This is a genomic window from Microbispora hainanensis (genome assembly GCF_036186745.1).
GTDB lineage: Bacteria > Actinomycetota > Actinomycetes > Streptosporangiales > Streptosporangiaceae > Microbispora.
This window is the reverse complement of the sequence record NZ_CP108086.1, coordinates 1,197,907-1,313,249: the sequence shown is the minus strand read 5'-3', so window position 1 is coordinate 1,313,249 and position 115,343 is coordinate 1,197,907. Positions and strand designations below refer to the sequence as shown.

The window sequence follows — 115,343 nt, the reverse complement described above, 5'->3', positions numbered from 1 at the left end:
GTCGATGAAGGCAACTACCTGGGCGGCCGTGGGTCGAGTTCGGCCGCGAAAAAAGCGGCCGCGGCCTTGAGGATCTCGTTGGCGCGGCGCAGCTCGCGCACCTCACGCTCCAGCTCGGCGATCCGCTGCGCATCAGCGGTCGAGGTGCCGGGACGCTGTCCCTCGTCGATCTCGGCCTGGCGCACCCACCCGCGCAGCGCCTCGCGGTGAACACCGAGCTGATCGGCCACCCGGGCGATCGCGCCGGGGGCACCGCCGGTCTGCCGGCGAACCTCAAACACCATCCGGACCGCGCGCTCTCGAAGCTCTTGGGGATACTTCCTCGGGGCTGGCATCGTGACGTGATTCTCCCTTCCGCCAGCAGATGATGCTGGCTTCAGGGCCTCCACGAAAGTCGGAGTGGTTCAGTCGCAGATGCTGAGGTAATTGCGGTTGCCGGTAAGGATCTGGCCAGCTGCGTTCACGTTGCCGGCCGAGACGATGATTAGCCTCCGTGCCTGCGTTTCGGGGGTTCCGACCAACGCGATGCCCGTTGGGCTATTGGTGATGTCCGTGCCTATCGCGAGCGCGTCCACAGCAGCAGACCACGAGCTGGGACGACCAGAAGTCTGCCCGTCACTGGCGGTGACAGGCATCGCGAAGACACGCCCGCGGCGAGAATCGTTGATCTCGACCCGCGCAACGGCCTCCGCGGTCACTGCGCCGTAAAGCTCAGGTTCCGTGGCCAGGTCAGGGCGGTCGGGCTCGACGACCTTCACGGATTCAAGGCGGTGTGCCAGACGCACGGCACCATTGTGAGCAAGCGGCTCACGAAGGTCTCCGAACAGGGCCAGACCGGCCATTCTCGTGCCATGTCCGTGTTCGTCCGCGGTGATAGTGCCGCGGATTACCGTCTCTACGACGTCGACCGAGGCTCGGAGTAGCGGATGCTCCTTCGCGACCCCGGTATCCAGCTGACAGACAGCTGGGGCGCCTGAGGGCGCCGCTTCGATTCGGTCGGCCAGGTGATCGATGAGCTCCCGTTGTGTCTGGCTGTCGACGGCGAAGACTTCCAGAATGTGGAGAGGCCGGTGTAACTCCGCGATGACGGCATTCGTGCTGAGGACCCGACCCAGCTGAGCCGCCGTGGCATGCACGTGAGCTACGGTTCTATCTCTGAAGGTGAGGGTTTGCGTCCCCAGGCGTATCTCAAGCCTCTCGCTGAGGTTAGGAAGATGCGTGGCAGGATGTGGTAAATCGGGGAGATGGGCGAACCAGACTTCCCACCATAAGACTTCGTCGGCATCGGGAAACGGTGCCTCCTCTTGCCAGAGGTGCTGGAGAACTGCACGCTCGATGCTCTTGATGTTCGCCACGAGTTTGAGGTTCTTGGGGATACCCTTGTTGGTGTCCTCCGTCGCGAACTCGCGTAACTTCCTGACGAACTTCCCGGCGGAAGAGGTCGGCATCCAGACCAGGGCACGCTCCGGCCGACTGTCATCTGGGCCCATGACCGCGAGAAGGACAGCGCCGTCCGAAGCGATGCTGCTCAGCGCGAGCTTGTAGCCCGGGTCGTCGGACCAGCCCTCCACAATCAGCGTCACGCCATCCGGTCGAAGATCAGAGGGAACTTCCTCCTGCGCGTGGCGCGCCGCCCGTTGGGCGGCCTCCAACTCTGCCTGCAGAGCTCGTGCATGGCCCTGTCGGCTGGCGTAGGTATGAACTGCCTCCGGCCCTCGCCGGCCCCTCCCGTGGTACTCGACATCCTCGCCGTGCCGGGGCACACGTACATGTAAAAGTCGTTCGGCGCCCGCAGGGGGATCCAGCGGGATTTCAGTCATTCCAGGTGATCCGCCGTTCGTTCAATGCAGTGATGATGCCTCTGGTGTCGAGCGCGTCGCTCTCCTGCAAAATCGCCTGCTTGGCGCTGGCTTCGGCGACCCTTACAAGCTCAGCCTGGCTGAAACCTTCCACGTGGGGAGCCACCTCGTCCCAGTCCACAGTGCTCGTGTCCATGGCGAGCAGGCGTCGCTGCAGCACCTCAAGCGCTTGCTCTCGACTTGGAAGATCGTAGCTAATCACTGAGTCAAACCGGCGAAAAAGCGCTCGGTCGAGGAGACCTGGGTGGTTTGTAGCCGCCACGACGAGACTCTCAGGCATGGTTTCATCGAGGAACAGGAGGAACGTGTTCAGGATTCGCCGTGCTTCCCCGACATCATTACCGGCGCCACGTTCGGCGCCCAGTGCATCGAACTCGTCAAAAAGGTAGACAGCGCGAGTTCTCTTTGTCGCGTCGAAAATGACGCGAAGCTTGGCCGATGTCTCACCCATGAACCGGCTGATGAGGCCATCTAGACGGATGGTGAAAAGTGGAAGGCTCAGCTCGTGGGCAAGTACTGCTGCCGTCATACTCTTGCCTGTCCCAGGAGGCCCCACCAATAGCAATCTGAACCACTCCGACTTTCGTGGAGGCCCTGAAGCCAGCATCATCTGCTGGCGGAAGGGAGAATCACGTCACGATGCCAGCCCCGAGGAAGTATCCCCAAGAGCTTCGCGAGCGCGCGGTCCGGATGGTGTTTGAGGTTCGCCGGCAGACCGGCGGTGCCCCCGGCGCGATCGCCCGGGTGGCCGATCAGCTCGGTGTTCACCGCGAGGCGCTGCGCGGGTGGGTGCGCCAGGCCGAGATCGACGAGGGACAGCGTCCCGGCACCTCGACCGCTGATGCGCAGCGGATCGCCGAGCTGGAGCGTGAGGTGCGCGAGCTGCGCCGCGCCAACGAGATCCTCAAGGCCGCGGCCGCTTTTTCGCGGCCGAACTCGACCCACGGCCGCCCAGGTAGTCGCCTTCATCGACGCTCACCGCGGCGCTTTCGGCGTCGAGCCGATCTGCCAAGTGTTGCAGGTGGCGACGTCGACGTACTACGCGGCCAAGTCCCGCCCGCCCTCCGCGAGGGCGGTGCGGGACGCCCAGCTCATGGCCGAGATCACCACGGTGTGGAACGAGAACTTCGAGGTGTATGGCGTGCGCAAGATGTGGAAAGAGCTCAACCGGCGCGGCACCCGCGTGGCCCGCTGTACCGTGGCCCGGCTGATGAAGCGCCTGGGGCTTGCCGGGGCGGTGCGCGGGGATCACAAGCGGCCCACGACAACGATCCCCGATGCTCTCATTGACCGGCCCGCCGACCTGGTCAAACGCGACTTCACCGCCCCCTCCCCCAACCGGTTGTGGGTCGCCGACCTGACCTACATCCCCACCGCGTCGGGGTTCGTGTACGCGGCGCTGGTGATCGACGCGTTCTCGCGGATGATCGTCGGCTGGCGTCTGGCCGATCATCTGCGCACCGACCTGGCGCTGGACGCCCTGGAGATGGCCATCTGGCGCCGCGGAGACGGACGGCGGCTGGAAGGGCTGGTGCACCACTCCGACCGCGGCTGCCAGTATCTGTCGATTCGCTACACCGAGCGCCTGTCGGGTGCCGGGGCGGTCTGCTCGGTCGGCTCCCGTGGGGACAGCTATGACAACGCCCTGGCCGAAAGCACCATCGGGCTGTACAAGACCGAGCTGATCCACCGGCGCGGCCCGTGGAACGGCCTGGACGACGTCGAGATCGCCACCATGGAATGGGTCGACTGGTACAACAACCGGCGCCTCCACAGCGCCTGCAACGACCTCCCACCAGCCGAATTCGAGACCCACTACCGAACCCAAACCGCCCCGGCTATCCTCACCCCAGCCAGCTAACCCGGCCTCCACGAAACTCGGCGCGGTTCAATCGATGGATAGGTGGGAAACCATGATGGGCAAGCCGATCACGTTGTCGCTGCTCGTGTAGGACTCGCATGAGTTTCCTCATGACGTCGCCCGACAAGGTCATGTCTGACAGTCTTGTTGCCGGGTAATCGGCAGTAACCAAATCCGCGAGTTCACCGCGGGGCTGGACGACCGGCGTTGGCGTAACTCTTGACGTTCGCTCAGGTTGCGTCGTGTCTACTAGATCGCGCAGTTCGGCCGCAAGCTTGGTGTGACCTTGGCGGGCGGCCTTCGCTGCGACCTGTAGCGCAACTGAGTAGAAGGTCCCGTCGTCACCTGCTCCGTGAGCTTTGACGAGGGCCTTGACGTGGTCTGCCGAAGCGGCCATGTCCACCCTCTCTACCGGTTGTGCGCACGTGTGCAGACTCTATCCATCGCACGGACCAGGATGCTCATCCTTACCGAGTCATGCCAACATGGGCAGTCCGCTTCTTAGCATGATTCCCCGAGCGTGCGCGATCAAGCGGTTCAGTGCGATCTGGGACCGCCACGAGTGACCGGTTCCTACCCGGGCCCCTCACCGAGGACGTAGTCCCCAGACGCTTCCTGCTCGTGCCGCACAGGCGTCACGTTGCTGCGCATCGAGATGATTTCGGCAGTCGAGCACGTTCCATCCCCACATGTTCACATCTAGGTCTACAGTCTGCTAACGGAGGCCACAGTGAGTAAGGAGTGGAGAGCGTGGGGGGACTTCAGTCCGGAGGCGGCACAAGCGCTGTCGCCGCTTCGGCGCATGCCGGGTGTGAGCGATTCCGACTAACGGATCCGTTCATCACAAGGAAGACCCGGAAGGCCCTAGCCACGCATCTGGGCCATCCCGACACGAGCGCCGGGATCCCCGAGGCTCGGTGGATGCGTGCGATGACCTTCGAGAGGCTCGTACGCTCCGAGCGTTTTGTCTCCGAGCTGCTCACGAAGACGGTCGGGCAGCTTGGCCTCCCTCGCCCCGAAGCGGTACGTCGGCGAGACTGTCGCGGGATGGTCGCCGTCACAGCCACCGAACTCGCCCACGCACACGTCAATGCGGTCTCCGCCGGCGAGGCGACCATGTTGACTGCGCTTGCCGTACCGTACCTCAACCTGGAGGACATCTCTGACGCGACCGCAGTCCAGCCCGATTTCGCAATCGTCTGCCCTCGTGATAGCGACGGCGAGACCCTCGGCTCCTGGTTGGTGATGGGCGACGCGAAGGACTATGAGCGGATTCGATCTCGTATTGATGATCCCCGGATGCTGAAAGGGTTCCTGCAGGTTGCGCTGGGCGCCGAGTCCGTCGCCGCCTGGAGCAAGCTGCCGAGCGGGATGCAGGTGCACCGCTACGGCGCACTGGCCGTACCACGGAATGCCTTCCTGCAGCCCGAGGCCGTAGTGGAGCTGTTGAATGACCACCGGGTCGAAGTGCACATGAGAGCTGATGAACGGCTGGCGGCGAAGGAGAAGATCGGAGATTCCTCCCCGCAAGAGCAGGAGCTGCCAGAGTACGTTGCTCATCTGTCGGCAGCCTTCAACCCAAGCAGCTGCGTGACCTGCAACCTTTTTTCGTACTGCCGGGAGGAGCTTCGCGCTTCCGACGACCCGATCGCTCTGCTCACCGAGATCGGCATCGACCGTTTCAGCCGGCCCGCCGTAGTCGGGCTCGTCTCCGGCACTGGCCAGGCCGGGCAGGCGCCACAGAAGATCGCCGCCCAGGTGAGCGCGACCGTCAGCGGACTCCCGCAATGGACTGGGCGCCTCCGAACCGACCCGTGCGGGCTGCCTGGCACGATCAATGTAGTGCTTGTGAAGTCGGACTCCGCAGCTCTCGGCGTGCACGGTGTGGCCGTGAAGAAGGTGCTCTCGAGAGAGCGAACCAACTGGACGCGCAGCGTCTTTCCCGACCCACAGTCCCCGCTCACCCGCCGGGCGATCATGCGGATGCTAGGCGCCGCTATCCGCGAGATCCGGCATGCGGCTCTGGGGCCAATTCACCTGATCGTCCCGGACCGCCCGACTGCCGACTGTTGGCCACCGCAGCCGATTCCTTGGCCGGGGTCGAACTCAGTCGGCTGCGCTGGCAGCACGACCTCGACAACGGCCGCCCAGCCCGGACCTTCGACGGGGAGCCGGCCACGCTGCCGGACCCGCTTCACCCTGACGAGCGGCTTGCAGTCAGCTTCCTGCTGGAGGAGGACCGAGCCCGAGCGATGAGCCTTCGGGCGCCCTCGGTTGATATGCGGACCGTGGTTGCGTCGCATGTGACGGCTGGCGGCCCTGCGGTCGATGCTGGCCGCTTGGACTATCTCGTCACCTGGGCTGAGGCCATTGAGCCGCTGAACCACCGCGAGGTCTCCGATGCCATCGCCGCCCAACTGCAGACCCCCGGCGCCCGACTCTCGAACGCCGCCTCGGACGAGATCCACCGGGCGTTACGTGAGAAGGACGCAGAGGGATACAACACCCTGGTCCAGGCGGCTCTCGACTACCGCATCGGGGTGCTTGAGAGAGCGCAAGCCGTCCTTGACGGGCTGCAGATCTCCCGGCTGCGCAAAGTGCACCGGGTCCTGGAAGCCGACGCGCAGGAGGTTTGGGGGCGACGCGTTGTGCTGCAAGCCTCCGACCTCGTGCGCTTCTCTCGCACACACCGGATTTGGCGCAACGCCCAGGTCGAGATGCTGGATGCCGACCGGAAATGCTTTGACCAGCTCACCTGCTTGGCCGATTCTTCGGTCGCGCACGATAAGGCGAGCGATCCCGGGATTAGAGAGCTCGCCCTCGCGACCGTGATTGGCCTCGACCCTGTCCGTCTCGAGGTCCGTTCACGAAGTCTGGTCGACGGGTCACGGGTCGTCGCACTTCACATCAACGGCCACAGCCTCGTCGAGCAACCGAGCACGTCGATTCAACCTCAGAAGAAGTCCTTCAAATTCGGGCAGATGCCAATCGGCATCCTCACCACGATCTCCGGGATCGAAGGATTCCGCTGGAACCCTGTGGTTATGCCTACTCTTGCCGTCGGTGATGTGCTGGTCCTGGCGGACGCCAACTGGTTTGGGAAGGTATTGCAGTCGGGTCATGAGATTAATGTGTCGCGGCCGTCCTTAGACGATCAGTCTGCCCCCAAGGCCACCTGTAGCCCTTCCGGGTACTACGCCGACCCGGAGGGCCACAAGTGGTGCTGCCGACCTCACCGGATCGCAGAGGCTGAGTGGTCCGACACACTCGCAGAGCGCCGGGCTCGCGGTGAGCTCAACCCAGATGTCTGGCCGCCTTTGATCGACGAGGAGCGGTTCGACGTCGGCCGTGGTGAGGAGGAACCGTCCCCTCCGTACACACCTACTCCCGACGGTCTGACCATCGACGACCTGGACTGAACAGCACATGTCACTTACCTTCTCGCCCCCTACCGCCTCGGCCAGCGACGCGATCCACCATGAAGCGGCGGCCAGTGGGAATGCCGTGGCTGCTCAACGTGCAATTGCCACGCTCTTGTCCGCCCTGAGCGGTGACAGGAACTACGACAAGATCCTGCTGCGGGCTGCCGCTGGCGCCGGGAAGTCCTACGCGCTCGTGCGCATGGTTGAAGAAGCACTCAGCCATCCGAGCTGCACCAGGATCGGCATCACCGCCTTCGCCAACAAGCAGGTGTTCCCGCTTGCCGGCGCGCTGGGCAAGAACTTGGGCACTGCGCAGGTCTGCCTCTTCGTGGCTGCAGACTGGTTGCCTCAAGTACCGCGGGACGTGCTCGATCACGTCTCGGTCGCCACTTCCACCGCCGGCATCCCCGCAACGTGCACGATAGTCCTTGGGACCTCGCACAAGATGGGCGCGTGGGGGCAGCGGAAGCGATTCCTCGACCACCTCGGCCCTGCCGCCAACACCACCCTGCCGTTCGACGTCCTATTCGTCGACGAGGCGTGGCAGCTGCCGCTCCATCGCTACGCAACGGTCGAAGGGCTGGCCCCCCTGTCCGTTGGGGTAGGCGACGTAGGACAGTTGCCGCCGATCGATCCCAGCCAGAACCCGTGGCGTGGCGACCCCGGCTACAATCCGTACCGCGCCTGGCCGACCGCTTATGAAGAGCACGAGAGAACCTTCGCCATTGACCTGCCTGCGGTATGGCGTCCCACGGCCGCGCAGCTTCCCCTCTGGAGGGCCTTCTACAGCGACTGGGACCGGTTGGACTGCGTTGCTGCCCCGGGAGACCGTGCCGTCGAGCTGCCAGCCCTAGCTGGAGCCGTCGGCGCGGTCTGGGGGTCTGTCGCCTCCGGCATTCCGACGTCGACCCGCCCCTACTCGGGGTGATTGAAGAACTGCTGGCACCTCTCCTGGAGAGGGGGTTCACCGTCGTGCGGCGGCAGTACAACGACGTCGGCAATCCTGCCGAAGAGGTGCGGATTAGCTCGGCCTCGCCCTCAGGCGATCCTTTGATTGTCGTTCTCGCCACCCGCAACCAGGCGGTGGACGACGCGAAGGCAATGGTCGAGCGCCTCACAGAGAAGTACAACCTCGCCGACGGCGTACTGCTGGCCTCTACCGTCGACTCCTGGCAGGGGCAGACGAACGCCATCACGGTCGCCATCCACCCGCTTTCTGGAGCTGATCAGCTGGATGAGTTCAACTCGGCGTTCGGCCGACTCGCTGTCACCTGCACCCGCGCTACACACGGGCTTCTGATGGTGGCTCGAGTCGGCCTGAACGACCTACTGGGCGAAGCCCCCGCTAGACCGGGTACGCCACTCGGCGAGCCCGGGAGCCGCTCCCTCCCACGGCAGACTCATCAGCGGATCCTCGAAACTTTCGGCCGTGCGACGTTGAAGCTCAGCGTGACCATGGAGTGACACTGTCGTGCTAATTTCTGGCCAGCACAGCAGCCACGCCTCGTTTGGCTCAGGAGTGAGGGCCTTACTTGGAGTCCCTGCAGAGTCCGGCTAAATCACAACGGGCACAGGTGTCGCACCAGGAGGACTTGCGGGGAAGACGGTTCTCCCGAAGCGCATCGCCTGCATCTCTGATCTTGTCGTGGATGCCGAGCAGCAGCTCCTCGTTAATGATCTCCCGAGTGCTGGAGGTGCTGTCGTCAAGGTTTAGCACCTCGACCAGGTCGGCGTTTGCCCCCGTGAGCTCTCGGTAGCCGGCCGCATAAACGTGCAGCTGGTCCCGGGAGACCTCGTCGGTCTGCGCCCGCTGGGTGGACTTGAAATCCACGATCGAGGTCTCCTCCGTATCGAGCCGCCGGATCAAGTCGATCCGCCCGTCCACGGTCACGCCCGGCGCCACGTGCACTCGAATCGGCTGCTCGGAGTGCAGTGTGTTGTGCAACTGCTCGCCGTTCTCCCGCATGTAGCGCCGGACAGCAGCACGGGCCGAATTGCGCAGCTGCTTAGTCAGCTCGTCTCCGGCAAAGGGCACGTTGAGGTGTCTGTCCACGAGATCGTCGAGCTCGTCCATGTCGACGATGTCTCCGTCGATCGCCCGCTTGTGGATCTCAGCGAGCGTGTCATGCAGAGACTTGCCGTAGCCGAGCTCTTCGTGAATCGGGTGGTCGAAGCCGTACAGGAAGCGCAGCTTGAACTGGTAGGGGCACTCGAACAGATACTTCAGCTCACTGAACGACATCGTGACCTCGGGGGTCTCGTGCCTAGCCCGCGGTATCACTCGCTCCTCGGGCAACGGCGCCTCGGCTGTGAGCACGTATGGGTTACGGGTGGTGAAGGTGAAGAAGTCGGACTCCTTGGTGTACAGCCTCGACTCACCCGGCGAGAAGGTGACAGCCAGGTACTTCTGGGCACGGGTGACCGCCACGTAGAACAGCCGAACCTCGTCAGCCTCGGTGCCCCGGTAACGGTCAGCGTCGGCGACCGCCTTCTCCGGGATCACGTGGAAGGCGCTCAGTCCGCCGTGCCGCTTGCCAGGAAAACGGTTCTTGCGCATGGCGGGCACGAAGACGGCCGGCCACTGCATGCCCTTGGCCTGGTGGACGGTCGAGATGACGACCGCGTCCGGCGTCGCGTAACCGACGTCGGCGTCGCTCTCAGCGTAGTAGTCGGGAGCCTGGTAGGTCAGGAACTGGACGAACCGCTCGTAGAGGTCCTGGAACCTGCTCTTGTAGTTGATCTGCTCGAAGGCCGTGATCACCTTGCTGAACTTGCCCAGGTTGTAGAAGGCCAGCTCGCCCTTGGTCTGGTCACCGGGGACCCGTTCCTCGCGAAGCCGGACGGCAGTAAGGAAGTCGACGTAGATCTGCTGGAGGGTGAAGGTGAGCCGGCGGTGCCGTCTGAGGTCGAGTGCCCGGGCACGGTCCAGGATGGCGATGCCCGCGTCCAGGTCGGTGTCGTCCAGACCCAGTTCTGCGTTCAGCCACGCATTCCGGACGTCCTGCTCGGTTACCGGCACCGCGTTTCGGCCCCCGGTCTGGCCGACGAGATACTCGAAGAGCTTGACGCACGCCTGCACCTCGGGCGCCTCGAACAGCCGGTTGAGCCCTTTGATGAGGTACGGAATGCCGCGCCGCTTGAGCTCCTCCACCAGCGGCCCAGCGTCCTTGCTCACACTACGGAACAGCACGGCGAAGTCGGACCAAGACAGGCCGCGTGGCTCAGTACCTGGAGCATCGTGAAAGGGCAGGCCGCGCATCCGCTCGATCCGATCGCAGATCCACTGGGCCTCCGCCGCCGCGTCGTCGAATGTGAGAGCCAGCAGGTCCCCGCGCTCGAAGCGCTGGTGCCCAGCGGCGACCATCTTCTTCGACAGCCGCTGACCAGCGTTCAGCTCGGCGATGGACTGACCGAGCGAGACCACGCCTCTGCTGGAGCGGAAGTTCTCGTCCAAGGTGACGGTCCGCACACCCTGGTACCGGTCGGCAAAACCGAGGATCCCAGCAACGGCGCTGCCCCGCCACTGATAGATGGTCTGGTCGTCGTCGCCGACCACGCACAGGTTCGCCCCCCACCGGGTCAGACCGCGGATCAGCTTCTCCTGGATCGGGTTGGTGTCCTGGTACTCGTCGACCACCAGGTAGTGGACGTGCTCGCGGACATGGCGAACCAGCGCGCCGGCAATCGGGTCGTCCTCGTCGCACTCGAGCAGATCGACGATCGTCTTGAGCTGGTCAGTGAAGTCGAAGTAGTTGTGCTCAAAGAGCAGCGCTCGGTAGGCGTCCCGGTTCTCGACCAGCTCCTCGGGGAGCAGTTCCTCGTCGATGTCGTCCTCCCGCAGGATGTTGAGCACCTGCATATAGAGGCGGGAGTCCTTGTAGCGCTGCAGTGCCTTGGGACGGCCCTGCACGCGGGCGTACGTCTTTGTCAGGCCGCTCTTGCTGCTGTTGCGGTCGATGAACAGCCGCGTCTGGATCTCGTCCAGGACGTTGAACTTGAAGGTCTCCGGCACGTGCTGCTGGAGCGCGTCAAGAGCGTAGCCGTGCATGGTCCCGATGAACATCTCGGCGAGCCCTGTCACCTCGCCGAGCTCCTTCTGAACGAGGAGGCTGACCCGTTCCTGAAGCTCAGCCGCGGCCTTGTTGGTGAACGTGAACGCCACCACATTGCGAGGGCGAACCTCGGGCCTGCGGAGGATCTCCGTGATCCGCTGAGAGATGACCTGAGTCTTGCCCGATCCAGCGCAGGCGACGATCTGAACCACTCCGACTTTCGTGGAGGCCCTGAAGCCAGCATCATCTGCTGGCGGAAGGGAGAATCACGTCACGATGCCAGCCCCGAGGAAGTATCCCCAAGAGCTTCGAGAGCGCGCGGTGCGCATGGTCTTTGAGGTCCGCCGGCAGACCGGCGGTGCCCCCGGCGCGATCGCCCGGGTGGCCGATCAGCTCGGTGTTCACCGCGAGGCATTGCGCGGGTGGGTGCGCCAGGCCGAGATCGACGAGGGGCAGCGGCCGGGCACCTCGACCACCGACGCCCAGCGGATCGCCGAGTTGGAGCGCGAGGTGCGCGAGCTGCGCCGCGCCAACGAGATCCTCAAGGCCGCGGCCGCTTTTTTCGCGGCCGAACTCGACCCCCGGCCGCCCAGGTAGTCGCCTTCATCGACGCTCACCGCGGCGCTTTCGGCGTCGAGCCGATCTGCCAGGTGTTGCAGGTGGCGACGTCGACGTACTACGCGGCCAAGTCCCGTCCGCCCTCAGCCCGGCAGGTGCGGGACGCCCAGCTCATGGCCGAGATCACCACGGTGTGGAACGAGAACTTCGAGGTGTATGGCGTGCGCAAGATGTGGAAGGAGCTCAACCGGCGCGGCACCCGCGTGGCCCGCTGTACCGTGGCCCGGCTGATGAAGCGCCTGGGGCTGGCCGGGGCGGTTCGCGGGGACCACAAGCGACCGACCACGATCCCCGATGCTCTCATTGACCGGCCCGCCGACCTGGTCAAACGCGACTTCACCGCCCCCTCCCCCAACCGGTTGTGGGTCGCCGACCTGACCTACATCCCCACCGCGTCGGGGTTCGTGTACGCGGCGCTGGTGATCGACGCGTTCTCGCGGATGATCGTCGGGTGGCGTCTGGCCGATCATCTGCGCACCGACCTGGCGCTGGACGCCCTGGAGATGGCCATCTGGCGTCGCGGAGACGGACGGCGGCTGGAGGGCCTGGTGCACCACTCCGACCGCGGCTGCCAGTATCTGTCGATTCGCTACACCGAGCGCCTGTCGGGTGCCGGGGCGGTCTGCTCGGTCGGATCTCGAGGGGACAGCTATGACAACGCCCTGGCCGAAAGCACCATCGGGCTGTACAAGACCGAGCTGATCCACCGGCGCGGCCCGTGGAACGGCCTGGACGACGTCGAGATCGCCACCATGGAATGGGTCGACTGGTACAACAACCGGCGCCTCCACAGCGCCTGCAACGACCTTCCACCAGCCGAATTCGAGACCCACTACCGAACCCAAACCGCCCCGGCTATCCTCACCCCAGCCAGCTAACCCGGCCTCCACGAAACTCGGCGCGGTTCAATCAGCAGCGGGTCGTCAAGGGTGGCGATCGCGCTCTGTTGCAGGGCTGAAGCGTTCTCAGGTTGTGAGACCGAGTAGCTGAAGTGCATCGGTGGGGTGGCTGCGGTAGTGGTCGGTGGCGGCGGCGATGTTGGTCCAGCCGATCAGGCGGGCCAGGCCGATGGCCAGATTGCGGAGGCTCGCCATGATCCGGGGTGCGGCCCCGGTCCTCATCGTGCAGGCGTCTTCGCGGTAGGTGACGTCGCGGATGTGGTGCAGGGCTTCGATGCTCCAGTGGCCGCGGATCAGTCCGGCGAGGTGGGCATGGGTGATCTGGCCGGGGTGCAGGCTGGTGATGGCGTAGATGGTGACGATGGTGGTCTTCCCGGTGGCGTTGTTGGTGCGGCGTCGTTTGACCTGGATGGCCTGGGCGGCGTGGGGGAAGGGCAGGCCTGGGCGGACGGTGCAGATCTTCATGCGGCGGATCTCGCGGCGTCCGTGCCGGGTCTCGTCGGTGCGGTCGTTGAGGATGGCCTCGCGCCAGGGCAGGGCCTTGAGCCGGCGCAGCAGGGTGGGCTGGTTGCCCTTGACGATGAACACGTAGTGCCCTCCGGCCGCGACGATCTGCCTGGCGTGCTCGTGCTGGGTGTGCAGGGCGTCGGCGGTGATGACCACGCTGGTGAGGTCGAGCCCGGACAGCAGGGGCGTGAACGCGGGGATCTCGTTGCTTTTGGCTGCGACCTGGGCTTGAGCCATCACCGTCTGGGTGTCGTGGCGGGTGGCGGCCAGCAGGTGGGTCACACGGTCGCCGGTGCGGCTGCCGCGCAGGGTTTTGCCGTCCACGGCCAGGCCGAGTAGCGCTGTTCTGCCGTTCGTGCCGTTCGTGCCGTTCGTGCCGGTCGCTGGTGGCGCGGCGGCCAGCCTGGCCAGGTAGGCGCAGGTCGCAGCGTCGAAGTCGTCGCCGTCCAGGCGGGCCAGCAGCCGTCCCAGGGTGGAGGCGGCCAGCCGTACGGGGCCCGGGAGACCGATCCGGGCGCGTAGCTCGGGATCGTATCCGGCGATGAACCGGGTGATCTTCGCCAGGGAAGTCGCTCCGCCGAGCACGGCGAGCAGGGCTAACGCGAGCAGCGGGCCGAGTCGGTAGCGGCGCCCGCGGCGGCTGCGAGGGTCCGGTATGGCATCCAGCACCTCGGCAAGGGTGGGCAGGTCGGACAGCGGCTCGCAGATGGTGACGCGCTCCAGGTGGCGGGAGAGCACGTCGATCGGGGATGATGGCACGCGAACGCGACCCCTGTTCTTGATCGACTGGCTAGACACCGACGATCATGAGGGGTCGCGTTTGTCATCTCCGCACCGGGGCGCCCTCAACTACCCGTCCGTCCCAGGGCTGCGCCCATCTCACCAGCCGAGAACGCTTGGGCCCTGCGCTCTGTTGGGCATCCGTGTAACGCATGCCGCAGATGATGGCAAGCACCACCGACATTTTGTGAACTAGTACATATATTCGATACTGTAAGTGTGTCTCCTGTAACAGGAGACACACTTACGTCGAGGTTTAGAGGTCGTAGACCTGAAGGACTTCGTCACCATAGTGGTTGACCTGAGTTGGCTCAATTTAGTGCGCACCTTCGGGGCTGCGGATCCGCTTGAGGGCGTTGCGTAGGTCGGTGGGCAGAGGGTCGGCGGCGGTCAGGACGTGGTTGCCGGCTTGGATTCGGACGGTGCGATACGGAACTTAAATGGGTCTTGTCGGTGAGCTGACGAGGGCTGATCTGGTCTGTATGACCAGGGTGTGCGGTATGCCCAAGGCGGCGGCTTCACCCCCCAGGAGCAGCGGCGCCGCGAGGAGGTACGGCTGAGCGCAGCCGTGATGTTCGAGCAGGGGGTCACGAACGCGGCGGTAGCCCGGACGTTGCGGGTCACTCAGCGGTCGGTGGAGCGGTGGCGGCGCGCCTGGCGCGAGGGTGGCACGGCGGCGCTGGCCTCAGCAGGCCCGCACGCGCTGCCCCGGCTCAGCCCGGCGCAGTTCGCCCGGCTGGAGGCCGAGCTGGAACGCGGTCCGCTGGCGCACGGGTTCGCCGACCAGCGCTGGACGCTGATGCGGATCAAGACGCTGATCGGCAGGATGTTCCACCTCGGCTACACCGTTCAGGGGGTGTGGTACCTGCTGCGGCGTAACGGCTGGTCGTGCCAGCGCCCCGCCCGCCGGGCGATCGAGCGGGACGAGGCCGCGATCGAGGTGTGGAAGAAGGAGGTCTGGCCGCAGGTGGAAGATCCGCGGCGGCCGACGGCGCCTGGATCTGCTTCGAAGACGAAGCCGGTCAAGGGCTGAGGCCGCCTCGCGCACGAACGTGGGGCCGGCGCGGGCACACGCCGGTGGTACACGTCCGCGGGCGCGGAAGCGGACGGGTGAACATCGCCGCCCTGGTCTGCTACAAACCCGGCGAACGCTCCCGGCTGATCTACCGCCTGCACGTCTACCGCGGCCGCAAAGGCGAGCCCAAGACCTTCGGCTGGATGGACTACCGCGACCTGATCCTTCATGCCCACGCCCAGCTCGGCGCCCCGATCGTGCTGGTCTGGGACAACCTCAACCTGCACCTAGTGCCCGGGATGAAGACCTTCGCCGCCGAGCACGCCGACTGGCTCACCATCGTCCAGCTCCCCGCCTACGCCCCCGACCTCAACCCCACCGAGGGCATCTGGTCCCTGCTCAAACGCGGCGCCCTGGCCAACCTCGCCGCCGCCGACCTGCCCCAGCTCGTCCGCGTCATCAAGCGCGCCCTGAAGAAGATCCAGTACCGGGCCCACCTCATCGACGGATGCCTCCCACCGACCGGCCTGACCATGAGAACGGGAGGCGACATCACGAATTAAAGGTCAGTAGCGGCGGGTGGTGCGGACGAACTTCTTGATCGACCATCCGGTCCGTGCCTCGATCCACCGGCCGACCGCCAGGGCGGCGAACACGATCGTCAGGTGCGCGTCGATGGACTCGCGTTTGTGGTGGTAGATCGGCCGTGCTTTGAGGTCGTGCTTGCTCATCCGGAAGGACTTTTCGATCTCGAACAGCCGATGGTAGGAGCTGATGACGAACTCGGCGGTGATGGGCGTCCCGTCCGGGCAGGCGGCGAGATTGGTGATGTAGCCCTTGAGCCCGGCCAGGGCCTTGGCCTTGTCCACCAGCTCGGTGTTGACGCTCTTGGTAGCGCCGGACAGCCTGATGAACCGGTTGCGCTTGACCGGCGCCTGCCCGTCGACGGCGCGCTGGGCCTTGGCGACCTGCTCGTCGATGCCGCGCAGGGTGCGCCGGGCCCGCTCTGCCCGGTACTGGTAGTAGATCATCTGGTCGCGGCGGGGCCGGCTCGATCCCGACGGCCAGGGCTGGATGAAGATGTGCCCGTCGGGGATCGGGGTGCCGGGGTGCTCGCGCCGCCACTGCTTGACCACATACGGCACCTCGGGGATCTTCATGCCGAGGATGAACGACAGCCCAGCGGCTTCGATGGCCTGCTTGTTCGCCTCGGAGATCATCCCGGCGTCGGCCACGATCGTGACGTCCGGCAGGTGGTGGGCCGCCATGAACCCTTCGATCACCGGGAGCATGGTGTGGGTCTCGGCCTTGTTGCCCTCGAAGGCGGTCACCATGAGCGGGAACCCGGAGGAGTCGGTGAGCAGCCCGATCGTGATCTGCGGGTCCAGGCGGCGTTCCTTGGAAAAGCCCGGCTCGCGGAACCCATCCCCGGCGTCGGTCTCGAAGTACAAGGTTGACACGTCGTAGAGGACCAGGCTGGCCGGCCCGAGGCGGGTGTGGGCCGCGCATGCACCGGCCAGGGCCTGGCGCCACTGCGGTGCGGCGTAGTCCGGCAGGCGGCGCTTCACCGTGGCATACGACACCGCATCGATCCCGGCCTCGCCGAGCACGCGCAGGCTGTCGTGCTTGCTCGTCGGTTCGATCACCCGCGCGAGCACCAGCTGCCGGAACACCTCATCGCCCCCGGCCGCGGCAGCAAACCCCAGCGTGTCGTAGGCGCGGGACAGCGCGTCCCACAGGTGTTCCATCCGCGAGCTGACGATCTCCAGCGGCCCGCCCGCCATCGGCCCATCGTCCAGCCCCAGGTCCAGTTCCTGCTGGCCGGCGGCCAGCCGCTGACGCGCCACCGCCCTGAGCGTCTCCAACTCGGCGTCGTCGTGCGCCGACCCGATGTGCTCGATCTCCCGCGATCCGCGGCGGGAGGAGTAGACGATCTGCACCGCCCGGGCGCCTGAGGCCGTCTTCACCGTCCGCACGTACGGAGACACGGCCACCAGGGTAGAGACATGATCGATTTAGTGCGCACTTTTCGCCGTTCCCGACGGGGAACCACGAGGTCAACGCCTCGCGCTCAGCGACAATCTTGAAACGTGAGCCAAGTCAGGTCGTCACCATAGTGGTTGATCACCTTGACCGCGATCTTTCCACTGCTGGGCAGCGGGAACGGCTGGGAGCGGGTCGTGTACAGCTGCTCCCACGCGGCCTCATCGATATCGGCCTTGAGAGCCTTCTTCAACCGTTCGTATGGCTTCTGACCGCCCGTGAAGTAGCAGTTCCGGACGAAGAATGACTCCCCGTCATAATCTGTGTCGATCATCCAGAGAGCGATGTCACCCGTACCTCTCGACCGGATCTCACCACGCATGGGGTCGTATACATCGACGCCAAGGAGCTCAACGACCACCCCTTCATCTGTGCGCTCGATGTTGATGTCCGGCTCGCCGAAGACCATGAACAGGTTGCCGGTCTCGGTCTTCTTCAGCACGTCTGCCATGACCAAGTCGGAGTTCATCCGGACCAGCTGGATCGGGAGCTTGCCGAGCCTCCGCAACTCCTGGACAGAGGCGAACTCCTCCGGGTCCGGCTTAAACTCCTCGGTCGTCTTCAGCGCTTGGGGGTCGAAGGCGAAGGCGCAGACAATGAGAAGGTCGAAACCGATCCCCTTAAGCGACTCGCGGGCCGCCCGTCGAATCCACTCCGGATCCACGGTGCCGTAACGGGGACCGATGCTCACCGCTATCCGCTGCGGCGCTCCCTCCTCGTCCGTCTTCTGGATACCCTCGGCGTTAATTAGCTCCCCGGCGAACGGCACCAGTGACTCAAACTCCAGCCGCTCACCCTTCCGGCCGTTCTGCACACCCGCCTTGGCGAGATTCTCCAGAACCGACTGCTCAAACCCGGAGGCATCCAGCTCCGTCGCCGCCTGCTCCGTCCTGGTCTGCACGGCCGGCGTAATCGTCTTATGCGGGGCCAGAGACTCCACGGTGAACGGCCCGGCCACGCGGACCTTCTTCTTGTCCTCGTACGGCTGGTCGTAGAGAAGCTCCTGCTCTGAATGGCGCCTGATGGCGGCCTCGATTTCCTCTCGGGACATCCCCTCCTTGATATCAGGGTTGCGCGCGATCGAGCTGAGCATGATGTGCGGGACTCTCTTGTAGACAAATCCCTTGCGGACGTCACCCTTGTAAGGGCCGGGAAGCGGCGCCTGCCCTGTCAGCTTGGACTCCTGGGCCTGGCCCTCCCTGGAATCGGAAAGTAAATAGGCAGGAAGTTTGGCGCCCATGATCCGATACCGAGCGAGAGCCAGTGATACTCGGGAGGTGTCGATGGTGATCCACCTGCGTCCCCACTCCTCGGCAACATAGGCGGTGGTGCCGGAACCGCAGGTAGGGTCGAGGACGAGGTCACCGGGGTCGGTCGTCATGAGCATGCAGCGCTCAACTACAGGAAGCGCCGTCTGAACCACGTACGTCTTCTCGCCGCCGAACTGGTTCTGCCCCAGCGTATCGGTCCACACGTTCCCTATTGGCATGGCAGGGAAATCGTCCAAATACCGCAAGTAAGAGAGCTTCGCGCCTCGCTTGGTTGGCTCTAGGACCCGCCCCGCCAAAAGGAGGCGAGCCATTCCAGCTTCATTGGTTTTCCATCGAGCCTTCATTCCCGGATCGTACTTTCTTCCATTGAGAGTCACCTCGAACCAGGATGCAGCCCCCTCACCTTTCTCGCGACCAGCACTCTGGCTAGTCAGATTATCTGCAGAGAATATCCTGCTACCGACTGGCAGCAAGCCATTACTCAGCACCTCATCCTTCGTTAGAGGGCGCCTAGTTCCATCAGGAAGCTCCACCTGCGTATATCCCGATCCACCAGACCCGGCCGTGGTCTTCAACGAGAATAACTGGCGGTATTTCATGAGGGATCGATCACGGGCATACCAAACAATATAGTCAGCAATTCCACCGAACTCGCTGGTAGAAGAGCTTGTCTTCAGGAACGTAATTTGTGAAACGAAGTTCTCGACTCCAAAGACTTCATCAAGGAGGGAACGAACCAAGTGAACGTTCTCATCGCCTATCTGGACGAAGACGCTTCCCGAGGCGGTGAGCAGGTCACGGGCAACAATCAGGCGGTCCCGTAGGTAGCCGAGATAAGAGTGAATGCCCAGCTTCCAGGTGTCGCGGAACGCCCTGATCTGTTCGACCTCACGGGTGACATCCTCCGCCTTGCCGTCTTTGACATCGCGCTTTCCCACAAACGGCTGGAAGTTCGAGCCGAATTTGATGCCGTATGGCGGGTCGATGTAAATCATCTGGACCTTGCCGCGCAGGTTCTCCTTCTCCGCGAGCGAGCCCATGACCTGGAGAGAGTCGCCGAGGATCATCCGATTGGACCAGTTGGCCTCGTGCTGGTAATACTCGACCGATTCGAAGCCTGATAGGCCGTCGAAGTCGTCAAAGAGCGTGAGCTCGGGCTCGTCCTCGGGACGCTCCGCCGTACGGCGGAGATTCTCGATCAGAACACGCGGGTTGATCTTCTCCTGTATATAGATCGGCGGAGCATCCACAACCAGATCGTCGGCGTCCTGCTCGTCCTTACCCATCCAGACGAGCTGCGGGTCCAGCTCGGGATTGCGCGGATAGCGCAACTGGGCGACGGTGGCAGCCTCCTCGTCAAGAAGCTCGTGGGAGTCGGCGGTCGGGATGTTGGTCCGCTTGTCCTCGTGCGTGAACGACTCGACGACGGTCGGTCCGGAGGTCTTCTTCGGTTGCATCCCGCTACTTCCCTTCGCCAGCAGAGATCGTTGAGGTCGTGGAGTCATAGCCCCAGTCGGGGCCGATCTGGGCGCTTGTTCCGTAGCCTCCGTACAACGCCTGGATCGCATCGTTCAGGTGGGCTCCGAACTTCTCCGGATCCTTTAGCTCGCAGTAGCTCCATCGGCCGAAACCACCGTGGTTGTTGACCGCAGGGACCCAGCGGTCACGAGCCGTCACGGCCTTCTCGTGTGTGGAGTCCTCGGGTTTGTGGCTGCCGGACACCTCGACGATGAGCGTGCGTACCTCGTCGTCGTGCGCCGATAGCGGCGCCAGCCGTACCAAGAAGTCAGGAAGGTACTGCCGGGTCTGTCCATTGATTGTGTATGGGATGCTGAAACTGAGGTGGTCGTTCTTCACATAAGCAGCGACGCGCTCGTCCAGCTCCAGAATTCGGGAGACCTTCTCCTCCCACGTGTTGCCCTCGGCCCCGTCGAGCACCACAAAGTTGACGTGGCTCTTCCGCTCGTCAGTACGGAAAACCTGCTTCGTGGTGAAGAAGTCCACCTCCTTGGTGGAGCCGACGTGATCGAACTGCCGGAAGATGGGCAGCGACCGGGGCTGACGAGCGCCCTTGGTCGTGAGGATTGAGTCCTTGATCCGACGTGCTGCTTGGTCAGAGATCTGGGCGATCAGGAACAACCCGACGAAGGTATCCGGGCCGTACATGACGCACTCGGCCAGCCATCGCTTAGTGATATGCACGATTTGCGGGAAGAGCCACGGCTTCCGGTCGTCCGGATCTGTCAGATAACCGAGCATCACGCGCTCGGCGAGGTGGTATGCGACCTCCTGCTCGCGCTTCCTGGCGAGGTCCTCCAGCGTATGGTCCCCAGTGTCCCCTGCCACCCCTGCGACCAGGGTTTCAGTAGGGATCATGTCCGTGAACAAGCGGAAGTTGCTCTCCTCACAGAAGTCGGCGTCCAGTTCCTCGTCTGGTAGCTCAATCCGGTAGCCGACGAGCCGCGGGAAAACGATCTCCGCGTGCTCCCGCCCAGAGACAGCGTGAACCCTGCGGGTGACCCGGATTTTCGGGTCGACGATCTGCCCAGCAGTCGGCATGAACTGGAACGGCACGCCATATACGTCGGCGTACTCAGGCGTGAAGAAACCGTTCTCGTCCACCGCATAAGAGCGCCGGCGCAGGCCACGACCGACCACCTGCTCACAGAGCAGTTGCGTACCGAAAGCACGCACGCCGAGGATGTGAGTGACGGTGTTGGCGTCCCAGCCCTCGGTGAGCATGGAGACACTGACCACACAGCGAACGTGCTCGCCGAGCTTGCCCTTCTTGCCAACGGTATTCATCACCTCCCGCAGGATCTCAGCATCATCGATGTCATCCGCAGAGCGGCCGGGGAAACGCCGGGCGTACTCCTGCTTGAATTCCTCGATCTCGTGGCTCAACGCCTTGCGGAACTCGACGGTGAGCTCACCTTTCTCGAACTGCTCGGAGTCAACGAGGATGGTGGGTGGCCGGTGCAACCATCGGCCGTCCTCGTCCACGTTGGAGAAGAGCGGCAGCTTGCCGCGGACCGGGACGGTGGTCTCGTCATCGATCTGCCTGTCCCAGCCGCCGATCCAGTCGTAGACCATCTTCGAGACAGTCGTGTTGTTGCAAACCACGATGAAAACGGGGGGCGGGTCGCCCTGGCGGGCCGCTTCTGAGCCCTCCCACGCTTCGAACGCCTTGCGATAGGAGTCGTAGAGGCTGCGCAGCGCTCCCTCCAGTGCGGGCGGCAGATAATCGGCGTTGACCATGGAATCTTTACGCCCCCTCTTGGGGAGCTGGTCGCGGATGTTCTGCCAGAGCTGGAGGTAAGTGACGTCGACCGAGGTGCGGTTATCGTCCACCGGTACCCGAGGAATCTTGACGATGCCCGACTCGATGGCGTCGATCAGTGAGAAGTCACTGACCACCCAGGGGAAGAGCGTGCCCTCCTTATAGCCGGAGCCCGCCAGGAAGAACGGGGTGGCCGACAGGTCGTAGACCGCTTTAACGCCCAGATGCCTCTTGACCGCCTGTAGCCCCTTGAACCAGACTCGCGCCTCCTCGACGCTCTCGGCTGCCTCCTTCTTAGCCTCCCCGGCGAGGTCGACCTCGGCGCCGGTCTCGGGGTCGTCAACCCGGTCCCGATAGCAGTGGTGGGCCTCATCGTTAAGCACGACGACCTCTGACTTACTGGTGCCCAGCTCGCGGCAGACGCGGGCGACCATCTGACCGGGCGTCTCCAGGAACGGGCTGGCGGCGCCGGACTTGCCGGCCAGTAGGTCCTTGGTGGTCCTGGCTACCCCTTGGCCGAGCTTGGTCTCTCGGCGCTGGAAGGCATGGTAGTTCGTAATTGCGATCTTCGCCTGGCTCAGCGAGCCGTACAGGTCCGCCGGGATGAGGTCCCGCATCCGGTAGTAGTTGTCCTCGTCCTCAGGCAACAGCACCCGGAGCCGGTCGCGGATGGTCAGGCCAGGGGCGACCACCAAGAAGCGCTTAGCGAAGCGCTTGTCCTGCGGGCTGGCGACCTTGTTGAGGGTCTGCCAGGCGATCAACATCGCCATTACAACCGTCTTACCGGAACCCGTCGCCATCTTGAGCGCGATCCGGTTCAGGCCCGCGTTGTACTCCGCATTGAATGCGGCGAGCTGGTTGTGAATGGAGGAGTCGCCCTCTTTGTGCACGGCCTCCGCGAGGTAGATCGCCGTCTCGGCTGCCTCCCGCTGGCAGAACAGGATCCGGTTGTCGCGGTCGGGATCGTTCCAGTATTCGAGGAGGCGGCGAGAGGTGGGGGTCACGTCTCGGTAGCCGGACCGCCGCCACCTGTCCACCCTGCGGCGGATGGCGTTGACGAAGTGGTTCTCCTCGATCTGATCGCCGTCCAGACCGAGTTCCGGGAAGTCCAGCTCGCCCTGGGCACCGCGTTTGCGCGCCCTGGGGACCGGAATGAAGAAGGAGCTCGGACGACGCCCCTCCTTGATGTCGCCGGGGACGCCATGCCTGTCGAACTCGAAGTGTCTGCTGGGCGGGAGGTAGGGCGAGTTGATGATCGGGTTCTCAATGACACGGTCAGACACTCGCCGCCTCCTCGTCTAGATCCCAAGCAGCCTAGCGAGGCAAAGCAGCAAGTAGTAAAGAGCTGCCGAAGTGTGATCTCGATTGGAAGGTGAACCTCGAGAGCTGGCGGAACTCTACCCCGCGCAGCCAAGCACAGTGGGTGGTCATCTCCTCGTCGGGCAGGCGCAGCCATGCCAGGCCGGACGCCTGGGGTCAAGCCGTCGTTCGCGTGTACACACTCCCGGTGACCTTCCGCTCTGGCTGGTTGTCCTGCCCGCACTCGACGGCTTGACCTTGGGCGGCCGGTATGGCATCCCTTCGGGGTGACCGGCGAGGAGATGACCACCCTTACCTGCACAGTCCCCTGCTCCTCTCCGAGGAGGGCCGGGGGTGCAGGGGGCGGAGCCCCCTTGCGGCTCTTTCCTTTGGATCGCCTCGGCGAGTTGGCCCCGTCGCTCTGGTCCTCCTGGCCGCGGTGGTCTTCGCTCGTCTGGCGTTCCGTCTTGGCGGCTGGGAGCGCGCGGACGCGCCGGCCGGGACCGGCCGAAGAGCCGCACGCCCGGCCGGCTGGCCGTCCAGCGCGAGGCGGGCCGCCGTAGGCGGCTCGCCCTTGATAGCGAGAAGAAAAGTTGCTTTCGGCCGCGAGACGGGCTGTCAGCAGAGCGGTTCGGCTGTGGCCCAGACGCGTTCGAGGCTGGTGAGGTAGACGGCTGTGCTGTCTTCGTCCCTGGTGGCCGTGAGGTACAACACGGGGGCTTGGGCCGCTGCGGTGCCGTAGGCGTGGACGTTCACGAGAAGTTCGCTGTCGGCCCGGTAGATGGAGTTATAGAGCGTCGTGCGGTGGAGGCGGACCTCCACGCCGTCGACCTTCCGGAGCGGCCGGTACAGCATCAGGGCGTTGCGTACTCGGGCGGCCATGACGTCGGCTCCGATGCCTTCTTCGGCTCCTCGGGCGGCCACCTCGGGACTGTCCGGATCGCCGAGAAGGATGCGGATCTTCACGCCTACCTCGGCTCTGCTGGCGAGCAGGCGGATCATGCCGGTGTCCTCAGCGAGGAACAGGCTGCTGTAGGTCAGGATGTCGATCTCGCGACTTGCGCCCTGGAAGAGCCGCCGCCAGATGTTCTGCGGTACGGCCCAGCGGTGGGGATAGACGGCTTTCACTTCATGGGAAATGGTTCGCCGCGGTTGGGCGACGTCGGGCCACAGGTCACTCTCGTCGACTTGCAGCATGTCAGCCAGTGCCCAGCGGTGGCGGGGGTAGGGGACGCGGCCCTTGAGCCAGCGGTCGACCGTCTTGGGGTCCACTTCGAGGGCGGCGGCGACGTCGACGGTTCCGAGTCTGGCCCGGGCAAGGGCATGGCGCAGGGTGTCGCTCACGGGGGTGTACCTCCTGACGCGGCGGCTCTGCCTGCGACGTTAACACGAGACGTCCCTAGACGTCCCTTAGTCGCGGTGTAGAGGTTCCCCCGCCTCGACGGAAGCTCGTTCGGCATGGGCGCGGCGCACGCGCCCACCGTCAAGCCGAAAGGAGCGTGTCAGGGCATGGAGCAACTGCGGCCGATCCAGAAGCGGCAGCGCGAGTATCAGGAACAGCTCTTGACGGAGCTGCGGGATGAGCTGGAACAGCGCGGGATCACGGCGGTCCTGATCGTGGATGAGAAGAACCGGCCAGCCCTGGACGTGACCGACAGCCGGCTACGGCCCCGCCGGGTCTACGTCCACCTGGCGTTCTTGTGGTTCTACTGGGGCGACCAGCACGACGAGCGGGTCTCGTGCCTGCGCCTGCTGCCGGCGGCCGACCGAATCGAGAAGGCGGCGCGTGAGGGCTGGCGCGAGGGCGAACAGGGAGAGCTCGGTATCGACCTGACGAAGATTCTCGATGCGCACCGCTCCTGAACGGCGCAAGGCGTGGCTGACGGGGCAGCGAGTCTCCGGCAAGCTGGCTGAGCGGCTGCGCGAACGGATCACGACGGGCGTCTATCCGGTGGGGAGGGCGCTGCCCTCGGAGACCGCTCTGACGGCGGAGTTCCGCGTTGCCCGCAATACGGTACGACGCGCATTGCGGGCCTTAGAGGCGGAGGGGTTGATCGTGACTGTCCCGTCGAAGGGGCGGCTTGTGCAAGGCGCTGACGCTCCGGTCGATGCCTCCTACCGGTATCAGCTCATCGCCCGCGAGTTGCGGCGGCGGATCGAGCGGGGCGACCTCGGCCCCGGAGACCTGCTGCCCAGCGAAGCGGAACTTCGCTGGCTGTACGAGGCGTCGCGCAACACCGTACGGCAGGCGTTCGCGGAGCTGGAGCGCGAAGGGCTGATCGTGTCCCGGCAGGGCAAGGGTCGGTTCGTCCGCTCCGATGAGTAGGACGTCCTAGGACGTCTGGGTTGGTGCCCTAGGTCTTGCGGGGGCGGGTGCGCCTATCGTCTGTCTCGTGGGACAAGCTGCGTGGGCGCGGGACCTGGCCGAACGACTCCTTGCCAAGGCGCTGCCCCGCCGCTGGGCGCACACGAAAGGGGTGGCGGCGCGCGCCGTGTCGCTGGCCCCGATCCTCGGCGACGAGGCCGACGCGCTGACCGCCGCTGCCTATCTCCATGACATCGGCTACTCCCCTGAGCTGGTCGACACTGGGTTTCACCCCCTCGACGGCGCCCGCTACCTGCGCGATGTGGCGGGCGCCGACGAGCGGCTGTGCCGCCTGGTCGCCCATCACTCCTGCGCGGTCAACGAGGCCGCTGAACGCGGCCTGCTCGACGTGCTCAACGCTGAGTTCGCCCAGGAGCGGCCGGAGCTGGCCGAGGCGCTGACGTACTGCGACATGACCACCGGCCCAGATGGCCGGCATCTCGACGTCACCGAGCGCTTGGCGGAGATTCACTCACGTTACGGTCCTGAGCATTTAGTCTCGCGCTCCATCACCATGTCAACGCCCTGCATCCTGTTGGCCGTGCGGACGATCGAAGCCGCTTTGAGAGTTCGGACAGCTCACAGAAGCGACGGCTGACTTGTTACGCCTGCGCTCTCGGCTACCTGACCGAGAGCAGTCCCATGATGAGGAATGTGGCGAACACGTCTTTTCTCTCATGCCACTGATGTGGCACCATAACCAGATACATTGGTACTCTCCGGAGAGAGAATTCTGTGGGCTTATTCTCCAAGAAAAGAGCCGTTCCCGAGATCGGTGATGGCCCCGCTGAATCCTTCGAGGTGCGCTGGCGCAGAGATTTGACGCACGAGCGATATATCGACGAGTCGGCGCTATGGCAGCGGGTGTATGGCCACTATGAGCAAAGTGAAGTTCGTTGGGCTGCAAGTCCTGTTTATGTCCGCTTCAGCGACGCCGCTTGGGATGGCTACGTCTACTTGACGGACGAGCGCCTTATAGTAGAGATGCACAACCCCACAGAAATGCAATGGGGGATACTTAGTCGCCCAATCCCGGAGCTTCTGGCTCTCCCCTCTTACCGTGGAGACCTGACCTAAGAAGGGCTGGGCGTGGGAGAGACCAGACGCAGGTTCGATCCGGAGTTCCGGGCGGGTGCGGTGCGCATCGTCCGGGAGACGGGTAAGTCGATCGCTCAGGTCGCCAGGGACCTGGGGATCAACGCGGGAACGCTGGCCAACTGGGTGCAGATGGACCGGCTGGCCCGCGAGCAGGACACCGGTTCCGGCGTCGGTGAGCTGGCCGAGTCTGAGCGTGAGGAACTGGCGCGTCTGCGCAGGCAGAAGGCCGAGTGGGCCAAGGAGCGCGCTGAGCGATGGAGCGTGATGTCCTCAAGCGCTCGGTGGTCCTCTGGGTCAAGGAAGCGACGGGCCGGTGAGCGTGGCGGCCTTCATCGCTTCCCAGAAGACCGAGCATGACGTCCCCCACGCGCTTGCCTGCCGAGCCTTGGGCGTCTCGCAGGCGTGGTTCTACAAATGGCGCGACCGGGCGCCGACTGCTCGTCAGCGGCGGAGAGCCGATCTCGATGCGGCGATCGAGGCCCGATTCGCCGCCTCGATGGGCACCTACGGGTCCCCGCGTATCACGCGCGACCTGCACCAGGATGGGTGGCGGGTCTCGGAGAACACGGTGGCGGCGCGGATGGCCGAACTCGGCTTGGTCGCCCGCGAGCGCCGCAAACCCCGAGGGCTGACCAAGGCCGGGAAACGGCCCGTGGCACCTGATCTGGTACGGCGGCAGTTCATCGCGGTCGCGCCGGACGTGCTGTGGTGCGGGGATGTCACCGAGATCCCCACCGGTGAAGGCAAGCTGTATCTGGCAACGGTGGAGGACCTGTTCTCCCGCCGGATGCTCGGCTACGCCATGTCCGCACACCACGACGCCGCCTTAACCGTCGCCGCGTTGCAGATGGCCGCCGCCACCAGGGGCGGCACCGTGGACGGTGTGATCTTTCACAGCGACCGCGGCAGCGAATACACCGCCGCCCGCTTCCAGGCCGCCTGCCGGCACTGGGGCGTGGTGCAGTCCATGGGAAGGGTCGGATGCGCTGTCAACGGCCAAGTGCGTGTCGCCGTTGGTGGCCAGGTTGAGGTCCCCACGTCTTCGAAGTTGGCTACTTTTTGGTGTGGCGTGCCGGGTCTCGTGTGCGGGCCTGCCTCATGCGGAAGGATTCGCCCTCGGTGACCACCACGATGCTGTGGTGCAGCAGTCGGTCGAGCAGGCTGACAGCGGTGGTGTGCTCGGGCAGGAAGCGGCCCCATTGATCGAAAGGCCAGTGCGAACCGATGCCGAGCGCGCGGCGTTCGTAGGCGGCGGCCACGAAGCGAAACAGCAGTTGGGCACCGGTGTCATCCAGCGGGGCGAAGCCCTGAACCGCGCCGAGTTTCGTGGAGGCCGGGTTAGCTGGCTGGGGTGAGGATAGCCGGGGCGGTTTGGGTTCGGTAGTGGGTCTCGAATTCGGCTGGTGGAAGGTCGTTGCAGGCGCTGTGGAGGCGCCGGTTGTTGTACCAGTCGACCCATTCCATGGTGGCGATCTCGACGTCGTCCAGGCCGTTCCACGGGCCGCGCCGGTGGATCAGCTCGGTCTTGTACAGCCCGATGGTGCTTTCGGCCAGGGCGTTGTCATAGCTGTCCCCTCGAGATCCGACCGAGCAGACCGCCCCGGCACCCGACAGGCGCTCGGTGTAGCGAATCGACAGATACTGGCAGCCGCGGTCGGAGTGGTGCACCAGGCCCTCCAGCCGCCGTCCGTCTCCGCGACGCCAGATGGCCATCTCCAGGGCGTCCAGCGCCAGGTCGGTGCGCAGATGATCGGCCAGACGCCACCCGACGATCATCCGCGAGAACGCGTCGATCACCAGCGCCGCGTACACGAACCCCGACGCGGTGGGGATGTAGGTCAGGTCGGCGACCCACAACCGGTTGGGGGAGGGGGCGGTGAAGTCGCGTTTGACCAGGTCGGCGGGCCGGTCAATGAGAGCATCGGGGATCGTGGTCGGTCGCTTGTGGTCCCCGCGAACCGCCCCGGCCAGCCCCAGGCGCTTCATCAGCCGGGCCACGGTACAGCGGGCCACGCGGGTGCCGCGCCGGTTGAGCTCCTTCCACATCTTGCGCACGCCATACACCTCGAAGTTCTCGTTCCACACCGTGGTGATCTCGGCCATGAGCTGGGCGTCCCGCACCTGCCGGGCTGAGGGCGGACGGGACTTGGCCGCGTAGTACGTCGACGTCGCCACCTGCAACACCTGGCAGATCGGCTCGACGCCGAAAGCGCCGCGGTGAGCGTCGATGAAGGCGACTACCTGGGCGGCCGGGGGTCGAGTTCGGCCGCGAAAAAAGCGGCCGCGGCCTTGAGGATCTCGTTGGCGCGGCGCAGCTCGCGCACCTCGCGCTCCAACTCGGCGATCCGCTGGGCGTCGGTGGTCGAGGTGCCCGGCCGCTGCCCCTCGTCGATCTCGGCCTGGCGCACCCACCCGCGCAATGCCTCGCGGTGAACACCGAGCTGATCGGCCACCCGGGCGATCGCGCCGGGGGCACCGCCGGTCTGCCGGCGGACCTCAAAGACCATGCGCACCGCGCGCTCTCGAAGCTCTTGGGGATACTTCCTCGGGGCTGGCATCGTGACGTGATTCTCCCTTCCGCCAGCAGATGATGCTGGCTTCAGGGCCTCCACGAAAGTCGGAGTGGTTCACCCACCTCGTCGATGATCACCAGGTCGGCGCGTAGCAGGTTGTCGATCACCCGCCCCACCGAGTTGTCGGCCATGCCGCGAAAGAGGGTCTCGACCAGCTCGGCGGCGGTGAAGTAGCGCACCTTGTAGCCGGCGCCGATGGCGGCGACGCCGAAGGCGATAAGGCTGTGGCTCTTGCCCGTGCCGGCCGGACCGACCGCGCAGTAGTTCTCCGCCGCACCGATCCACTCCAGCGAGGCCAGATAGTCGAAGGTCGCGGAGGGGATGGAAGAGGCCGCGACGTCGAACTCCTCGATTGTCTTGATCACGGGGAAGGCGGCGGCTTTCATCCGGGTACGGGCGTTGGAGGCATCACGTGCCGCCAGCTCGGCATCGATGAGAGTGCGCAGGAACTCCTCGGGGTTCCACCGTTGAGTGCGGGCGGTGAGCAGGAGTTCGGGTGCCAGGCTGCGTATGGTGGCCAGTTTGAGGCGGCGCAGTCCGGCGTCGATGTCGGCGGCCAGCGCCGGGGGTGTGGCGGCGGTCATGACACCTGTCCGATCTTGCCGGGGGTGTACTCGGCCAGGGACCTGGTAGGCACCTGTGGCAGTTCCAGCACCAACGCGTTCCCGGCTGCGGTGGGCTGTGGTGTCCCGGTCCCGGCGGCCAGGATGGAGCGGATGTCTTCGGCTCGCCAGCGGCGGAACCGCGTGGCCCGCTCCAGCGCTGCCAGGAGTGCCTGTTGCCCGTGCGCGGCGTGCAAAGCGGCCAGCTCGGCCAGGTCGCCGGCCAGCCGGGTGTTGCCCGAGGCGGCCGAGCCGGCCAGCCATGTCTCGGCAGGTGGGCCGAGCGCCAGGAACGCCTTCTCCGCCTCGGTGCGGGGCCGCGCCGCGCGGCGGGGTGCCGGACGCGGCCCGCCGTAGTGCTGATCGAGGATGGAGGCCTCGCCGGGGGCGACCGGGGTGTGCTCGGCGACGACCTCGCCGGTGGCCAGGTCGGTGATCAGCAGGACGCCGCCGGTCTCACCGATGGCCACCCTCGTCCCGATCAGCCGATTGGGCACCGAGTAGCGGGCCGAGCCGAACCGCACGCATGACAGCCGGTCGACCTTGCGGCAGGCAGAGGGCTTGCCGATCTGCGGGCGCAACGACGGCAAGGCTCCCATCACCTTGCGCTCGGCGATCAGGCGTTCGGCCGGGATGGCGCAGATCTCCGAGTGCGCCACCGCGTTGACCTCCGTGCACCAGGTCCGGGCAGCGACGTTGGCCACCGTCAGGTCGTCGAAGGGAGCCTGCGGGACGACCAGGTCCCGCTTGGCGTAGCCGACGAGGTTCTCCACGATCCCCTTGGATTCGGGGTCGGCGGCCTCGCACCAGTCCGGGCGGAACCCGTAGTGGGTGGCGAAGCGGACGTAGTCGGCGGTGGGGATGACCTTGTTGGCCACCACACCGCCCTTCAAACAGCCCATCCGGTCGGCCAGCACCATCGCGGGCACCGCGCCGAGCGTCTCGAAGCACTCTGCGAGGAAGGCCAGGGTGGTGGCGGCGCGCTCGTTGTCGGCGAAGCGGACGAACCGGAAGCGGGACCAGGCCAGCACTGCGCAGAACACATGCAGCCCGCCCCCGGCATCGCCCCAGTCGATGACCAGCATCTCGCCCGGCGTCCAGACCGCCGGACGCCGCCCCCGGTGGTTGTCACGCCGCCAGTCCTTCTTCACCTGGGCGACCAAGCGGCGGAAGTTCCGCGCCGACCCCGCATACCCGGCGGACTGAGCCAGCGGCAGCAGCCGCTTGGCCGAGATCTTGCCGTGCGTCGCGCGGACCTTGCCGGTGACCAGATCAATCACCTGGTCGTAGTTGTGTTCCCGCTGTTTACGGCCCGGCGTCTTGTCCCCGGCCAGCGTCTTCTCAATGATGCGTTTCACGGTCTTGTGCGTGGTGCCGCACATCTCTGCGGCACCACGGTAAGTGCCTACCTCCCGGTAGGCGGCGATGATGTCCATGACTTCCCCCGAAGATTTCATGGCCGGGCAGACTCCCTGAGCGGTGATCTTGTGACTGGCTGACACCGTCACGATCACCGTTCAGGGGCACGCCCCTCCCCACGACACGCAGACGCACAGAACAGGAGTGGGGACTAAAACTGGCCACCAGCGGTGACCTCAACCCGGCCACCTACGGCTACTTTTGCATGGCCACGGACATGCGCCCTGGACAATGCCGCGGCCGAGTCGTTCAACTCCACCCTCAAAGTCGAGTTCGTCCACCGGCACCACTTCGCCACTCGAGCCGAAGCCCGGGTGAAGATCGCCACCTGGATCGCCGACTTCTACAACACCCGCCGCCGGCATAGCGCTGCCGACGGCCTACCGCCAATCGAGTTCGAGCAACAGATCATGGCCGCCCGAACGGCCGCCAGGGCGAGGGCTCACGAGGCCATCGCCGCATAGAAACGTCTTCACGGTTTCAGGGGATTGCCACTTCAGCTCGTGACGTGGGACGCAGAGGCAGGAGGTATCCGAATCGGATACCTGGGGTCAGACGGGACGCCGTCTGCGTTTGTCCTTCTTCTGCACGATAGTCCACTGCAGCGGGACTTCGTGAAAGTGCTCTTCCATGTGATCAACGAACGGCTGCCTCGGATACCCAAAGCATGATTTGGCTGACGCTGCAGTAAGTTGCTTCTACCCGATATAGGGCAGGCCGGTATCGGCGAGGCAGTGGCCGATCCTCAGGCGCATTGAGCGGTCCATCGGCAGCTTCTCCACCTCGGCACGTGGCACCCAGCGGACCTCGGTCGACTCGCTGCTCGGCGTCGGTTCGCCGCTGACTGCGCGGGCGGTGAGGACGATGGAGAACTCTTGCCGGGCCTCCCCGTTGGAGGTGTAGAGGATCACGTGGCGGGGATCGGTGTAGGTGCCCACGAGGCCGTTGATCTCGCACAGCACGCCGGTCTCTTCGAGGGTCTCCCGTACGGCGGCTTGGGGGAGGGATTCGCCGAGGTCGATTGCGCCACCGGGGACGGCCCAGTTGTCGTTGTCGCTGCGGCGGATCATGAGGATGTCCCCGGCGTCGTTGGTGACGACGACGTTGACGGACGGGACGAGGCTGTTCGGCTTGGGAGCGTTGGGGTCGTCGTAGTAGTCGATGCGGCGGGCCACGATCACGACCCTACCGGCGTGGCCTGCTCCCACACCCGTTCGAAACTCTCCACGTAGGTGGTGACCATGTCCCCGCCTAAGACCTTGCGCAGGTGCAGTACGGGGGCGTTGCCGGCGGGCACCCCGTACACGTGGGTGTTGACGAGAAGCTGATCGTCCCCGCGGTAGATGGAGTTGTACAGCACCGTGCGATGAAGCCGGATCTCCACGCCGTCCAGGCCGCGGATGGGCCGGTAGAGCACGAGAACATTGCGGATCTTGGCGGCCATGCCGTCGTCAATGCCCTCGTCGGCACCGCGTTGAGCGACCTCGGGACTGTCGGGGTCGCCGAGCAGAATCCGCACCCTCACTCCGGTGGCGGCCTTCTCGCCGAGCATCCGCACGATGCCGGCGTCGTCAGCGAGGAACAGGCCGCTGTAGACGAGGACACCGATCTCCTGGGTCGCGGACGCGAACAGACGTCCCCAGGCGTCCCGGGGGACGGCCCAGCGGTGCGGGTAGACGGTGACGATCTCGCTCTCGGACGCCGACGCCACCTGTTCCCGGGTCAGGGCCTCGGGCCACAGGTAACCCTCGTCCATCCCCAGGTGAGCGGCGACGGCGTACCTGTGCTTTCGGTATGGTGCGCGGCCTTTGGTGATCCAGCGTTCGACGGTCTTGGGGTCCACCTGGATCGCGGTCGCCAGCTCGGCGATGCTCATCCCGCGTTCCAGAAGGGCCGCGCGTAGTCGCTCGTTGGCCATTTCACCTGCCGCGTCAGGACGTCCAGGGACGTGGCAATCGTAGACGGGACGTCTTGAACATGTCCCGTCGTGTAGTGATCTCGTCCTGCCCTTTCGTCGCACTCTCGGTGTCACAACGCACCACTACCTGCGACGGAAGGAGAACAGGCCAATGACAGACACCACGATCACCTATCCGGAGGAGATGCCCGGCTGCGAGTGCGGTGCGCTGCTGGAGGAAGGGCAGACCCGCTGCGGCAAGTGCATCGCTCGTGACCGGTGGGCTCGCCGTCAGGTCGCCCGGCGCCGGGCGACCCGGCGCCGCGCCATCAACCGCCGTCCCCCGCGCGGCCCGCTCAGCGCCGCCGCCCTGGGGGTGATCTGGTCGTGAGTGCGCTGCCTCTGATCATCGCCCTGGCGCTCAGCGCGGTCGTGGCCGTCGGCTACGTGACGGTCCTGCTCGGCATCCGGCGGGAGGACAAGGCCATGCGCGGCGGGGTTGCCTCCGGGAACGTGTCCGCGCGGCTGGCTCGGCACGTCACCGGCTTGAATGTCCGGAACGGCGGTCCTAACTCTCGGATCGCTGAGACAAGGTCTCTTCGACCCGTGCCAGGCGTTCCGACAGGTCCTGTACGGCGGTGCGTAGCGCGATGACCTCGCCTGCCAAGTCGCCCGCCGGCCCTGGGTCGGTGTCCGGGACGTCTTCCCGGACGAACACGCCCTTGCCCTGCTGGCCGATGACCAGGCCCTCGGTCCGCAAGATCCCGACCGCGAGTTTCACGACGCTGAGTGAGGCGTCGTACTGCTCGGCGAGTTGGGTGGTCGACGGCAACGGGGAGCCGGGCGGCAGAGATCCGCCGCGGATCTGCTCGCGCAGATCGTCGGCGATTTGGAGGTAACCGGGCCGTCCCGTCTTCCTCACCATTCGCGTCCCTTGTCCAGTCTCAGCCGCAGATCTTGCCCAGTCTCATGCATCCCATCTCAGCACAACGGGACGACCAAGCCAACCGAGAAGACATTGACAACCAGGCCAACCTAGTTAACTATGTTGGCATCGAGCTAAGGAGGTTCACACATGCGCACCATTCCGATCCCGGTCGACGTGACCAAACTGCAGTTCGTCTGCGTCCGCGCGCCTCGCCCGCGCGTCCTCAACCAGGACACCGGCGAGATCAAGACCGACAAGAACGGCAACACTGTCTACGAGATCGTCCTGTCGGTGGAGGACGAGTTTGGCCGGATCGAACTCGTCAAGGTCGGCACCTCCGGCGAGCCGCAGATCGCCGCCGGGCAGGACGTCACCCCGGTCGGCCTGGTCGGCTACGTCTGGGAGATGTCCCGGGGCGGCGAGGCCCGCTGGGGCATCAGCTACCGGGCCAGCTCGATCGTCCCCGCCGGGGTGAGCGCCCGTGCGTGACGCCCTCCCACTGCTGCTCGCGGGCCTGGCCGCTGCGGCGGCCGGCCTGTGGGCCTGGCACCGCTACCACTTCCGCTCCTTCTGGTTGATCGTCGGCTTCCCCCTCGTCGCGGTCACCGTCCGGGCGACCTGGCGGAAAGTGGCCCTCGGGTGCGGGCTGACCAAGAAGCGGCAACGCTGGTGGTTCACCACCGTCCCTGGTGCGATCGCCTCGACCGGGATCGTGAAGGTACGGCGGCGCTTCCAGCGGGTCGCGGTCGACACCAAATCGTTCATGTGGCTACCGCTGCCGACCCGGCACGGCTGGCGCGTTACCGTCCACACCCTCGAAGGGCAGATCCCCGCCGACTACGCCCAGGCGGCCGAACGGCTCGCGCACTCCTGGGGTGTGCATGCCGTCCGGGTCTCGTCCCCTCGTCCCGGCCGCGTGATCCTGGCCGCCACGGTGCGGGACCCACTCGTCCGGCTCGACCACCTCCCGGTCTCGGGCGAGCTCCTCACCGTCCATGTCGGGCGGCTGGAGACCGGCGGGCTGTGGACGATCGACTTCAGGACCGTTCCGCACTGGATCAACGCCGGGGCCACCCAATCAGGCAAGTCCAACCTGGCGAATGCCCTGCTGGTCGGGCTCGCTCCGCAACCGGTCGCCCTGGTCGGCATCGACCTCAAAGGCGGGGTCGAGCTCACCCCGTACGCGCCCCGGTTGTCGGCCCTGGCGACCACGCGGGCCGAGAGCGTGGGCCTGCTGGACGACCTGACGGCCGTGATGGTCGACCGGATGGGGCTGTGCCGTACGGCTGGCGCCCGCAACATCTGGCAACTCCCGCCCGGCGTGCGGCCGATTCCGGTGGTGGTGCTGGTCGACGAGCTGGCCGAGTTGTACCTGATGGCCGACAAGTCCGAGAAGGACGAAATCGCCCATACCTCAACCGCGCTGCTGCGCATCGCCCAACTCGGGCGGGCGTTCGGCATCTACCTATTCCTGTCCGGCCAACGGATCGGCTCCGACCTCGGCCCCGGCGTCACCGCGCTTCGCGCCCAGTGCTCGGGGCGGATCTGCCACCGGGTCAACGACCCGGAGACCGCCACCATGACCCTCGGCGACCTCGACCCCGCGTCCCTGGTGTCCGCCCGCGCCATACCCGCCGAGACCCCCGGCGTCGCGATCGTCGCCCATCAGGACGGCCAGTGGTACCGCGCCCGGTCCTTCCACGTCTCCGAGCAGACGGCAGAACACACCGCCCGGCACTGGTCCCGGCTCACTCCCACGTGGGCCGAGATCGCTCAGCCCAGCCGCGTCACCGGCCTTGATGAGGCCGCGCTCTCTGAGTTGCTGTCCGCCTGACCACGAAAGGGGGTAACGATGCGACGCCTTGCCTCATGGCTGCTCGACACCGGGCCGGTCCTCGTGCTGGCCGCCATCGCGGGTGCCGGATCGTTCACCCACATCCGCGACACCGCCACCGACCACGGACAGACCGGCTGGATGTCGTGGGCCGTGGCCGTCTGCGTCGACCTCACCTGCGTCATGGCCGCCCGCGAACGCCAGCGGGACAAGAAGACGGGACGCCAGCGCAACGGGTGGGTGTCCTGGCCGACGCTCGTCCTGGCCGGCGGGATCGTGCTGTCCCTGGCCGCCAACCTGCACCAGGCTGAACCGACCGTGTGGGGCTGGTTGACGGCGGCCACCCCCGCCGGGGCGTTCCTTATCGCCGTCTCGATGCTCGAACGTCGCGCCGCCGCCCCTCGTCCTGAACCGTCCGCGCCCGTCCTGACCGTCGATGCCGTCCCGCCCTCGCCGTCCCCGGCTCCCGCGCTCGTCCCCGTCGTACAGGACGGGCAGGACGGCGAGCCGGGACCGTCCCCGGCGCTGGTCGACTACGCCCGCCGCGTGGCTGATGAGCACCAGGCCAAGCACGGCAAACCGATCACGCGCGACCTGCTGCGCGCCCGCCTCGGCGTGTCCAACCAGCTCGCCTCCGACCTGCTGCGCACCCTGCGCACCGCATCCGAAGCCGTCTGATGAAGGGAGATCACCACATGAACGACGACCACCGTTCCGCGCTCATCGCCGGGCTCCGCGCCCTGGCCGACTTCCTGGAGGCCAACCCGGCCGTCCCCGTCCCGTGCTCGGTCAACGTTCTGCACTTCCCGCACCGCGCCACGGATGCCGAGATGTGCGCCGAGGTCGACCACATCGCCGAACTGCTCGGCACGTCGATCGATCCGCGCGAGCGCGAGGCCGGCCACTACGCCGCCTCGATCTGCTTCGGCCCTGTGGAGTACCGGGCCGTGGCCATCCTGGCCGCCCGCCGCGCCCAGTACGAGGCGCACATGAGCTACGAGGGCTGCGTCCACCCCGACCCCATCCCCGACGAGAACACGGCGCAGGCCGCCTGACGACGAAAGGAGGTGACGCCAATGCCCGATACCGAGCAGGCCCCGCCCGCCACTCCCGTGCCGATTACGCCGCGGCGGTGGCAGTGCTGCCACTGCGGCGGAGGCGGCCTGGACTCCTACGGCGAGACCTGCCGCCACTGCGACGGACTCGGCTTCTGCTGAACCCCGTCAGCGCCCCCGGCCTGGCCGTACATCCGCCAAGACAACCGCCAGGTCGGGGGCCATCCCTCCACCCATCGAGCGAAAGGAGGCCTCCATCTTGCCCGTAACATCCGCCAACGCGCACGCCATCCGCGGCGCCATCGCCCGACTCAACAACCCCGACTGCTCCCGCTTCGCCTCCCAAATCCGCCACACGGGCGGCTGCCGGCAGCCGATCCACCTGCGCGGCAAGGTCGAACACTGGGACAAGGCCACCGGCACCCTGCTGCACCGCTACAGCACCCGCCTCGAACCCGACGGCGTCCTGCGCGTCCCGTGCAAGACCCGCCGCGCCTCCCGCTGCCCTGCCTGCGCCGAGACCTACCGGGCCGACACCTACCACCTCATCCGTGCCGGCCTCGTCGGCGGCAAGGGCGTCCCCGCGTCGGTGACTGCGCACCCTTGCCTGTTCGTCACGCTCACCGCGCCGTCGTTCGGCCCGGTCCACACCCGCAGGCAGCACAACGGGAGCGTCCTGCCCTGCCACCCCCGCCGCGACGCCGAGATCTGTCCGCACGGGCGCGTTCTGTCCTGCACCGCTCGGCACGGCGCAGAGGATGACTGCCTCGGTGAGCCGCTGTGTCCCGACTGCTACGACTACACCGGCTCGGTGCTGTTCAACGCGGTCGCGCCGCTGCTGTGGAAGCGCTTCGCCGACGCCCTTCGCCGGCACCTGGCCAAGCTCGGCGGACTGACCCTGCGCGACATGCGCGACCAGCTCGTCGTCTCCTTCGCCAAGGTCGCCGAATACCAGCGGCGCGGCGTCGTCCACCTCCACGCCGTCATCCGCCTCGACGGCCCGGCCGGACCCATCTCCCCGCCCCCGGCCTGGGCCACCCTCGACCTCCTCGGCCAAGCCGTACAGCACGCCGCCTCGGTGGTCATCGCCAAGATTCCCACGTTCGACAGCGAGCCCGCGCGTGTCCTGCGCTGGGGCCAGCAACTCGACGTCCGCCCGATCGCTCTCGACGGTGTGTTGACCGACCAGGCCGTTGCGGGCTACGTCGCCAAGTATGCGACTAAGGCCGCCGAATGCGTCGGCACCATTGACCGGCGCATCGTCCCCGGCGAGGACCTGGCCGCTCTGCCCGTTCGGGACCACGCCCGGCGGCTTATCGCCGAATGCCTTCGCCTCGGCGCCTTCGAGGAGCTGGCCGACCTACGGCTGACCCAGTCGGCACACATGCTCGGCTTCCGCGGCCACTTCTCCACCCGATCCCGCCGTTACTCCATCACCCTCGGCGACATCCGCGCCGACCGTCGAAACCACGCCCGCGACGAGGACATCACCACCGGCCGCCTTCCCCTCCTCGACGAGGACACCGTCCTCGTCATCAGCGAATGGGAGTACGCAGGAAAGGGCTACTCCCCGGGTGACGCCCTCGTCGCCGCATTCGCCCGCGCGCCTGGGCTCCCCTCGTTTCCGAGCGGGGGAGGGGCCTGATGGCTGGGCGCGATGAGCTGATGCCGCTACAGCAGGTTCTCGACGAACTGGGCGGCGTCTCCCGCCGCACGTTCTACCGCTGGCGCGAGCTGGGCCGCGCCCCTGTCTGCGTGAAGCTGCCCAACGGAGATCTCTACGTCTATAGGAGCGACCTCATGGCATGGCTGGAGTCTCTGCGGGAGGCTGCCTAATGCTTTTGTCAAGCCACCGCAGCCCGGACATGGCTAGGGTCGTACGGCCTCCTGTGCCGCAGAATCGCGTGCAGGACGTTGACACGGCGGCGGGCCAGGGCGATGAGGGCCTGGTGATGCCGTTTGCCTGCGGCGCGTTTGCGGTCGTAGAAGGCCCGGCTGGCCGGGTCGCAGCTGATAGCGATGAAGGCCGACTGGTAGAAGACCCGCTTGAGGGCCTTGTTGCCTGCCGTGGCGCGCTGCAAGTAGCGGACTGAACCACTCCGACTTTCGTGGAGGCCCTGAAGCCAGCATCATCTGCTGGCGGAAGGGAGAATCACGTCACGATGCCAGCCCCGAGGAAGTATCCCCAAGAGCTTCGAGAGCGCGCGGTCCGGATGGTGTTTGAGGTTCGCCGGCAGACCGGCGGTGCCCCCGGCGCGATCGCCCGGGTGGCCGATCAGCTCGGTGTTCACCGCGAGGCGCTGCGCGGGTGGGTGCGCCAGGCCGAGATCGACGAGGGACAGCGTCCCGGCACCTCGACCGCTGATGCGCAGCGGATCGCCGAGCTGGAGCGTGAGGTGCGCGAGCTGCGCCGCGCCAACGAGATCCTCAAGGCCGCGGCCGCTTTTTCGCGGCCGAACTCGACCCACGGCCGCCCAGGTAGTTGCCTTCATCGACGCTCACCGCGGCGCTTTCGGCGTCGAGCCGATCTGCCAAGTGTTGCAGGTGGCGACGTCGACGTACTACGCGGCCAAGTCCCGCCCGCCCTCCGCGAGGGCGGTGCGGGACGCCCAGCTCATGGCCGAGATCACCACGGTGTGGAACGAGAACTTCGAGGTGTATGGCGTGCGCAAGATGTGGAAAGAGCTCAACCGGCGCGGCACCCGCGTGGCGCGGTGCACCGTGGCCCGGCTGATGAAGCGCCTGGGGCTTGCCGGGGCGGTGCGCGGGGATCACAAGCGGCCCACGACAACGATCTCCGAAGCCCTCACCGAGCGGACCGAAGACCTGGTCAAACGCGACTTCACCGCCCCCGCCCCGAACCGGTTGTGGGTCGCCGACCTGACCTACATCCCCACCGCGTCGGGGTTCGTGTACGCGGCGCTGGTGATCGACGCGTTCTCGCGGATGATCGTCGGCTGGCGTCTGGCCGATCATCTGCGCACCGACCTGGCGCTGGACGCGCTGGAGATGGCCATCTGGCGTCGCGGAGACGGACGGCGGCTGGAAGGGCTGGTGCACCACTCCGACCGCGGCTGCCAGTATCTGTCGATTCGCTACACCGAGCGCCTGTCGGGTGCCGGGGCGGTCTGCTCGGTCGGCTCCCGTGGGGACAGCTATGACAACGCCCTGGCCGAAAGCACCATCGGGCTGTACAAAACCGAGCTGATCCACCGGCGCGGCCCGTGGAACGGCCTGGACGACGTCGAGATCGCCACCATGGAATGGGTCGACTGGTACAACAACCGGCGCCTCCACAGCGCCTGCAACGACCTCCCACCAGCCGAATTCGAGACCCACTACCGAACACAAACCGCCACGGCTATCCTCACCCCAGCCAGCTAACCCGGCCTCCACGAAACTCGGCGCGGTTCAGACCTTGCCCGACTGCTTGAGCACCGGGGCCAGGCCCGCGGCCGAGGCGAGCTGGTCGGGGCTGGCGAATCGGGCGATGCCGCCGGTTTCGGCGAGGAACTCCGCAGTCAGGGTCGCCCCCATCCCCGGCAGGCTGAGGATGAGGGCCGCATCAGGGTGGCGCGCCAGCACCTCCTGGATGCGCGCATCGAGCTGGGCCAGCCGTTCACGTCCGGCCAGCGCTTCGGCCGCCAGGTCGCGGATGATGTCCGCAGCCACCGTCTGCCCGGGGACGGCGATGTGCTGGGCTGCCGCGGCGTCGATCGCCGCCTCGGCCAGCGCTCGGACCATCGACGCCTTCACATGCCGCACCTGGCGCAGATGGGCCAGTACGTCCTCCAGCCCGGCGTCGCGGATCTCGGCCGGAGTGACGAAGCGGGTCAGCAGGTGGAGACCGAGCTTGCCGGTGACATCGACCACTCGCTCCAGGCCGGGGTGGATCGAGGTGAGCAGATCCCGCAGGCGGGCGGCCCGCCGGGTGGCGTCGGTGACCAGCTCCGCACGCCGGCCGACCAGCAGCCGCAGTTCGGCGTCCAGTTCCCGGCCCGGCTGCACTGGTCGCAGGTCATCGCGCATGCGCACCTGATCGGCGATCACGCGGGCGTCCTTGGGGTCGCTCTTGCGCTCCCCGCCCACGGTGGCGCGCCGTGCCCGGTTGACCGCCATCCCCGGCACATGGACCACGGCAAGGCCCGCGTGCAGCAGCATCGCCTCCAGCAGGCCGGCGATACCACCCAGCACGTCGATCCCGACAGTGGCCGGGCCGTGCTCGGCCTGCGCGACGGTGATGTGCTCGATCAGCTCGCCAATGGCACCGGGGGCGTTGTCGAAGCGGCGGCTGAGCAGCACCTTCCCGGTCTCAGCGACCTTGATCTCGGCCCAGTGGAACTCCTTGGAAACGTCGATACCTACAGCGACGGAGGATGTCCCGACGTTCGTGGAACTTGATCGGCGGTCCCGCGGTCAGGCGACGTTCTCGTTGTAGCAGTTTGAGGTCGGGTTCTGGGCTGCGACGTGCCGGTCAAGCGCGCTGCGGAGTGTGGGCAGGTGCAGGAAGCCGTTGACGCGGCGGAACTGCTTGGTGGCTTCGGTCATGCCGGCCGCGCACCAGCGCAGCGCCATCTGCCCGTCCTTCCAGTTCTTGACGTTGGCGGCGTGGTCGCGGCAGATGGAGATCATCGATTCGATGGGGTTGGTCGAGCGCAGCGAGCGTGCGAGTGTCGGTGGCACGTCCAGCCGCAGGATGGTCAGCGTCTCGTCCATTCCCTCTCGCAGCGAGGCCGCGGCTCCGGGATACTTCTTGTCCAGTTCAGCGGCCAGCGTGGTCAGCTTGGCTTCGGCGGCGAGCGGGGTATCGGCGTGGTAGGCGTCGCGCATCCGCTTCTCGGCCACAGCGCGTAGCTTCTCAGGGAGCTTGTCCCGGACATTCCTGATCTTGTGGAGCTGACAGCGCTGAATCACCGGGTGGTCGAACACATCCAGTACCGCCCGGCGCAGCGCTTTGGAGCCGTCGAGCACGACCAGGATCGGGCGGGTGACGTTCAGGCCGCGCTCACGCAGGCCGACGATCAACTCGCGGGCCAGGGTGGCGTTCTCGGTGGAGCCCTCCACCAACGCAAGAGGGTGCTTGGTGCCGTCGATGCCGATCCCCAGCGCCACGATGCAGGTGTGCTCGCCGAAGTGCACCCCGTCCAGCATGAGGGCGGCCAGATCCAGCCCGGACAGATCGGCCGACATCAACTCCGCCAGGGCGCGCTCGGTGGCGACGACGAAGCGTCGCGAGATCGCCGACTTGGACGTGCCGGTGGAGGAGCGCTCGACGGCGCCGCCGACCGGCTCAAGCCCGAGCCGGTAGCGGCGGGTGGAGAGCTTGCCGAGCATCTTGCCGAGCGCCATCTCATCGAGGATCTCAGTGGAGGAGAACAGTTCATAGGCCGGGATGGCGACCTCGCCTGCGCCGTCTGCGGTGCGCACCCGGGGGCGGCGGATCGGCAGCCTGCGGCCGCCCAGCACCACCGATCCGGCGTCGCTGCCATGCCGGACCGCGAGGCGGTCGGGGTTGTGCTTGCCCCGGGGACCGCACAGCGCGGTGACGTCTTCCTCCAGCATCGCGAACATCACGGCCAGGCCGGACTGCACAGCCAGCGCGAGCAGGCCGTCCTTCATCGAGGCGGCGATCTGCTCCATGGCCACGCTCACGGTATGCGGAACGGCCACGTCTTCGGCGGCTTGCTGGGCGCGTCGGCGGTTGTTCTGGTAGGTCTTGCTCACGGTCCCCGTCTCCTTACTCGGAGTGATTTGGCGATTGCTCGAGACCTACCACCAGGTAGGGCCCGAGGCGGGGACCGCCACTTCAAGTTCTACGAGCTACGGGACAACCTCCAGCGACGGCCATGCCACTCCTTCCTCTCCCGTCACTGCCATGCAGCCTCTCCTCGCCGTCCATGCCCTACATAGCGATCAATCGCAGTGCCTAATCAGCGGTCAAGGAGAAGCGACGAGGCAGGGGGCCGAGCCTCCCTTGCCATCGAGGGCAGCCAGCGTGAGAGCCATCCCTGCCTCGTTCGCACACCCCGATCTTCTACACCAACCGGAGCGCGCTCGCACTCAAGAAGGTAGGGCCGCGTGAACACCAGCTATGACGTGAAGTTCTGGGAGATCCGGCGTAACCCGACAAGTAAGACGCCGTCGTATGTCACTCGCTGGAAGGTCGCGGGGAAGGTGAAGTCCAAGACCTTCCGGACCAAGGAGCTGGCGAACAGCTTCCTGAGTGACCTGCGGCGGGCGGCGAAGGACGGCGAGGCGTTCGACATCGCGACCGGCCTCCCTGAGTCGATGATGGAGCCTCCGTCCGACCTCGGCCCAACCGTCTTGAGCTTCGCTCAGGAGTACGTGGCGCGACGATGGAAGGCATCGGCCGCGCGTACTCGGGAGACTGACACGTATGCCCTGATGGCTCTCGTCCCTGCCTTCGTCAAGGACCTGCCGGGTAAGCCTGACGACGCGGAACTGCGCGAGGTGCTGCGGGATCACGCCCTGCTCCCGGCAGACCGGCGCGCGGAGCTGCCCAGAAACCGGGCGGCCGTCCTGCGCTGGCTGGAAACCGCGTCGCTTCCGCTGGCCGACCTGCAAGAGGCCGGCGTTCTCCGGCGTGGCCTCGATGCAATCTCCGTGACCTTCGCCGGTAAGAAGGCGGCGGCGAACACCGTCCTGCGTAAGCGAGAGGTCCTCAATCACCTCCTGGAGCTCGCCGTTCCTGAGTTGGCTCAATTTAGTGCGCACCTTCGGGGCTGCGGATCCGCTTGAGGGCGTTGCGTAGGTCGGTGGGCAGAGGGTCGGCGGCGGTCAGGACGTGGTTGCCGGCTTGGATTCGGACGGTGCGATAGCGGCGGGCGGTGCGGACGAACTTCTTGATCGACCATCCGGTCCGTGCCTCGATCCACCGGCCGACCGCCAGGGCGGCGAACACGATCGTCAGGTGCGCGTCGATGGACTCGCGTTTGTGGTGGTAGATCGGCCGTGCTTTGAGGTCGTGCTTGCTCATCCGGAAGGACTTTTCGATCTCGAACAGCCGATGGTAGGAGCTGATGACGAACTCGGCGGTGATGGGCGTCCCGTCCGGGCAGGCGGCGAGATTGGTGATGTAGCCCTTGAGCCCGGCCAGGGCCTTGGCCTTGTCCACCAGCTCGGTGTTGACGCTCTTGGTAGCGCCGGACAGCCTGATGAACCGGTTGCGCTTGACCGGCGCCTGCCCGTCGACGGCGCGCTGGGCCTTGGCGACCTGCTCGTCGATGCCGCGCAGGGTGCGCCGGGCCCGCTCTGCCCGGTACTGGTAGTAGATCATCTGGTCGCGGCGGGGCCGGCTCGATCCCGACGGCCAGGGCTGGATGAAGATGTGCCCGTCGGGGATCGGGGTGCCGGGGTGCTCGCGCCGCCACTGCTTGACCACATACGGCACCTCGGGGATCTTCATGCCGAGGATGAACGACAGCCCAGCGGCTTCGATGGCCTGCTTGTTCGCCTCGGAGATCATCCCGGCGTCGGCCACGATCGTGACGTCCGGCAGGTGGTGGGCCGCCATGAACCCTTCGATCACCGGGAGCATGGTGTGGGTCTCGGCCTTGTTGCCCTCGAAGGCGGTCACCATGAGCGGGAACCCGGAGGAGTCGGTGAGCAGCCCGATCGTGATCTGCGGGTCCAGGCGGCGTTCCTTGGAAAAGCCCGGCTCGCGGAACCCATCCCCGGCGTCGGTCTCGAAGTACAAGGTTGACACGTCGTAGAGGACCAGGCTGGCCGGCCCGAGGCGGGTGTGGGCCGCGCATGCACCGGCCAGGGCCTGGCGCCACTGCGGTGCGGCGTAGTCCGGCAGGCGGCGCTTCACCGTGGCATACGACACCGCATCGATCCCGGCCTCGCCGAGCACGCGCAGGCTGTCGTGCTTGCTCGTCGGTTCGATCACCCGCGCGAGCACCAGCTGCCGGAACACCTCATCGCCCCCGGCCGCGGCAGCAAACCCCAGCGTGTCGTAGGCGCGGGACAGCGCGTCCCACAGGTGTTCCATCCGCGAGCTGACGATCTCCAGCGGCCCGCCCGCCATCGGCCCATCGTCCAGCCCCAGGTCCAGTTCCTGCTGGCCGGCGGCCAGCCGCTGACGCGCCACCGCCCTGAGCGTCTCCAACTCGGCGTCGTCGTGCGCCGACCCGATGTGCTCGATCTCCCGCGATCCGCGGCGGGAGGAGTAGACGATCTGCACCGCCCGGGCGCCTGAGGCCGTCTTCACCGTCCGCACGTACGGAGACACGGCCACCAGGGTAGAGACATGATCGATTTAGTGCGCACTTTTCGCCGTTCCCGACGGGGAACCACGAGGTCAACGCCTCGCGCTCAGCGACAATCTTGAAACGTGAGCCAAGTCAGGTCGTATGTCACTCGCTGGAAGGTCGCGGGGAAGGTGAAGTCCAAGACCTTCCGGACCAAGGAGCTGGCGAACAGCTTCCTGAGTGACCTGCGGCGGGCGGCGAAGGACGGCGAGGCGTTCGACATCGCGACCGGCCTCCCTGAGTCGATGATGGAGCCTCCGTCCGACCTCGGCCCAACCGTCTTGAGCTTCGCTCAGGAGTACGTGGCGCGACGATGGAAGGCATCGGCCGCGCGTACTCGGGAGACTGACACGTATGCCCTGATGGCTCTCGTCCCTGCCTTCGTCAAGGACCTGCCGGGTAAGCCTGACGACGCGGAACTGCGCGAGGTGCTGCGGGATCACGCCCTGCTCCCGGCAGACCGGCGCGCGGAGCTGCCCAGAAACCGGGCGGCCGTCCTGCGCTGGCTGGAAACCGCGTCGCTTCCGCTGGCCGACCTGCAAGAGGCCGGCGTTCTCCGGCGTGGCCTCGATGCAATCTCCGTGACCTTCGCCGGTAAGAAGGCGGCGGCGAACACCGTCCTGCGTAAGCGAGAGGTCCTCAATCACCTCCTGGAGCTCGCCGTTGAGGAGAAGGTCTTGCCCTCCAACCCGCTGCGCGAGATCAAGTGGACTCCGCCCAAGTCGACGGAAGCCGTCGACCCTCGGACGGTGGTCAACCCTCGTCAGGCGGGGGCGCTGCTCGCCGCGGTGAGCTACGTCGGCCGCTCGCGCGGGCCGCGCATGATGGCTCTATACGCGTGCATGTACTACGCCGCGCTGCGCCCTGAGGAAGCCGCGGGCCTCCGGCGGGAGAATTGCCAGTTGCCCGATGAGGGCTGGGGCATGCTGACGCTGGAGAAGGCGCGGCCACAGGCGAACAAGCGCTATACCGACTCGGGGGAGGCACACGACGAGCGTGGCCTTAAGCATCGGGCCGAGCGGGAAACCCGCCCGATCCCGATCCCGCCGGTCCTGGTGGCGATCCTCAGAGAGCACATCAAGCGGTACGGCGTGGCCGACGATGGCCGGCTGTTCCGCACCGCCAAGGGCCGGGGTCCGTCCAGTCAACGGTGTAACTCGCGGCTGATTTCTTCTATCGCGAGGCCGGGGACAGCCGGCCTTCGAAGGTGATGGCGAAGGCGTTGAGGGCGGCCTTCCAGCGGGTGACCCAGCGTTTGCGGCCCTTGCCCGTGGGGTCGAGACTCATGATCGCCATGTAGACGCACTTGAGCGCGGCCTGCTCGTTGGGGAAGTGGCCGCGGGCCTTGACCGCCCGGCGGATGCGGGCGTTGACCGACTCGATCGCGTTCGTCGAGCAGATCACCCGGCGGATCTCGGCATCGAAGTTGAGGAAGGGCACGAACTCGGCCCAGGCGTCCTCCCACAGCTTCACGATCGCCGGATACCGGCTGCCCCAGGCCTCGGCGAACTCCATGAACCGCTCCAGCGCCGCCGCCTCGGTCGGGGCTGTGTAAACAGGCCGCAGCGCTTTGGCGATCGCGTCCCAGTGCTGGCGGGCGGCGTACCGGAAGCTGGCGCGCAGCAGGTGCACCACACAGGTCTGCACCACCGCCTGGGGCCAGACCTGCTCGATCGCCTGCGGCAGGCCCTTGAGCCCGTCGCAGACCACCATCAGCGCATCACCCGCACCGCGGTTCTTGATCTCGGTCAGCACGTGCAGCCAGAACTTGGCGCCCTCACCGCCGTCACCGGCCCACAGGCCGAGGATGTCGCGTTCGCCGTCGACCGTCACAGCCAGGGCGACGTAGATGGGCCGATTGGCGACCTGACCATCGCGGATCTTCACGTGGATCGCGTCGATGAACACCACCGGGTAGACGGGGTCGAGCGGCCGGTTCTGCCACTCGGTCATGCCCTCGATCACCTTGTCGGTGATGGTGGAGATGGTCTGCTTGGATACCTGCGCGCCGTACACCTCGGCCAGGTGCGCGGAGATCTCGCCCGTGGTCAGGCCCTTGGCAGCGAGCGAGATGACCATCTCATCGACGCCGGACAGGCGCCGCTGCCGCTTGGCCACGATCTTCGGCTCGAAGCTGGCGTCCCGGTCCCGCGGCACATCGATCTCGACGGGCCCGACGTCGGTGATCACCGTCTTGGTACGGGTGCCGTTCCGGGCGTTGCCCGTCTGGCTCGCGCCGCGTTCGTGCTTGTCGTAGCCGAGATGGTCGGTGAGTTCGCCTTCCAAGGCGGACTCCAGCACCAGCTTGGTCAGCCGGCCCAGCAGCCCGTTGTCGCCGACCAGCTCCAGGCCATCAGCGCGGGCCTGCTCGACCAGCTTGGCCACCAGTTCCTGCTCTGAGGCCTGCGGCTTCTTACGCGCCACCGCGGCGTCCTCCAGGTCATTCGTCGCTTCCGATGCCTGGATCACAGTAGTCATCGATGCGTTCTCCTTGATCAGGAGTTACACCGAAGACCGTACAGTCCCAAGGGCCGCCCCTACACCGCCTCGGCGATCTCTCGGATCTGGCAGGAGGCGCGGGCGATCGGTTTCGGGCCGGAGCAGGCGGCCTCGCCGCTGGCTGCTCGGCCGTACGACCTTCGGCACGCGGCCGTCTCGCTCTGGCTCAATATCGGCGTTCCGGCAACCGAGGTCGCCCAGCGTGCCGGGCACAGTGTGGAGGTTCTCCAACGCGTCTACGCCAAGTGCGTGGAAGGCCAGGCACTCCAGGCGAACAACAAGATCACAGCCGCTCTGGACGACTGAGACAGGGTTACCTTGGAAGGGCCTCGGGCTACCCGGGGCCCTTCGCTTTCGCGGGACGTGGGGGTTAGTGCCAGCGGTCGTTGATCGCTCTGCTGGGTTGTCGTACCTGCCTGCTTTGATCCCTGATGCGGGCTCCGAGCGTGAGATGAGGTGCGGCGTGGCTGAATGCCTGACGAGTTTCGTAGAAGAGATCAAGGATCTCTACGGGGGCTTCGACATCGTAGACGGCGACAGCGGTGACGATCTGACCGTGTCGTCGACGACAGAAGCGCGGGAGGACTACTGGTGGATCGAGACTGACGACAAGTTCTTCCTTTGCAGCGCGGACAGGGAAAGCAGCGTCTACGTGCGGTTCGAATTGTGGAGCGGTCCGCCCCCGGCTGTCGATCCCTCCTGGGAGCGCTCGTGGAGCGGCCGGGTGCGCGTGCCATCAGGCAAGGTCCAGGCGCGCGAGTACCTCGGGGGTGACAACCATAAGACGTTCGACCTGGGATGCGCTGATGTCGAATGGTCGGTCGAAGTGCACGCGAAGACGCTAGAGAACGACGTCGATCCGGACTTTCCGCCTGACATCTTTCGCGTAGAGCTGTTCAAGCTGCGTTTCTGGCGCTACGACCCTCGATGAGGGCGCGGACCACCCTGCGCGTACCCCGGTCCCATGCGACCGTGACAGCCGACCGTCTCGCTGTGGTTGAACGCGGGCGTTCCGGCAGCCGAGGTGGCCCAACTGGCGGGGCGCAGCGTGCCTCTTCGCATGTGCGGCCTGACCTGGGGAAACACCTGTAAGATCATTTCGCGTATATTTCGCGATCACTGACATGCAGCTGCCTACGGCTGCATCTCACTGCGCAAGATCACGAGATGGATTCGGAGAAGCCCCAGGTGGGGGCCGTTTCGGCTGATCAAAGAGTGCCCCCGGCAGGATTCGAACCTGCGGCACCCGCTTTAGGAGAGCGGTGCTCTATCCCCTGAGCTACGGAGGCGCATGATGTGCACCAGTAAGCCTAGCGAAAGGTTGGGCCCGCTCGCGCCTCCCCAGGGGTGTCGTTTCGTGGTGCGCCGGTCATCGGCGGGCTGACCTGCGGTAAAGCGATGGCAAGTGGTCGTACGCCGGTCAGGGGAGGGGGATTACCGTCGCTGGCCGTGACCCTAACGCGACGTGGATCCGCGCGCAGGCTGCGATCGGTGCTGCTCGTCGCGGCGCTGCTCTCGCCGGCGATCCTTGCCTCGGGCATGCTCATGGCCGACTTCACCGGCTATGGGGAGCGGGCGCGGGCTCAGTTATCGGGCAGCGCGGCCGTACGCGCGGCACCGGCTCGGGCGGCGGACCAGAAGCGCGCCGAGACCACTGCCGAGACCGGGGGAGATCGGGCCCCCGCCGGAACGCCTGCTGCGCGGCCCGCCATGCCACCAACGGTGGACGGCCGAGAAGCTCAGAGGATCCACGTGATCACGATGGCGGGGACGAGACCCCTGCTGAATCCGACCCCGGTGCCCGCGCCGCCCGGTCCCGCGCGTCTCTACGAGGGGGTCGTACGGATCCTTCCGATCGCCCGGCCCGTCCAACGGATCATCCACACGGCCACGACGCCGAAGGCGAGCCGGCCGACGGAGGAGCCGGAGCCTCACGAGGAGGAGACGTTCACGTGCGAGCCGGAGTGGCGGGACACGTGGCTGTGGGAGCTCTGCCGGGAGCATGAGAGCCAGCCCGAAGGCGGGCGATGAGCTGGGAAACGCGCAAATGCGACGTGTCCGGTCGATAGCACTTAGGCGAACCGGGGCTCGGGCACACAGGGCGCTGTAGTAACGTGCGTCCCTGACCCAGGTCAAGAGTTCGCAAACGGGGGAATCGATCGTGTCATCTCCTCGATCAGCCAGGCTGATCGCGGTCGTCACGGCGATGACTTCGCTGACCGTCTCCGCACCGTACGGCACGGCCGCGCCGGCCTTGGCCGACACCACGACCGCGAAGGTCCGTACGGCGTCCGCGGGGGAAAGCGTAATGACGCTCGACAAGGAGCCCACCACGCTGACCGAGCTGCGGCGGGAGGCTCAGAAGGCGTACAAGTCGATCGAGGACGCGAACCGGGCACTGGTGGCGCGGCAGAAGAAGTTCGGCACCGTCGAGAAGGCGCTGGCGGCCAAGTTGGAGAGTCTCCAGCAGGCCACGGCGGAGCTCAACAAGATGCGCAAGCCGCTGTCGGACCTCGCCTCGTCGATGTATCAGGACCCCTCGCTCGACGGGCTCAGCCCGTTCTTCAGGGCGGGGAACGGCACGGAGACGCTCCGGAGGATCGCCGACCTCGACCACATCGTCGCCGGACGGAACAACGTGCTCGGCGACGCGGTGAAGCTCTTGGAACGGCAGCAGCGGCTCGCAGAGGAGGCGCAGGAGCTCCGGGCGGCCAGCCTCCTGCAGGAGGCGCAGCTGAGCGCGCAGGTCGCCGCGTTGCGCAAACGCTCCAGCTCGCTGGTGCGGTCGCTGACCAAGGCGCTGATCAAACTCGGTGTGAAGATCAGCAGCAAGGGGGCGGGCGGCTGCGACCCGACCAGGATCGGCCAGGCGGAGCAGTACCCGAACGGCCTGCTGCCCCAGACCATCCTGTGCCCCCTGCCGCAGGCCGGGGAGGAACTGCGGGCGGACGCGGCGATCGCCTTCGCCGATCTCAACATCGCTTACAAGAAGCGCTTCGGCACCTCGATGTGCATCTCGGACAGCTATCGCAGTCTGAGCGAGCAGCAGTCCATCTACTATCGGCGGCCCGGTTTCGCCGCCACTCCGGGCAAGAGCAACCACGGGCTGGGGCTCGCGGTCGACTTGTGCGGCGGGGTGCAGAACTTCCGGTCTGTCCAGTTCAACTGGCTGGAGGCCAACAGCAAGCGGTATGGCTGGATACACCCCGACTGGTCGTATCACAGCCCCTTCGAGCCCTGGCACTGGGAGTACGATCCCCAACTTGGCGCGAAACTCTGACGATCGCCCTCGGCCGAGCAACCTCGGCGCCGGGCGTTACGCCGGATCCGAGGAGACGTTTCGGCAGGTCACGCGTGACCAGCGGGCCTGACGGCAGGCCGGGGGCGGCGACGACGGACGCCCGCTGCGCGCCGCAGGTGACCACCGCCTGATCGGCCCCGCTGCCGTCCTGACAAGACCCGGGCGCGCTCCGCCGCCCGGGCAAATCCCCTCCACAGCCTGGGCACAGTCCGTCAGTGCGGGTGGATGGTCATCGACAGCCTGCCCTGTGCCTGGGCTTGGGCGAGCTGGGCCGCCTGCGCCGGGGTCGTGGCCAGCACCAGCAGCGCGCCGCCGTCCGTACGGCCGGGTGGCCGGGCGATCACCCGCACCTCCCGGGCGACGGTCCGGGCCTGGAAAGGCCCGTCCTCGAAGGCCGCCAGGACGTCGATCACGTCTCCCGGCGACAGCAGGCGGGCGGCGTCGGGATCGGCCATCCTGACCGGCGTCGCGACCAGACCCGGTTCGATGGCTGGCGTTCCCGCTCGCGCAGCCGACGCATCGGCTTGCGGGTCCGGCGCCCCTGGTGCCGCGGCCGGGCCGCCGCCGGCTGAGCCGACGTCCGCCGAATCACTGTCGGCCGCGCTGCCACTGGCTGAACCACCGTCGGCCGGGTCGCCGCCGCCCGAGCCGCCGCCGGCTTGGCCGCCGTACGCCTGCCCGGCCAGGGTCTGGCGGAACAGGGCCGAGCCGAGCAGCCGGGCGTCGGTGAGGAGCTCGCCTCGACGCAATGGACCGGCGAGCACGCGGCCCGAGACCGGGGTGCCCGGCGCGTACGCCCCGGCGGGCACCGCATCGGGCGGGAGCCGTACGACCACGACGTCGGCGGCTGCCAGACGGCCTCCGGGGAGATCGCGGGCGGCGGCGAGGACCTCCACCCCGTCAGGGGTGCGGACGGCCAGCAGCACGCAGGCCACCGCCAGACCGGCGAGGACGGCGGCGATCGGACGGCGACGGCGCGTCCTCAGCCGCTTCAGATCACGCATGACCATCTCGGTTTCGCCTCTCGCCTCCTTGCGAGCCTCCTTGCAAGCCTCCTCGCGAGGGCCGGTTGCATCGTGGACGCTTCACGCCGATGGCCCCCATGGATCGCCTGTCCGGGCGATGCCCCGGCGGCGGTGGCGCGCCGCCGGTTCCGCCGCCGGTTCCGCCGCCGATCGCGCGGCCGGACAGGGCCGTACGGCATGGCACGCATCGGCGTCAGGGGAGCTCGATCGGCAGCTTGATCCCGTCGAGGGCGTTGCCGCAGGGGCAGATGCGCTCCTCCGGAAGGGCCTCGACGACCTGCGCGACAAGCGTGCGCATCCGCTCCACGTTGGCGGCGAAGAAGGCCAGCACTTCCTCGTGGGTGACCCCCTCACCGGCCTCCACACCGGCGTCGTGGTCGGTCACGAGGGCGAGGGTCGTGTAGCAGAGGGCGAGTTCGCGGGCGAGCACGGCCTCGGGGTGCCCGGTCATGCCGATGATCGACCAGCCCGCCCCCGCGAACCACTTCGACTCGGCCCGGGTGGAGAACCGGGGCCCCTGGACCACGACCAGAGTGCCGCCGTCGACCGTGTCCCAGCCCGTCTCGCGGGCAGTGGCCACGGCGGCCGCCCGGCCGGAGGGGCAGTAGGGGTCGGAGAACGACACGTGGACCGCCCCGCCCGCGTCGTAGTAGGTCTGCTCGCGGCCCTGCGTGCGGTCCACGAGCTGGTCGGGGATCACGAGGGCGCCCGGGCCGATCTCCGGGCGCAGGGACCCGACCGCGCTGGGCGCGAGCACCTGGCGTACGCCGAGGGAGCGAAGGGCCCACATGTTCGCCCGATAAGGGATGCGGTGGGGAGGGAAGGTGTGGCCGCGGCCGTGCCGGGGGACGAACGCGACGGTTCGGTCGCCGATGCGGCCCACGGTGATCGTGTCACTCGGCGGGCCGTACGGCGTCGTGATGTCGATCTCTTCGGCGTCCTCAAGCAGGGAGTAGAACCCCGAGCCGCCGATGACCCCGATGTCTGCGCGATTGACCATGGGCCGACACTAGCGAACGGTGCCGCACGTCCGGCGCGTGCAGTCGGCCCCTGTGGATAACCTCAGGCGGCGGCGGTCGAACCGGACGACGACGTGCTCGACGAGGAGGCGCTCGACGACGAGGACGAAGACGAGCTCGTGGAGGTCGCGGGCTCCTTCTTGCCGGAGTCGCCGGACGACTTCGAGGACGTCGTCGTCGTGGTGGCCGTGGTCGTGGACGAGCTCGAAGAACGGCTGTCGGTCCGATAGAACCCGGAGCCCTTGAACACGATGCCAACCGCGGAGAAGACCTTGCGCAGCTTGCCCTGGCAGGCTGGGCACTCCGTGAGCGGGTCGTCAGAGAACTTCTGGACGGCCTCCAGCTGCTCACCGCAAGCGGTACAGGCGTACTGGTAGGTAGGCACTCGCTCCTCCTGAGACTGGCACTCGACCGGGTCGATTGCTAATGGTAAGCAGTCAACAAGCCCAAACGCCACTCCAGCCCGGTTTATTGCCCCGCGCCGTCCCATTCGCGCGCGCCAGGATCCCCGCCAAGATCCCCGCCGAGATCTCGCCGGGCTCCCACCGAGAACCCGCCGGGCTCCCACCGAGAACCCGCCGGGCTCCCACCGAGAACCCGCCGGGCTCCCACCGAGAACCCGCCGGGCTCCCGCCGAGATCCCAGCGGGTTCCCGCCGAGCCTCGCCCGCGATCCACGAGCGGTCCGCCCGCGGTCCGCCCGCGATCCGTCCGCAGCCCGAACCGAGCCCTGAACCGCCGCCCAAACCGCCGCCGCCCGAACCGCCGCAGCCGGAACCGCCGCAGTGCAAACCGCGGCCCGGACCGCGTCACAAAGCACCGCCCGGACCGCCGCAGCGCAAACTCAGCCCGGACCGCCGCGCGAAAGCAGCCCCTACGACGGTCAGCCGCCGCGTTCGCCGTACCAGCCGGCCAGCTTGCCGCGGCGGCTGACGGCGCGCAGGCGGCGTTCGACCGTCTCCCGCTGGGCGGCCGTGGTGACCACGAGGAGCTGGTCGCCCGCCAGCAGCCGCGTCGTCGGCGTGGGCACGAACGACTGCCCGTTCCGTACGACGAGGGTGACCATGGCGTTCGCGGGCAGCCGGAGCTCGAAGATCTCCACACCGTGCATGAGCGAGCCGGGCGGGATGCGGACCTGCAGCAGCTCGGCGTTCAGCTCTTCCAGTGGCGCGGCCTCCACGTCGAGGTCGCGGGCCTCGCCCTCCGCCGCCAGGCCGAGCAGCCTGGCGAGGTACGGCAGCGTGGGCCCCTGGAGGATCGTGAACACGATGACGATGATGAACACGTCGTTGAACAGGCCCTTCGCCCCCGGCAGCCCGGCGGCCCAGGGGATCGCGGCCAGCACGATGGGCACCGCACCGCGCAGCCCGGCCCACGACAGGAACACCTGCTCGCGCCACGACAGCGCACCGAGGCGCAGGAGCCGGGCGATCGCCGCGGACACCACCACGGACGCCGGCCGGGCGACCAGGACCAGCAGCAGGCCCGACACCACGGCTGGGACGAGCACACCCGGCAGTTCGCCCGGGTCCGCGAGCATGCCGAGCATGACGAACAGCCCGATCTGGGCGAGCCAGGCGGCGCCCTCCGCGAAGCCGCGCGTGGCGGCGCGGTGGGGGAGCCTGGCGTTGCCCAGGACCAGCGTGGTCAGGTAGACCGCGAGGAACCCGCTGCCGTGCAGCAGGGTCGCCCCGCTGTAGGTGATGAACGCCAGTGCCAGCACCGCGATCGGGTAGAGGCCGGAGGCGGGCAGCGCGACCCGGCGCAGCGCGTACACCCCCGCCGGGCCCACGGCGAGACCGACGGCCGCGCCGATGACGAGCTCGACGGTGGTGTCCAGCAGGATGTGCGGCAGCGAGAGCTCGAACGACGAGCCCGCGCTCAGCATGATCACGAGGATGACGGTCGGGGCGTCATTGAAGCCCGACTCGGCCTCCAGAATTCCGGCGAGCCGGGGCGGCAGCGGCAGCCGTCTCAGCACGGAGAACACGGCCGCCGCGTCGGTCGACGCCAGGAACGCGCCCAGCAGCAGCGCCATGCGCCATTCCATGCCGAGCAGGACGGCGACGCCCGCCGCGAGCACGACGACGCTGACCGCGATTCCGACCGTGGCGAGCACGAGCGCCGTCGGGACGGCGTCGCGTACGTGTTTCCAGTTGGTGGTGAGACCACCCTCGGCGAGGATCACGGCGAGCGCGACCAGGCCGAGTTGCTGGGCCATCTGGGCGTTGTCGAAGTTGATGCCGATGGGGCCGCCCTCGCCGAGCAGCAGCCCGAGGCCGAGATAGAGGAGCAGCGAGGGAAGGCCGGTGCGATGCGCGATCCGTACGGACGCGATGGCCGCGATGACGACGACGGCGGACAGGAGCAGCCAGACGTTCAGACCGATCCGCTCCCTTCGCCGTCTCTTATGTCAATCTTGTCATATCTGTACCAAGCGGGCGATTCCGCTGGGAAGAGCAGCAAAGCGGACGCGCTGGTCATGCGGCTCGGCGGGAACCCCCTCCAGCAACTCGCCCTCGTGCAGGAGCGCCACCGTTGGCACATTCGGCCCGACGCGGGCGAGCGCCCGGTCGTAGAACCCGCCGCCGCGGCCGAGCCGTACGCCGGTCACCCGGTCGACGGCGAGGGCCGGCGCGATCACCAGCGCGGCGGTGCGGATCGCGTCGACGCCGCGCCGGACGTCCACCGGCTCCATGATTCCGTACGGACCGGGGACCAGGGAGTCGGGCCCGTCGTACACCGCCCAGTCGAGGTCGCCGTCCGGGCGCTGCACCGGCAGCATCACCGTGGCGCCGTGCTTCCACAGGGCCAGGATCAGTCCCTGCGTGGCCGGCTCGGTGCCCGTCGACCAGTAGCAGGCCACCAGGCCCGCCATCTGCACCCACGGCTGGTCGAGGAGTAACTCCCTGATGGCCGCCGACGACTCGCGCAACGTCCCGGGATCGAGCTCCGAGCGGCCGCGCAATATACGCCGACGCAGGTTCATCTTGTCCAAAGACTGCTCCGTTAGTGTCTACTCATGGCTGACTTCGATCCCGTGACCAAAGCCGTCGTGCCCGCCGCGGGTCTCGGCACCCGCTTCCTTCCCGCCACGAAGGCGACCCCCAAGGAGATGCTGCCCATCGTCGACAAGCCGGCCATCCAATACGTGGTGGAGGAGGCCGTCTCCGCCGGACTGCTGGACGTCCTCATGGTGACCGGCCGCAACAAGCGTTCGATCGAGGACCACTTCGACGTAGCGTACGAGCTTGAGGACGCTCTTCGCGCGAAGGGCGACGAAGAGCGGCTCAACCAGGTCAAGGAGCCCGTCGATCTCGCCACCATGCACTACGTGCGGCAGGGCGAGCCGAAGGGTCTCGGCCACGCCGTCCTGTGCGCCAAGCAGCACGTCGGCCACGAGCCGTTCGCCTGTCTGCTCGGCGACGACATCATCGACCCCCGCGACCCGCTGCTCAAGCGCATGATCGAGGCGCGCGCGACCTACGGCGGCAGCGTCATCGCGCTGATGGAGGTGCCGCGCGAGCAGATCTCCCTGTACGGCGCCGCCGCCATCGAACCGACCGACGAGGACGACGTCGTCCGCGTCACGGACCTCGTGGAGAAGCCCCCGGCCGACGAGGCGCCCTCCAACTGGGCCGTCATCGGCCGTTATGTGATCGACCCCGCCGTGTTCGACGTGCTGGAGCGCACCCCGCCGGGACGCGGCGGCGAGATCCAGCTCACCGACGCCCTGCGCACCCTTGCATCGATGGGCCCGGAGGAGGGCGGTCCGGTGCACGGCGTGTTGTTCCGCGGCCGTCGTTACGACACCGGCAACAAGCTGGAGTATCTGCAGACCGTGGTGCAGTTCGCCGCGAACCGGGACGACCTCGCCCCCGAGTTCCTGCCGTGGCTGCGGGAGTTCCTGGACAAGTCCGGACAGTGAGCCGATGAAACCCGTCGACCGCCATCTCGCCGACATCCTCGCGGTGGTGCGACCGCTCGCACCGCTGGAGGTCGAGATCGAGGCCGCCCTCGGCGCCGTGCTGGCCGAGGACGTCGCCTCGCCCGTCCCGCTGCCGCCGTTCGACAACTCGGCCATGGACGGCTATGCCGTACGGGCCGAGGACGTGGCCGCCGCGCCCGTCACGCTGCCCGTGATCGGGGACGTCGCGGCGGGGGACGGCGGGCTGAACGCCCTCGGCCCCGGCCTGGTCACCCGCATCATGACCGGGGCGCCCGTGCCCACCGGCGCCGACGCCGTCGTTCCGGTGGAGTGGACCGACGGCGGCACCGCCCGCGTACGGATCGACAGGCCGGCCCCGCCCGGCAACGCGATCAGGCGGGCGGGCGAGGACGTGCGGGCGGGCGACGTGGTGCTCCGCGAGGGCGTCAGGATCGGGCCCGCCCAGATCGGCATACTCGCCGGGGTGGGCCGCCGCCGGGTGCTGGTGCGGCCCCGGCCGAGGGTGGTCGTGCTGTCCACGGGTGCCGAGCTCAGCGAGCCCGGCACCCCGCTGGGCGCGGGCCGCATCTGGGAGTCCAACAGCTTCATGCTCGCCGCCGCCGTACGCGAGGCGGGGGCGCAGGGGTTCCGGGCCGGTTCGGTGACCGACGACCCCAAGGAGTTCATGGACACGCTGGACGCCCAGCTCGTGCGGGCCGACGCCGTGATCACCAGCGGCGGCGTCTCCATGGGGGCGTACGAGCCGGTCAAGGAGGCCCTGTCGCCGCTGGGCACGGTGACCTTCGAGAAGGTCGCCATGCAGCCGGGCATGCCGCAGGGCTTCGGCGTCGTGGGGCCCGACCGCGTGCCGATCTTCACGCTGCCCGGCAACCCGGTCTCGTCGTTCGTGTCGTTCGTGCTCTTCGTCAAGCCGGCCCTGCGGGCGATGCAGGGCCTTCCGGCCGGGCCGCCCGCGACCGCGCGCGCGGCCCTCACCGGGCCGGTGCGGTCCCCGGCGGGCAAGCGGTCGTACCTGCGGGCCGTGCTGACGGGCGAGAGCGTCGCACCGGTGACCGGGCAGGGCTCGCACCAGCTCGCGGCGCTGGCCGGGGCGAACGCGCTGATCGTGGTGCCGGAGGACGAGACCTCGCTGCCCGAGGGCGCCGAGGTGGAGGTGATACCCCTGTGAATGACGGCACTGCGAAGCTGACTCACGTGGACGAGTCGGGCGCCGCCCGGATGGTGGACGTCTCCGAGAAGGACGTGAGCGCGCGCACCTCCGTCGCGACCGGGCGCGTGCTGCTGTCGCCCGAGGCGGTGGCCGTGCTCCGCGCGGGTGACGTGCCCAAGGGCGACGCGCTCGGCGTGGCGCGGATCGCCGGGATCATGGGCGCCAAGCGCACTCCCGACCTCGTGCCGCTGTGCCACCCGATCGCCCTGACCGGCGTGAAGGTCGACCTCGCCGTCGTGGACGAGGGGGTGGAGATCACCGCCCGGGTCCGTACGGCCGACAGGACGGGCGTCGAGATGGAGGCGCTCACGGCCGTCACCGTCGCGGCGCTCGCACTGGTGGACATGGTCAAGGCGGTGGACCCGGCGGCCGTGATCAGCGACGTCCGGGTCGAGGAGAAGACGGGCGGCAAGACGGGCCACTGGACCCGGCCCGGACAGGAGTAAGGCGTGCGCGCGTTGGTGGTGACGGTGTCCAACAGGGCGTCCGCGGGCGTCTACGAGGACAGGTCCGGGCCGCTGCTGGCCGGCCTGCTCAAGGAGGCGGGCTGCGACCAGGTGGACGGGCCCCGCGTGATCCCGGACGGCGACGCCGTCGAGGCCGCGCTGCGCGAGGGCGTCGCCGCGGGCTACGACGTGATCGTCACCACGGGCGGCACCGGGGTGACGCCCCTCGATCTCACCCCGGAGATGACCCGCCGGGTGCTCGACCGGGAGATTCCCGGCATCGCCGAGGCCATCCGTCAGGTCAACCGGGAGAAGGTGCCGGCGTCGATCCTGTCCCGGGGTCTCGCCGGGCAGGCGGGCACGACTCTGGTGGTCAACCTGCCCGGGTCCTCCGGCGGCGTACGGGACGGCATGGCCGTGCTGACCCCGATCCTGGCCCATGTCGTGGACCAGATCCACGGCGGCGATCATGCCCGCTGAGCAGCCGGCCGAGACCGCGGCGCGTCCCGCGTGGCGCGTTGACCGTGTTCCGGTGGATGATTGACGAATGGATCGACTTCGCGGCTGGCCGGCAACCATGGCCGAGGGGCCCGTCGGGCTGCGGCCGCTGCGCCTGCGTGACGTCCGTGACTGGCGCGACACCCGGCTGCGCAACGCCGAATGGCTCCGCCCGTGGGAGCCGAGCAACCCCGAGACCCCGCTGTTCCGCACCGGTCTCGGGCCGTACGTCTCGATGGTCGGCACGCTGCGCCGCGAGGCCCGCCAGGGCATGGCCATGCCCTGGGTGGTCACGTACGAGGGGCGGTTCGCCGGGCAGCTCACCGTGGGCGCGATCGTGTGGGGATCGGCCCGCTCCGCCCAGGTGGGCTACTGGGTCGACGGCGCGCTCGCCGGGCGGGGCATCATCCCGACCGCCCTCGCCATGGCGGTGGACCACTGCTTCTTCACGACCGGTTTACACCGCCTCGAGGCCAACATCCGGCCGGAGAACCAGGCCAGCCGCAGGGTCGTGGAGAAGCTCGGGTTCCGCGAGGAGGGCATCCGCCGGCGTCAGCTGCACATCGACGGCGCCTGGCGCGACCACATCTGCTACGCGCTGACCGTGGAGGACGTGCCCCGCGGACTGCTCGTCCAGTGGCGCCGCACCATGAACTCGGCCGCCCGCCGCAGCGAGTCCAGCCCCGGTTAGGAGCCGGCGTACGGCCGGCTGCAATCGAAGGACAAGCCGATCACTAGCGGGCGCTGTGATGCTCGGTGGCACTCGACAGAAACCGTGTCACCGGAGGCATCGCCATGAGCAAGCGGATCCCGTCCCTCCCGCCCCGGCCGCCGCTGGCCCACCGGTAGCGGCCCGCACGCGCTGGCCTGTGGAAATCGCGCGTTCGCACGGGATCGAATTACATGAAGAGCTTTGACGATCTCGCGACACACCGGACTGAATGCTCGTCATTCAGTGACACACAGTCCTACGGTGCGTGACGTGAACACCTCTCCGCCGACCCAGGGCCACGGATGTGTTCACCATGCCCTCCGGCACGCCCGTACGGCGGTCCGGAGGTGGCCGCATGGGTAGTGCCCTGCTCTACCTGGCCATCGTCGTCATGTGGCTCAGCGTCCTGCTGCCCATGTGGCTGCGCCGGGACCGGCACACCGACGACGAGCTGTTCGAGGAGCAGGCGGAGGCGAACACGCTGTCCGAGCGGCCCGCCGCCGACTGCGCCGAGGCGCCGGAGGCCTCGGACGACGCCGATGACGCCGACGATTCCGACGGGGATGCGGACGGAGGCGACGCCGACACGGTCGTCACCCCGCCGGCCGTCGCCGCTTCCGACGCGGCCCCGGGCAACGAGACCGTCACGGCCGACCAGGTCGCGGCGGAGCGGCATGCGCGGGCCCGCCGTGTCGCCGCTCACCGCCGCGCCCGGATCCTCGCCCGGCGCAGGCGGCGGCTCCTGTGGAGCATCCTGCTCGTGCTGGCCTCCGTGGTCACCGCGGCCGTACGCGTGATGCCCTGGTGGGCGGTCGCGCCCTCGGGCGTGCTCCTGCTCGGCTACCTCGCCGTGCTACGCGTGGCCGTACGCGCGGACAGGGAGCAGCGGGAGAGGGCCGCCCGGATGCGGGCCGAGCACCTGCGCCGCCGGCGGGAGCGCCGCCGCGCCCTGGCCGAGGCGGCCCGCGAGGCGGAGATCATCAAGTTCGAGGCGCGCAGGCGTGTGCAGGTCTTCGACCAGTACGCCGACGGGCGCCGCGCGGCCGGGGACTGATTCGGTGGCGCGAACACCCCGCAGAGTTTGCTAATCTAGTCGAGGTCGTTGGGGCTATAGCGCAGTCCGGTAGCGCACTTCGTTCGCATCGAAGGGGTCTGGGGTTCAAATCCCCATAGCTCCACCACGACGAAGGCCCGTCAGGTGATCCACCTGGCGGGCCTTTTCGCTGCTCAGAGCCTTACCGCTACGTCCTGGGGGGCCGGTACGGCTGCCGCTCCGCTCCGGCTCCACGCGCTCCTGCAGGGACCGGTCCCACCACGCCTGCAGCTCGCATGTGGTCCGGACCTGGTCATGACTGCCAGACCCGCCTGAAGCTCTCGCGGGCCCGGTGCAGGCGCGACTTGACCGTGCCGGCCGGCACGTCGAGCAACCGGGCCGCCGCGCTCTCCTCCAGCCCTTCCAGGTCGCGCAGCACGAGCACCGCGCGGTGTTCGGGGGACAGATGCCCCAGCACGTCCCTGATGTCGGCGGCGCGTTCGACGTCGACCGGGGAGGGCAGCTCGGTCAGCTCGGCGGCCACCGTGCGGCCCTCCCGTTTGGCGATCCGCACCGCTTCCCGTACGGCGATCGCCCGTACCCAGCCGTACAGGGCGGCGGGTTCCTTCAGCGTGCGCAGGTTGCGGAAGACCGCGATCAGCGCCTCCTGGGCGGCGTCGGCCCCGGCGTCCAGCGCGATCGGGCCGCAGATCCGGCCGAGGTAGGGCGTGAGCTCCTTGAGCAGGTCGTTCATCGCCACGGTGTCGCCGCGCTGGGCGGCCACCACCAGGGCGGCGGTGTCGTGCGCGGTCATCGGGCGGTCTGCCCGGCCTGGAGAGCGAGGGCGGCCAGGGCGCGCTCGCCCGCGGCGCGTACGCCGATGGGGATCAGCGCCGCGCGCCCGGGGACGCGGACGCCGCCGGTCTGGGCGACCAGGGTGCCACCGGGCACGGCGGTGGCCGCCAGGCCGATGAGCAGGAAGCGGCTCTGCATCCAGCACCAGCCGGGCTGAAGATCCACGTCGAAACGGGCGCGCATGCCATACCTGCTGCGGGCCCGTGCCACGAGCCGGCCCCCGCCCAGGTCCGCGTCGATGGTCAGGCCCCTCATGTCGGGCTCGAAGGTGCCGAAGCTCCTCTCCAGATCGCTCGCGATGCCCCACACCACGTCGAAGGGGGCCGGGATCGTGCGCTCGCTGACGTACGCGCCCGCGATCGCGGAGGCGAGCACGCGCAGCCGCCGCACCGGGTCGAGCTCGGCGACAGGCCAGGACGAGGACATGCTCATGTCCTTTCAGAGGAGGCGAAGGCCCGGAAGGTTCCATGGAACCTCCTCGGCGGGCGGCCCCTCCTCCAGGGTGTGAACACTCGAACGCGCAAAGCGCCTCGCGAACCTGGTCGCCGGAGTTCTGCTCACCGACGCGGCGGCACACCTCTACTGGACGACGGGCCGCACCTGGCCCGCCCACGACGTCAGGGCCCTGTCTCTCGCCGTGCTGAACATGGAGGTGCCCTTCACCCCGCCCGTGCTGATCCCGCTGGTCGCCGCGCTGACCACGGGCGCCGCCGCGGTGGTGGCCCGCTCACGCGGACGAGGCGGCAGGCTCGCCTCGCTGGTCACCCTCGCGGTGGGCTGCGGGGTGCTGCTGCGCGGGGCGGCGGGCCTGGTGTGGGCGTTCGGCATCGGCGCCGACACCGGCATGCCGTTCTACTGGCTCAACCTGTTCCTCTACACCCCCGCCTGCCTGGTGATGCCGGCGGCGGTCGTCGCGGTCCAGGCCGGCGATCCGGCTACCACGGTGTTCGGCGGCCGGCTGATGCCCGCGCTGGTCTTCGGCCGTCCGCGTCCGGAGCCGGCCGGCACCAGGGGGTTCACATCCCTATAGCTTCACCACGACGAAGGTCCGGCAGGTGATCCATCTGCCGGGCCTCTCCGCTGCCTCTGCCACGTCCTGGATGGCTCATCTCCTGCCCGGTCGTGTTCCAGTACGGAGGGTCGTTCCACACGTGGGCGGCCTCGGCGGCCACGCGGATGCCCTCGGCCTTGCCGGCCATGGCCGCGGGTGCGCGGCGCGACGGGTCGTCGATGTACGCGCGCCCGCTGATCGACACCGGTGGCCGGATGCCTGGCCCGGTACCTGCCGCGACCGGGTGCACCAGATCGACCCGCTTTCCGCGTCGAAGACGGCCGGTTCTCCCGAGCCGGCGTCGACGGCGGGGATCAGAAAGCGCGTTTTTCGGCCAGCCGCGGACGTCTCCGAGCCGGCGCCCGATCTCCGCGATGTGCTCCTCTTCGGGCGGCGTGACCGCAGTTCGCGCAATACGCCCCATTCGTGCGCCGAACTCCTGGGGGCTCTTTGACCTCTTCAGCGACCAAATCAGGCCTATTACTCCCATGGCGGTCGGTTTCGCGAGGCGTTCGCCGTACACGAGTTGTGCCTCCAGCGGCTTCTCGGGGTGGAGGCCCGCGGCGATCTGAGCTCCCACCACGGCATCGGCGGAGGTGCCCGCGATGAGGCCGGCGTCGCGTACGTCGATGCCCTGCTCGGCCCGGCCGGCGAGACACCCGCCTCCCAGGCGATCCCGGTCGGCCCGCCGCCGAGAACCAGCGCTCTTCCGCCCATGGGCCCCTCCCCGCTTGCCGAATCCCTGCTGTCGAATCACTGCGACATGGTTGAGATGAGGGAAACTGAGTACGTCGTACTCGATTTTGTGGGCCTGCGCGCTCCCGGGATGACACACCCGATCAGGAGGGGCGAATCGCTACCCGGCCATGCAGGGTGCGACGCTGGAGACGCTTTTATCGCCGTCCGAGCTGCCGTGGGAGCCCGCACAGGGGGACACGCGGACGAGAGACGGGGAAATCTTGGTGTTCCGCCGGAGACGTGGAGGGGCTCTGGCGGCCTACCGATATAGGACAGGCATTTCTTTTCCGGTTCTTTCCACCGCATATGGTCCACTGGCCGGGAGGGGGGAGGATGCGCCTGCACGACCGTTTCTCCATCACGTTTCGCATCACTCTGTTCACCGGGGTGATGGCGACTTTCCTGTGCGCGCTGCTGGCCCTGTCCATAATGACGGGCATCCATCATTACGTCAGTGACGACGTCGAGAGGGAGATCTCGGCGGCGGGCGGCCGCGTGGCCGTCCAGATCGAGCGGGGGCAGATGACCTACCCGCTCGACGTCTACAAGAGCCGCGATCTCCAGGTGGTCGACCCGTCCGGCCGGGTGGTCGCCGCGACCGCGAATATGCGTGGCAAGCCGAGAATGGCGAACTTCATTCCGCCGGACACCAGGAACAGCATCAGTCGTGTCGTGTGCGGCGATGACTTCGCGGCCCCCGGATGCAACGTCGTCGTGGCCCAGTGGGCGCACCGCAGCGGCGAGAGATGGCTGGTCTACAGCGCGGCCCCGCAGGTGCCGCCGTGGGTCGATCCCTGGCTGGCCTCGCTGGTGGGACTGAGCGCGGCGGCGCTGGCCGCGGCCATCACCTATCTGGGTTACCGGGACGTGCGGGCATCGCTCAGGCCGGTCGACGCCATCCGCACGGAACTGGATGAGATCAACGAGACCTGTCCCAGCCGCCGGGTGCCGATGCCGCCCGCGCGAGACGAGATCCGGGCGATGGCCGAGAGCGTCAACCATACGCTGGGCCGGCTCGACGGCGCGTTACAGCAGGTGCAGAGCGCGCTGCAACATCAGCGCCAGTTCGTCTCCAACGCCTCCCATGATCTGCGTACGCCGATAGCGGCCATGCGCGCCGAGGTGGAGGACGGTCTCCTCGCGCCGGAGGAGACCAGCGTCTCCCAGCTGGGCGAGGCCATCCTGCCCAGTCTCGAGCGGCTGGAGGCGATCGTGCACGACCTGCTGACCATCGAGCGGCTGGAGCACGGTGCCTACGGCGAACAGGCCAGGATCGATCTGGCCGTGCTCGTGGCCGCGGAGTTGCGGGGACGCGCGCAGAAGACCAAGCGGTACGAATGCGCACTCAAGCCCGGCGCCATCGTGGCCGGCGACAGGATGCGCCTCGCCCGGTTGCTGACCAGCCTCTTCGACAACGCCGAACGGCATGCCAGGTCGAAGGTCTCCGTGTCCGTACGGCACGAGGCCGGCGAGGGGCGCGGCACCGCGGTGCTGGAGGTCGGCGACGACGGGCCGGGCATCGATCAGGACAAGCGCGAGATCGTGTTCGACCGGTTCACCCGGCTGGACACGGCACGCAGCAGGAACGCCGGAGGCGCGGGGCTGGGGCTGCCGATCGCCCGCCAGATCGCGGAGGCCCACGGGGGCAGCCTGAAAATCGAGGACAGCCCGGTCGGCGCCCGCTTCGTCCTGCGCCTCCCGGCCGTTTGCGACCCGACGATGGCGGCCCGGGCCGGCGACGGCGTCCCCGGTGAGAACGACCCCAGTGAGCCGTGCTGAACATCGCGTTTGACGGAGTGAGTGCTCACTCCGTACATTGAGGGTATGACGGACACCACTCCCCGCCGGCGTGCGCCGGCCATGAGCACCGAGCAGCGCAGGGCGATGATCGTCGCCGCCGCGCTTCCGCTGGTCGCCGAGCGCGGCGCCGCCGTCACCACGAGCCAGATCGCCCGGGCCGCCGGAATCGGCGAGGGCACCGTCTTCCGGGTCTTCGCCGACAAGGACGAGCTGCTCGACGCGTGCGTGACCGAGGCGACGGACCCCGGTCACGTGCTGCGCGAGCTGGCCTCGATCTCCCTGGACGACCCGCTCGCCGACCGGCTGGCGCAGGCGGTTGAGGCGCTGCGCGCCCACCTGGAACGCATGGGAGCCGTGATCGGCGCCCTCCACGGCACCGGCCACCGCCTCGAACGCCGCGGACGGCAGGGCGAGGAAAGCGTCGGGCAGGCCCCGCAAAGCGGCGGGCGGGCCCAGGAAGGCAGGCCCGGAGGCGGCGGCGCCTCGCGAGGCAGGGAGGCCTCGATGAGGGCGATCCACGAGGCGATGGTCGAGCTGATCGAACCCGACCGGGCGGCGCTCCGCCTGGAGCCCGAGAAGATCGCCTCCGTCTTCATGGGAATGCTCTTCGTCCGTCCTCAGGCCGCTTCCGGCGGCGTGGAGGCGTCCCCGGAGGAGCTCGTGGACATCCTGCTGCACGGCACGCTCAAGACCCCCGGGAGCGCGGCATGACCTATGAGGTCATGTCCTCGGCCTGACCGAGGCCGAAGATCTTGGCGGCGTTGTCGTGACAGACCGCGCGGAGCCACTCGTCTCCCAGGTCCAGGTCGGCCAGGGCCGTCAGCGCCTCGCCGTACGGATAGGGGATGTTGGGGAAGTCGGTGCCGAGCAGGACGCGGTCCTGCAGCTCCAGCAGCAGCGGGACGGCCTCCCTGGGGAACGGCGCGGTCTCCTCGGTGAAGCCGGTGAAGGCCATCGTCGTGTCCAGGAAGACCGCCGGATGCCGCAGGGCCAGATCGAGGAACTCGGCATACTCGGGCGTGCCCATGTGGGCGATCACGAGCGGCAGCCTGGGATGCCGGGAGAGCAGGGCCGCGATCGGTTCCGGCCCGGTGTACGGCCCGGGGGCCGGGCCCGACCCGCAGTGCGTGACGACCGGGATGCCGTGGTCCTCCAGCAGCCCCCAGACGTCGTCGAGCAGCGGGTCGTTCGGGTCGTACGCGCCGACCTGGAGATGCGCCTTGAACACCCGGGCGCCCCGCTCGATGGCCTGCGCGACGTATCGCCCGGCGCCGGGCTCGGGGAAGAACGTGGCCGTGTGCAGGCAACCGGGCACCCGGGCGGCGAAACCGGCGGCCCAGTCGTTCAGCCACTCCGCCATGCCCGGCTTGTGGGGATAGAGCATGGAGGTGAACGCCCGCACGCCGAAGGCCCTGAGCCGCTCGACGCGGTCGTCCTCGGCCAGCCGATAGGCGATCGGCCAGGGCCGGCCGACCAGCGGCCCGGCGGAGTCGAAGTAGGCCCACACCTTGGTCAGGACGCGTTCCGGCATGAAGTGGGTGTGGACGTCGATCAGGCCCGGCAGGCCCAGCTCCCGCCAGAACGCGGTCACGCGTCGGATGTCGTCGCCTGCGGCGGATGTCTCGTCCGGCATGACCTCACACGTTATCCGCTCGCCGTCCGCCCGCCGCGTCGAGGTAGCGTCCGGCCGGCGCGCGCAGATGATCGCGCAGCTCGGGCGGGTCGAGCACGGTGCAGGGCACGTCGAGCCCGGTGAGGAAGGCGGTCAGGTTGTGGAGCGAGTCGCCGCCGGTCTCCAGCACGCAGGCGTCCGCGCCGTCGGCGCGCGGCAGCCCGGCCGCGGCGGTGAGCCGCGCGCCCACAACATCGGCGGGCGCGTGCAGCCGTACGACGGCCCGGTGCCTCCAGGCGGCCGAGCCCGCTCCGCGTACGACGTGGGCGGCGGCGCCGTCCTCGGGCGGTTCGCGCGGGGTGAAGCGGGGGCCGTTCGGGACGCGGAGCCGCATCCGGTCGGCGCGGAAGGTCCGCCAGTCGTCGCGGTCGACGTCCCAGGCCGGCAGATACCAGCGCCGGCCGGTGAAGACGAGCCGGTGCGGCTCGGCCGTACGGCGTCCCTCGCCGCCTCGGTGGCCGAGGTAGTCGAACCGCAGGGTCTCGTGGTCGCGGACGGCCGCGGCGATCGAGATCAGCGTCTCGGGGTCCACCGTGGGGCCGTGCCCCGGCACCGCGACCGTCGCGGCGCGCACGGCCTCGATCCGGTGGCGCAGCCGGGACGGCCGGACAGGTTGCTGTCGATGGGCGCGAAACAGCACGAGTCGCCCACGGAGCGCGGCCCCGGGTTCGTCACGGCCTCGGTCGCCGACCCGTTCGGCAACATCCTCGGGATCATGCGCAACGCCCACTACCTGGAGGTCCTCGAAGGCCGCGGATGAAAGTTGCAGCGCCGTGCCCCGCCCACCAGGCGCGTACGGCCTGCCGCTCCGGCGTACGTTGACCGGCCCGCCCTCCGCTGTGGACGATCGCCGTCACCGGGACCGCCGATCGACACGAGGGATGCGGACGATGAGATCGAAGAAGGAGATCAGCGCCTGGCTCACGGCGGTGCTCCTGGCGGCCGCCGCGCTGTTCGCGCCGCTGGCGGCAGAGACCGGGGCGGGAGCCGCGACGGTGACGACGCCGCTGCTGGCGGCCGCGTCGGCGATGCCCTGCAACACCGGCCCGGCCTCTTCGGCGGCGCCGCAGAACACGCCGCCGAGCGCCCCGGGGACGCCCGAGGTCGTCCACGTGTTCCTGAACTCGGTCACCCTGCGCTGGGCGCCCGCCACCGACGAGGACGGCATCGCCTGCTACTACGTCAGGGAGGGCACGACCAACGTGGCGACCTTCCAGCCCGCGGCCACCGAGGGCACCTTCGCCCTGCCGTGGCCGCCCTACGGCGTCCCCTACGAGGACCACGAGCTGCACGTCGTGGCCGTGGACACGAAGGGCGCGGTGGGGCCCGCGTCCGAGAGCGTGACGGTGCGGGTCCACAACGACGTCATCGTCACGACCTCGCCGTCGGTCCCGGCCCAGGGCGCCTGCCGGGTGACCTACCAGGCGTACCCCTGGTCCAGCGGGATGACCGTGAACATCTCGATCACCAACACGGGCACCCAGCCCGTCAGGGACTGGCGGCTCACGTTCACCTTCCCGGACACCGGCCAGCAGGTGACCTCGGGATGGGTGGCCACGTGGTCCCAGACCGGCACACAGGTGACGGCGGAGGCCCCGGCCTGGGGCAAGGACCTCACTGCCGGCGCCTCGATCACCATCGGCTTCAACGGCACTCACACGGGAGTCAACCCGACCCCGGCGCAGTTCAGGCTCAACGGCTCCGTCTGCGCCTGAAGCCTCCTCGGGGCCTGCCGCCGTCCGCGCCCGGTGCCCGCCATTGGCGGCGTACGCGGCACCGCTTCGGACGGCGGAAGGCCGGGTCGGCCGAGGTCGGTGGAGTGCGTTCAGCCCAGGCCGGCGTACTGGCGGGGCCGCAGGGCCTGGGCGCGCAGCGCGGCCAGCGCGGCGCGCCGCCCGGCGTCCGTGAGCCGCCACGGCGCGTCGTCGCCCGCCACCCGCGTCACGGGCTCGCGGCGCGTGCCCTCGGGCGCAGAACCCGTCGCCCGCGGCGCCGAAGCCGTCGCCTGGCCTTCCTGAGCCGCAGCCCCCGGCTCGGGGCCGACGAGGCCCAAAGCGTCGGCGCCCGAAGCGCCGGGGCCCTGAGCGTTCAGGCCCGGAGCGTCAGCGCCCTGAGCGCCAGCGCCCTGAGTGTCGAAGCCCAGCGTGTCGAGGCCCAGGGCGTCGAGGCGGTGGCGGAGCCGGGAGAGCGGGCCGGTGAGGTCGGCGCCGCCGACCCGGCCGCCGTCCGTGGCGCGCCAGCCCTCGCCGTTGACCACCTCGGCGATCCGGGCGCGCAGGTCGCCGTCGCGCACCACGTCGCCGTCCACGAGGATCATCAGCGCCGACTCGCGGATGGAGACCTCGAAGTCGTGCTCCCCGGGCGCGGGGACGAGCAGCGTGGGCGCCGCCGCGTCCCACATGGCGGCGCGGTCGTCCAGCAGGTTTCTGCCCGTGGTCGTGAGCACCAGCCTCCGTCCGCTGCGCCGCAGTGCCCCGAGATCGTGTACGGCGATCTGCCGCAGCTCGGTGAGCGCGGGCACGTCGGCCTCGCCGCGTACGGCCCCCGGCCTGGTGGGATTGCCCCAGCCGAACCGGTCGGCCGCCTCGGCGGCCACGGCACGCCCGACGTTGAGCCGCTCGGTCAGGCGAACCCCGGTGCGGGCCAGGCCGAGCAGCCACCGCAGCGGTTCCAGGTGGGGCTCGTCCGGAGCCGCGATGGGGGCGTGCAGCCGCACCTCGAAGGGCTGGGCGAGCTCGCGGCGGGCGGTGCCGCGCCCGAGCACCCAGCGGTTCAGCCGCTCGCCGTGCACCCGGTGCAGCCAGCAGTCGCCGCCCAGCTCCGGGCGGGGCGCGGTGAGCCACCGGCGGGTCAGCTCCTCGCGGTCCACCGGGTCGCCGGTGACGATGGCCAGCTCCAGGGCGGCCGCGCACGCGACGTGCGCCCCGAGCTCCTCCGGCCCCATGATCGAGCTCCATGACAGCTCGGCGACGTCCGGGGGCAGCACCCCGGTGGCCTCCAGCTCACGGTGGTAGGCCGCGGCCCCGGCCTCCTCGCCCTCCCTGGCGTACGTCATCAGGATGCGTGCGGTGGCCGGGGAGTCGCACAGGGCGGCGTAACGCTCCATGCCCGCGAGCCTGAGCAACCGGCCGAGCGCCCTGGCGATGGTCGCCTGGTCGCCCGGCACCTTGATCGGCAGCGTGTACCAGAGGAACTCGCACACGTCGAACTGGCTGATGGTCTCCAGCGCCTCGCCGCCGGCGAGCCACTCGACCGCGACGCGGGCGGGCTCGGCGACGTCCGGCTCGGAGCGCTCCAGCAGGGCGAGGAGCGCGGCGACGTCAGGTGCGGGCATGACCCGCAGTCTGCCGTATCGACCCCATCGTTGACGACGACCGGGCATCACTCGCGACCACCCCCCCTCTGGGTGCACCATAGGGCGCACAGTACGCGCCCAACGATACGGGGGTGTCAGATCCACGAGTCGAACAGCATCCTCGCGTGCCAGGATTCGTACGGGACGGATTCGGCGCCGATCACGGGATAGAGCCAGCCGAAGTTGACCAGGGCCAGGAGCACGAACGCGCCGACCACGGCCGTGCCGACCACGCGCCGGTTGGGCCGGGCCGGATCCTCCTTGCCGATGATCAACCCGCAGGCCAGCACGAGTGCGAGGATCATGAACGGCACCATCGGCATCGCGTAGAACATGAACATCGTCCGGTTGTCCGCGATGGCGAAGTAGAACCACGGCAGCCATCCGGCGGCGTAGCCGAGCAGCACCGCGCCCGCCCGCCAGTCGCGGGTCGCGACATACCAGGCGATCATGCCGATGAGCGCGATCAGACCGGCGTACCAGATGACCGGCGTCCCGGTGCCGAGCACCGCCCAGGAGCAGGAGTCGGCGCCGCAGTTCTTCGGCGACTCGTAGAAGAACGCCACCGGGCGCAGCAGCAGCGGCCACTGCCACGGCTCGGACTGGTACGGATGGCTCGACTCCAGACCGGTGTGGAAGCTGAGCACCTGCTTCTGGTAGTCGAACCAGGAGCGGAGCGAGTCGATGATGAAGTAGACCGGGCCGCTGGAGGTCGCCTGGTCCCAGTTGCGCCCGTAGCCCTTGTCGGTGACGAACCACCCCGTGAACGACACGATGTAGGTGAGGACCGGGACGGCCGCCATCCACGCCGTGGCGAGCGGCAGGTCGCGGCGGATGACCGTGCCGTACGGCCGGGGCGTGCCGACGGCCCGCCGGGCGCCCGCGTCCCACAGCAGCGTCATGATCGCGAAGGCGGCGATGTAGAAGCCGCCGGTCCACTTGGTGGCCATGGCCAGGCCGAGGCACAACCCGGCGGCCAGGCGCCAGGGCCGCAGGCCCAGCCGCGGCCCCTCCGCGGGCGACCCCGCCTCGTGCCACTTGGCCAGCCGGCTGCGGGACCAGTCCCGGTCGGCCACGAGGCAGGCGAACCCGGCGAGCACCCAGAACATCAGGAAGATGTCCAGCAGCGCCGTACGCGACAGCACGAAGTGGAGGGCGTCGAGCGACAGCAGCAGACCGGCCGCGCAGCCGAGCAGCGTCGAGCGGGTCATCCTGCGGGCCGTGCGGGCGAGGATCAGGATGGACAGCGTGCCGAGCAGCGCGGCGGTGAAGCGCCAGCCGAGCGGGTTCGCTCCGAAGATCAGTTCGCCGACGCCGATCAGCCACTTGCCGACCGGCGGGTGCACCACGTAGGAGGCGCACTCGCTCACCGAGCCGCAGTGCTTGAAGATGTTCTCGTTGCCGGCGAGCAGGAGCTTGTCCGCGCCGTCGACGAACTGCCGTTCGACACCGTATTTGATGGTGGCGAAGGCGTCCTTGGCGTAGTAGGTCTCGTCGAAGACGACGGCGTGCGGCGTGCCCAGGCGGTAGAACCGCAGGAATCCGCCGAAGAGGGCGACCAGGATGGGGCCGAGCCAGCCCCACATGGCGCTGCCGGGCATGGGCGGCACGAGCCGGTCGCGCAGGGAAACCGAGGGAGCGTCGTCCTGTGGTCCCTCTTCCGGCTGCTCGAACGCCTTGTGGGAATAGTCGGTCACGGCCACGCCGACAGATTACTGGTGAGTCCCCGTTGAGGACACGGCTCGCGGGTGGATTGGAGTATCTGGCCGTTCGTCGATGAATGTTTCATGTCCCCATAGGGTGGACGGGTGCTCGTTCTCGCCGGAGCCCCGATCGGCCAGCCCAAAGACGCGTCCCCACGGCTGCGCGAGGTGCTCGCCGCGGCCGACGTGATCGCCGCGGAGGACACCCGCCGGCTGCGGCGGCTCGCGGCCGACCTGGACATCGCCATCGGTGGCCGGGTGGTGTCCTACTACGACGCCAACGAGAGCGCGCGGGCCGCCGAGCTGCTGGAGGCGCTGCGCGAGGGCCGCACCGTCGTCGTGATCACCGACGCGGGGATGCCGGGCGTCTCCGACCCCGGCTATCGGCTCACCCGCCTCGCGGTCGAGGCGGGCCTGCCCGTGACGGCGCTGCCGGGCCCGTCTGCGGTGACGACCGCCCTCGCCGTCTCCGGCCTGCCGAGCGACCGGTTCTGCTTCGAGGGGTTCCCGCCGCGCAAGCCGGGGGAGCGGGCCAGGCGGCTGGCGGCGCTGGCGGCCGAGGAGCGCACGATGGTGTTCTTCGAGGCGCCGCACCGCCTGCACGCGACCCTTGAGGCGATGGCGGAGGCCTTCGGCGCGCAGCGGCCCGCCGCCGTCTGCCGGGAGCTCACCAAGACCTACGAGGAGGTACGCCGCGGCGGCCTCGGCGAGCTGGCCGAATGGGCCGCGGGCGAGGTCAGGGGCGAGATCACGCTGGTGGTGGCCGGGCGCACCGCCGAGGAGGCCGCGCCGGTCATCGAGGAACTGGTCGAGGAGGTGGCCAGGCGCGAGGGCGCGGGCGTGCCGCGCAAGCAGGCCATCGCCGAGGTGGCCAAGTCGGCCGGCGTCCCCAAGCGCGACCTCTACAACGCCGTCCATAACGCCTGACCAGCGAGAACACCGGCCGTCCGTAACCACCGGCCGAACGCCGCGGGCTCAAGCCCGACGTGGTGTTCTTCGGGCGAGAACGCTCTGTTCGGCGGGGTGGACGGGGGAGGCGCCAGCACGCTGACACCGGGAACCGCCCGCAACCACCGGCGGAACGCCTGACACCGGAAGCGCCCGGCCCCTGCTCAGGGGGCCGGGCGCCGTGTCAACGGAGCGAGGAGCCGCGCCGCGACCACGGGCGCAGCGAGGACGAGCGCAGTGGCAGCGGCCGCAGGGACCAGGGGCGCAGGGACGACAGCCGCGGCGAGGGGCGGCCCAGCAGGCCGGCGGCGGTGATGCCGGCGGCGAGGCAGGCGAGCGGCACGGCGGGCAGCAGATAGCGGTAGTCGAACTCGGCCGTCGCCGCCGGGGCCAGGATCAGCCCCACCGCTCCCAGCCAGGGCAGCAGCTCGGGCCCGCCGAGGTCGCGCCAGCGCCGCAACACGCCGTACAGGCCGAACAGCAGCACCAGGCCCAGCACGAGGCCCGGCAGCCGTACGACCTTCTGGTAGCCGATCATGATGTCCGACCACGGTGAGACCACGTGTGTCGCGGCCGGGCCGTTCTCGTACGCCTCGGCGTCCTTGTCCGTGGTGCTGTGGTAGGAGCTCCACTTGGGCAGCTTGCGGGTGTACTCGTTGTCGAACTCGTACTGCAGGAAGGTCTTGGCGTCGGGGAACCGCGGACGGCCCCACTGGAAGGCGCGGAAGAAGTCCTTGGCCACCGCGGCCAGATAGTCGCCCGGCTGCGCCAGGATCGCCTTCTTCGCGAAGGCGCTCGCGTTCGCGTTGATCTCGGGGGTGAACTTCATCCCCGAGCCGAAGACGTGGAGCTGGTTCTGGTCGTCCCACCACAGGTACGCCTGGGCGGACAGCCCGCGGTCCTTGGGCGGGATGTTGATGCACAGCAGCGCCAGCTCAAGCTCGCGGCGCTCGTCGATGTCCATCTTGTGGCAGTCGGCGAACAGCGACGTCCTCATGTAGAGGATCACCCCGTCGCTGTTGGTCATCGCGAACTGGCCGTTGACCGCCTTGAACCAGCCCATGTAGCCCACCACGGGCAGCGCGCACGCGACGACCATGGCGACGATCGGCTTCCAGCCCGCCCGCTTGATCACCAGATAGCCCACGACCAGGGCGAGGATGGGCAGGCCGATGCTCCGGGTCAGCGCCGTCAGCGCGAGCAGCAGCCCGACCACGGCCCCGCTCCGCCAGGTCATCCGTTCCCGCCACAGCACGAGCGTCACCACGCCCACGACGAGCAGGATGAACATGGTGTCCGACATGATCAGCTGTTCGAGCTGGATCTGGTAGGCGTCGAACATCACGGGGACTGCGGCCAGCGTCGCCCCCCAACCTGGCATCCCAAATCTTCTGGTCAGCAGCGCATAGATAAGGAACGCCGCCGTCAGCCCCATGAGGTGCTGGGTCAACACCACGAGCGAGAAACTGTGGAACGGCTTGAGCAGCAGCAGCCAGAAGCTGTACCCGTCCGGGCGGATCGGGTGCGGACGCGGGCGCAGCGCCACCGACACGTAGTCGTAGGAGTCGTTGAACCACATGGCCGGGCCGAAGCCCAGCATCGTGATGACCCGCAGCACGAAGGCGACGCCGAGCGTCACCGCGAAGACCCTGTGCCGGCGCAGCAGGGCGAGCGGACGGCCCCAGCCCCCGGCCGGAGAGACGTCCACCGACGGGGGATCCGCGATCGCGACCATCACAGTCGCGCGGATTCGACCGCCTGCTCCAACCGGCGGATGAGTCCGCGCTTCCTCCCCTCGAATGTCGCCGGTGCCTTCCATGGAACGCCCACGGGCGTGCGGCGCGGGAGAACCGCGCCACCGGGAGCCCCGCCACCCGGGCGGAGTTCCGGCCCGTCACCTGTGGGCATACCCTGCACGCCGACGTGGCCGGCGCGCTGAGAATTCTCCGGGCCGGGCTCGTCCTCTGCGACGCCGCTTGGCCGGCGACGCGGGGAGCCCGCCGCCCCAGCGGTGGGTGGAGTCACGGTTACAGAATGCCAGCCGTTTCACGGACTTGACTCGGGCGCTACGGGGAAGCGGGCATCATTGGTGTCCTGCCGTCATATGCGAGGAGTTGCGACGTGGAACTTACCGTTGTCATGCCATGCCTCAATGAGGCCGAGACCGTTGAGATCTGTGTTCGCAAGGCTCTCACCTGCATGCGCGAGAACGGAATAGACGGCGAGGTGGTCATCGCCGACAACGGCAGTACGGACGGCTCCCAACAGCTTGCCCGCGACGCGGGCGCCCGGGTTGTCCATATTGACGAGAAGGGTTACGGCAACGCCCTGATCGGCGGCATCCGTGCCGCCCGCGGCAAGTACGTCATCATGGGCGACGCCGACGACTCCTACGACTTCACGAACCTGATGCCCTTCGTCGAGCAGCTCCGGGACGGCGCCGAGCTGGTCATGGGCAACCGGTTCCGCGGCGGCATCGCTCCGGGGGCCATGCCCCCGCTCCACCGTTACCTGGGCAACCCGGTCCTGTCGTTCATCGGCCGGCTGTTCTTCCCCAGCGAGATCGGCGACTTCCACTGCGGGCTGCGCGGCTTCCGCCGCGACTCGATCCTGCGGCTGGGGCTCCAGACCGGGGGCATGGAGTTCGCCTCCGAGATGGTGGTGAAGGCCACGCTGCAGGGGCTCGACGTCCGCGAGGTGCCCACCACCCTGTCGCCCGACGGCCGCTCCCGCCCGCCGCACCTGCGCTCCTGGCGGGACGGCTGGCGCCACCTGCGCTTCCTGATGCTGTACAGCCCGCGCTGGCTGTTCTTCATCCCGGGCCTGGTGCTGATGAGCCTCGGCCTGGTCGCCGGGGCCGTGCTCTCGTTCGGCCCGGTCTACATCGGCAAGCTCGCCTTCGACGTCGACACGCTGGTCGGCGCGTCCGCGATGGTGGTCATCGGCTTCCAGGCCGTCCTGTTCGCGCTGTTCACCAAGGTGTACGCGGCCGAGGAGGGCTTCCTCCCCGAGGACCGGCGCATCCGCAGGCTGGTCGACGTCGTCACGCTGGAGAAGGGCCTGCTCGCGGGTGGCGCGCTGGCCGTGGCCGGTCTCGCGGGCCTGGTGGCCTCGCTCGCCCACTGGGGCGGCAAGGGCTTCGGCGAGCTGATCCCGGCCGAGTCGCTGCGCCTCGTCGTGCCGTCGGCGACCGCGTTCATCATGAGCTTCCAGACGATCTTCGCGTCGCTGTTCATCAGCATCCTCGGCATCCGCCGTACGCGGGAGAACCCGGTCGACATCGCGGCGTCCGCGGCCGAGGAGGCCGCCGAGGCCGTCAGCCGCGAGGCCGAGACCGTGGCCGACCGCGAGTCCGTGGCCTGACACGCGCCGCGCCGGCACGGTGTCCGCGCCGACCGTGCCCGCGGCGCGCGCGCCGCGCTGACAGGGCCTCCGTGGCGCGCGTCCCGCGCTGACGAGGTCTCCGCGGCGCGCGTGGCGCTCGCCCCGCGTCCGGGCGCGGCGTACGGCGGTTCAACCCGGGGAGTCATCTCTCCGGGGCCGATAGGATTCGCACATGGCGGCTACAGGAACGACTGCATCCGGGGAGTCGGCGTTCTACGTGACGACGCCGATCTACTACGTCAACGACGCCCCGCACCTGGGCCACGCCTACACGACCGTCGCGGGCGACGTGCTCACCCGCTGGCACCGCCAGCGCGGCGAGAAGGTGTGGTACCTCACGGGCACGGACGAGCACGGTCAGAAGATCATGCGCACGGCCGAGGCGAACGGCGTCTCGCCGCAGGAGTGGTGCGACAAGCTCGTCGAGGACGCCTGGAAGCCGCTCTGGGAGCACCTCCAGATCGCCAACGACGACTTCATCCGCACCACCGAGCCGCGCCACACCGACCGCGTGCAGGAGTTCGTGCAGGACCTGTACGACAAGGGCGAGATCTACAAGGGCGAATACGAGGGCCCCTACTGCGTCGGGTGCGAGGAGTACAAGTCGCCCGGCGACCTGCTGGAGGGCGACCTGTGCCCGATCCACAAGCGCCCGGTCGAGTGGCTGAAGGAGGAGAACTACTTCTTCCGGCTCTCCGCGTACGGCCCGCGCCTGCTGGAGCACTACGAGCAGAACCCCGACTTCATCCAGCCCGCCTCGGCGCGCAACGAGATCGTGCAGCTGGTGAAGCAGGGCCTGCAGGACCTGTCGATCTCGCGCTCGACCTTCGACTGGGGCGTCCCGATTCCCTGGGACCCCAAGCACGTCATCTACGTGTGGATCGACGCGCTGCTCAACTACGCCACGGCCGTCGGCTACGGCTCCGACCAGGCGAAGTTCGACGACACCTGGCCGGCGAACGTCCATCTGGTCGGCAAGGACATCCTGCGGTTCCACGCGGCGATCTGGCCGGCCATGTTGATGGCCAACAACCTGCCGCTGCCGCGCAAGATCTTCGCCAACGGCTGGCTCCTGGTCGGCGGCGAGAAGATGAGCAAGTCCAACCTCACCGGCATCTCGCCGCGTGACCTGACGAGCCACTTCGGCGTGGACGCCTACCGCTACTACTTCCTGCGGGCGATCCCGTTCGGCCAGGACGGCTCGTTCTCCTGGGAGGACTTCTCCGCGCGCTACACCTCCGAGCTCGCCAACGACTTCGGCAACCTGGCGTCCCGGGTCGCCGCGATGATCGGCAAGTACTTCGACGGCGTGCTGCCGGAGGCGAAGGACACGGGCCCGGCCGAGCAGGCGATCGCGGACGGCCTGGCCGCGGCGGTGGCCCAGGCGGACACCGCGATCGGCGACAACCTCGACTTCGCGGGCGGCATCGGCGCGATCTTCGACTTCGTCAAGCAGGTCAACGGCTACCTGAGCGACCAGGCGCCGTGGAAGGTCGCCAAGGACGCCTCGCCCGAGGGCCAGGCGCGGCTCGCCACGATCCTCTACACGGCGGCCGAGTCGCTGCGCGCGATAGCGGTGCTGCTCAACCCGGTCATGCCCGCCACCAGCGAGAAGCTGTGGGCGTCCCTCGGGGCGGAGCCGCACCTCGGCGCGCTCGCCGACCAGCGGATCGCCGATGTCGCCACCTGGGGCAAGCTGCCCGCCGGGGCGCAGGTCGTCAAGGGCGAGATCCTCTTCCCGAGGCTGGAGAACGCCTGACCATGTCGCGTGAGCGTCCCGCGCCGCCCGAGGCGCTGCCGGGTGAGGTCTTCGACAGCCACTGCCACCTGGACATCATGGTCGGCAACCGGCAGGCGTCCTCGGGTGACCCGGTCGCGCTGGCGGCCCAGGCCGCCGGGGCGAGCGTCGAGTCGATCCTCGCCGAGGCGAAGTCGGTCGGCGTGACGCGGCTGGTGACGGTCGGATACGACCTGCCGTCCTCCCGGTGGAACGCCGAGGTGGCGGGTCGGCACCGGGACGTCTACGCGGCCGTGGCCATCCACCCCAACGAGGCGCACGCCGCCACGCCCGAGGTCCTCGCCGAGATCGAGGACCTCGCGCGGCGGCCGGACGTGCGGGCGGTCGGGGAGACCGGCCTCGACTACTTCCGCGACTGGGCGTCGAAGGACGACCAGCACGCGAGCTTCCGCGCGCACATCGAGATCGCCAAGCGGACCGGCAGGGCCCTGGTGATCCACGACCGCGACGCGCACGACGACGTGCTCGCCGTGCTCGCCGACCAGGGCGCGCCCGACGTGGTCGTCTTCCACAGCTTCTCGGGCGACGCCGAGATGGCCAAGCGGTGTGTGGACGCCGGTTATTTCATGTCGTTCTCCGGCCCGGTGACGTACAAGAACGCCGGATATCTGCGCGAGGCGGCGGCGGTGGCGCCGCCCGAGCTGATCCTGGTCGAGACCGACGCGCCCTACCTGCCGCCGACGCCGCACCGGGGCAAGCCCAACGCGCCCTACCTGATCCCGCTGACGCTCCGCTGCCTCGCCGAGGTCAAGGGCATGGACCTCGCCGACCTCGCCGCCCGGATCACGGCCAACGGCGAGACCGTCTTCGGCGCCTGGTAGCGCGGGAGACACTGGAGGCATGAGTCTGCTCGGGCCGGTCGAAGTGCGCGCACTCGCGGAGAAGCTGAACATCCGGCCGACGAAGAAGCTGGGGCAGAACTTCGTGATCGACGGCGGCACCGTCCGCCGGATCGTCCGGCTCGCCGGCGTCGAGCCGCACGACGTGGCGATCGAGGTCGGGCCGGGCCTCGGCTCGCTCACCCTCGCCCTGCTCCCGGAGGTCGCCGAGGTCGTCGCCGTGGAGATCGACCCGGTGCTGGCGGAGCAGTTGCCGCTGACGGTCGCCGAGCGGGCCCCCGAGGTGGCCGGCCGGCTGAAGGTGGTGCACGCCGACGCCCTCAAGGTCGGGCCGGTCGAGCTCGGCACCGAGCCGACCGCGCTGGTCGCGAACCTGCCCTACAACGTGTCAGTGCCGGTCGTGCTGCACCTGCTGGAGGTGCTGCCGTCGCTGCGGCGCGGGCTGGTGATGGTGCAGTCGGAGGTCGCCGACCGGCTCGCCGCGACGCCGGGGTCGCGCATCTACGGCGTTCCCTCGGTGAAGGCCGCCTGGTATGCGGAGGTGCGCCGGGTCGGCCCGGTCGGGCGCAACGTCTTCTGGCCCGCGCCGAACGTCGACTCCGGCCTGGTCTCGCTCGTACGGCGGGAGCCGCCGGTGACGACGGCGACCCGGCGGGAGGTGTTCGCCGCCGTCGACGCGGCGTTCGCGCAGCGCCGCAAGACGCTGCGGGCCGCGCTCGCCTCCTGGGCCGGTACGGCGGCCGCCGCCGAGAAGGCCCTGCTCGGAGCGGGGATCGACCCCTCGGCCCGCGGAGAGCAACTGAAGATCGAGGACTTCGCCCGCATCGCCGAGCAGCGGGCCGCGGCGGCGACCTAGAACCGGTTGGAACCGGTTCAGATCGGCCGGCGGCCGAGGTAGGCCAGCAGCGCGGCCACCGCGCCGGCATCGTCGCGGGCATCGTCGCCGGTTTCGATGGCGGGAGCGTACGCGCCGTAGGCCCGGAGGGGTTCGACGATCCGGGTGGCGACCTCCATCAAGGGCACGGCCATCTCTGGGGTGAGCGGCGAGGGCCGCCCGGTGGCCACGGCGATGTCCCAGGCGTGCACCGCCGCGTCGAGCGCGCACGCGCCGGCCGCGAGCCACGCAGGCATGGGGCCCTGGGGGAGCGGCACCGGCACCTGCTCGGCGTCGTCGTCCACCGTCGCCCAGGCGCGGGCCGAGTCGTCCAGCGCCGCGACCTGGTCGCCGACGACTTCGGCCTTGTGCTGGAGGGGTGCGCCGCCGTACGCGTGCCCGACCCCGAACGCACGCGCGAGCTGCGGCGGCGCTTCCTGGCGATGGCGCTGGCCGGTATCGCGAGAGCCGCCGAAGAGGGGGTCGATGGGGGTGCTTTCCCCGGCCCGGCTCCGGAGCCGGGCGAGCTGAACTGGCGGTGGCGGCGACCCCGTTGATCGGGCCAATTTGGACGTGATCGACGGGAGATCCGTTCCATCGAAGAAGTGTGATTTACATCACACCGAGCACATGTGTCGATCAGTGACAATTCGTGACAAGGCGGCGACGGCGGCCCGTGTGATCAGCGAAAACGTGACGGCCGCCGAGAGGGTGCGGGCGGCGGCGACGGTCGAGATCTTGACGGGTGGCTCAGACCGAAAACCACTAGGGCGGTCACTGACAGCAAATCCTCAGATAGCTTTTAGCCGTCCTTTACTGACGGATGGGGCGCAATGGCGCCCGACGATCAGACCAGGGAGTAGTAAGTTGAAGCGCACCCTCACCCTCGGCGGCATCGCGGTCGGCCTGCTGGCCTCTGCGGCCGTCGCCACCCCCGCCCACGCGGACTCCGTTCCGCACGACACCCTGGCCAGCACGAACTTCGCCGCCCAGCAGGTCGCCGCGTTCTGGTACGGCCAGAACAAGGCCAACCTGGTCAACGCGACGCCGTACGCGGTGGAGACCACGGTCCCCACCAAGCACGTGTCCACTGGCGGCGCCTCCGCCGACACCAAGGCCGGCGTGGTCGGCTCCAGCGGTGACAAGAAGGCCTCCTCCGGCACGTCGAAGAACGTGAACCTGCCGAAGACCACCGGCAAGGTGTTCTTCATCGGCGCGGACAAGAAGCCGCACTGGTGCTCGGCGACCTCCGTGCAGAGCCAGTACAAGAACCTGGTGGCGACCGCCGGCCATTGCGTGTACGACACCAAGAGCAACAAGGCGACCCTGGACAAGTGGGTCTTCGTCCCGGGTTACTACAACGGCAAGACGCCGTGGGGCATCTACGTGGGCAAGACCGCGTACACCCACTACGACTTCGACGTCTACGAGGACGGCGACCGCGACTACGCGTTCGTGACCGTCTACAACGGCGTCCTGCCCACCAGCGCCTCGGGCAAGAGCTACAACCGGACCTACGAGACCCTCCGTGAGGCTCAGCGGGCCAAGGCCAAGCTCGACCGCGACAAGGCCTACTCGCACGTGACCATCCAGCCCGTGGTCGACACCGCCCATGTGGTCAAGGAGGGCACCCGCGACTCGCAGAAGGTCTACGTCAAGCGGGACGACTGGAAGAAGCTCAACCCCGAGGGCACCCCGGCCGACGGTCCCTTCAAGGAGGGCACCGGCGTCACGGACAAGGAGTACCGCTTCAAGCCGCGTGGCTGGGAAGAGGGCAAGCAGTCCCGTGACGGCAAGGCGTTCTACCTGAAGAAGGGCGACAAGTACGTCGTCCGCACCTACTGGATCAACTACGACGTCGACTACCGCCTGACCGGCCGGGCTCTGTCGATCGGTCTGAAGGACGTCGGCACCCTGGGCTCCAACGTGGGCGGCCAGGGCCTGGCGTACAACCAGAAGATCGGCAGCGGCACGTTCGTGTTCGGCTACCCGAGCGGCTCGCACCCGGACGGCAACCACGCCTTCTCCGGCAAGACCCTCAAGTGGTCGTACGGCAAGACCTTCAAGGCGGCCGCGCCGTCGATGAAGGCCGAGGAGCTGATCGGCATCAAGTCCTCCTTCACCGGTGAGGGCGCCATCGGCTCGTCCTGGCTCTACCGCTACAGCAGCGCCAAGCGGCTTGGTTACCTGAACGGTGTGACCATCGCGGTCTCCGACACCGACGGCAACAAGCGCATCGACACCAGCGTTTCGCCGTACTTCGACGGTGAGACCCTGGCCGTCTACAAGACCGCCGCGAAGAACTGGTCCGGCAAGATCGTCTGATCGGTCACCGCTGCACGCGAAGGGGCCCGGCATCCCGCCGGGCCCCTTTCCGCTGTCCGGACCGCATCCGCCGGCGGATCTCGGGGGGTGCGGGTGACGCTAAGCTTCGGTCCCATGTCCAGGCAGTGCAGGCATGGCGACGTGAGGCGGTAGGGCGGGCGATGAGCGCGATCACGGTGCGCGTGCCGGCGAAGGTCAATCTCCAGCTCGCGGTCGGGCCGCTGCGCGAGGACGGCTATCACGACCTGGTGAACGTCTTCCACGCGGTCTCGCTGTTCGACGAGGTCACCGCCGCCGAGCCGCTCGACGCGGATCCCTCCGCCGCCCCGCTCAGGGTCAGGGTCGAGGGCGACCTCACGGGAGAGGTCCCGGTGAGCGACGACAACCTCGCCGTACGGGCCGCCAGGGCGCTGGCCGACCGCGCGGGCCGTTCCTACCGGGCCGATCTGCTGATCCGCAAGTCGATCCCCGTGGCGGGCGGCATGGCCGGCGGAAGCGCCGACGCCGCCGCGGCGCTGGTCGCCTGCAACGACCTGTGGGGCCTCGGCCTGCCCGTCGAAGACCTGATGGAGATCGCCGCCGACATCGGCAGCGACGTGCCGTTCGCGCTGCTCGGCGACACCGCCGTGGGCACCGGACGCGGCGAGCGGCTCGCCCCGCTGGAGACAGCCGGGGTCTTCCACTGGGTCTTCGCCCTCGCCGACGGCGGCCTGTCCACGCCCCGGGTGTACGGCGAGTGCGACCGGCTGCGCGAGGAGGCGGGAGTGGCCGCGCCCACGCCCGCGGTGAGCGAGGCCCTGCTCGCCGCGCTGCGCGAGGGCGACGCGAGGGCGCTCGGGCAGGCGTTGTGCAACGACCTGCAGCCCGCCGCGCTTGCGCTGCGTCCCTCGCTCGCGGACACGCTCGCCGCCGGCCGCACGCACGGCGCGCTCGGCGCGATCGTCTCCGGATCCGGCCCCACCTGCGCCTTCCTGGCCGAGTCGGCCGAGCACGCGCACGAGCTGGCCGCCCTGCTCAAGGACGTGGACGGCTGCAGGTCCGTCGTCACCGCCCACGGGCCCGTCCCCGGGGCCACCGTGGCCGGATAAGCTTTACGGGCGATGAATCTGGTCAATCTGGAGTCCGTCTCCCACGCCTTCGGGCCCAAGCCCCTGCTCGCCGACGTCTCTCTCGGGCTGGAGGAAGGCGACCGGATCGGCGTCGTCGGCCGCAACGGCGGCGGCAAGACCACGCTCATCTCGATCATCGCCGGAACGCTGAAGCCCGACAGCGGGCGGGTCACCCACACGCGCGGGCTGCGCGTCGGCGCGCTCGCCCAGCGCGACCAGTTCGACCCGGACGCCGCCGTGAAGGACATCGTCCTGGCCGGCCGGGCCGAGCACGAGTGGGCCGGCGACGCCGCGATCAGGGAGATCCTCGCCAACCTGCTCGCCGACATCGACCTCGCGGCCCCCGCGGGCGCGCTGTCGGGCGGGGAGCGCCGCCGTACGGCACTGGCGCGGCTGCTGGTCGAGGAGCACGACCTGCTGATCCTCGACGAGCCCACGAACCACCTCGACATCGAGGCCATCGCCTGGCTGGCCGGGCATCTCGTCCAGCGCAAGTCGGCGCTGCTCGTCGTCACCCACGACCGGTGGTTCCTCGACGCCGTCTCCACCCGCACGTGGGAGGTCGTCGACGGCTCGGTCGAGCGATACGAGGGCGGCTACGCGGCGTACGTGCTGGCCAAGGCCGAGCGGGCGCGGATCGCGCAGGCCGCCGAGGAGCGCCGGCAGAACCTCATGCGCAAGGAGATCGCCTGGCTGCGGCGCGGCCCGCCGGCCCGGACTTCCAAGCCCAAGTTCCGCATCAACGCCGCCGAGGCGCTGATCGCGAACGAGCCGCCGCCGCGGGAGACAGTCGAGCTGCTGAGCTTCGCCTCGGCGCGGCTCGGCAAGACCGTTGTGGACCTGGAGGACGTGACGCTCCACGCGGGCGGCCCCGGCGCGGGGCCCCTGGTGCTCGACCACTGCACGTACCAGTTCGGCCCGGGCGACAGGATCGGCCTGATCGGCGTGAACGGCTCGGGCAAGTCGTCGGTGCTGCGCCTGCTGTCCGGCACGGTCGAGGCCGACTCCGGCCGCATCGTGCGCGGCAAGACCGTGCGGCTCGCCCACCTGTCGCAGGAGCTCGCCGAGCTGGACCCCACGCGGCGGGTGCTGGAGACGGTCGAGGAGATCCGCAAGTACGTCCAGGTGGGCAAGAAGGAGTGGTCGGCCTCCCAGCTGCTCGAACGCCTCGGTTTCCGGGGCGAGGCCCAGTGGAAGGTCGTCGGCGACCTGTCGGGCGGCGAGCGGCGGCGGCTGCAGCTCCTCCGGCTCATCATGAACGAGCCCAACGTGCTGCTGCTCGACGAGCCGACCAACGACCTCGACATCGAGACGCTCACCGAATTGGAGGACCTCCTCGACGGCTGGCCCGGCACGCTGGTGGTGGTGAGCCACGACCGCTACTTCCTGGAGCGGGTGGCGGACCGCTGCGTCGCGCTCCTGGGGGACGGCAGGCTGTCGATGCTGCCCGGCGGCGTGGACGAATACCTGGAACGCCGCGCTGCGGGCGCCGCGTTGTCGGCCCGGGCGGCCGCCGCCACGGGCGCTCCCGAGCGGGCCGCCCGCGACGAGCAGCCGGCGCCGTCGGGCGGGCTGTCCGCCAAGGAGTTGCGGGAGCTGCAGAAGGAGCTCAACCGGCTGGAACGGCAGATCGACAAGTTCGGCGAGCGTGAGGCGAAGCTGCACGCCGAGATGGCCGAGGCGGCGAGCGACTTCGAACGCCTGGGCAGGCTCGACGCCGAGCTGCGGGAGATCGCCGCGCAGAAGGAGGCGGCCGAGATCGAGTGGATGGCGTTGGCGGAGCGCCTCGAAGGGCAGTAGGCCGCCGGCCGGTCGCGATCTCGGCAACCGGAGATGTGATCAACCCATCGGCGAGGCGGAGAAACCCGCCACCGGCGAGGCGGAGAACGGAAAGGGGCCCGGCGGGATGCCGGGCCCCTTCGCGTGCGCGGTGGCAGATCAGACGATCTTGCCCGACCAGTTGTTCGCGGCGACCTTGTACACGCCGTACGTCTCACCGTCGAAGTACGGGGAGACGCTGGTGTCGTAGCGCCGGTTGCCGTCGCGGTCGGCGACGCCGATGGTCACGCCGTTGAGGTAGCCGAGCCGCTTCTTGCTGCTGTAGCGGTACAGCCACGCCGAGCCGAGCGCGCCCTCGCCGGTGAACGACGACTTGATGCCGATGAGCTCCTGCGCGTTGATGGTGGGGGAGCTGGCCTTGAAGGTCTTGCCGTACGACCACTTGAGCGTGTTGCCGGAGAAGGCGTGGTTGCCGTCCGGGTGCGAGCCGCTCGGGTAGCCGAACACGAACGTGCCGGCGCCGATCTTCTGGTTGTACGCCAGGCCCTGGCCGCCGACGTTGGAGCCGAGGGTGCCGACGTCCTTAAGGCCGATGGAGAGGATCCGGCCGGTCAGGCGGTAGTCGACGTCGTAGTTGATCCAGTAGGTGCGGACGACGTACTTGTCGCCCTTCTTCAGGTAGAACGCCTTGCCGTCGCGGGACTGCTTGCCCTCTTCCCAGCCACGCGGCTTGAAGCGGTATTCCTTGTCCGTGACGCCGGTGCCCTCCTTGAAGGGACCGTCGGCCGGGGTGCCCTCGGGGTTGAGCTTCTTCCAGTCGTCCCGCTTGACGTAGACCTTCTGCGAGTCGCGGGTGCCCTCCTTGACCACATGGCGGGTGTCGACCACGGGCCGCAGTCGAAGGTGGGAGTAGGCGTTGTCGCGGTCGAGCTTGGCCTTGGCCCGCTTGGCCTCGCGGGAGGTCTCGTAGGTGCGGGCGTAGCTCTTGCTGGAACCGCTGGTGGGCAGGACGCCGTTGTAGACGGTCACGAACGCGTAGTCGCGGTCGCCGTCCTCGTAGACGTCGAAGTCGTAGTGGGTGTACGCGGTCTTGCCCACGTAGATGCCCCACGGGGTCTTGCCCTGGTAGTAACCGGGCACGAAGACCCACTTGTCCAGGGTCGCCTTGTTGCTCTTGGTGTCGTACACGCAATGGCCGGCGGTCGCCACCAGGTTCTTGTAACGCGACTGCACGGCGGTCGCCGTGCACCAGTGCGGCTTCTTGTCCGCGCCGATGAAGAACACCTTGCCGGTGGTCTTCGGCAGGTTCACGTTCTTCGTGCTGCTGGTCGCCTTCTTGTCGCCGCTGGAGCCGACGACGCCGGGCTTGCTGTCCGCGGAGGCCCCGCCGGTCGAGACGTGCTTGGCGGAGACCCGCGTCTCCACGTTGTACGGCTTGGCGTTGCGGAGGTTGGCCATACGCTCGCCGAACCAGAAGGCGGCGACCTGCTTGGCGGCGAAGTTGCTGCTGGCCAGGGTGTCGTGCGGAACGGAGTCCGCGTGCGCGGGGGTGGCGACGACGGCGGAGGCCAGCAGGCCGACCGCGATGCCGCTGAGAGTGAGGGTGCGCTTCAAGGGTTGTACTCCTCGGTCTGTCGGGGGCACAAAACAGGCCCACACGTCAGTAAAGGGACGGTAAGCAAGCTATCGAAGGAGGCAGGCGGAAAGTAGGGCCGAAACCTGCCCCGGAGGCGCACCCGCATTGATGGAGGTCGGAGCCGAACCTGAAAGGTTCCTGTGTTTGCGCTGATGAGATGCTGATTTCGCGGGGGTGTGCGCGATCTGTGTCGCTGATCACAAACGCGGAAAATGTGACGTAAATCACATTCGTGAGATGGAACCGTGTGGCCCGGTGATCACGTCTGATCCGCCTCATGCGGCGTCGCTCCGGCGGCCGAGGGCCCGGTCGCCGCGGACGGCGGGAAGACGCGTCTGAGGCGTCGTGAGGGCGTCGTGGCGGCGGGGAGCGTGGAGAGCGTTCGCGGGAGATACCGGCACAAAAGGAGAAGGGCCCGGCCGCAGGCGGCCGGGCCCTTGCTCAGCTGAGCCTCAATCAAGAAGGCATCAGACGATGTTGGAGGAGGGGGTGGCGGCAGCGGCCTTGTAGACGGCCAGGGTCTCACCGTCGAAGTACGGCGAAACGCTGGTGTCGTAGCGGTCGTTGCCATCGGTGTCGGAGACACCGATCGTGACGCCGTTCAGGTAACCGAACCGCGTCGCGTTGTTGTACTTGTACAGCCAGGCGGAACCGGAGGCGCCCTCGCCGGTGAACGACGACTTGATGCCCTGCAGCGCCTCACCCTTCAGGGCCGGAGCCGTGGCGGGGAAGGTCTTGCCGTAGCTGTACTTGAGGGTCTTGCCGGTGAAGGCGTAGTTGCCGTCCGGGTGAGAGCCGCTCGGGTAGCCGAACACGAAGGTCGGCTGGCCGACCTTCTGGTTGTAGGCCAGGCCCTGGCCGCCGACGTTGTCGCCCAGCTTGCCGACGTCCTTGAGGCCGATCGTCAGCTTCAGGCCGACGACCTTGTAGCCCACGAGGTACTTCTTGCTCTGCGTGGACGAGGGGGAAGCCGAGGCGGACGGCGAGGGCGACGGGGAGGGGCTCGCCGACTTGACGCCCGGCTTCTGGTCCGTGTAGACGGGCACGACCTTGAGGCTCGAGTAAGCCGTGGTCTTGTCCTTCGCCAGCTGGTCCTTGGCCTTGTAGGCGTCCCACTTGGTCCGGTAGAGCCGGGACTCGTACTTGCCGCCGCTGGTGCCGCCGTCCGTGGGGACGACACCGTTGTAGACCGCGACGAACGCGTAGTCGAAGTCGCCGTCACCGTAGGTGGTGAAGTCGAAGTGGGTGTACGCGATCTTGCCGACGTAGATGCCGTACGGCGTCTTGCCGTTGTAGTAACCCGGGACGAAGACCCACTTGTCCATCAGGTCCTTGTCCTTCACCGTGTCGTAGACACAGTGACCGGCCGTGGCCACCAGGTTCTTGTGCAGCGACTGCAGGGCGGTCGCGGTGCACCAGTGCGGCTTGTTGTCCGAGCCGATGAAGAACACCTTGCCCGTGGTGCGGGGCAGGTTGACGTTCTTCGACGTGCTCGTGGCCTTCTTGTCGCTGCTGGACGAGACGACACCGGGCTTCGTGTCGGCCGTTCCCTTGGGCATCGTCGAGACGTGCTTGGCGGCGACCTTGGTCTCCGTGCCGTACGGCGTGGCGTTGACCAGGTTCGCCATCTTCTCGCCCAGCCAGAAGGCGGCGACCTGCTTGGCGGCGAAGTTGGTCTCGGCCAGCGGCTTGGCCTTGGGCTTGAAGTGGTCGGCGTGCGCGGGGGAGGCGACGAGGGCGGTGGCCAGCAGGCCGGCCGCGACGCCGCCGAACGTGAGGGTGCGCTTCAAGTGCTCTCCATGGTCTGTCGTGAGGCGCGGCTTCGCCTCATGCGTCAGTAAAGGATGCGCAAAAACTACCGGATTGGTAGCTGAGGGCGTAAGAGAGGTGAAGCAATGGGTATCACCTCGTGATCTTGATCGTGATCTTCAATGTGAATGCCATTGCTCGCGGGCGCTGCGGGGTCTTTCCCGGTGAAATTCGCCGTGGCGGGAGCGGGCTTCCCGGGTGTCGTGAGGTCGTACGGGCCGGCCGCGTCCGGGCACTGACGGGACGGACTCCTCCCTGGCCGTACGGAGGGAGAGGACCTGGCGGCGCCGGAACCGGATGCCGCCGTCGCGGCGGTGGCCGGGCGGTCCCGGGAAGGGCGAGGGGGACGGTTAATAGCCGACGCCGTTCGTTTTCCCCGGCGTCTTCTCACCGTCTTCCCGGTGTCTTCAGTGGTGTCTTCACGGAGTCTTCTTCCCGGCGCCTTCTCGGCGGTCCGGCGAAATGCGTAAGAAAAAGGACCCGGCTGGAGGCCGGGCCCTTTTCTCACATCATTGACCGGGGGAAGATCAGACGATCTTGCCCGACCAGTTGGCGGCGGCGGCCTTGTAGACGCCCAGGGTCTCACCGTCGAAGTACGGGGAAACGCTGGTGTCGATCCGGCCGTTGCCGTCGGTGTCGGAGACCGCGATGGTCACACCGTTGAGGTAGCCGAGCCGCTTCGCGCTGCTGTAGCGGTACAGCCAGGACGAACCGATGGCGCCCTCACCGGTGAAGGAGGACTTGATGCCGACGAGCTCCTCGGCCTTCATCGAGGGAGCGCTCGCCTTGAAGGTCTTGCCGTAGGCCCACTTCTGGGTCTTGCCGGTGAAGGCGTAGTTGCCGTCCGGGTGCGACCCGCTCGGGTAACCGAACTCGAAGACGGCCGTGCCGACCTTCTGGTTGTAGGCCAGGCCCTGACCACCGACGTTGGCACCGAGGGTGCCGACGTCCTTGAGGCCGATCGACAGCTTCACGCCGGTGACCTTGTAGCCGATGATGTTGCGGCCCGGGCCCTGGTCGTGGCCACGGCCACGGTCGTTACCGCGGTTGTCGCCGTTCTTCCAGCTGTGGTCGTTGTCCTTGCCGGCGGACTTGCCGAAGACCGGCACGACCGCGAGCTTCGACCAACCGGTGGTCTTGTCGGCCGCGAGCTTGGCCTTGTAGTCCTCGGCGTCCTTCTTGTTCTTGAAGAACTTCGAGACGCCGCCGCCGCTGGTGCCGTTCTCGGTGGGGATGACGCCGTTGTAGACCGTGACGAACGCGTAGTCGCGGTCGCCGTCCTCGTACACGCTGTAGTCGTAGTGCGTGTAAGCGGTCTTACCGACGTAGATGCCCCAGGGGGTCTTGCCCTCGTAGTAGCCGGGGACGAAGACCCAGTTGTCCAGCGTCGTCTTGTTCGACTTGGTGTCGTAGACGCAGTGACCCGCGGTCGCCACAACGTTCTTGTAGGTCGACTGCAGGGCGGTCGCGGAGCACCAGTGCGGCTTGCCGTCGGCGCCGGTGAAGAACACCTTGCCGGTGGTCTTCGGCAGGTTCACGTTCTTCGACGTGCCGGTGGAAGCCTTCTGGTCGCCGCTGGAGCCGACGACACCGGCCTTGGTGTCAGCGGAAGCCCCGCCGGTCGTCACGTGCTTGGCGGCGACCGTGGTCTCCACCGTGTACGGCGTGGCGTTGACGAGGTTGGCCTTGGCCTGGGCGTACCAGTACTGGGCGACCTGCTGAGCGGCGAGGTTGGTGTTGGCCAGGTTCACGCTCGGGATGGAGTCGGCGTGAGCCGGGGCGGCGATGGCGGCGGAGGCCAGCAGGCCGGCCGCGACACCACCGAGTGCGAGGGTGCGCTTCAACTTTCTCTCCCTGGTCTGTCGTGAGGCGACTCCTGCGCCCCATACGTCAGTAAAGGAACGGTCAGAAAGTTATAGGAGAAGTTGGTGTGGTGTAAGTGGAACCACCGCGTCCGCCCACCCCCTCCGGACCCGCGAACTTCGGGGTGGTTGAGGGGTCTGTGCGGCATCTGCGCTGATCACGAGTGGTGTCGGACGTCTGTTGCCGTACCGAGTGTCGGCTCTCAGATGGGGGCTTATGTGATGTAAATCACACTGATCGGATGAAACCGAGAGAGGGGGTACTACGTCAAAAGGGCCCTCGGCGGACCGTGTCCATGCGCTCAGCCGCCCGTTCCGGGTGCCCAATAAGGGCCCAAACGGCGGTCCGTGGGCGATCTGGCGGGATAGGGGTTCCGAGTGGTTCCCGTCCGTCTGGGAGCGATCTGCGGCGTGTACGGCGAGCCGGCCCGTCACACGTTCATCCGGCGGCCGGCGGCCCGGGCACGAGCATCGCGAGCATCGTGGGCGCAGGGGATCCGGATGGCGCTCGGAGCGCAGGGAGTGCGGCGTCTGTGCTCCAGGCGCTCACCGAAGGGCCCGGCGGGGCGTGGGATGCCCGCTGCGGCGAGACGGCGGGCGAGGGCGAGGAGAAGGAGACGGGCCGGAGCGGACGGCTCTGAGATCGACTTGCGGGATCGGCTCTAAGCTCGGCCTTGTGAGCTCGGCCCTGTGGCTCGGCTCAGAGACCGGCCGTGAAATCCGCGCGGGGATCCGTCTTGAGATCGGCTATGGGCTCGACTCCGGGAATCGGCCCGGGCTCGGCGTTGGGCTCGGTTCTGGGATTCGCCCTGAGTGCGGCTCTGGGATCGGCCGTGAGATGGATGGTGTGACCGCCGTGCTTGAAGCGCGGGTGTGGTCGGTTTCGGGCAATGGAAAAGGGCCCGGCTGGAGGCCGGGCCCTTTCCTTGACTCTGCGTTACTGGGGGGTTGATCAGACGATCTTGCCGGACCAGTTGGCGGCAGCGGCCTTGTAGACGCCCAGGGTCTCACCGTCGAAGTACGGGGAGACGTTGGTGTCGATGCGGTTGTTGCCGTCGGTGTCGGAGACCGCGATGGTCACACCGTTGAGGTAGCCGAGCCGCTTGGCGTTGCTGTAGCGGTACAGCCACGCGGAACCGATGGAGCCCTCGCCGGTGAAGGAGGACTTGATGCCCACCAGCTCCTCGGCCTTCAGGGACGGCGCGGAGGCCTTGAAGGTCTTGCCGTAGGCCCACTTCTGGGTCTTGCCGGAGAAGGCGTAGTTGCCGTCCGGGTGCGACCCGCTCGGGTAACCGAACTCGAAGATGCCCGTGCCGATCTTCTGGTTGTAGGCCAGACCCTGACCACCGACGTTGGACCCGAGGGTGCCGACGTCCTTCAGACCGATCGCGAACTTGAAGCCCACGACCTTGTAGGTGGTGAGGATCTTCGCCGAGAAGGTCCGCTTGAAGAAGTCGAACTCGTTCCGCTTACCCGGCTTGGGGACCCGGTAGTACAGAGTCGTCCCGTCCTGGCTGACGTACGAGTCCTTGTTCCAGAACTTGTACTCGCTCGGCTTGATCGAATCGGTCTTGACGGACGTGAAGGGAGCCCAGGGGCCGTTGCCCGTCAGGTTCGCGCCCTTGTTGTAGTTCTGGAAGTCGGCGACGCTGATCGCCGTCTCCTTGCCGAACCGCGAGAGCTCCTTGACCTCTTCGACCTTCAGCTTCGACGCAACCGTGGTCTTGTCGGCCTGGAGCTTCTTCAGCGCCGCTTCGGCCTGCCACTTGGTGCGGTAGGTCTGCGACTCGTACTTGCCGGCGCTGGTGCCACCCTCGGTGGGCAGAACGCCGTTGTAGACCGTGACGAACGCGTAGTCGCGGTCGCCGTCCTCGTACACGCTGTAGTCGTAGTGCGTGTAAGCGGTCTTACCGACGTAGATGCCCCAGGGGGTCTTGCCCTCGTAGTAGCCGGGGATGAAGACCCACTTGTCCAGGGTGGTCGCGTTGGACTTGGTGTCGTAGACGCAGTGACCCGCGGTCGCCACCAGGTTCTTGTACTGCGACTGAACCGAGGTGGCCGAGCACCAGTGCGGCTTGTGGTCCGCGCCGATGAAGAACACCTTGCCGGTGGTCTTCGGCAGGTTCACGTTCTTGAGGCTGCCGGTGGCGGCCTTCTGGTCGCCGCTCGACCCGACAACGCCGGCCTTGGTGTCGGCGGACGCGCCACCCGTGGTGACGTGCTTGGTGGCGACCGTGGTCTCCACCGTGTACGGGGTGGCGTTGATCAGGTTGGCCTTGGCCTGGCCGTACCAGAACGCCGCGACCTGCTGAGCGGCGAGGTTGGTGTTGGCCAGGTTCACGGCCGGAACCGAGTCGGCGTGAGCCGGGGCAGCGATCGCCGCGGAGGCCAGCAGGCCGGCCGCGACCCCGCCCAGAGCGAGAGTGCGCTTCATAACTTTCTCCTGGTCTGTCGTGAGGCGTCACCTGCGCCCCATCCGTCAGTGAGGAACGAGGAGAAAGTTATAGGAGGAAATGCGGTGGCGTAAGAGGGTTTGCGACAAGGCTTTTGCGGGGAGAGGCGCACGCGCGCGGCATAACTGTGTGAGGGACGGATCGTTTTGGCTGATCATGAGCGCGCCTCGGGCCTTTCCGTCACGCTCCGCGTTGGACCGATATAACGGCCTGTGTGATGTAAATCACATCATTGGATGAAACCGGGGAGGTGCCTGATCACGTCAGGGGGCCGTGACGGGGGCCGAACGGCGACCGCCGGCCGTCTCGGCGCAGGCCTAGGGAAATCGGAAAAACAGCACCATTCGTGAGGCAGCAGGTCGAATGGTGATTGTTTTCGCCTGTGGCTCTATTCGGGCGATATCCCGACAGGGCATCGGGTAGCTTCGGGCAATGGAAAAGGGCCCGGCTGGAAGCCGGGCCCTTTCCTTGACTCTGCGTTACTGGGGGGTTGATCAGACGATCTTGCCGGACCAGTTGGCAGCAGCGGCCTTGTAGACGCCCAGGGTCTCACCGTCGAAGTACGGGGAGACGTTGGTGTCGATCCGGCCGTTGCCGTCGGTGTCGGAGACCGCGATGGTCACACCGTTGAGGTAGCCGAGCCGCTTGGCGTTGCTGTAGCGGTAGAGCCAGGACGAACCGATGGAGCCCTCGCCGGTGAAGGAGGACTTGATGCCCACCAGCTCCTCGGCCTTCAGGGACGGCGCAGCCGCCTTGAAGGTCTTGCCGTAGGCCCACTTCTGGGTCTTGCCCGAGAAGGCGTAGTTGCCGTCCGGGTGCGACCCGCTCGGGTAACCGAACTCGAAGACGGCCGTGCCGATCTTCTGGTTGTAGGCCAGACCCTGACCGCCCACGTTCGAGCCCAGCGAGCCGACGTCCTTGAGGCCGATCGACAGCTTCACGCCGACGACCTTGTAGCCGATGATCTTCGGGGTCTGCGACGGGGACGGCGTCGGGTGGTTGCCCTTCCTCCAGCCGAAGTTGCCAGCGGGCTTGTTGCCGCCCTCGTAGACCGGCACGACCGCGAGCTTCGACAGCGCCGTGGTCTTGTCGGCCTGGAGCTTCTTCAGCGCCCGGTCGGCCTGCCACTTGAACTTGTAGGTCTCCGACTCGTACTTGCCGCCGCTGGTGCCACCCTCGGTGGGCAGAACGCCGTTGTAGACCGTGACGAACGCGTAGTCGCGGTCGCCGTCCTCGTACACGCTGTAGTCGTAGTGCGTGTAAGCGGTCTTACCGACGTAGATGCCCCAGGGGGTCTTGCCCTCGTAGTAGCCGGGGATGAAGACCCACTTGTCCAGGGTGGTCGCGTTGGACTTGGTGTCGTAGACGCAGTGACCCGCGGTCGCCACCAGGTTCTTGTACTGCGACTGAACCGAGGTGGCCGAGCACCAGTGCGGCTTGTGGTCCGCGCCGATGAAGAACACCTTGCCGGTGGTCTTCGGCAGGTTCACGTTCTTGAGGCTGCCGGTGGCGGCCTTCTGGTCGCCGCTCGACCCGACAACGCCGGCCTTGGTGTCGGCGGAGGCCCCGCCGGTCGACACGTGCTTGGTGGGGACCGTGGTCTCCACCGTGTACGGGGTGGCGTTGACGAGGTTGGCCTTGGCCTGGCCGTACCAGAACGCCGCGACCTGCTGAGCCGCGAGGTTGGTGTTGGCCAGGTTCACGGCCGGAACCGAGTCGGCGTGAGCCGGGGCAGCGATCGCCGCGGAGGCCAGCAGGCCGGCCGCGATCCCGCCCAGAGCGAGAGTGCGCTTCATTGGAATTCTCCTGGTCTGTCGTGGGGCGTCACCTGCGCCCCATCCGTCAGTGAGGAACGAGGAGAAAGTTATAGGAGGAAATGGGGTGACGTAAGTGGCTTCGTGACCGTGCTCCGGGGGAGTGTGCCTCACGGCGCCGATCTGGATCATGTGCGAAGGACGTTTTGGCTGATCATCGCGGGTGTGGGGCGGTGTCCGATACCTGCTTCGTTGGACCGATTCAATGATCGCTGTGATGCAAATCACACTTTGGAACGAAACCAACACATCGAGCGACCCGTCAAAGCGGCCTCGCTCATGGCGGAGCGGAGGCCGCCGGCCATCCGGGCGTAGGCCGATGAATGGGACGAACGGCATATTCGGGACCGTTAGTCAAGAGGTCGAAGGAGGCGAGCCCGCGCCCCGTCGTTTCCCGGCAAGCGCGGCGCCGTTGCCGACGACGTGAGGGGAGACGGCTCGGTGGTCGGCTGATCAAGACTCTCCGCGAGGGCGCAATGCGCCGGACTGTTTCTGGGCGGCCGGACTGTTTTGGGGCAATGGAAAAGGGCCCGGCTGGAGGCCGGGCCCTTTCCTTGACTCTGCGTTACTGGGGGGTTGATCAGACGATCTTGCCGGACCAGTTGGCGGCAGCGGCCTTGTAGACGCCCAGGGTCTCACCGTCGAAGTACGGGGAGACGTTGGTGTCGATGCGGTTGTTGCCGTCGGTGTCGGAGACCGCGATGGTCACACCGTTGAGGTAGCCGAGCCGCTTGGCGTTGCTGTAGCGGTACAGCCACGCGGAACCGATGGAGCCCTCGCCGGTGAAGGAGGACTTGATGCCCACCAGCTCCTCGGCCTTCAGGGACGGCGCGGAGGCCTTGAAGGTCTTGCCGTAGGCCCACTTCTGGGTCTTGCCGGAGAAGGCGTAGTTGCCGTCCGGGTGCGACCCGCTCGGGTAACCGAACTCGAAGATGCCCGTGCCGATCTTCTGGTTGTAGGCCAGACCCTGACCACCGACGTTGGACCCGAGGGTGCCGACGTCCTTCAGACCGATCGAGAGCTTCAGGCCGACGACCTTGTAGCCCGTGATGACCTTCGCGGTGAAGGTCCGGCTGAAGTACTTGTACTCGAAGTGGCCCTGGTCGCGGTGCCCCCAGTTGTTGCCCTGCCACTTGTTGCCCTGGGCCTGCGCGCTGGCGCTGGGGCTCGGGCTCGCGGACGCGGCGGCGGCCGGAGCCTGGACCTTCGTCCGCCAGTACAGGGTCTTCCCGTCCTTGCTGACGTAGGAGTCCTTCCAGGAACGGTACTCGTTCTTGGAGATCTCCTTGGCCTCGGACGCGCTGGTGCCCGGGGTCCAGGGGCCGTTGCCCGTCAGGTTCCTGCCCTTGTTCCAGGCCTGGAAGTCGGCGACGCTGACCGCCGTCTCCTTGCCGAACCGCGAGAGCTTGTTGACCTCGACGACCTCGAGCTTGGAGTAGCCCGTGGTCTTGTCGGCCTGCAGCTTCCGCTTCGCACGGTAGGCGTCCCACTTGTTGTGGTAGACGCGCGACTCGTACTTGCCGCCGCTGGTGCCACCCTCGGTGGGAACCACACCGTTGTAGACCGTGACGAACGCGTAGTCGCGGTCGCCGTCCTCGTACACGCTGTAGTCGTAGTGCGTGTAAGCGGTCTTACCGACGTAGATGCCCCAGGGGGTCTTGCCCTCGTAGTAGCCGGGGATGAAGACCCACTTGTCCAGGGTGGCGGCGTTGGACTTGGTGTCGTAGACGCAGTGACCCGCGGTCGCCACCAGGTTCTTGTACTGCGACTGAACCGAGGTGGCCGAGCACCAGTGCGGCTTGCCGTCGGCGCCGATGAAGAACACCTTGCCGGTGGTCTTCGGCAGGTTCACGTTCTTGAGGCTGCCGGTGGCGGCCTTCTGGTCGCCGCTCGACCCGACAACGCCGGCCTTGGTGTCGGCGGAGGCCCCGCCGGTCGACACGTGCTTGGTGGGGACCGTGGTCTCCACCGTGTACGGGGTGGCGTTGATCAGGTTGGCCTTGGCCTGGCCGTACCAGAACGCCGCGACCTGCTGAGCCGCGAAGTTCGTGTTGGCCAGGTTCACGGCCGGAACCGAGTCGGCGTGAGCCGGGGCGGCGATCGCCGCGGAGGCCAGCAGGCCGGCCGCGACCCCGCCCAGAGCGAGAGTGCGCTTCATAACTTTCTCCTGGTCTGTCGTGAGGCGTCACTTGCGCCCCATCCGTCAGTGAGGAACGAGGAGAAAGCTATAGGACCAATTGGAGTGACGTAAGTGGAATTGATCGCTTCGCGCATTGCCTCCAACTTCGTGCCTTCAGTCGCTTCCTGAACGGAAGCTGAAAACGAGCTGATCGCGGGCTGTGTGGAAGGATTACGGTCACGTTCCGCGCCAGGTCGGTCACGGCTCGATGTGACGTAAATCACAGGTTTGAGTGAAACCGGATGGCCGGGAAATTGCGTCAGAGTGTGCCCGTTCGCCTGGACCGTGGTCCGTGTGGCCGGCCGGGGGTGCGACTTGATGATCAAGGAGATGTGCGAAGGAGCACGTAGATCCCTGGATGGCCGCGACGCGGCCCTCCCTGGACCGCTGGAGCGGGCCTTGGCCGGCTCCGGTTCCCCTGCGCCGGAAGGCTGCCGAGAGGTGGCCGCCGCGGTGCGGCGATGGCCTTCCTGAAGGTTTCCTGGGAACTCTCGCCGAGGGGGTTACCATCCGGTAAGCCAGCTAATCGGATGACCGATATCCACTGGGCACTCTAAGCCGCCGAATCGAGCCGTTCAGGGCTCGGCTGGAGCTTTCTCGGGAACGCCGTACGGCTCGCGATGCGCATTCTCTGAATGGCAGAGTGGGTTTTCCGGGCGGAGTATCACTGTCATCGCACAGTTTGCGGGCGCGATTCCGGCGGTGATTGAACGCCCGTCGCCGAGAGGGCGAAGCGGGGGCGTCGTTCGTGCTCGGAGGCCGGTGGGTCGGTGGCATTCGCACAGGTAGATCGATGTTTTGTCGGCGTTCGGCTCGTCTGGGAGAGCTGTCTGTGACGGCTTGCCGTGCCCCTCGGAATCGGCGCGAGACCGCGGATGCGAGAGCCGCTCGAAGGCTTTCATGCCCGCGATGCTGTGCTCTTGGTAAGTTGGCGGCGAGGCTTAGTGGAAGCAGGTGCGAGTAGCTTTCCGCTCGCTTTCTTGGTGGTCTGCCGCAGATGATTTCCTCATTGCGATTTACCAGTCTGTCAGTGATCATTGTCCTGATCATTTTTGACTCCTCGTGGCCCGGCCGTCCTTTGTTCGTGTGCTTTTCTCCGGGGTCGTGCCGACGAAGTCGCGAAGGGGTCATGGGCCCGAGGAAGCGGATTCCCTAATGCCGCTGTGCGGGGAAAGTCCGTCGAACTCCGACATGGTCGATCAAGCCGGGGAGGCCGGGAACGGGCCTGAGAGGCCGTACGGGCGGCCGGCGTGGCGGTGCGAACAGGGCGGCCGCCCGCGCTCGTCACCCATCGGGGAGGGGCTGCCCTGACCAGGCACAAGGCGCCAGGCACACGGCAACGGGCGTGAGGCGACCGGCGCGAGCCGGCTGGCGAGAGGCGGCAGACAAAAGGAAAGGGCCCGGCTGCGAACAGCCGGGCCCTCCTGGACGTCAGGAGTCGGAGACTCAGACGATCTTGCCGGACCAGTTGGCCGCGGCGGCCTTGTAGACGCCGAGCGTCTCACCGTCGAAGTACGGCGAGATGCTGGTGTCGATGCGGCCGTTGCCGTCGGTGTCGGCGACACCGATGGTCACACCGTTCAGGTAACCGAGCCGCTTGGCGTTGCTGTAGCGGTAGAGCCAGGACGAGCCGATGGCGCCCTCGCCCGTGAAGGAGGACTTGACCCCCACGAGTTCCTCGCCCTTGATGGCCGCGGAGCTCGCCTTGAAGGTCTTGCCGTAGGCCCACTTCTGGGTCTTGCCGGTGAAGGCGTAGTTGCCGTCCGGGTGCGACCCGCTCGGGTAGCCGAACATGAAGATCGAGGTGCCGATCTTCTGGTTGTAGGCCAGGCCCTGACCACCGACGTTGGAGCCGAGGCTGCCGACGTCCTTCAGCGTGATCTTCAGGGTGCCGTGCGGCCGGTGGTCGACGCGGGTCTGCGCCCAGAACGTCCGCGCGTAGTACTTGTACTTCGGGCGGAAGGTGGGCTTGGCCGTCGGCTTGTAGGTGGGAGTCGCGGTGACGGTCGCGGTCGCGGTGACGGTCGCTGTCGCCGTGACCGTGGCGGTCGCGGTCGCTGTGACCGTGACGGTCGGCTGCGGCTTGGGCGGCTTGGGCGGCTCCGGGGGCGTGGGGGGCTTCGGAGGCGTGGGGGGCTTGGGAGGCGTGGGAGGCGCCAAGCGGTTGTTCTCGCCGCTGGGCGCGGCCTTCGGCGTGAGCTGCTTGTCGTCGCTCTTCGGACCCTTGTAGTCGTCGCGGTCCCAGACCTTCTTGCGGAAGTAGAGGGTCTTGCCGTCACGGCTGACGTACGAGTCCGCGTGGCTGTGGTAGGCGAACTCGCCGATCTCGTGGGTCTGGACGCCGGTGCCCTTGGCCCAGGGGCCGTTGCCGGTGAGGTCCTTGCCCCTGTTCAGGGCCTGGAACTGCCGGACGGAGACGGGCGCCACACGCCAATCGCTCTTGCCGTGGTCACGTCCGCCGCGGTGCTTGCCGTCGTGGTCGTAGCGGCCGCTGTGGCCCTTGCCGCGGTGGTCGTCGTGCTTGTCGTAGCGCACGTCCGTGACCTGGACGCCGTTGTAGACCGTGACGAACGCGTAGTCGCGGTCGCCGTCCTCGTACACGCTGTAGTCGTAGTGCGTGTAAGCGGTCTTACCGACGTAGATGCCCCAGGGGGTCTTGCCCTCGTAGTAGCCGGGGATGAAGACCCACTTGTCCAGAGTCGTGGCGTTGGACTTGGTGTCGTACACGCAGTGACCCGCGGTCGCCACCAGGTTCTTGTACTGCGACTGCACGGCGGTCGCCGAGCACCAGTGCGGCCTGCCGTCGGCGCCGATGAAGAACACCTTGCCGGTGGTCTTCGGCAGGTTCACGTTCTTGAGGCTGCCGCTGGCGGCCTTCTGGTCGCCGCTCGACCCGACAACGCCGGCCTTGGTGTCGGCGGAGGCTCCGCCGGTCGACACGTGCTTGGCCGAGATCTTGGTCTCCACGCCGTACGGCGTGGCGTTGATCAGGTTGGCCCGCGCCTGACCGAACCAGAACGCCGCGACTTCCTTCGCGGCGAGGTTGGTCTTGGCGAGGTTGACGGACGGGATGGAGTCGGCGTGAGCCGGGGCGGCTATCGCCGCGGAGGCCAGCAGGCCGGCCGCGACCCCGCCCAGAGCGAGAGTGCGTTTCAAGAGGATCTCCCTGGTCTGTCGTGAGGCGTCACTCGCGCCCCATACGTCAGTGAAGGAACGGTCGGAAGTTATAACGAGAAACCCTCTGAAACCAGGAATTTCGGGTTTCCTCTCCGCGCCCGCAGAGTCTCCGCTCCGGCGTGGTGGCCGCGTCGTCATGGCGGCGCGGACCCCGTCTCCGCTGATCACAGACCTTTCGGTCGCCTCGGGCCTCGCCCGGTGCTGGACCGATCCAAGGAAGGTGTGTGACGTAAATCACATGGATATGCTCATATCGATGCCGGTTGGACATGAGTCAATAGCGGGCTGGCGTGCGTTCGAGGTGCCGCCAAAAGCGCCAAAAGCGACAAACGTCAAAGAAGGCATGTTCTAGCTCGGACGGGAACGTTTGTCGGTGTCAACCCCCCGGGGTCCGGCCGGCTTCCGCCTCCATCGGACGGCCGGGCCGGGGGTGGCGACGGCTCCGCCGGATCAGTGGGCGGACGCGTCGGAGGTGTCGAAGGGGATCAGAAGCGTGCGCAGCAGGGCGGCGAGTGCCTTCTGTTCGTGCTGGTCGAGACCTGCGAGGAGTTCGCGTTCGCGGCGCAGCAGGTCGGCGAAGGCCGCGTCCACACGGTGCATCCCGGCGGGGGTCAGCCGCACCAGCACGCCGCGCCGGTCCTCCGGGTCCGGGCGCCGGGTGACGAGCCCTCCGGCGGCCAGCCTGTCGATGCGGTTGGTCATCGTGCCGGAGGTCACCAGGGTGGCGCGAAGCAGTGCGCCCGGGCTCAGCTCGTACGGTTCCCCCGCACGGCGCAGGGCCGTCAGCACGTCGAACTCCCACGACTCCATGTCGTGCGACGCGAAGGCCGCGCGGCGCTCGCGTTCCAGGTGCCGGCTCAGCCGGGAGACCCGGCTCAGCACTTCGAGAGGCGTCACGTCCAGGTCCGGGCGCTCCTGTCTCCAGGCCGCGACCAGCCGGTCCACTTCGTCCTCGACGGGCCTCGAGAAGGTCATGGGCCGAGTCTAGCTTCTCTTGACATCGAGATATCTCCCGCGATATCGATTTATCTCGACGTCAAGATAATGGAGGTGCGTGGCATGGGTGCGGACATCTGGGATCCGGTGGTCTACGAGCGGTACGCGGCCGAGCGCGGCCGCCCCTTCCACGAGCTCGTGGCCCGGGTGGGCGCCAAGTCGCCCGAGTATGTGGTCGATCTCGGCTGCGGCACCGGGGAGCTCACCGCGACCCTGTGCGACCGATGGCCCGGCGCTCGGGTGCACGGCGTCGACTCCTCGCCCGCGATGATCGCCAAGGCGCCGCCCGGGCCGACGTTCGAGGTTGTCGACGTCCGGGAGTGGCAGCCGCCCCGCCCGGTCGACGTGATCGTCTCGAACGCGCTCCTGCAGTGGGTGCCGGAACACCCCGACCTGCTGCGCCGGTGGAGGAGTCACCTGACCGAGGACGGCTGGCTCGCCTTCCAGGTGCCCGGCAACTTCGACGCGCCGAGTCACGCCGTCGTGCGCGAGCTGTGCCGTACGACCTGGCGGGAGGAGCTGGGCGACGTGCCGCGGGACGCGCCGGTCCGGGAGCCGGCCGACTACGTGGACCTGCTCGCCGATCTCGGCTTCACGGTGGACGCGTGGGAGACGACCTACATCCACGTGCTGCCGGGGGAGGACGCCGTGCTGAACTGGATCAAGGGCACCGCCCTGCGGCCCATGCTCGACCGGCTGCCGCCCGAGCGCCACGCCGACTTCCTCGCCGACTGCGCCCGCGGCCTGCGCGCCGTCTATCCCCCCAGGCCGTACGGCACGCTGTTCCCGTTCCGGCGGATCTTCGTCGTCGCGCATCTGTGAGTGGGCGCGCGCCCGAACGGGCCGGTTGACCGCGCCGCGGCCATGAATGCGTGGAGCCGGCGCGCCCGTGGTGAGCGGAACGTACTGTTCACCTTGGGGGGCATATGACCGTAAACCGGGGCATTCGGGGGGAACGGTGGCGTTGGAGATCGAGGACAAGTTCGACGTTCCGGAGGGTTTCGCCCTGCCCGACCTCAGCGGCGTGCCGGGGTGCGAGGGGGTGTCCGAGCCGCTCTCCCACCGCCTGACCGCGGTCTATTTCGACACCCCCGATCTGCGGCTGGCGGCTCGCGGCGTCACTCTGCGCAGGCGGCGCGGCGGGGACGACGAGGGCTGGCACCTCAAGCTGCCCAAGGCCAAGGGAGCCCGCCAGGAGATCACCCGGCCGCTCACCCGCAGCGCCAAGGTGGTGCCCGCCGAGCTGGCGAGCCTCGTCCTCGCGTACACGCGGGGCGCCCCGCTCGCGCCGGTGGCCCGGCTGGAGACCCGCCGCAGCATCACCCGGCTGCTCGGCCCCGGTGGCGCAGGCGGCTCGGGCAGCATGGGCGGCGAGGGCAGCGCGGACGGCACAGGCGGCGCGGGTGGCACCGGGGGCACGGGTGGCACGGGTGGCACGGAGAGCACGGTCCTTGTGGAGATCGCCGACGACCGCGTGAAGGGCACCGTGCTCGGGGACGAGCCGGTGGTGCGGCGCTGGCGCGAGGTCGAGGCCGAGCTCAAGGAGGGCGATCGCGGCCTCCTTGAGAAGGTCGCCAAGCGGCTGCGCAAGGCCGGCGCCACTCCCGCGGACAGCGCGAGCAAACTCGCCCGCGTCCTGGGAGACCGCATCCCCGCGCCGCCGCCGAGGATCCGGCCCGAGCCCGGTTCGGTCGGCGAGGTCGTCGTCGCCTACCTCCGCGCCCACGCCGACGCGCTGATCGCGCAGGACCCGCACGTGCGGCTGGCCGAGGAGGACGCCGTCCACAAGGCCAGGGTCGCCGGCCGCCGCCTGCGCAGCGCGCTCAAGGCGTTCAAACGGATCGTCGCCGGCACCGAGGATCTCCAGGAGGAGCTCAGGTGGCTCGGCGAGGTGCTCGGCGAGGCGCGTGACCTGGAGGTCATCAGGGCGCGCTTCGCCGGCCGGCTCGACGGCCTCGATCCCCGCTTCGTCACCGCCGACGCGCGCCGCAGGCTGGGCGACGACCTGCAGGCCAGGGAACACGAGGCGTACGAGCGGATCCGGGGCGTGCTCAGCGAGAGCCGTTATTTCGCGCTGCTCGACGCCCTCGACGCGCTGGCCGCCGACCCGCCGCTGACGGCCGCGGCGGCCAAGAACGCGGACAAGGCGCTGCCGAAGATCGTGGACAGGAACTGGCGGCGGGTGACCGACGCCTACGAAGCGGCGCGGCGCATGGAGGAGGGCGCGGAGCGGGAGGCGGCCATGCACGACGTGCGCAAGGCCGCCAAGCGCGCCAGATATACGGCGGAGGCCGCCGGCATGTCCGGCGCGGCCGAGCGCGCCAAGGAGGTGCAGGAGGTGCTCGGACGGCACCAGGACGGTGTCGTCGCCCAGGGCGTGCTGCTGGAGGAGGCGGAAAGGGCCCGCCGGGCCGGGGAGGACACTTTCACCTACGGCGTGCTCGTGGGCATCGAGAGCGCCGAGGCGGCCCGGGCCCACGATGAGTTCCCCGTCGTCTGGTCCCGCCTCGCCTGAGGGTTCAGGTCGTATAACGCTCCAGGCTGACAACGCGGGCGGGGCCGGGGTCGGTGGCGCCCGGGTGCATGGCGCGGTGGAGGACGGCGAAGCCGCCCTTGGGGAGAGTGTGATCGGCGGTCCGCACGCCGCGCAGCGCCTGGCCCGCCATGCCCAGCAGCTCGGGCAGGACCTTGCCGTGGCTGCACACCACCGCCGCCTCGGGCGCGGCCAGCAGCTCGCGCATCAGCCGTTCCGCCTTGCGGGGGTCGTATCCGCTCTCCGACAGCGCCGTCTCCTCCCGCACCTCCAGCCCGTGCCGCTCGGCGTACGGCATGAGCGTCTGCGTGCAGCGCCTGCTGTGCGAGCTGACCAGCACGGCCGGACGGTAGCCCCCCAGCACCGTGGCCAGCACCTCGGCCTGAGCGCGCCCGCGCTCGTCCAGTGGCCGCAGGTCGTCGTCGCCCTTCCACTCCTGCCGGGAGCCCGCCAGCGCGTGCCGCACGAGGATCAGCGGCGTGGTCGGCAGGGGAGCGGCACCGGCGGCGCGCAGCAGGCCGCGGTCCCACCTGTGGGTCAGGCGCCGCTGCGCCTCCTCGATCGGCAGCCACACCACCTCATCGACCTCGTCGCCGTCGGCCGCGACCCGGTCGTCGAGAGCATGGGCGAGCCAGTAGTCCACCCGCTTGAGCCGGTCGCCGTGCATGTAGTGCACGGGCGGCAGCGCACGGCCGAGCACGACCTCCAGGCCGGTCTCCTCCCGCACCTCGCGCAGGGCCCCGGCGATCACGTGCTCGCCGCGCTTGAGCTTCCCCTTGGGGAGGCTCCAGTCGCCGTACGCCGGGCGGTGCACGAGAGCGACCTCCGGGTCGTCCTCGTCACCCCGCCAGACGACGGCCCCGGCCGCCCTGATCATGCCCATGGCCATGTCACCGACCCCGCCCCCGGCCGTCGATCCGTCAGTCCGCCACGTCGTCCACGGTCCGCCAGCGCCGTCCGGCGATCAGATGGTGCTGGAGATCGACCTCGCCCCGGTGACGCAGCCACTTGCCGTCGGAGTGCAGCGTCCAGGCCGTGGTGGTGTCGCGGAACGCCAGGTCGAGCAGATCGGACAGATACCGGCGCTGCTGCGGGCTGGCGACCTTGACCAGCGCCTCGACCCGCCGGTCGAGGTTGCGGCGCATCAGGTCGGCGCTGCCGATCCAGATCTCCGGCCGCCGCCCCCCGCCGAACTCGTAGATCCGTGAGTGTTCGAGGAAACGGCCGAGCACGCTGCGTACGCGGATGTTCTCCGACAGGCCGGGCACACCGGGACGCAGGGTGCAGATGCCACGGACCCACAGGTCCACCGGCACCCCCGCCTGCGAGGCGCGATACAACGCGTCGATGATCGGCTCGTCCACGATCGAGTTCGTCTTGATCCGGATCCGGGCCGGGCGGCCCGCGGTGCGATGGGCGATCTCCTGCTCGATCCGGGCGAGCAGGCCCTGGCGCAGCGAGTTGGGCGCGACCAGCAGCCGGCGATACTCCGACTGGCGGGAGTATCCGGTCAGGTGGATGAACAGGTCGGTGACGTCCTCGCCCACCTGCGGATCCGCCGTCAGCAGGCCGAAGTCCTCATACTGCCGGGCCGTCTTGGGGTTGTAGTTGCCGGTGCCGATGTGGCAGTAGCGCCGCAGCTCGCCGCCCGCCTCCTGGCGGACGACCATGGCCAGCTTGCAGTGCGTCTTGAGGCCGAGCACGCCGTAGACCACGTGGCACCCGGCCGTCTCCAGCTTGCGCGCCCAGGAGATGTTCGCGTGCTCGTCGAACCTCGCCTTGATCTCCACCACGACCACGACCTGCTTGCCCGCCTCGGCCGCGTCGATCAGCGCGTCCACGATGGGCGAGTCGCCGCTGGTGCGATAGAGGGTCTGCTTGATCGCCAGCACGTCCGGATCTGCCGCCGCCTCCTCCACGAACCGCTGCACGCTGGTCGCGAACGAGTCGTACGGGTGATGGACGAGGATGTCGCGCTCGCGCAGCACGGTGAACAGGTCGTCCTCGGCGCTGATCGCCTCCGCCGGGACGAACGGCCGGTAGTGCAGCTCCGGGCGGTCGAGGTCGGCGATGGCGTGCAGCCCGGTCAAGTCGAGCGGCCCGGGCAGCCGGTAGATCTCGTTGTCGGACACGCCGAGCTCGTCCACGAGCAGTTCCAGCACCTGCGGGGTGATGGTGTCCTCGACCTCCAGCCGTACGGGCGGCCCGAACCGGCGGCGCAGCAGCTCCCGCTCCAGCGCCTTCATGAGGTTCTCGGTGACGTCCTCGTCGACCTCCAGGTCCTCGTTCCTGGTCACCCGGAAGACATGGTGCTGCACGATCTGCATGCCCTTGAACAGCTCGCCCAGGTGGGCAGCGATCACGTCCTCAAGCGGGACGAACCGGTTCGGCGAGGCGGTCACGAACCGGGGGAGCTGCGAGGGGACCTTCACCCGCGCGAACACCGTGTGGCCGTTCTCCGGGTTCCGCACGGTCACGGCCAGATTCAGCGAAAGACCCGAGATGTACGGGAACGGGTGGGCGGGATCGACGGCCAGCGGCGTCAGGACCGGCCGGATCCGCTCACGGAAGAGCTTGCGCAGCGCCGTCCGCTCGTCCCGTGCGAGGTCTTCCCAGCGGACGATCGCGATGCCCTGCTCGGCGAGCTCCGGGCAGATGAGCTCGTGGAAGACCGCCGCGTGCCTGCGCGCCAGGTCGTCGGCGACCGTCGCTATCCGCGACAGCGCCTCGCTCGGCTTCAGCCCGCCCGTCGTCCGCAGCAGCAGGCCGGTGGCCATCCGCCGTCTGAGCCCGGCCACCCGTACGCGGAAGAACTCGTCCAGGTTGCTCGCGAAGATGGCGAGGAACCTGACGCGTTCGAGCAGCGGCACCGAGGAGTCCTCCGCCAGCTCCAGGACGCGTTCGTTGAACTGGAGCCAGCTCTCTTCACGGTTGAGGAACCGATCGTTGGGCAGCGGCGTCTGCGCGGGGAGGTCGGCCTCCTCCGGCTCGCGGGCGGGGGAGCTTTGGGCGGACATATAACGAAATATGCCCCAACTCGTTGAACAGAACGTTAACTGAACCGCAACGAAAGCGTCAGACCGCTCTGTCAGGCCACTCTGTCAGACCGCGCTCTTCCCGATCTCCACGCTTCACCCGTCACCGGCGACCGCCGCGCGCTCCCCGCGTGCGCTGTCTGTGCGTCCCACGCGCTTCCTGTGCGTCCCGCGCGCTCTCGCGCTTCCAGGGCAGGGCCTCCCGCGCGCTCTCGCGCTTCCAGGGCAGGGCCTCCCGCGCGCTGCCTGTGCGTCGCACGCGCTTCCCCGCGCGCGCCCTCCGCCTCCCGCGTGATGCCGGCGTGCCTCTCTCGTCGGCGGGGACCGCCCGCGAGCCGCGCTCCCACGGCATCGCAGATCACCCTGAGCGGGTCGCCGGACCTCCCCCGAGCGGGTTGCGGGATCACCCTGAGCGGGTCGCCGGACCTCCCCCGAGCGGGTTGCGGGATCACCCTGAGCGGGTCGCCGGACCGTGCTGAGCGGCTTTTCGCGCTGTAGCGGCGCCCGCCGGCGAGCCGCCGGCGGGCGGTCAGCTCTCGCCGTGCTGCTGCCGTTCGAGTTCCTTGGCCCGTTCGCGCTGTTCGCGTTCCTTGGCCTTCTCCAGCTCGCGCTGGCGGCGTTCGAGTTGCTTGGCGCGTTCGCGCTGTTCGCGTTCGCGCGCTTTCTCCTGCTCGCGGCGGAGCTTTTCCTGCTCCTTCAATTGCCGTTCGAGTTCCTTGGCCCGTTCGCGCTGTTCGCGTTCCTTGGCCTTCTCCAGCTCGCGCTGCTGGCGTTCGAGTTGCTTGGCGCGTTCGCGCTGTTCGCGTTCGCGTGCCTTCTCCTGCTCGCGGCGGAGCTTTTCCTGCTCCTTCGACTCGCGCTCGGCGGGTCTCGCCGTACGGGTCTCCGCGGAGGGGGACAGGACCAGGCCGCGCGTCGCGGCGGTGAGCATGGGATTGGCGTCGAGGCCGGTCAGGCCGTTCCAGGACAGGTTCACCAGGTGAGCGGCGACCTCCTCGCGGCGCGGCTTGCGCACTTCGAGCCACCACTGCCCGGTGAGGGCGGTCATCCCCACGAGCATCTGGGCGTACATCGGCGCGAGCTTGGGGTCGTAGCCGCGCTCCTTGAACTCGTCCGCCAGCACGTCCTCCACCTGGCTGGCGATGTCGCTGATCAGGCTGGCGAAGGTGCCCGTGCCCGAGGCGGCGTGGGAGTCGCGGACCAGGATGCGGAATCCCTCGCTGCTCTCCTCGATGTACTGGAGGAGGGCGAGTGCGGCGCGCTCCAGCTTGATGCGGGCATGCGAGGCCGACAGGGCCTGGGTGACCAGGCTGAGCAGGCGCTGCATCTCCCGGTCGATGACGACGGCGTAGATGCCCTCCTTGCCGCCGAAGTGCTCGTACACCACGGGCTTGGACACCTTGGCGCTGGCCGCGATCTCCTCGACCGAGGTGCCGTCGAAGCCCTTGTCCGCGAACAGGGCACGGCCGACCTGGATCAGCTGCTCGCGCCGTTCCGCGCCGGTCATGCGTCTTCGGGATCGGGAGGACTCGCTCACGGGTTCCATCATGGCGGGTGCGGCGGCTCGAACTCGGTTCGGACCGGTTCGCGATTGTTTGGTGGAAGTGGCCGGACGCGCCGGTACGACCACCGCGGAGGCGGAGGCCGTACGAGTGCCGGCGGCGGCCGATGCCGAACGGGCCGGTGCCTGACGGGCAGATGCCGAACGGGCCGACGTTGAACGGGCCGACGTTGAACGGGCCGACGTCGAACGGGCAGGGGCCTGCCGGGCGGGTGCCGGGAGGGCGGGTGTGGCCTGCGCCGCCGGAGAAGAGGGTGCGGATGCGGGGGACGTCGGTGTGAGGGACAGGGCCGCCGCGTTACGCGGAGCGGCCCTGCCGTCACCGCTGACTGAGTCGTCAGGCAATGCGCTTCGCCGCCAGCCGCTCGGGGGTCGGCCAGCGCACGTCGTAGGCCCATCCGGCCTTCTCGAACCAGCGGATCAGGCCCGCGCTGAGGTCGATCTGGCCCTTCAGCGCGCCGTGCCGGGCGCAGGTGGGGTCGGAGTGGTGCAGGTTGTGCCACGACTCGCCGAACGACGGGATGGCCAGCCACCACACGTTGCGGGACTTGTCGCGCGACTCGAACACCTCCTCGCCGAACACGTGGCAGATGGAGTTGATCGACCAGGTCACGTGGTGCAGCAGCCCGATCCGGATCAGCGTGCCCCAGAAGAACGCGGTGAGCGCGCCCTGCCACGACCAGGTGATGAGGCCGCCAAGGACCGGCGGGAGCAGCAGGGAGGTGATCGCCAACGTCGGGAACCACCGGTGCAGCTTCATGATGTCCGGGTCCTTGAGCAGGTCCGGGGCGTACTTGGCGCGGTTGACGCGCTCGACCTCGAAGAGCCAGCCCACGTGCGCGTACAGCAGGCCCTTGCACATCGACTTGAAGCCGGGCCCGAACCGCCACGGCGAGTGCGGGTCGCCCTCCTTGTCGGAGAACTTGTGGTGCTTACGGTGGGCGGCTACCCAGTCCACCACCGACATCTCAAGCGACAGGCTGCCGGCGATCCCGAGCGCGATCTTCAAAGGCCGGTTGGCCTTGAACGAGCCGTGGGTGAAATAGCGGTGGAACCCGACCGTGACCCCCAAGCCGGACACGATGTAGAAGGCGGCGGCGATCGCGACATCGGTCCAGCCCAGGCCCCATCCCCAGGCGAACGGCACGGCGGCGATGACCGCGAGGATCGGAAGGCCGACGACGAGTCCGAAGACGACCAGATCGGCTTTGCTCTTGCCTTCCGGCTCGAACTCCGGCTTCGGCTGTGGTGAGGGACGTTCGGTCAGGACGGTCATGGGCTACCTCACGAGATGGGGAAGAATGTCTGGCTACGGAACCGTAACCTACGCCATCGTAAGTTAGGAATCCCTAAGAGCGAATGTGTGGAAGGTGACGCTCCGGGCCGCAACTGGTGGCGAATCCACGTCTTGCGTCAACGGTCGGCCATCTGGTAGTGCCTCGTGCTCACATCCGGCCGCGTCGCCGATGCCGCGGCGTCCACGGCGATCTGCCCGCTATGCCCTCTCGATAACATCCCCGGCCGTCGTGCTCGGCATCATGCGCGGTCCTGCCGGACGGGGCGACGCGGTGCCGCTGCCGGGCCGCGGCGGCGAGGCGGACCGTCGAGGAGCAGGTCGCCAAGCCGATCGAGAGCGCGTTCTAGGTATGCGGCCGGTCCGATCGAGGGGCGTGGCATGGCCCGCGCCCGGACCTGGCGGGGCGGGAGGCGTGACCCCCGATCGGCCTGGCCGCACCTGAGTGCGGCCTGCTTGTCGCTGGATGCCCGGGGGTTCCGCGGCCTCGGCCGGGGTTTTCCTCGCGCTGGATTTTGGGGGAGCGCGCCGGGGGGACTGCTCTGTATCCTGAGTGTCGGATTCCGGCGGGCGCCGGGATCCGACAAAACGGCACTTCGCGCCCATCCCGGGTCGTCTAGGGGCAAGACTACAGATTTTGGTTCTGTCAACGGAGGTTCGAATCCTCCCCCGGGAGCCTGTTTCGTCCGGCTGTCGGAGCCCCAGGGGGGCTGGTTCCCTCCTGGGGTACGGCAGGTAAGCTCACCTTGTCGAGCGGGTGACCGTGCGGTTCCTGGGTATTGGACGCGTGGGAAGCCGCCCTCAATCCATACAGTCACGATCCGTAGTGAGCCGCGACGCCGAGGGAGCCTCAATCCGTGAGTGTGCCGCGCCCGGCAGCCGTGATCGTCCTCGCCGCCGGCGAGGGCACCCGGATGAAGTCGAAAACCCCAAAAGTCCTCCACGAGGTCTGTGGCCGAGCGCTGGTCGACCACATGCTGGCCGCTGCGCGCGGCCTGTCGCCCGAGCGGCTGATCGTGGTCATCGGGCATGCGCGTGAGCAGGTCGGCGCCCATCTCGCGACGACCGCCGCCGACGCCCGCACGGTCGTCCAGGAGAAGCAGAACGGCACCGGCCACGCCGTGCGCACCGCGCTCGAAGCCGAGGGCCCGTTCGACGGCACCGTCCTGGTGACGTACGGTGACACGCCCCTGCTGCGCACCGAGACCCTGACTGCCCTGCTGGAACGGCACGCCGCCGACGGCAACGCCGTCACGGTGCTGACCGCCGTCGTCCCCGACCCGACCGGCTACGGCCGGATCGTGCGCGACGAGAGCGGCGCGGTGCTGGAGATCGTCGAGGAGAAGGACGCGACCCCCGAGCAGCGCGCGATCGCCGAGATGAACTCCGGCGTGTACGCCTTCGACGGCGCGTTGCTGGCCGACGGCCTGAGGCGGATCGGCGCCGCCAACGCCCAGGGCGAGGAATATCTGACCGACGTGCTGGCCATCCTCCGCGAGGACGGCCACCGGGTGGGCGCGCACGTGGCCGCCGACCACGCCGAGGTCGAGGGTGTCAACGACCGCGTCCAGCTCGCCTTCGTCCGGCGCGTGCTCAACGACCGCATCCTCCAGGCGCACATGCGCGCCGGCGTGACCGTCGTCGATCCGGCGAGCACGTGGATCGACGCGGGGGTCGAGATGGAGCCCGACGCCGTGATCCACCCCGGCACCCAGCTCAAGGGCGCCACGAGGATCGGGGCGGGAGCCGAGGTCGGGCCGGGCACCACACTGACCGACACGGTCGTCGGCGAGGAGGCCGTCGTACGCAACACCGTCTCCGACGGTGCGGAGATCGGCCCCGGCGCCGTCGTGGGCCCCTTCTCCTACCTGCGCCCCGGCACCGTGCTCGGCGCCAAGGGCAAGATCGGCGCGTTCGTCGAGACCAAGAACGCGCGGATCGGCGAGGGCTCCAAGGTCCCCCACCTCACGTACGTCGGCGACGCGACGATCGGGGTCGGCTCGAACATCGGCGCCGCCTGCGTCTTCGTCAACTACGACGGCGTCGCCAAGCACCACACGGTCGTGGGCGATCACGTGCGTGTGGGCAGCGACAACATGCTCGTCGCCCCGGTCACGATCGGGGACGGCGCCTACACGGCCGCCGGATCGGTGATCACGTCGGACGTGCCGCCGGGGGCGATGGCGGTCGCCCGGGGCAAGCAGCGCAACATCGAGGGCTGGGTGGAGCGCCGCCGCGCCGGCACCCGGTCCGCGGAGGCGGCCCGGCGGGCGACCGAAGCCGGCGACGTGGCCGCGGCGAACGGCAGAGACCCCGCCGGTGACTAGAGCCGGTGAACTGCGCCGTCGATAAAGGACCACCTGCGGCCCGCCACTCCGCGGGCCGTACGGGGACAGGAAAAGGGTACGAGGCGCGGTTTCGGCCGCGTAGCGCCGAAGGGCCAGGCCAGGAGGACACCGTGACCGACCACATCGACCGGGCGAAGGGGTTCGCGGCCCCCGGGCGAGACGGGGGGACGGCGTTACGCGCGGCCCGGCCCCAGCACCATGCCCGGTACGGCGAACAGGCTCGACACGCGAGGAGCGCGGCATGAGCGGCAAGAAGACGACCGGCGAGCGGAACCTGATGTTCTTCTCCGGCCGGTCCCACCCCGAGCTGGCCGAGGAGGTGGCGCAGGCCCTCGGCGTCGAGGTCACGCCGACGGCGCTGCGTGACTTCGCCAACGGCGAGATCTACGTGCGCTACCTGGAGTCCGTGCGCGGCTGCGACGCCTTCGTCATGCAGAGCCACACGGCGCCGATCAACCAGTGGATCATGGAGCAGCTGATCATGGTGGACGCCCTCAAGCGGGCCTCCGCCAAGCGGATCACCGTGATCATGCCGTTCTACGGCTACAGCCGCCAGGACAAGAAGGGCCGCGGGCGCGAGCCGATCACCGCCAGGCTGATGGCCGACCTGTTCAAGCAGGCCGGCGCCGACCGCATGATGTCCATCGACCTGCACACCTCCCAGATCCAGGGCTTCTTCGACGGCCCGGTGGACCACCTGTTCGCCCTGCCGGTCCTGATCAACTACCTGCGCGGCAAGGTCGACCCGGCGACGACCACGATCGTCTCGCCCGACACCGGCCGCGTACGGCTGGCGGAGCGCTGGTCCGACACGCTGGGCACGCCGGTGGCGTTCATCCACAAGCGGCGCGACCTCGACGTGGCCAACCAGGTGAAGGTGCACGAGGTGGTCGGCAAGGTGCGCGGCCGGACCTGCGTGCTGATCGACGACATGATCGACACGGGCGGCTCGATCTGCAAGGCGGCCGACGCCCTGTATGAGCACGGCGCGACCGACGTCATCGTGGCCGCCACGCACGCGATCTTCTCCGACCCGGCAGTCGACCGGCTCAAGAACTCCCGCATCTCCGAGGTGGTCGTGACCAACACGCTGCCCATCCCGGAGGAGAAGAGGTTCGACAGCCTCACGGTCCTGTCGATCGCCCCGCTGCTCGCCCGGGCCATCACCGAGGTCTTCACCGACGGCTCCGTCACCAGCCTCTTCGAAGGCGACAGCTGAGCGGTGCGGGCTCCCGGACCGGCCGACCGGCCGTCCGGGAGCCCGCGCACGCCCCTTCACGCGACACGTGCCCTTGAGTAACGCGTGCCCGTGGGCGACGCGTCCCTCAGGCGGCGGGTTTTCCCTTCAGTAGAGAGCCTTCATCGCCTCCCGCACCTCCTTCAGGGTGTCGTCGGCGATGGCGTTCGCCCATTCGTTGCCGTCGCGCAGCACCCGGCGGACGTGGGCGCGGTCCCGGGCCAGCTCGGCGCGCCGCGCCCGGATCGGCGCGAAGTAGTCGTTGACCGCGTCGGTGACGACGGCCTTCAACGCGGCCGCTCCCCGGCCGCCGATCTCCCCGGCCACCTCGTGCGGGTCGCGCTCCAGGCACAGCGCGGCCAGGAGCACCAGGCTGGAGACCTCGGGCCGGGCCACCGGGTCGTACGTGATGCGGCGGTCCGCGTCGGTCTTGGCGCCGCGGATCATCCGGGCGGTCTCGTCGGCGGTCGCGGCCAGGGCGATGGCGTTGCCCCGGCTCTTGCTCATCTTGCCGCCGTCGGTGCCGAGCAGCAGCGGAGCGGCGGACAGCAGCGCCTCCGGCTCGGGGAACACCGGACCATAGCGGCTGTTGAAGCGGCGCGCGATCGTGCGGGCGACCTCCAGATGGGGAAGCTGGTCCTGGCCGACGGGCACGAGACCGGCCTTGCAGAACAGGATGTCGGCGGCCTGGTGCACCGGATAGGTGAACATCAGCCCGCTGACCGCCGACTGGCGCGAGTGCGCGATCTCGTCCTTGACCGTGGGGTTGCGGCCCAGCTCCGCGACCGACACCAGGCTGAGGAACGGCAGCAGAAGCTGGTTCAGGGCGGGGACCGCGCTGTGCGTGAAGATCGTGGCCCGGCCCGGGTCGATGCCCACGGCCAGGTAGTCGAGCACGAGGTCCTCCACGTGCTCGGCCAGCCGGTCGGCGACGTCGCGGTCGGTCAGGACCTGATAGTCGGCGACGAGCACCATCACGTCCACGCCCAGGTTCTGGAGGCGGACGCGGTTGTGCAGGGTGCCGAAGTAGTGCCCCAGGTGCAGCCGGCCGGTCGGGCGGTCACCGGTCAGCACGCGGAACCGTCCCGGCCGTTCGTGGATCTGTCTTTCCAGCTCGGCGCTGCGGCGCCGGGCGGCCGGCACGCCGAGCTCGTCGTCGTCCGGGGCGGCGTCGATGATCGTGGTCATGGTCTCTCCCTTGGCAGGTGGTCCGCCGTCCCGACGGCGACCCCTCGTCCAGGGAGCACGAAAAAGGGCCGTCCATCCGAACGGCCCGGTCGTACGCGTGTGAGATGGCCGCTCCTACGTGGAGCGCCACCAGCCCTGACACAGCGTGCGAATCACGCCGCCAAGTATAGATCCGCCGGAGCGCCGCCCACCATCGTGGCCAGGCGCGGCCGCCGCCCGGTGAGCGGACGGCGATCCGCGGACTCGGGAGGGTGGCGGGCGGGGCCCTCAGCGCGCGTGCGCCCCGCCGGCGGCGGCCGTGCCGGGGCGGAGCGCCGCCAGACGACGCCGCCCGAGCGTGCCGGCCGCGGCGCCGACGCCGGACGCGGCGAGCGCGATCAGGAAAGGCGCCGCCGGGCCGTACCGGTCGGCGAGGGAGCCCGACACCAGCGCGCCGATCGCATAGCCGACGACGACGGAGGAGGTGAGCAGGGTCATGACCCAGGAGATCCGCTCCACCGGCACCGCCATCTCGGCCAGCGTGTACGCGGTGACGAGGATCGGCGCGATGGTGACGCCGGGGAACGCGATCAGCAGGGCCAGCACCCACAGATCGCCGGCGTTCGAACCCCCGATGATCGCGAGGGGCAGGCTGAGGACGCCCAGGAGGACGAAACCGGCCCAGAGCCGGCGGACGAGCGACAGGGACGCGGGCAGCATCGGGACGAGCACCCCGGCGAGGGCGCTGCTCAGCCCGAGGACCGCGTAGATCAGCCCGGCCGCGCCGCCGGCGCCGGCGGCCTCCGCCCGCCAGGCGACCCCGGCCTGGGTCGAGCCGAAGTAGCAGCCGAGCCCGGTCAGCGCCACGGCGAGCAGGAGCACGGGGACCGGCGGCACCCGGGCCCCGGCGGCCGCGCTCCCTCCGCGGCCCCCGCCGACCAGGGTGGCCGTGCCGTGCAGGGCGAACGCCACGCACGTCGTGACCGTGAGCCCGGCCGCCACGAGCACGGCCGTCCGGGGCGAGGCCGCCGTCGCGATCACGCCCACCAGCGCCGGGCCGAGGACGAACGCGATCTCGTCGCCGGTCCCCTCGAAGCTCATCGCGGTGGGAAGGCGGTCGGCCGACAGCCGGCCGCGGTGGGCCAGCGCCGTCCAGCGGGCCCGGGACAGCGGGCCCACCTGCGGCACCGAGAACCCTGCGATCGCCGAGGACGTCAGCGACGCCCACGCGGGAGCGCCCGCCCCGACGCACACCACCAGCAGCACGAGGGCCGCCGTGTGCGACAGGGCCGCGGCCAGTCCGGCGGGCCGGTGCCCGTACCGGTCCGCGGCCCGCCCGACGACGGGACCGCCCGCCGCCTGCCCCACGGC

General features: G+C 68.3%; 98 protein-coding genes, 3 tRNA genes, 2 pseudogenes and 3 other annotated features (2 of these 106 only partly in view). Of the genes and pseudogenes, 53 read left to right on the top strand and 50 right to left on the bottom strand.

The genetic code is table 11. From position 1 onward, the window contains the following. Nucleotides 1-57, bottom strand: a sequence feature (AL1L pseudoknot) (it extends 57 nt beyond the left edge of the window). From OHB01_RS05945 to OHB01_RS05935, 3 genes are all read right to left on the bottom strand, one after another. Beyond that, on the bottom strand, nucleotides 15-335 hold the full coding sequence (locus OHB01_RS05945; RefSeq protein ID WP_142652804.1) for a transposase: 321 nt from the start codon (nucleotides 333-335) through the stop codon (nucleotides 15-17). (Overlaps the previous feature by 43 nt.) Before the next feature lie 69 nt (nucleotides 336-404). Beyond that, nucleotides 405-1,583, bottom strand: a complete 1,179-nt coding sequence (locus OHB01_RS05940) for a S8 family serine peptidase (protein ID WP_328855060.1) — start codon at nucleotides 1,581-1,583, stop codon at nucleotides 405-407. 229 nt (nucleotides 1,584-1,812) lie between these two features. Further along, nucleotides 1,813-2,466 (bottom strand): ATP-binding protein, encoded by a 654-nt coding sequence (locus tag OHB01_RS05935; protein WP_328855831.1) that lies wholly within the window; start codon nucleotides 2,464-2,466, stop codon nucleotides 1,813-1,815. Between the two features lie 32 nt (nucleotides 2,467-2,498). On the opposite strand from OHB01_RS05935, the gene OHB01_RS05930 reads away from it, so the two are divergent. From OHB01_RS05930 to OHB01_RS05910, 5 genes are all read left to right on the top strand, one after another. Continuing rightward, a protein-coding gene (locus OHB01_RS05930; protein WP_328854078.1) for an IS3 family transposase occupies nucleotides 2,499-3,720 on the top strand; the annotation gives its coding sequence in 2 pieces (ribosomal slippage) (nucleotides 2,499-2,785 and nucleotides 2,784-3,720; 1,224 coding nt in all). Between the two features lie 930 nt (nucleotides 3,721-4,650). After that, the gene (locus OHB01_RS05925; RefSeq protein WP_328855059.1) at nucleotides 4,651-5,976 is read left to right on the top strand and encodes a hypothetical protein; all 1,326 of its coding nucleotides are present in this window, start codon (nucleotides 4,651-4,653) and stop codon (nucleotides 5,974-5,976) included. A gap of 83 nt (nucleotides 5,977-6,059) precedes the next feature. Next, nucleotides 6,060-7,139, top strand: a complete 1,080-nt coding sequence (locus OHB01_RS05920) for a hypothetical protein (RefSeq protein ID WP_328855058.1) — start codon at nucleotides 6,060-6,062, stop codon at nucleotides 7,137-7,139. Between the two features lie 7 nt (nucleotides 7,140-7,146). Continuing rightward, on the top strand, nucleotides 7,147-8,070 hold the full coding sequence (locus OHB01_RS05915; RefSeq protein WP_328855057.1) for a hypothetical protein: 924 nt from the start codon (nucleotides 7,147-7,149) through the stop codon (nucleotides 8,068-8,070). Then, nucleotides 8,067-8,606 (top strand): hypothetical protein, encoded by a 540-nt coding sequence (locus OHB01_RS05910; RefSeq protein ID WP_328855056.1) that lies wholly within the window; start codon nucleotides 8,067-8,069, stop codon nucleotides 8,604-8,606. The genes OHB01_RS05915 and OHB01_RS05910 overlap by 4 nt, the downstream gene beginning before the upstream one ends. Before the next feature lie 64 nt (nucleotides 8,607-8,670). On the opposite strand, the gene OHB01_RS05905 is transcribed toward OHB01_RS05910, so the two are convergent. Then, nucleotides 8,671-11,406, bottom strand: coding sequence for an ATP-dependent DNA helicase (locus OHB01_RS05905; protein ID WP_328855055.1), 2,736 nt, complete (start codon nucleotides 11,404-11,406; stop codon nucleotides 8,671-8,673). A gap of 64 nt (nucleotides 11,407-11,470) precedes the next feature. On the opposite strand from OHB01_RS05905, the gene OHB01_RS05900 reads away from it, so the two are divergent. Next, a protein-coding gene (locus OHB01_RS05900) for an IS3 family transposase (RefSeq protein WP_328853951.1) occupies nucleotides 11,471-12,690 on the top strand; the annotation gives its coding sequence in 2 pieces (ribosomal slippage) (nucleotides 11,471-11,750 and nucleotides 11,750-12,690; 1,221 coding nt in all). Then, nucleotides 11,749-11,862, top strand: a sequence feature (AL1L pseudoknot). Its footprint overlaps the gene before it by 114 nt. 87 nt (nucleotides 12,691-12,777) lie before the next feature. Here the strand turns inward: OHB01_RS05900 and OHB01_RS05895 are convergent. After that, entirely contained in the window at nucleotides 12,778-13,977 is a 1,200-nt protein-coding gene (locus OHB01_RS05895; protein ID WP_328855054.1) for an ISAs1 family transposase, read from the bottom strand. A gap of 514 nt (nucleotides 13,978-14,491) precedes the next feature. On the opposite strand from OHB01_RS05895, the gene OHB01_RS05890 reads away from it, so the two are divergent. Both OHB01_RS05890 and OHB01_RS05885 read left to right on the top strand, forming a co-directional pair. Further along, on the top strand, nucleotides 14,492-15,031 hold the full coding sequence (locus tag OHB01_RS05890; protein WP_147945462.1) for a winged helix-turn-helix domain-containing protein: 540 nt from the start codon (nucleotides 14,492-14,494) through the stop codon (nucleotides 15,029-15,031). Continuing rightward, nucleotides 14,941-15,576: a transposase gene (locus OHB01_RS05885; protein ID WP_147945461.1), complete on the top strand. Its 636-nt coding sequence runs from the start codon at nucleotides 14,941-14,943 to the stop codon at nucleotides 15,574-15,576. Before OHB01_RS05890 ends, OHB01_RS05885 begins: the two co-directional genes overlap by 91 nt. A gap of 6 nt (nucleotides 15,577-15,582) precedes the next feature. Here the strand turns inward: OHB01_RS05885 and OHB01_RS05880 are convergent. The 4 genes and pseudogenes from OHB01_RS05880 to OHB01_RS05865 all read right to left on the bottom strand — a co-directional run. Then, nucleotides 15,583-17,001 (bottom strand): annotated as a pseudogene (locus OHB01_RS05880) (IS1634 family transposase); the annotation flags it as partial. An 83-nt stretch (nucleotides 17,002-17,084) separates the two neighbouring features. Next, nucleotides 17,085-19,784 (bottom strand): site-specific DNA-methyltransferase, encoded by a 2,700-nt coding sequence (locus OHB01_RS05875; protein WP_328855053.1) that lies wholly within the window; start codon nucleotides 19,782-19,784, stop codon nucleotides 17,085-17,087. A 4-nt stretch (nucleotides 19,785-19,788) separates the two neighbouring features. Next, nucleotides 19,789-22,890, bottom strand: coding sequence for a BPTD_3080 family restriction endonuclease (locus OHB01_RS05870; RefSeq protein WP_328855052.1), 3,102 nt, complete (start codon nucleotides 22,888-22,890; stop codon nucleotides 19,789-19,791). A 634-nt stretch (nucleotides 22,891-23,524) separates the two neighbouring features. Next, the gene (locus tag OHB01_RS05865; RefSeq protein WP_328855051.1) at nucleotides 23,525-24,250 is read right to left on the bottom strand and encodes an XRE family transcriptional regulator; all 726 of its coding nucleotides are present in this window, start codon (nucleotides 24,248-24,250) and stop codon (nucleotides 23,525-23,527) included. A 165-nt stretch (nucleotides 24,251-24,415) separates the two neighbouring features. Between OHB01_RS05865 and OHB01_RS05860 the strand changes: the two genes are divergently transcribed. From OHB01_RS05860 to OHB01_RS05840, 5 genes are all read left to right on the top strand, one after another. After that, complete coding sequence (locus OHB01_RS05860) at nucleotides 24,416-24,769, top strand: hypothetical protein (RefSeq protein WP_328855050.1); 354 nt, start codon at nucleotides 24,416-24,418, stop codon at nucleotides 24,767-24,769. Then, the gene (locus OHB01_RS05855; protein ID WP_142566099.1) at nucleotides 24,753-25,232 is read left to right on the top strand and encodes a GntR family transcriptional regulator; all 480 of its coding nucleotides are present in this window, start codon (nucleotides 24,753-24,755) and stop codon (nucleotides 25,230-25,232) included. Before OHB01_RS05860 ends, OHB01_RS05855 begins: the two co-directional genes overlap by 17 nt. Nucleotides 25,233-25,299: 67 nt before the next feature. Further along, nucleotides 25,300-25,869 (top strand): HD domain-containing protein, encoded by a 570-nt coding sequence (locus OHB01_RS05850; protein ID WP_328855049.1) that lies wholly within the window; start codon nucleotides 25,300-25,302, stop codon nucleotides 25,867-25,869. Between the two features lie 491 nt (nucleotides 25,870-26,360). Further along, the gene (locus OHB01_RS05845; RefSeq protein WP_328855048.1) at nucleotides 26,361-26,726 is read left to right on the top strand and encodes a transposase; all 366 of its coding nucleotides are present in this window, start codon (nucleotides 26,361-26,363) and stop codon (nucleotides 26,724-26,726) included. Further along, a complete protein-coding gene (locus OHB01_RS05840) occupies nucleotides 26,683-27,492 on the top strand; it encodes an IS3 family transposase (RefSeq protein WP_328855047.1) in 810 nt (269 codons plus the stop codon). Before OHB01_RS05845 ends, OHB01_RS05840 begins: the two co-directional genes overlap by 44 nt. Here the strand turns inward: OHB01_RS05840 and OHB01_RS39835 are convergent. The 4 genes from OHB01_RS39835 to istA form a co-directional block, all read right to left on the bottom strand. Then, a complete protein-coding gene (locus OHB01_RS39835; protein WP_419197569.1) occupies nucleotides 27,422-27,628 on the bottom strand; it encodes an ATP-binding protein in 207 nt (68 codons plus the stop codon). The genes OHB01_RS05840 and OHB01_RS39835 overlap by 71 nt on opposite strands. Before the next feature lie 79 nt (nucleotides 27,629-27,707). Beyond that, nucleotides 27,708-28,927, bottom strand: a protein-coding gene (locus tag OHB01_RS05830; protein ID WP_328853951.1) for an IS3 family transposase whose coding sequence is annotated in 2 segments (ribosomal slippage) — nucleotides 27,708-28,648 and nucleotides 28,648-28,927 — 1,221 coding nt in all. Because the reading frame shifts where the segments join, the coding sequence is not laid out codon by codon here. Then, nucleotides 28,536-28,649: a sequence feature (AL1L pseudoknot), on the bottom strand. It overlaps the preceding gene by 114 nt. Before the next feature lie 41 nt (nucleotides 28,928-28,968). After that, nucleotides 28,969-29,526 (bottom strand): ATP-binding protein, encoded by a 558-nt coding sequence (locus OHB01_RS05825; RefSeq protein ID WP_328855045.1) that lies wholly within the window; start codon nucleotides 29,524-29,526, stop codon nucleotides 28,969-28,971. Further along, complete coding sequence (istA, locus tag OHB01_RS05820; protein WP_142648723.1) at nucleotides 29,523-31,001, bottom strand: IS21 family transposase; 1,479 nt, start codon at nucleotides 30,999-31,001, stop codon at nucleotides 29,523-29,525. Before istA ends, OHB01_RS05825 begins: the two co-directional genes overlap by 4 nt. A 132-nt stretch (nucleotides 31,002-31,133) precedes the next feature. On the opposite strand from istA, the gene OHB01_RS05815 reads away from it, so the two are divergent. Further along, nucleotides 31,134-31,427 (top strand): integrase core domain-containing protein, encoded by a 294-nt coding sequence (locus OHB01_RS05815; RefSeq protein WP_419197568.1) that lies wholly within the window; start codon nucleotides 31,134-31,136, stop codon nucleotides 31,425-31,427. Between the two features lie 234 nt (nucleotides 31,428-31,661). Here the strand turns inward: OHB01_RS05815 and OHB01_RS05810 are convergent, their stop codons facing one another. Then, a complete protein-coding gene (locus tag OHB01_RS05810; protein WP_328855044.1) occupies nucleotides 31,662-32,138 on the bottom strand; it encodes an NUDIX domain-containing protein in 477 nt (158 codons plus the stop codon). A gap of 2 nt (nucleotides 32,139-32,140) precedes the next feature. Further along, a complete protein-coding gene (locus OHB01_RS05805) occupies nucleotides 32,141-32,881 on the bottom strand; it encodes an XRE family transcriptional regulator (RefSeq protein ID WP_328855043.1) in 741 nt (246 codons plus the stop codon). Between the two features lie 151 nt (nucleotides 32,882-33,032). Here OHB01_RS05805 and OHB01_RS05800 point away from each other — a divergent pair, with 151 nt between their 5' ends. Next, nucleotides 33,033-33,251 (top strand): hypothetical protein, encoded by a 219-nt coding sequence (locus tag OHB01_RS05800; protein ID WP_328855042.1) that lies wholly within the window; start codon nucleotides 33,033-33,035, stop codon nucleotides 33,249-33,251. 177 nt (nucleotides 33,252-33,428) lie between these two features. On the opposite strand, the gene OHB01_RS05795 is transcribed toward OHB01_RS05800, so the two are convergent. Next, nucleotides 33,429-33,785: a GntR family transcriptional regulator gene (locus OHB01_RS05795; protein ID WP_191055561.1), complete on the bottom strand. Its 357-nt coding sequence runs from the start codon at nucleotides 33,783-33,785 to the stop codon at nucleotides 33,429-33,431. 150 nt (nucleotides 33,786-33,935) lie between these two features. Between OHB01_RS05795 and OHB01_RS05790 the strand changes: the two genes are divergently transcribed. From OHB01_RS05790 to OHB01_RS05760, 7 genes are all read left to right on the top strand, one after another. Beyond that, nucleotides 33,936-34,277 carry a hypothetical protein gene (locus tag OHB01_RS05790; RefSeq protein WP_328855041.1) on the top strand — a complete coding sequence of 114 codons (342 nt, stop codon included), beginning with the start codon at nucleotides 33,936-33,938 and terminating at the stop codon, nucleotides 34,275-34,277. Then, complete coding sequence (locus tag OHB01_RS05785) at nucleotides 34,270-35,622, top strand: FtsK/SpoIIIE domain-containing protein (protein ID WP_328855040.1); 1,353 nt, start codon at nucleotides 34,270-34,272, stop codon at nucleotides 35,620-35,622. Before OHB01_RS05790 ends, OHB01_RS05785 begins: the two co-directional genes overlap by 8 nt. Nucleotides 35,623-35,640: 18 nt before the next feature. Beyond that, nucleotides 35,641-36,300, top strand: a complete 660-nt coding sequence (locus OHB01_RS05780) for a DUF2637 domain-containing protein (protein WP_328855039.1) — start codon at nucleotides 35,641-35,643, stop codon at nucleotides 36,298-36,300. Nucleotides 36,301-36,317: 17 nt separating this feature from the next. Beyond that, complete coding sequence (locus OHB01_RS05775) at nucleotides 36,318-36,677, top strand: hypothetical protein (protein WP_328855038.1); 360 nt, start codon at nucleotides 36,318-36,320, stop codon at nucleotides 36,675-36,677. Nucleotides 36,678-36,698: 21 nt separating this feature from the next. Next, nucleotides 36,699-36,839, top strand: a complete 141-nt coding sequence (locus OHB01_RS05770) for a hypothetical protein (protein ID WP_328855037.1) — start codon at nucleotides 36,699-36,701, stop codon at nucleotides 36,837-36,839. 97 nt (nucleotides 36,840-36,936) lie between these two features. Next, entirely contained in the window at nucleotides 36,937-38,322 is a 1,386-nt protein-coding gene (locus tag OHB01_RS05765) for a replication initiator (RefSeq protein WP_328855036.1), read from the top strand. Beyond that, on the top strand, nucleotides 38,322-38,513 hold the full coding sequence (locus OHB01_RS05760; protein WP_328855035.1) for a helix-turn-helix transcriptional regulator: 192 nt from the start codon (nucleotides 38,322-38,324) through the stop codon (nucleotides 38,511-38,513). The genes OHB01_RS05765 and OHB01_RS05760 overlap by 1 nt, the downstream gene beginning before the upstream one ends. Nucleotides 38,514-38,521: 8 nt before the next feature. On the opposite strand, the pseudogene OHB01_RS05755 reads toward OHB01_RS05760, so the two are convergent. Next, nucleotides 38,522-38,773 (bottom strand): annotated as a pseudogene (locus tag OHB01_RS05755) (IS110 family transposase); the annotation flags it as partial. A gap of 66 nt (nucleotides 38,774-38,839) precedes the next feature. Here OHB01_RS05755 and OHB01_RS05750 point away from each other — a divergent pair. Beyond that, nucleotides 38,840-40,061 (top strand): IS3 family transposase gene (locus OHB01_RS05750; RefSeq protein ID WP_328854087.1). Its coding sequence is split into 2 segments (ribosomal slippage): nucleotides 38,840-39,129 and nucleotides 39,128-40,061, totalling 1,224 coding nucleotides; the frame shifts between segments, so codons are not numbered across the junction. A gap of 27 nt (nucleotides 40,062-40,088) precedes the next feature. Here the strand turns inward: OHB01_RS05750 and OHB01_RS05745 are convergent. Together OHB01_RS05745 and OHB01_RS05740 are read right to left on the bottom strand one after the other, a co-directional pair. Then, complete coding sequence (locus OHB01_RS05745; RefSeq protein WP_328855830.1) at nucleotides 40,089-41,036, bottom strand: IS110 family transposase; 948 nt, start codon at nucleotides 41,034-41,036, stop codon at nucleotides 40,089-40,091. Between the two features lie 57 nt (nucleotides 41,037-41,093). Next, nucleotides 41,094-42,401 (bottom strand): IS256 family transposase, encoded by a 1,308-nt coding sequence (locus tag OHB01_RS05740; RefSeq protein WP_328855034.1) that lies wholly within the window; start codon nucleotides 42,399-42,401, stop codon nucleotides 41,094-41,096. Nucleotides 42,402-42,755: 354 nt separating this feature from the next. On the opposite strand from OHB01_RS05740, the gene OHB01_RS05735 reads away from it, so the two are divergent. Next, nucleotides 42,756-43,436 (top strand): hypothetical protein, encoded by a 681-nt coding sequence (locus tag OHB01_RS05735; RefSeq protein WP_328855033.1) that lies wholly within the window; start codon nucleotides 42,756-42,758, stop codon nucleotides 43,434-43,436. Here OHB01_RS05735 and OHB01_RS05730 read toward each other — a convergent pair. Then, nucleotides 43,402-44,931: an IS1634 family transposase gene (locus OHB01_RS05730; protein WP_419197557.1), complete on the bottom strand. Its 1,530-nt coding sequence runs from the start codon at nucleotides 44,929-44,931 to the stop codon at nucleotides 43,402-43,404. The two genes, OHB01_RS05735 and OHB01_RS05730, sit on opposite strands and share 35 nt — an antisense overlap. 150 nt (nucleotides 44,932-45,081) lie before the next feature. Between OHB01_RS05730 and OHB01_RS05725 the strand changes: the two genes are divergently transcribed. Next, nucleotides 45,082-46,161 carry a site-specific integrase gene (locus tag OHB01_RS05725; protein ID WP_328855032.1) on the top strand — a complete coding sequence of 360 codons (1,080 nt, stop codon included), beginning with the start codon at nucleotides 45,082-45,084 and terminating at the stop codon, nucleotides 46,159-46,161. Here OHB01_RS05725 and OHB01_RS05720 read toward each other — a convergent pair. Next, nucleotides 46,124-47,428 (bottom strand): IS256 family transposase, encoded by a 1,305-nt coding sequence (locus OHB01_RS05720; RefSeq protein WP_169953795.1) that lies wholly within the window; start codon nucleotides 47,426-47,428, stop codon nucleotides 46,124-46,126. The genes OHB01_RS05725 and OHB01_RS05720 overlap by 38 nt on opposite strands. Before the next feature lie 484 nt (nucleotides 47,429-47,912). Here OHB01_RS05720 and OHB01_RS05715 point away from each other — a divergent pair, with 484 nt between their 5' ends. Then, complete coding sequence (locus tag OHB01_RS05715) at nucleotides 47,913-48,380, top strand: hypothetical protein (RefSeq protein ID WP_142652027.1); 468 nt, start codon at nucleotides 47,913-47,915, stop codon at nucleotides 48,378-48,380. 285 nt (nucleotides 48,381-48,665) lie between these two features. Here OHB01_RS05715 and OHB01_RS05710 read toward each other — a convergent pair. After that, nucleotides 48,666-48,738 (bottom strand) — tRNA-Arg (locus tag OHB01_RS05710). 160 nt (nucleotides 48,739-48,898) lie between these two features. Here OHB01_RS05710 and OHB01_RS05705 point away from each other — a divergent pair. Beyond that, a complete protein-coding gene (locus tag OHB01_RS05705; RefSeq protein ID WP_328855031.1) occupies nucleotides 48,899-49,480 on the top strand; it encodes a hypothetical protein in 582 nt (193 codons plus the stop codon). A gap of 130 nt (nucleotides 49,481-49,610) precedes the next feature. Then, nucleotides 49,611-50,729 carry a M15 family metallopeptidase gene (locus tag OHB01_RS05700; protein ID WP_142652023.1) on the top strand — a complete coding sequence of 373 codons (1,119 nt, stop codon included), beginning with the start codon at nucleotides 49,611-49,613 and terminating at the stop codon, nucleotides 50,727-50,729. Nucleotides 50,730-50,962: 233 nt separating this feature from the next. Here OHB01_RS05700 and OHB01_RS05695 read toward each other — a convergent pair whose 3' ends face one another. The 5 genes from OHB01_RS05695 to OHB01_RS05675 all read right to left on the bottom strand — a co-directional run bounded on the left by OHB01_RS05695 (nucleotide 50,963) and on the right by OHB01_RS05675 (nucleotide 55,782). Further along, nucleotides 50,963-51,754 carry an SAF domain-containing protein gene (locus OHB01_RS05695; RefSeq protein WP_142652021.1) on the bottom strand — a complete coding sequence of 264 codons (792 nt, stop codon included), beginning with the start codon at nucleotides 51,752-51,754 and terminating at the stop codon, nucleotides 50,963-50,965. 214 nt (nucleotides 51,755-51,968) lie between these two features. Then, entirely contained in the window at nucleotides 51,969-52,775 is an 807-nt protein-coding gene (locus OHB01_RS05690; RefSeq protein WP_142652019.1) for an S-methyl-5'-thioadenosine phosphorylase, read from the bottom strand. A 62-nt stretch (nucleotides 52,776-52,837) separates the two neighbouring features. Next, on the bottom strand, nucleotides 52,838-53,179 hold the full coding sequence (locus tag OHB01_RS05685) for an FmdB family zinc ribbon protein (protein WP_142652017.1): 342 nt from the start codon (nucleotides 53,177-53,179) through the stop codon (nucleotides 52,838-52,840). A gap of 497 nt (nucleotides 53,180-53,676) precedes the next feature. Further along, on the bottom strand, nucleotides 53,677-55,182 hold the full coding sequence (locus OHB01_RS05680) for a potassium/proton antiporter (RefSeq protein ID WP_142652015.1): 1,506 nt from the start codon (nucleotides 55,180-55,182) through the stop codon (nucleotides 53,677-53,679). Nucleotides 55,183-55,215: 33 nt separating this feature from the next. Continuing rightward, nucleotides 55,216-55,782: a 5-formyltetrahydrofolate cyclo-ligase gene (locus OHB01_RS05675; RefSeq protein WP_142652033.1), complete on the bottom strand. Its 567-nt coding sequence runs from the start codon at nucleotides 55,780-55,782 to the stop codon at nucleotides 55,216-55,218. 33 nt (nucleotides 55,783-55,815) lie between these two features. On the opposite strand from OHB01_RS05675, the gene galU reads away from it, so the two are divergent. The 7 genes from galU to OHB01_RS05640 all read left to right on the top strand — a co-directional run bounded on the left by galU (nucleotide 55,816) and on the right by OHB01_RS05640 (nucleotide 60,789). Continuing rightward, nucleotides 55,816-56,721, top strand: a complete 906-nt coding sequence (gene galU, locus OHB01_RS05670; RefSeq protein WP_142652014.1) for a UTP--glucose-1-phosphate uridylyltransferase GalU — start codon at nucleotides 55,816-55,818, stop codon at nucleotides 56,719-56,721. 4 nt (nucleotides 56,722-56,725) lie between these two features. Beyond that, nucleotides 56,726-57,910 (top strand): gephyrin-like molybdotransferase Glp, encoded by a 1,185-nt coding sequence (glp, locus tag OHB01_RS05665; protein ID WP_142652012.1) that lies wholly within the window; start codon nucleotides 56,726-56,728, stop codon nucleotides 57,908-57,910. Then, entirely contained in the window at nucleotides 57,907-58,398 is a 492-nt protein-coding gene (gene moaC, locus OHB01_RS05660) for a cyclic pyranopterin monophosphate synthase MoaC (RefSeq protein WP_142652010.1), read from the top strand. The genes glp and moaC overlap by 4 nt, the downstream gene beginning before the upstream one ends. A gap of 3 nt (nucleotides 58,399-58,401) precedes the next feature. Next, entirely contained in the window at nucleotides 58,402-58,878 is a 477-nt protein-coding gene (locus OHB01_RS05655) for a MogA/MoaB family molybdenum cofactor biosynthesis protein (RefSeq protein ID WP_142652008.1), read from the top strand. A 67-nt stretch (nucleotides 58,879-58,945) separates the two neighbouring features. Beyond that, complete coding sequence (locus OHB01_RS05650; RefSeq protein WP_142652007.1) at nucleotides 58,946-59,587, top strand: GNAT family N-acetyltransferase; 642 nt, start codon at nucleotides 58,946-58,948, stop codon at nucleotides 59,585-59,587. A gap of 376 nt (nucleotides 59,588-59,963) precedes the next feature. After that, nucleotides 59,964-60,662 (top strand): hypothetical protein, encoded by a 699-nt coding sequence (locus OHB01_RS05645; protein ID WP_147945192.1) that lies wholly within the window; start codon nucleotides 59,964-59,966, stop codon nucleotides 60,660-60,662. 50 nt (nucleotides 60,663-60,712) lie between these two features. Then, nucleotides 60,713-60,789: transfer RNA gene (locus OHB01_RS05640), tRNA-Ala, on the top strand. A gap of 165 nt (nucleotides 60,790-60,954) precedes the next feature. Here the strand turns inward: OHB01_RS05640 and OHB01_RS05635 are convergent. Both OHB01_RS05635 and OHB01_RS05630 read right to left on the bottom strand, forming a co-directional pair. Continuing rightward, nucleotides 60,955-61,455, bottom strand: a complete 501-nt coding sequence (locus tag OHB01_RS05635) for an RNA polymerase sigma factor (RefSeq protein ID WP_147945193.1) — start codon at nucleotides 61,453-61,455, stop codon at nucleotides 60,955-60,957. Then, nucleotides 61,452-61,922 carry a hypothetical protein gene (locus OHB01_RS05630; RefSeq protein ID WP_205831175.1) on the bottom strand — a complete coding sequence of 157 codons (471 nt, stop codon included), beginning with the start codon at nucleotides 61,920-61,922 and terminating at the stop codon, nucleotides 61,452-61,454. Before OHB01_RS05630 ends, OHB01_RS05635 begins: the two co-directional genes overlap by 4 nt. A gap of 112 nt (nucleotides 61,923-62,034) precedes the next feature. Here OHB01_RS05630 and OHB01_RS05625 point away from each other — a divergent pair, with 112 nt between their 5' ends. Next, nucleotides 62,035-62,526 carry a DUF3995 domain-containing protein gene (locus tag OHB01_RS05625; RefSeq protein WP_328855829.1) on the top strand — a complete coding sequence of 164 codons (492 nt, stop codon included), beginning with the start codon at nucleotides 62,035-62,037 and terminating at the stop codon, nucleotides 62,524-62,526. Here OHB01_RS05625 and OHB01_RS05620 read toward each other — a convergent pair. After that, nucleotides 62,513-63,304 carry a hypothetical protein gene (locus OHB01_RS05620; protein ID WP_328855030.1) on the bottom strand — a complete coding sequence of 264 codons (792 nt, stop codon included), beginning with the start codon at nucleotides 63,302-63,304 and terminating at the stop codon, nucleotides 62,513-62,515. The two genes, OHB01_RS05625 and OHB01_RS05620, sit on opposite strands and share 14 nt — an antisense overlap. A gap of 314 nt (nucleotides 63,305-63,618) precedes the next feature. Between OHB01_RS05620 and OHB01_RS05615 the strand changes: the two genes are divergently transcribed. Both OHB01_RS05615 and OHB01_RS05610 read left to right on the top strand, forming a co-directional pair. Further along, entirely contained in the window at nucleotides 63,619-65,064 is a 1,446-nt protein-coding gene (locus OHB01_RS05615; protein WP_328855029.1) for a HAMP domain-containing sensor histidine kinase, read from the top strand. A gap of 45 nt (nucleotides 65,065-65,109) precedes the next feature. Continuing rightward, the gene (locus OHB01_RS05610) at nucleotides 65,110-65,796 is read left to right on the top strand and encodes a TetR/AcrR family transcriptional regulator (RefSeq protein WP_240972170.1); all 687 of its coding nucleotides are present in this window, start codon (nucleotides 65,110-65,112) and stop codon (nucleotides 65,794-65,796) included. A 1-nt stretch (nucleotide 65,797) separates the two neighbouring features. Here OHB01_RS05610 and OHB01_RS05605 read toward each other — a convergent pair whose 3' ends face one another. Both OHB01_RS05605 and OHB01_RS05600 read right to left on the bottom strand, forming a co-directional pair. Then, nucleotides 65,798-66,718, bottom strand: a complete 921-nt coding sequence (locus tag OHB01_RS05605) for an amidohydrolase family protein (RefSeq protein ID WP_142652000.1) — start codon at nucleotides 66,716-66,718, stop codon at nucleotides 65,798-65,800. Between the two features lie 4 nt (nucleotides 66,719-66,722). Next, complete coding sequence (locus tag OHB01_RS05600; RefSeq protein WP_260617539.1) at nucleotides 66,723-67,331, bottom strand: helix-turn-helix transcriptional regulator; 609 nt, start codon at nucleotides 67,329-67,331, stop codon at nucleotides 66,723-66,725. Between the two features lie 48 nt (nucleotides 67,332-67,379). On the opposite strand from OHB01_RS05600, the gene OHB01_RS05595 reads away from it, so the two are divergent. Both OHB01_RS05595 and OHB01_RS05590 read left to right on the top strand, forming a co-directional pair. After that, nucleotides 67,380-67,517 (top strand): VOC family protein, encoded by a 138-nt coding sequence (locus tag OHB01_RS05595; RefSeq protein ID WP_261986024.1) that lies wholly within the window; start codon nucleotides 67,380-67,382, stop codon nucleotides 67,515-67,517. Nucleotides 67,518-67,647: 130 nt separating this feature from the next. Then, the gene (locus OHB01_RS05590) at nucleotides 67,648-68,472 is read left to right on the top strand and encodes a cellulose binding domain-containing protein (protein ID WP_142651998.1); all 825 of its coding nucleotides are present in this window, start codon (nucleotides 67,648-67,650) and stop codon (nucleotides 68,470-68,472) included. 110 nt (nucleotides 68,473-68,582) lie between these two features. Here the strand turns inward: OHB01_RS05590 and OHB01_RS05585 are convergent, their stop codons facing one another. Next, nucleotides 68,583-70,091 (bottom strand): hypothetical protein, encoded by a 1,509-nt coding sequence (locus tag OHB01_RS05585; protein ID WP_328855028.1) that lies wholly within the window; start codon nucleotides 70,089-70,091, stop codon nucleotides 68,583-68,585. A gap of 116 nt (nucleotides 70,092-70,207) precedes the next feature. Next, the gene (locus tag OHB01_RS05580; protein ID WP_419197567.1) at nucleotides 70,208-71,815 is read right to left on the bottom strand and encodes a dolichyl-phosphate-mannose--protein mannosyltransferase; all 1,608 of its coding nucleotides are present in this window, start codon (nucleotides 71,813-71,815) and stop codon (nucleotides 70,208-70,210) included. 105 nt (nucleotides 71,816-71,920) lie between these two features. Between OHB01_RS05580 and rsmI the strand changes: the two genes are divergently transcribed. Next, complete coding sequence (gene rsmI, locus OHB01_RS05575; protein ID WP_328855027.1) at nucleotides 71,921-72,742, top strand: 16S rRNA (cytidine(1402)-2'-O)-methyltransferase; 822 nt, start codon at nucleotides 71,921-71,923, stop codon at nucleotides 72,740-72,742. A gap of 205 nt (nucleotides 72,743-72,947) precedes the next feature. Here rsmI and OHB01_RS05570 read toward each other — a convergent pair whose 3' ends face one another. Further along, on the bottom strand, nucleotides 72,948-74,498 hold the full coding sequence (locus tag OHB01_RS05570; RefSeq protein ID WP_205831174.1) for a hypothetical protein: 1,551 nt from the start codon (nucleotides 74,496-74,498) through the stop codon (nucleotides 72,948-72,950). 386 nt (nucleotides 74,499-74,884) lie between these two features. On the opposite strand from OHB01_RS05570, the gene OHB01_RS05565 reads away from it, so the two are divergent. The 4 genes from OHB01_RS05565 to rsmA all read left to right on the top strand — a co-directional run bounded on the left by OHB01_RS05565 (nucleotide 74,885) and on the right by rsmA (nucleotide 79,640). Continuing rightward, complete coding sequence (locus tag OHB01_RS05565; RefSeq protein ID WP_221890027.1) at nucleotides 74,885-76,126, top strand: glycosyltransferase; 1,242 nt, start codon at nucleotides 74,885-74,887, stop codon at nucleotides 76,124-76,126. A gap of 193 nt (nucleotides 76,127-76,319) precedes the next feature. Next, nucleotides 76,320-77,906: a methionine--tRNA ligase gene (gene metG, locus OHB01_RS05560; RefSeq protein ID WP_328855026.1), complete on the top strand. Its 1,587-nt coding sequence runs from the start codon at nucleotides 76,320-76,322 to the stop codon at nucleotides 77,904-77,906. 2 nt (nucleotides 77,907-77,908) lie between these two features. Continuing rightward, complete coding sequence (locus OHB01_RS05555) at nucleotides 77,909-78,766, top strand: TatD family hydrolase (protein ID WP_142651993.1); 858 nt, start codon at nucleotides 77,909-77,911, stop codon at nucleotides 78,764-78,766. Nucleotides 78,767-78,785: 19 nt separating this feature from the next. Continuing rightward, nucleotides 78,786-79,640, top strand: coding sequence for a 16S rRNA (adenine(1518)-N(6)/adenine(1519)-N(6))-dimethyltransferase RsmA (gene rsmA, locus OHB01_RS05550; RefSeq protein ID WP_142651992.1), 855 nt, complete (start codon nucleotides 78,786-78,788; stop codon nucleotides 79,638-79,640). 17 nt (nucleotides 79,641-79,657) lie between these two features. On the opposite strand, the gene OHB01_RS05545 is transcribed toward rsmA, so the two are convergent. Continuing rightward, nucleotides 79,658-80,224 (bottom strand): hypothetical protein, encoded by a 567-nt coding sequence (locus OHB01_RS05545; protein ID WP_328709129.1) that lies wholly within the window; start codon nucleotides 80,222-80,224, stop codon nucleotides 79,658-79,660. Nucleotides 80,225-80,525: 301 nt separating this feature from the next. On the opposite strand from OHB01_RS05545, the gene OHB01_RS05540 reads away from it, so the two are divergent. From OHB01_RS05540 to OHB01_RS05530, 3 genes are all read left to right on the top strand, one after another. Beyond that, a complete protein-coding gene (locus OHB01_RS05540; protein ID WP_328709130.1) occupies nucleotides 80,526-81,983 on the top strand; it encodes a hypothetical protein in 1,458 nt (485 codons plus the stop codon). Nucleotides 81,984-82,144: 161 nt separating this feature from the next. Further along, nucleotides 82,145-83,071, top strand: coding sequence for a 4-(cytidine 5'-diphospho)-2-C-methyl-D-erythritol kinase (locus OHB01_RS05535; protein WP_328855025.1), 927 nt, complete (start codon nucleotides 82,145-82,147; stop codon nucleotides 83,069-83,071). Nucleotides 83,072-83,083: 12 nt separating this feature from the next. Continuing rightward, nucleotides 83,084-84,892, top strand: a complete 1,809-nt coding sequence (locus tag OHB01_RS05530) for an ABC-F family ATP-binding cassette domain-containing protein (protein WP_328855024.1) — start codon at nucleotides 83,084-83,086, stop codon at nucleotides 84,890-84,892. Between the two features lie 138 nt (nucleotides 84,893-85,030). Here OHB01_RS05530 and OHB01_RS05525 read toward each other — a convergent pair whose 3' ends face one another. From OHB01_RS05525 to OHB01_RS05490, 8 genes are all read right to left on the bottom strand, one after another. Then, nucleotides 85,031-86,485, bottom strand: a complete 1,455-nt coding sequence (locus tag OHB01_RS05525) for a hypothetical protein (RefSeq protein ID WP_328855023.1) — start codon at nucleotides 86,483-86,485, stop codon at nucleotides 85,031-85,033. A 489-nt stretch (nucleotides 86,486-86,974) separates the two neighbouring features. Further along, complete coding sequence (locus OHB01_RS05520; RefSeq protein ID WP_328855022.1) at nucleotides 86,975-88,297, bottom strand: hypothetical protein; 1,323 nt, start codon at nucleotides 88,295-88,297, stop codon at nucleotides 86,975-86,977. Between the two features lie 546 nt (nucleotides 88,298-88,843). Further along, the gene (locus tag OHB01_RS05515) at nucleotides 88,844-90,160 is read right to left on the bottom strand and encodes a trypsin-like serine peptidase (RefSeq protein ID WP_205831170.1); all 1,317 of its coding nucleotides are present in this window, start codon (nucleotides 90,158-90,160) and stop codon (nucleotides 88,844-88,846) included. 970 nt (nucleotides 90,161-91,130) lie between these two features. Then, a complete protein-coding gene (locus tag OHB01_RS05510) occupies nucleotides 91,131-92,612 on the bottom strand; it encodes a hypothetical protein (protein WP_328855021.1) in 1,482 nt (493 codons plus the stop codon). A 513-nt stretch (nucleotides 92,613-93,125) separates the two neighbouring features. Then, nucleotides 93,126-94,427 (bottom strand): hypothetical protein, encoded by a 1,302-nt coding sequence (locus OHB01_RS05505; RefSeq protein WP_328709133.1) that lies wholly within the window; start codon nucleotides 94,425-94,427, stop codon nucleotides 93,126-93,128. Nucleotides 94,428-95,025: 598 nt separating this feature from the next. Beyond that, the gene (locus OHB01_RS05500) at nucleotides 95,026-96,603 is read right to left on the bottom strand and encodes a hypothetical protein (RefSeq protein WP_328855020.1); all 1,578 of its coding nucleotides are present in this window, start codon (nucleotides 96,601-96,603) and stop codon (nucleotides 95,026-95,028) included. Nucleotides 96,604-98,070: 1,467 nt separating this feature from the next. After that, on the bottom strand, nucleotides 98,071-99,780 hold the full coding sequence (locus tag OHB01_RS05495) for a hypothetical protein (protein ID WP_328855019.1): 1,710 nt from the start codon (nucleotides 99,778-99,780) through the stop codon (nucleotides 98,071-98,073). A gap of 471 nt (nucleotides 99,781-100,251) precedes the next feature. Next, nucleotides 100,252-100,776, bottom strand: coding sequence for a MarR family winged helix-turn-helix transcriptional regulator (locus OHB01_RS05490; protein WP_142650793.1), 525 nt, complete (start codon nucleotides 100,774-100,776; stop codon nucleotides 100,252-100,254). 84 nt (nucleotides 100,777-100,860) lie between these two features. Here OHB01_RS05490 and OHB01_RS05485 point away from each other — a divergent pair, with 84 nt between their 5' ends. Beyond that, a complete protein-coding gene (locus tag OHB01_RS05485) occupies nucleotides 100,861-101,619 on the top strand; it encodes a trans-aconitate 2-methyltransferase (RefSeq protein WP_185949063.1) in 759 nt (252 codons plus the stop codon). Between the two features lie 136 nt (nucleotides 101,620-101,755). Continuing rightward, nucleotides 101,756-103,312 (top strand): CYTH and CHAD domain-containing protein, encoded by a 1,557-nt coding sequence (locus OHB01_RS05480; RefSeq protein ID WP_142650792.1) that lies wholly within the window; start codon nucleotides 101,756-101,758, stop codon nucleotides 103,310-103,312. A 4-nt stretch (nucleotides 103,313-103,316) separates the two neighbouring features. Here OHB01_RS05480 and OHB01_RS05475 read toward each other — a convergent pair whose 3' ends face one another. The 4 genes from OHB01_RS05475 to OHB01_RS05460 all read right to left on the bottom strand — a co-directional run bounded on the left by OHB01_RS05475 (nucleotide 103,317) and on the right by OHB01_RS05460 (nucleotide 109,202). Continuing rightward, nucleotides 103,317-104,219, bottom strand: coding sequence for an NUDIX hydrolase (locus OHB01_RS05475; RefSeq protein WP_240971943.1), 903 nt, complete (start codon nucleotides 104,217-104,219; stop codon nucleotides 103,317-103,319). A 31-nt stretch (nucleotides 104,220-104,250) separates the two neighbouring features. Then, on the bottom strand, nucleotides 104,251-106,347 hold the full coding sequence (locus OHB01_RS05470; RefSeq protein ID WP_142650791.1) for an RNA degradosome polyphosphate kinase: 2,097 nt from the start codon (nucleotides 106,345-106,347) through the stop codon (nucleotides 104,251-104,253). Nucleotides 106,348-106,894: 547 nt separating this feature from the next. Then, the gene (locus OHB01_RS05465; RefSeq protein ID WP_142650805.1) at nucleotides 106,895-107,911 is read right to left on the bottom strand and encodes a TetR/AcrR family transcriptional regulator; all 1,017 of its coding nucleotides are present in this window, start codon (nucleotides 107,909-107,911) and stop codon (nucleotides 106,895-106,897) included. Nucleotides 107,912-108,263: 352 nt separating this feature from the next. Continuing rightward, nucleotides 108,264-109,202, bottom strand: coding sequence for an acyl-CoA desaturase (locus OHB01_RS05460; protein ID WP_142650790.1), 939 nt, complete (start codon nucleotides 109,200-109,202; stop codon nucleotides 108,264-108,266). Between the two features lie 623 nt (nucleotides 109,203-109,825). Between OHB01_RS05460 and OHB01_RS05455 the strand changes: the two genes are divergently transcribed. From OHB01_RS05455 to OHB01_RS05445, 3 genes are all read left to right on the top strand, one after another. Further along, a tRNA-Gln gene (locus tag OHB01_RS05455) sits at nucleotides 109,826-109,896 on the top strand. 181 nt (nucleotides 109,897-110,077) lie between these two features. Continuing rightward, on the top strand, nucleotides 110,078-111,547 hold the full coding sequence (glmU, locus tag OHB01_RS05450) for a bifunctional UDP-N-acetylglucosamine diphosphorylase/glucosamine-1-phosphate N-acetyltransferase GlmU (RefSeq protein WP_142650789.1): 1,470 nt from the start codon (nucleotides 110,078-110,080) through the stop codon (nucleotides 111,545-111,547). A 262-nt stretch (nucleotides 111,548-111,809) separates the two neighbouring features. Next, complete coding sequence (locus OHB01_RS05445) at nucleotides 111,810-112,787, top strand: ribose-phosphate diphosphokinase (RefSeq protein ID WP_142650788.1); 978 nt, start codon at nucleotides 111,810-111,812, stop codon at nucleotides 112,785-112,787. A 126-nt stretch (nucleotides 112,788-112,913) separates the two neighbouring features. Here OHB01_RS05445 and trpS read toward each other — a convergent pair whose 3' ends face one another. Continuing rightward, nucleotides 112,914-113,993 carry a tryptophan--tRNA ligase gene (gene trpS, locus OHB01_RS05440; protein WP_142650787.1) on the bottom strand — a complete coding sequence of 360 codons (1,080 nt, stop codon included), beginning with the start codon at nucleotides 113,991-113,993 and terminating at the stop codon, nucleotides 112,914-112,916. Between the two features lie 267 nt (nucleotides 113,994-114,260). Continuing rightward, on the bottom strand, nucleotides 114,261-115,343 hold the 3' portion of the coding sequence (locus tag OHB01_RS05435; protein WP_142650786.1) for an MFS transporter. 180 nt of this gene lie beyond the right edge of the window; the window shows 1,083 of its 1,263 coding nt (coding positions 181-1,263); the start codon falls outside the window, past its right edge; its stop codon occupies nucleotides 114,261-114,263.

Excerpts from the sequence above, each read along its gene's own strand:
- OHB01_RS05635 (WP_147945193.1), bottom strand. The coding sequence starts at position 61,455 with ATGACCGCGCACGACACCGCCGCCCTGGTGGTGGCCGCCCAGCGCGGC.
- OHB01_RS05535 (WP_328855025.1), top strand. The coding sequence starts at position 82,145 with ATGAGCGCGATCACGGTGCGCGTGCCGGCGAAGGTCAATCTCCAGCTC.
- OHB01_RS05615 (WP_328855029.1), top strand. The coding sequence starts at position 63,619 with ATGCGCCTGCACGACCGTTTCTCCATCACGTTTCGCATCACTCTGTTC.
- OHB01_RS05645 (WP_147945192.1), top strand. The coding sequence starts at position 59,964 with ATGGGTAGTGCCCTGCTCTACCTGGCCATCGTCGTCATGTGGCTCAGC.
- OHB01_RS05570 (WP_205831174.1), bottom strand. The coding sequence starts at position 74,498 with ATGGTCGCGATCGCGGATCCCCCGTCGGTGGACGTCTCTCCGGCCGGG.
- OHB01_RS05800 (WP_328855042.1), top strand. The coding sequence starts at position 33,033 with ATGACAGACACCACGATCACCTATCCGGAGGAGATGCCCGGCTGCGAG.
- OHB01_RS05555 (WP_142651993.1), top strand. The coding sequence starts at position 77,909 with ATGTCGCGTGAGCGTCCCGCGCCGCCCGAGGCGCTGCCGGGTGAGGTC.
- OHB01_RS05695 (WP_142652021.1), bottom strand. The coding sequence starts at position 51,754 with ATGCGTGATCTGAAGCGGCTGAGGACGCGCCGTCGCCGTCCGATCGCC.
- OHB01_RS05760 (WP_328855035.1), top strand. The coding sequence starts at position 38,322 with ATGGCTGGGCGCGATGAGCTGATGCCGCTACAGCAGGTTCTCGACGAA.
- OHB01_RS05595 (WP_261986024.1), top strand. The coding sequence starts at position 67,380 with ATGGGCGCGAAACAGCACGAGTCGCCCACGGAGCGCGGCCCCGGGTTC.
- OHB01_RS05460 (WP_142650790.1), bottom strand. The coding sequence starts at position 109,202 with ATGACCGTCCTGACCGAACGTCCCTCACCACAGCCGAAGCCGGAGTTC.
- OHB01_RS05855 (WP_142566099.1), top strand. The coding sequence starts at position 24,753 with ATGCGCACCGCTCCTGAACGGCGCAAGGCGTGGCTGACGGGGCAGCGA.
- OHB01_RS05505 (WP_328709133.1), bottom strand. The coding sequence starts at position 94,427 with ATGAAGCGCACTCTCGCTCTGGGCGGGATCGCGGCCGGCCTGCTGGCC.
- OHB01_RS05720 (WP_169953795.1), bottom strand. The coding sequence starts at position 47,428 with ATGACTACTGTGATCCAGGCATCGGAAGCGACGAATGACCTGGAGGAC.
- OHB01_RS05675 (WP_142652033.1), bottom strand. The coding sequence starts at position 55,782 with ATGAACCTGCGTCGGCGTATATTGCGCGGCCGCTCGGAGCTCGATCCC.
- OHB01_RS05475 (WP_240971943.1), bottom strand. The coding sequence starts at position 104,219 with ATGGCCATGGGCATGATCAGGGCGGCCGGGGCCGTCGTCTGGCGGGGT.
- OHB01_RS05780 (WP_328855039.1), top strand. The coding sequence starts at position 35,641 with ATGCGACGCCTTGCCTCATGGCTGCTCGACACCGGGCCGGTCCTCGTG.
- OHB01_RS05585 (WP_328855028.1), bottom strand. The coding sequence starts at position 70,091 with ATGCCCGCACCTGACGTCGCCGCGCTCCTCGCCCTGCTGGAGCGCTCC.
- OHB01_RS05465 (WP_142650805.1), bottom strand. The coding sequence starts at position 107,911 with ATGGAACCCGTGAGCGAGTCCTCCCGATCCCGAAGACGCATGACCGGC.
- OHB01_RS05915 (WP_328855057.1), top strand. The coding sequence starts at position 7,147 with ATGTCACTTACCTTCTCGCCCCCTACCGCCTCGGCCAGCGACGCGATC.
- OHB01_RS05770 (WP_328855037.1), top strand. The coding sequence starts at position 36,699 with ATGCCCGATACCGAGCAGGCCCCGCCCGCCACTCCCGTGCCGATTACG.
- OHB01_RS05605 (WP_142652000.1), bottom strand. The coding sequence starts at position 66,718 with ATGCCGGACGAGACATCCGCCGCAGGCGACGACATCCGACGCGTGACC.
- OHB01_RS05500 (WP_328855020.1), bottom strand. The coding sequence starts at position 96,603 with ATGAAGCGCACTCTCGCTCTGGGCGGGGTCGCGGCCGGCCTGCTGGCC.
- OHB01_RS05610 (WP_240972170.1), top strand. The coding sequence starts at position 65,110 with ATGACGGACACCACTCCCCGCCGGCGTGCGCCGGCCATGAGCACCGAG.
- OHB01_RS05805 (WP_328855043.1), bottom strand. The coding sequence starts at position 32,881 with ATGGCCAACGAGCGACTACGCGCGGCCCTTCTGGAACGCGGGATGAGC.
- OHB01_RS05490 (WP_142650793.1), bottom strand. The coding sequence starts at position 100,776 with ATGACCTTCTCGAGGCCCGTCGAGGACGAAGTGGACCGGCTGGTCGCG.
- glp (WP_142652012.1), top strand. The coding sequence starts at position 56,726 with ATGAAACCCGTCGACCGCCATCTCGCCGACATCCTCGCGGTGGTGCGA.
- rsmA (WP_142651992.1), top strand. The coding sequence starts at position 78,786 with ATGAGTCTGCTCGGGCCGGTCGAAGTGCGCGCACTCGCGGAGAAGCTG.
- OHB01_RS05650 (WP_142652007.1), top strand. The coding sequence starts at position 58,946 with ATGGATCGACTTCGCGGCTGGCCGGCAACCATGGCCGAGGGGCCCGTC.
- metG (WP_328855026.1), top strand. The coding sequence starts at position 76,320 with ATGGCGGCTACAGGAACGACTGCATCCGGGGAGTCGGCGTTCTACGTG.
- OHB01_RS05630 (WP_205831175.1), bottom strand. The coding sequence starts at position 61,922 with ATGTCCTCGTCCTGGCCTGTCGCCGAGCTCGACCCGGTGCGGCGGCTG.
- OHB01_RS05860 (WP_328855050.1), top strand. The coding sequence starts at position 24,416 with ATGGAGCAACTGCGGCCGATCCAGAAGCGGCAGCGCGAGTATCAGGAA.
- OHB01_RS05935 (WP_328855831.1), bottom strand. The coding sequence starts at position 2,466 with ATGCTGGCTTCAGGGCCTCCACGAAAGTCGGAGTGGTTCAGATTGCTA.
- OHB01_RS05825 (WP_328855045.1), bottom strand. The coding sequence starts at position 29,526 with ATGACCGCCGCCACACCCCCGGCGCTGGCCGCCGACATCGACGCCGGA.
- OHB01_RS05795 (WP_191055561.1), bottom strand. The coding sequence starts at position 33,785 with ATGGTGAGGAAGACGGGACGGCCCGGTTACCTCCAAATCGCCGACGAT.
- trpS (WP_142650787.1), bottom strand. The coding sequence starts at position 113,993 with ATGACCACGATCATCGACGCCGCCCCGGACGACGACGAGCTCGGCGTG.
- OHB01_RS05445 (WP_142650788.1), top strand. The coding sequence starts at position 111,810 with ATGAGCGGCAAGAAGACGACCGGCGAGCGGAACCTGATGTTCTTCTCC.
- galU (WP_142652014.1), top strand. The coding sequence starts at position 55,816 with ATGGCTGACTTCGATCCCGTGACCAAAGCCGTCGTGCCCGCCGCGGGT.
- OHB01_RS05945 (WP_142652804.1), bottom strand. The coding sequence starts at position 335 with ATGCCAGCCCCGAGGAAGTATCCCCAAGAGCTTCGAGAGCGCGCGGTC.
- OHB01_RS05690 (WP_142652019.1), bottom strand. The coding sequence starts at position 52,775 with ATGGTCAATCGCGCAGACATCGGGGTCATCGGCGGCTCGGGGTTCTAC.
- OHB01_RS05530 (WP_328855024.1), top strand. The coding sequence starts at position 83,084 with ATGAATCTGGTCAATCTGGAGTCCGTCTCCCACGCCTTCGGGCCCAAG.
- OHB01_RS05790 (WP_328855041.1), top strand. The coding sequence starts at position 33,936 with ATGCGCACCATTCCGATCCCGGTCGACGTGACCAAACTGCAGTTCGTC.
- istA (WP_142648723.1), bottom strand. The coding sequence starts at position 31,001 with ATGAAATCTTCGGGGGAAGTCATGGACATCATCGCCGCCTACCGGGAG.
- OHB01_RS05510 (WP_328855021.1), bottom strand. The coding sequence starts at position 92,612 with ATGAAGCGCACTCTCGCTCTGGGCGGGGTCGCGGCCGGCCTGCTGGCC.
- OHB01_RS05925 (WP_328855059.1), top strand. The coding sequence starts at position 4,651 with ATGACCTTCGAGAGGCTCGTACGCTCCGAGCGTTTTGTCTCCGAGCTG.
- OHB01_RS05590 (WP_142651998.1), top strand. The coding sequence starts at position 67,648 with ATGAGATCGAAGAAGGAGATCAGCGCCTGGCTCACGGCGGTGCTCCTG.
- OHB01_RS05485 (WP_185949063.1), top strand. The coding sequence starts at position 100,861 with ATGGGTGCGGACATCTGGGATCCGGTGGTCTACGAGCGGTACGCGGCC.
- OHB01_RS05875 (WP_328855053.1), bottom strand. The coding sequence starts at position 19,784 with ATGCAACCGAAGAAGACCTCCGGACCGACCGTCGTCGAGTCGTTCACG.
- OHB01_RS05470 (WP_142650791.1), bottom strand. The coding sequence starts at position 106,347 with ATGTCCGCCCAAAGCTCCCCCGCCCGCGAGCCGGAGGAGGCCGACCTC.
- OHB01_RS05775 (WP_328855038.1), top strand. The coding sequence starts at position 36,318 with ATGAACGACGACCACCGTTCCGCGCTCATCGCCGGGCTCCGCGCCCTG.